This is a genomic window from Bradyrhizobium sp. USDA 4503 (assembly GCF_054055815.1).
In genome coordinates this window covers 6,505,101-6,617,102 of sequence record NZ_JBSRXS010000001.1, presented here as the reverse complement: position 1 = coordinate 6,617,102, position 112,002 = coordinate 6,505,101, and the positions used below count along the sequence as shown (strand labels likewise).

Here is a 112,002-nt window from a genome sequence, read left to right as displayed (position 1 = left end):
TCGGTGTCCGCCTATCCCGAGAAGCATCCGGAAGCGAAGGATTTCGACGCCGACATCGACACGCTGAAGGCCAAGGTCGACGCCGGCGCGACGCGCGCGATCACCCAGGTGTTCTTCGACAACGACCTCTACCACCGCTATGTCGACCGGGTGCGCGCGCGCGGCATCGAGATTCCGATCGTGCCGGGCATCATGCCGATGCACAATTTCAAGCAGGCGCGCAATTTCGTGACGCGCGCTGGCACCAGCGTGCCGGACTGGCTCGCCGAGAAGTTCGAGGGCCTCGACAACGACGCCGAGACTCGCAAGCTGGTTGCCGCCACCGTCGCCGCCGGCCAGGTGCAGAAGCTGTTCAAGCACGGCGTCGACACCTTCCACTTCTACACCATGAACCGCGCGGACCTCGTGTTCGCGATCAGCCACCTGCTCGGCATCCGGCCGAACGGTGCCCAGAAAGCTGCCTGACACATGTCCGTTCCCGTTTCCCCCAAGCGTAACGCTTTGCTCGCGGCTGCCCGCGAGCGCATCCTGGTGCTCGACGGCGCCATGGGCACGATGATCCAGGGCCTGCAGTTCGACGAAGCCGCCTTCCGCGGCGCGCGGTTTGCGGACTTCCACCGCGACATCAAGGGCAACAACGATCTACTGATCCTGACCCAGCCCGATGCGATCACGGACATCCACGCCGCATATCTGCGCGCCGGTGCCGACATCGTCGCGACCAACACCTTCTCCTCGACCTCGATCGCGCAGGCCGACTACGACATGTCGGACCTCGCCTATGAGCTGAACCTGCAGGGCGCCCGGCTGGCGCGCACCGCCGCCGAGCGGGTGAGCGCCGAGGACGGCAAGCCGCGCTTTGTCGCCGGCGCACTCGGCCCGACCAACCGCACCGCCTCGATCTCGCCCGACGTTTCCAATCCCGGCTATCGCGCGGTGACCTTCGACGATCTGCGCAAGGCCTATGGCGAACAGGCCAAGGGCCTGCTCGACGGCGGCGCCGATCTGCTGCTGGTCGAGACCATCTTCGACACGCTGAACGCCAAGGCGGCGCTGTACGCGATTTCCGAGATCATCGAGGAGCGCGGCATCGACGTGCCCGTGATGATTTCCGGCACCATCACTGACAAGTCCGGCCGCCTGCTCTCCGGCCAGTTGCCGGAGGCGTTCTGGCATTCGGTGCGGCACGCAAGGCCGATCACGATCGGCTTCAACTGCGCGCTCGGCGCCGAGGATCTGCGCGCGCATATCGCCGATATCGGCCGCGTCGCCGACACGCTCGTGTGTGCATACCCGAACGCCGGCCTGCCCAACGAATTCGGCCAGTATGACGAGACGCCGGACTACATGGCGCGGCTGATCGGCGAATTCGCGGCCGCCGGCCTCGTCAACATCGTCGGCGGCTGCTGCGGCACCACGCCCGACCATATCGCGGCGATCGCCAAGGCGGTCGCCCCGCACAAGCCGCGCGTGGTGCCCGAGATCGCGCCGCGGCTCAGGCTCTCCGGCCTCGAGCCGTTCACGCTGACCGACGCGATCCCGTTCGTGAATGTCGGCGAGCGCACTAACGTCACCGGCTCGGCGCGCTTCCGCAAGCTGATCACCGCCGGCGACTACACCGCCGCGCTGCAGGTCGCGCGCGACCAGGTCGAGAACGGCGCCCAGGTCATCGACGTCAACATGGACGAGGGCCTGCTCGATTCCGAAGCGGCGATGGTGACGTTCCTCAACCTCGTCGCCGCCGAGCCCGACATCGCGCGCGTGCCCGTGATGGTCGATTCCTCGAAATTCCACGTCATCGAGGCCGGCCTGAAATGCATCCAGGGCAAGCCGATCGTGAACTCGGTCTCGCTTAAGGAAGGCGAGGAGAAGTTCATCCATGAGGCGACCGTCGCCAAGCGCCACGGCGCCGCCGTGGTGGTGATGGCGTTCGACGAGACCGGCCAGGCCGACACGTTCAAGCGCAAGACCGAGATCAGCAAGCGCGCCTACGACATCCTGGTCGGCCGGCTCGACTTCCCGCCCGAGGACATCATCTTCGATCCGAATATTTTTGCGATCGCGACCGGCCTCGAGGAGCACAACAATTACGGCGTCGACTTCATCGAAGCGACGCGCTGGATCCGGGCGAACCTGCCGGGCGCCCACATCTCCGGCGGCGTCTCCAACCTGTCGTTCTCGTTCCGCGGCAACGAGCCGGTGCGAGAGGCGATGCACTCGGTGTTCCTGTATCACGCGATCCATGCCGGCATGGACATGGGCATCGTCAATGCCGGGCAGATGATCGTCTATGACGACATCGACCCCGAGCTGCGCCAGACCTGCGAGGACGTGATCCTCAACCGCGATCCCGGCGCCTCCGAGCGGCTCCTGGCGCTGGCCGAGAAATTCCGCGGCAAGGAGAAGCAGACCAAGGAGCAAGATCTCGCCTGGCGCGAATGGCCGGTCGAGAAGCGGCTGTCCCACGCGTTGGTGCACGGCATCACCGAGTTCATCGAGCAGGATACCGAGGCCGCCCGCCAGAACGCGTCCCGTCCGCTCGACGTCATCGAGGGGCCGCTGATGGCCGGCATGAACGTGGTCGGCGACCTGTTCGGCGACGGCAAGATGTTCCTGCCGCAAGTCGTGAAGTCGGCCCGCGTGATGAAGCAGGCGGTCGCCTATCTGATGCCGTTCATGGAGGAGGAGAAGGCCCGCAATCTCGCCAACGGCATCACCGGCGGCCGCAACGCCGCGGGCAAGATCGTGCTCGCGACGGTGAAGGGCGACGTCCACGACATCGGCAAGAACATCGTCGGCATCGTGCTCCAATGCAACAATTTCGAGGTCATCGACCTCGGCGTCATGGTGCCTGCCAACAAGATCATCGAGACCGCGAAGGCCGAAGGCGCCGACATCATCGGCCTGTCCGGCCTGATCACGCCCTCGCTCGACGAGATGAGCTTCCTCGCCGGCGAGTTGCAACGGCAGGGCATGAACCTGCCGCTTTTGATCGGCGGCGCCACCACGAGCCGCGTGCACACCGCCGTGAAGATCGACCCGAACTATCCGGGCGGCCCGGTCGTGCACGTCAATGACGCGAGCCGTGCCGTCGGCGTTGCCTCCTCGCTGCTGTCGGCCGAGAAGAGGCAGGCCTACGCCGCCGAGGTACGCGCCGAATACGCAAAAATCTCGACGGCGCATTTCCGCGCCCAGGCCGACAAGAAGCGGCTGAAGCTTGGCGAGGCCCGCGCCAACAAGGTCGCGATCGATTTTGCGGCGGCGCCGCCGAAAAAGCCGGCCTTCTTCGGGCTGAAGAGCTTCGACGCCTACGATCTTGCCGAGCTCGCCGACTACATCGACTGGACGCCGTTCTTCCAGACCTGGGAGCTGACCGGCCGCTTCCCGGCGATCCTCGACGACCCCAAGGTCGGCGAGGTCGCGCGCTCGCTCTATGCCGACGCGCGCAAGATGCTGAACACCATCATCAAGGAGAAGTGGTTCACCGCCCGCGCCACCGTCGGCTTCTGGCCGGCGAACGCCGTCGGCGACGACATCGAGGTCTATGCCGACGAGACGCGGAAGCAGAAGATCGCGACCTTCCATACGCTGCGCCAGCAGCTCGAGAAGCGCGAGGGCCGCTTCAACGCAGCGCTGTCCGACTTCATCGCGCCGAAAGAAACCGGCATCGCCGACTATATCGGCGGCTTCGTCGTCACCGCGGGGATCGGCGAGGATGCGGTCGCCGACCGCTTCAAGAACGCCAATGACGACTACTCCTCGATCCTGTGCAAGGCGCTGGCCGATCGCCTGGCCGAAGCCTTCGCCGAACGCATGCACCAGCGCGTGCGCAAGGAGTTCTGGGCCTATGCGCCCGATGAGACCTGGTCGGCGGACGAACTGATCCTCGAGAAATATGACGGCATCCGCCCGGCGCCGGGCTATCCGGCGCAGCCCGACCACACCGAGAAGCGGACGCTGTTCGCGCTGCTCGATGCCGAGAACACCGCCGGCGTGAAGCTGACCGAGAGCTTTGCGATGTGGCCGGGCTCGTCGGTCTCGGGCCTCTACTTCTCGCATCCCGAAAGCTTCTACTTCGGCGTCGGCAAGATCGAGCGCGACCAGGTCGAGGACTACGCCACGCGCAAGGCCATGACGGTCGCCGAGATCGAGCGCTGGCTGGCGCCGGTCTTGAACTACATCCCCTCGCAGGACGGCGCCAAGGGATCGGCGATCGCGCCCGCCGCGACGCCCGCCAACGACGCGGAGCTGGCCTCGCATCCGCAGGGCTGCACCTGCGCCGTGCATCTCGCCTGGCGCAAGAAGAAGGTGGGGGCTGGGTAGGCCTCCTCGACACGTGTCATCGCCGGGGTTGACCCGGCGATCCATCTTCAAAAACACTTCCGAAGATTGATGGATGCCCGGGTCAAGCCCGGGCATGACGTATTGGAGTGCCGTAGCCCGGATGCAGCGAAGCGTAATCCGGGATAGACTGCGACGGAACGACGGACCGGCCCTGGATTTCGCTTGCGCTTCATCCGGGCTACGGGTCTGGATAGACCTTTCTTCCCTTCTCCCCTTGTGGGAGAAGGTGTCGCGGACAAAGTCCGCGACGGATGAGGGGTCTCTATCCGCGGAGACAGACCCCTCACCCGTCCGCGATGCCTTGCATCGCGTCCACCCTCTCCCACAAGGGGAGAGGGGAAGAAATGCGGGGTGCACTCCATGCAGTTCTTCTCGTTCTGGCGCTCGCTGGCGAGCTTTCGGGTGCGGATTGCGCTCAGCCTCAAGGGCGTGGCCGCCGACGTCGTCTTCGTCGATCTCGATGCGGACGCGCATCGCACCGATGCCTATCGCAAGATCAATCCGCAGATGGCGCTGCCGGCGCTGGTGACCGACGACGGCACGGTGCTGTTCCAGTCGCTCGCGATCATCAACTGGCTCGACGAGACCTACCCGAGCCCGCCGCTGCTGCCGGCAGATGCGCTCGGCCGCGCCCGGGTGCGCGGGCTGGCGCTGATCGTCGCCTGCGAGGGCCATCCGCTGCTGACGCCGCGGGTGCGGCGCTATCTCGACCGCGAGCTCGATCTGCGCGACAGCCAGCAGAACGCGTGGCGGCGGCACTGGACGGTCGAGACGCTGGCGGCGCTCGAGGGGCACCTCGCCGGCCACAAGGCGACCGGCCGGTTCTGTCACGGCGATGCGCCCACCCTTGCCGACATCTGCCTGGTCGGCCATGTCACGGCGGCGATCAACCAGCAGATCAGCCTGTCGCCCTGGCCGACCGTGAAGCGCATCCACGAGACCGCTATGGCGCTGCCGGCGTTCGCCAAGGCGCATCCGTCCGCGCAACCGGATACACCGGAAGCGATGCGGGCGAAGTAGTTTGCGGACGCGCTGCAAAGGACAGGCAGAGGCGCAAACGTGTGCGCGGTTCTCTCGATCGTCGTCCCGGCGAAGGCCGGGACCCATACTCCGCGGCGGATGTTGTGGATGGGACTCGTCGTTGCAGCACTGCTCAACAATGACCATCGGTGGTTCTGGGTCCCTGCTTTCGCAGTGACGACACCGAATGTCTGGCGTCGTCTGTGACACACTTCCGCGTTCTCGCGACATGATTTGTCCGAGCTTTGTCTTTTGCTCCGCCCTCTCTTGAACGGAGGGCGCAGGGAAAGCCGGGTGCCGATCGCACCCATGGGCCCCGAGCAATGGGTAGAAAGAGGAAGCCTGCAGGGCGTGCTCACCTCCCGCTCGCCATGTTCCGACCGATGCGATCCCTGACCGTCTGCGCGATCGCCGCCGGCGCTTCGTCGGGGATCGCGAAGCACGAGCTCGCGTTGATCTCGCAGAGCACGTAGGTGTCGGCGCCATCAGCATCGCGTGGACCGTAGAGGAAATCGGCATCCCAGATCACCGGCAGCGACGTCTCATCGATCGTCAGCGCGGCCATCATTTGCGGGATCCATTCGTCCTCCATCAACCTTCGCAGTGCCTGGAATTGCGGCGCATCGGGGCCGTGCATGATGCGCGGTCCGGGTTGGGCTTCCGGAGAATCCGGGCCTTGCGGGGGCGGCGGGATCAGGGCCTTGATCAATTGGTGCCCGAAGCCTGCGACCTTCGCTGCGCTGACATAGCAACGGATCATGCCCTCGGGCAGGCGCGGCTGGAAAGCCTGATCGATGATGCAGCCGCCCCAGCCGAAATATTGCTCGCAGCGCGCCATGAAGTCTGCCAGCGGCATCTCCTCCGGCTGGCTGCCGCGCAGCGCATGCAGCACGCGAATCGTCGCGTCGGTCTTTGGCACGGTTTCCACCTTCCAGACGCCCTGCCCGCCATTACCGCGGTTCTGTTTGAGCACGCGCGGACCACCCGCGCGCAAGCGCGAGGGAAATTCGGCGCGGAACGCATCGACCGTCGCGTATCGATGGGTGTCGGCGCCCCAGCCGAGGTGACGCGTCCGGTACAGCACGTCCTTGACGCCCATCTTGAGGATGACGTCGGGATGCGCGCTGACCCATGGTCCCTTCGCCGCGACCTCGCGCAGCAGCGGATCGAGGGCGGCGCGCGTCTTGCCCTGATGGATCGGATCGACCCAGACGAGAACGCCGTCCATCGTCAGCAATTGGTCGCGGACGGCATCGGCGAACGTCTCGTCATAGACAACGGGAACGGCCTCGATGCCCGAAGCGGCGAGCGCTTCGAAGACGCGGACGAAACGGCTGTTTTGTGGGGTCGCCTCCCGGCGCGACGCGGCGTCGCCACGCGACAGGATGGCGATTTTGCAACGACGATTTTCGGAACGAAGACGTGTGTGTGGTTGGGTGTCCATGTGAAAGCTCCACGACGGTGAATGTCGCGCAGAGCTTGGACCGAGGTCTCACGGGGAGTCTGCCTTGTCCCCTTGGGGCAAATCTAGACCACCGCGCGCAGGTTTCAAGATGGAAGTGGGGCGAAGCGGATCAGGCCACGATCCCGGATCACGCCGTGATCCCGGATCAGGCCGTGATCCCGTGCAACCCGAGCCAGCCCGTGTAGAGGCCGACGAGCACGATCAGCGCGGCCGACACGTAGGGGGCGCGATGGGCAAAGCGGCTGAAACCGGCCCAATGACGTTCGACATGACGCAGGCTGAGCGCGGCCGCAACACCGGCAGAGACCATGGTGAGCGCAAGCCCGATGCCGAAGCAAAGCACCAGCACGAAGCCGAGGCTGAACTGCTTGAGCTGGAGACAGAGCAGCAGCACGGTGATCGCCGCCGGACACGGAATCAGCCCGCCGGTCAGGCCGAACAGGATAATCTGCCATGTCGTGACGGTGCGTCCGGCAAAGCGCTTGCGGATGTCGGCGGCGTGCGCGCGCGCATGCGCGTCGTCCTCGTCGCCGAGATTCATGTGCGCATGGTCATGCTCCTCGAACAGGACTTCCACCATGTCCGCGCGCACCGAGACGCGCGCCTTGAAGGCATGCGGCTCCGGAATTTCGTCGATGCTTTCCAGATAGCCGTCCCTGTCGGCGAAGCGAAAGCGTTGCTCGCTGCCGTCGGGGCGGATCGTCACGACGTCAACGTCGCCGGCCGCCGGCAGCGCTCCGGCCTCGCTTCGCAACCGCCAGCGCGGCGGCACGCCGTCCTCGAAGACCTCGAGCGACAGCGATTGTCCGGCCAGGACCAGCTGGCGCGTTTCGTCGTGATGATGGTGATGATCGTGTTCGGCAGCCTGCTCGCGCCAGGTGCGCCAGGCCATCCAGGCCGCGATCGCGATGATGATCACCGCCGAGGCCAGTTGCAGCCAGGCTTCGCTGCGTTCTCCGGACCATTGCTGGCCGAAGTGAAGCCCGGCGAGCGCGACCAGCCAGACGATGGCGGTGTGCGAGATCGTCGCCGCCACGCCGAGCAGCGCCGCCTGCACCACCGTGCCGCGGATCGCGATGATGAAGGCCGCCATCATCGTCTTGGAGTGGCCGGGCTCGAGCCCGTGCAACGCGCCGAGCAGGATCGCACTGGGCACGAACAGCCATGCATGGGCACTGCTCTGCTGGAGCAGCTGAGACAGGTCGGTCATGGCGCTCACTTCAAATAGGTACGAACGACGTCGATCAGGTCCGCGGCGCCCTGCGCCTTCTCCGGATCCTTTCTCCCGGGCAGGATCCACGACGTGGTGGCGGATGTGATCCTCGAGCAATTCCGCGGTTAGCCCGTTGATGGCGCCGCGGACCGAGGCCACCAGCATCAGCACGTCGGCACAACCAATCTCGGACTCCAGTGCGCGCTCGACGGCCTCCAGCTGGCCCTTGATGCGGCGAACCCGGCCGACGAGCTTGGACTTGTGCTTGATGGTATGCGACATGAAAGTAATATAGGGGGGTATCCTATATCGGTCAACCATGCTGTCGGCCAACCGGGGCGCGCATCGAGACATGGCGGCGGGATGTCAGCGGCGGGCGTCAGCCCATGCTGCCAGGCATGAAGCAGCGCGCCTTCGGATGACCGTCTATGTAATAGGGCCACACGATGGGTCGGCCGGACAGGTTCGGCCCGGGCACGACGGCTTCGTTGGGTACGTCAACCCACTCGCCATCGATGCGCACCCGATAATGGCCGTTCCTGGTTTCCCAGTCGACGTCGTCGATGTGCTGCGCATCCGTGCCATCGCAGCAGGGACCCTTGCTGCTATGCAAGCCCTCATACCAACCGTTCAATTCGGGGTGCTGGTGATCGTGGGCGAGAGCGCCGCCGGTTGTTGTGATGAGCAGCATAACGAGGGCAACAGGCGTCGCATGCCAACAATGACTGTCCATCAATCGGCATTGCTCCAATGAATGCAGGCGGGAGCGCGACACGTTCGCGGTGTCGGCATCTACCTGAGTTGGTCCCTGCCACCGCGCAACTCGGCAGCGAATTGTATGTTCCTATTCGCAACTCGCCGGAGATGGAGAGGTGACCCCATCGGCCTGATCCACGAACGCTTGTTCCAAGCTGCGCGATGAAGTTTTCGTGACTGTCGATCGGCGGTAGCTGCGGGATTTGGCAAAGTCAGGTTGACAGCCCGGAGATCAGGGTTTTTGATGTGGCTACGGGGATGTGCGATCTCCCCGCGAGGCGACATGCCCAAGAATCGCGTCCTGTCACCAAGGGCGCACCATGTCGTCATACACATCGATCTCATCAGAAAAATTGTCCCGTCTCATCGGCACGGCGAAGGCGCCGACGCTTGTCGACGTTCGTCTCGATGAAGACTTCGCCGCCGATCCGCGCTTGATTCCGGGCGCGGTCCGCTACTCCCATCTCGACGTCCAGGACTGGGCTTCCCGTTTCACCGGGCAGTCCGTGGTCGTGATCTGCCAGAAGGGACAAAAGCTTTCGGAAGGCACCGCCGCCTGGCTCCGCTGCAGCAACATCGCGGCCGAGATTCTCGAGGGCGGCCACCTCGGCTGGCGGGAAGCGGAGCTACCGACCGTTCCCGCCGACAAGATTCCGAAACGCGACGGGCGGGGCCGCACCGTCTGGGTGACGCGATCGCGGCCGAAGATCGACCGCATCGCCTGTCCATGGCTGATCCGCCGCTTCGTCGATCCCGCGGCCGTGTTCCTGTTCGTCACATCGGCGGAGGTCGAGGCGGTCGCCGAACGGTTCGACGCCACGCCGTTCGACATCGAGAACGTGTTCTGGAGCCATCGCGGTGAGCTCTGCACCTTCGACGTGATGGTCAAGGAATTCGGCCTCGCGACGCCGGCGCTGGAGCGGCTCGCGACGATGGTGCGGGCGGCCGATACCGCGCGGCTCGAGCTTTCGCCGGAGGCGCCCGGGCTGCTCGCCGCCTCGCTCGGCCTGTCGCGCATGTTCGACGACGACCTCGAGCAGTTGAGCGCCGGGCTGCTGCTCTACGACGCCTTCTACCGATGGTGCCGCGACGCGACCAAGGAGACGCACAACTGGCCGACCAGCAAGGTGAAGCCATGACCGACGTCGCAACGACAGCGAAAGCGCGCGGGCATGAACCCGCGCACGGCATCTCCTTCAACGAGGCGCTGCTGGTCTGGATACGCGTCGCCATCCTGAGCTTTGGCGGACCGGCCGGCCAGATCGCGGTAATGCATCGCATCCTGGTCGAGGAGAAGAACTGGATATCCGAGGGGCGTTTCCTGCACGCCCTCAATTACTGCATGCTGCTGCCGGGGCCGGAGGCGCAGCAGCTGGCGACCTATATCGGCTGGCTGCTGCATCGGACGCTCGGCGGCATCGTGGCGGGCGGGCTGTTCATCCTGCCCGGCATCTTCGCCATCATGGGCCTCAGCTATATCTACGCGGCGTATGGCAATGTCGGGTTTGTCGAGGCGCTGTTCTTCGGCCTGAAGGCGGCGGTGCTCGCCATCGTGATCCAGGCCGTGGTGCGGGTCGGCAAGCGCGCGCTGCGCAACCGGGTGATGATCGCGCTCGCGGCGATCGCCTTTGTCGCGATCTTCTTCTTCGCCGTGCCGTTTCCGCTGATCATCGGCGCCGCCGCGGTCACAGGGCTGGTCGGCGCACGTCTCGGCCGGAGCGAATTTGCGGCGATCGAGCATGGCGGCAAGAATTCCGCCGTGATCGACAGCATGCTCGGTGAAGCGGTGCCGGACCATGTCCGTCCCAACGCATCGCGCACTTTGCGGGTCGGCGCCATCTGGCTCGCGCTCTGGCTGGTGCCGGTGTTCGCCCTGCTGATTGCGCTCGGGCCCGGCGACGTGTTCACCCAGATCGCGATCTTCTTCAGCAAGATGGCGATGGTGACGTTCGGCGGCGCCTACGCCGTGCTTGCCTATGTCGCGCAACAGGCCGCCGACTATTATCACTGGGTCAGCCCGCGCGAGATGCTGGACGGGCTCGGCATGGCCGAGACCACGCCCGGACCGCTGATCATGGTGGTACAGTTCGTGGGCTTCATGGCCGCGTTCCGCGAGGCAAGCGGGCTGTCGCCGATGTTGGCCGCCACCCTCGGCGGGTTGCTCGCGACCTGGGTGACGTTCACGCCGTGCTTCCTGTGGATCTTCGTCGGGGCGCCCTACATCGAGGCGCTGCGCGGCAACAACGCGCTGGCGGGCGCGCTTTCGGCGATCACCGCCGCCGTGGTCGGCGTGATCCTCAATCTGTCGATCTGGTTCGCGCTGCACACGCTGTTTCGGCAAACATTCCCGGTGCACGGGCTAGGCCTGTCGTTCGACGCGCCGGTGCCTGCCAGCCTCGACTGGCCGGCGATGGCGCTGTCGATCGCCGCCGCGATCGCGATCTTCCGCTTCAATGCGGGGATGCTCAGCGTCCTCGCCGCCTCCTGCATCACGGGCGTACTGCTGCGCCTTGTCGGCATCATCTGAGCGGAACGGCGCGCAGCTTGAGAACCTGGGGCAGCACAACACAACCAGGAGAACAACCATGCAGACACGACGACTCTCCCGTTTGATTCTCGTCCTGACGATCGCGGGCGCCGTCATGCCGGCCCATGCCCTGACGCAGGACGAACTCGTCGCAAAACTTCGCGCCGCCGGCTACGCCGAGATCAGCGAGGTCAAGTCGACGGCCGAAGGCACGACGGCGAAGGCGATGAAGAACGGCAAGCCGGTGCGGCTCGTGATCGACAGCAGCGGCCAGGTCAAGGAGCGGGACTGAGTGCCCGCGCGCGCGAAAGCCGTCAACTAATCGATGGAGTGATAATCATGATGAGAGCAATTGTGGCCCTGTGCATGGCGGTGCTGGGGCCGGGCGCAACCCTGGCAGCGCCGGCCGCCCTCGATGAGCGGCAAGACGCGGCCGTTACAATGCAAGCGGCGATGGTCCACCCGCAAGCGAGCGAGACGCTGCGCGGCGTCGTCGATCGCGTCGATGAACGCAACGACACGCTGCTCATCCGGTTATCTCCGGACCGGACCGAACCGTTCAAGGTCCAGGACGGCCTGATCTTCAATGCCGTCCGCTTCGGCGATCCCGTCGAAATCGCGGTGCAGAACATCGCCGGGTTCCGCACCATTGTCGGGCTCTCGAAGCAATAGAGCCACGATCCGAAGCATCGAAAGAGGTTCAAGGGAGCAATCCAATGCGACATACGATTTCGGCGCTGATCGGCGTCGGTGCCTGCCTCTTCGCCACCGGCGGGAGCGCGCAAAAGATCGACTGGCAGGTGTTCACCGAGCCGTTCGTCTCGTCGGCACATGCGCAGGCGATCGATTGGCAGAAGGTCGACGACATGCTGGGCAGAAAGCCCGCGGTCACCGGTGACGTGCATCGCTACGGCTTTCCGCGGAGCGATCTGACGGTGACGCTCGACGGCGTCACCATCAAGCCGGCGCTGGCGCTCGGCGGCTGGGTCGCCTTCAAACCCATGCACGACGACGTCATGGCGATGGGCGACCTGGTGCTGCTCGAATCCGAAATCAACCCCGTCATGCTGAAGATGATCGGCAACGGCCTGCAGATCACGGCCGTGCACAACCATTTGCTCGGCGCGAGCCCGGCCACCTTCTACATGCACGTCGCCGGTCACGGCGACCCGGTCAAGATCGCCGCCGCGATCCGGGATGGCCTCGCCGAAAGCAAGACGCCGCTCAAGGCCGCGGCGCCGGCCGCGCCGCCGCCGGCCATCGATCTCGATACTGCACAGCTCGATCAGATCATCGGCGTCAAGGGCCAGGCCAATGGCGGCGTCTATCAGTTCAACGTGCCCCGTCGCGATCCGATCACCGAACAGGGCATGGCGTTAAGCCCGGTTGGCCCGATGGGCGTCGCCATCGGCATCAACTTCCAACCGACCGGCGGCGGCAAGGCGGCGATCACCGGCGATTTCGTGCTGACAAATGACGAGGTCGACCCCGTCATCATGGCGTTGCGGACGCACGGCATCGACGTCACCGCGCTGCACAGCCACATGCTGGACGAACAGCCGCGCCTGTTCTTCATGCATTTCTGGGCCAATGACGACGCCGTCAAGCTCGCCAAGGGCCTGCGTGCCGCGCTCGATAAGACGGCCACGACAAAAAGTTGACCCTGGTCTCGGAGGGATCAACGATGCGAAGCCTCACGGTCATGTCCATGTGGCGCACGCTGCTCAGGAGTGCCCACGTGATGCTGCGCATTGCCGCCACGGTGCTTGCGATCGCGCTGACATCGGCTCGGCCGGCGCCGGCGGACGATGGCAAGATCGTTGTCTTTGTCTGCCTGCACGGCGTGGTGAACAGCCAGATGGCGGCGGCCTATTTCAACAAGGCTGCCCAGGAGCGCGGATCGCGGATAAGGGCGGTCTCACGCGGCATCGACCTTTATCGGTCGGTGCCGGTCAAGGTGCAGGACGGCCTTGCACTCGATGGTCTGGAGGCGGCCAACACGCCGCAACAGCTGACCATCGACGACATGGCGGCGGCAGACCAGGTGGTGGCGTTCGATCAGATCCCCGCCGAGCGGCACGGATGGGCCGACGTGACCTACTGGTCCGGCATTCCCTTGGGTATCGATGATTATGAGTCGGCCCGGGATCAGATCGTCCGGCGCATCGACGCCCTTATTCCGACGCTGGCAGCGGCAACTGAACCGGCAAGAGACAAGACGCCCCTTCAGCTCGAAACGAAGATCCTGCTCGGCGATGTCCGCGGTCGGATTGATCACCTGGCGGTCGACCTGAAGCGGCAGCGACTGTTCGTGGCCGAGCTCGGCAATGACAGCGTCGGCGTCGTCGATCTGGCTGCGCGCAGTTTGCTTCGAACCATTACCGGATTGAGCGAACCCCAAGGCGTCGGCTATGAGCCGTCGACCGACACCCTCTACGTCGCCAACGCCCGCGACGGATCGGTGCAGCTGTACGAAGCCAACGCGTACAAGGCGGCCGGGCGAATCGAACTCGGCAGCGATGCCGACAATATCCGAGTCGACGCGGCGGCCAAGCGCGTCATCGTCGGCTATGGCGATGGTGGCCTGGCAGTCGTCGACCCATCCACCCGGACCAAGGTTCGGAGCCTACCTCTTAGGGCACATCCGGAAAGCTTCCAGCTTCAGCCCGATAGTGGGCGCATCTTTGTCAATCTGCCTGACGCGCGAGCCGTCGCGGTGGTGGACGTTGCTTCCGGGAAACAACTCACCAGCTGGCCGTTGGACAAGGGCGGTAATTTCGCGATGGCCATCGATCACGAACGAAGTCGCGTTCTCCTGGCGTATCGCAGCCCAGCCGAGCTTGCAGCCTTTTCGACCGACGGCAAGGCGATTGCGGCCACCGGCACTTGCGGCGATGCCGACGACCTCTTTGTAGATGCAAAGCGCGGACGCATCTATGTGAGCTGCGGCGGTGGATATGTCGACGTTTTTGAGATTGATGGAGCGGCCTATCGACTGATCGCGCGCTTGCCGACAGCGACGGGCGCGCGAACGTCGCTCTTTGTGCCGGAGATGGATCGTTTGTTTGTTGCGGTCCGCGCGGGACCCGCGGGACCGGCGGCAATCTGGGTGTTCAAGCCAATGCCTTGAGATCGACTTTGTGGGGAGACGGCGCATGTGCAAACGTAGCCGGGGCTTTCGCAGCTGCTCTATGGGCCTTGCGCCGAGCTTCATGGTCGCCTTGGGACTGATTGCGTGGTGTGCCCCCGCCTCGGCCTATCGCCCCTTCGATGGCACCGATGCCGCCGTTGCCAAGAAGGGGGAGATGGAGGTCGAGCTGCAGCCGGCGGGACGTTTGCGCGACGAGAGCGGAACAAAGCTGATCGCGCCGGCCTGGGTTCTCAACTACGGTCTGAGCGAGGATTGGGAAGCCGTCTTCGAAGGCCAGGGACAAACGTCGCTTTCTCCGCCCGGCCCAACCAGCCTGACCGCAGCCGGGGCGTTCCTCAAACACGTGGTCGTACCCGGTAGCCTGCAGGACAAGACCGGTCCGAGCATTGCGACCGAATTTGGCGTTCTTCTTCCTGACAGTACCGGCAATTCGGGCGTTGGCGTAAGCTTGGCCGGCATTGTCTCGCAGCGCTGGGATTGGGGCACCATTCACTTGAATGCCGAGACCGCCATCACCCGCGACCATCATGGCGACGTGTTCGTGGGTGCCATCGTCGAGGGGCCGATGACGTGGACGGTGCGCCCCGTCGCCGAGATATTCTACGAGAACGAGTTCGGCAAAGAGGAGACGTTCTCGGGGCTGGTCGGGCTGATCTATCGTGTGCGCGACGACCTCAGCTTCGACATCGCGGTTCGGCATGCGCTCACAGGTGGCCATCCGGTGAACGAGACACGTGCGGGTTTGACCTTCGGCTTTCCGCTTTCCTTCTTCGAAGGTCACGCCATGCGCCAGGCGCAGCCAATTCCGCCTCGATAGCTACTGGCGGTCCCGGCTCTCTGGATGGGCGCGCCAATCGCGGCCGACCGTTTGATGTTCGTCGGGGGTGGATGCCTGGCCGGTGTGGTCCTTCTCGCCGCCTTGAGCCTTCCAGTCGCGCCCGATCTTGACGTCCTCGGCGCGACTGCGATCCTGCTCGCGGGTTGACTGCTGAGGCGGCTGGGCCTGTTGGACAGGCGTGGACTGCGCACTTGCATCGCTTCCGGCGAATGCGAAGGTCATTGCCACTACGGAGATGAACGCAACCGATGTAGAATTTTTCATGGTGTTGTCCCTTCCTCTTGCTCTGCACTAACGCTCCGTCATCGCCTTTGTTCGGAAACAACCGGGCTTTTGGCTGCACGTGGCGGTCGGAACCGGATGCTCTGCACGCGAACCGTGACGGTCAATATTTCGGCCGGTGCGAAGTGGCCCATTTGCGCGCATGTTCGATCGGAACGCGCTCAACGGCCGCGCGAACCTTCTGCGTTGCGGGCAGATTGTCCATGCGTTCCCGCCAGCGGCAGAATGCCGGGAATTTCGGATACATCGACTGCCCTTCGGCGGTGAGGCTGAAGGCGAACGTGCTCGGCAGCAGATAGAAATCCGCAATCGAGAGTTCGTCCCCGAGCAAAAAATCCTTGCCGTGCGCAAGCTGGCGCTCGGCCACCGCTAGCCCGGTCTCGACCTTGGGCAGCGCATGTGCCACGACCTTCTCGTCGGGGGCAATGCCGAGCTCCGGGAAAACCAGACGCTCATGCGTCACGTGATAGATCATGTAGGGGTAGTAATAGTTGTTAACAGCGCTGATCCACTGGTTCATGTGCGCCCGCGCCTTGATGTCTTTCGGCGTCAGCGACACGCCGCCAAAGGCTTCGTCGACATAAGCGACAATCGCACTCGTCTCGTAGACGGTGAGATCGCCGTGTTTCAGAATTGGGACACGGTTGAACGGGTGCAGCGCCAGGTGATCGGGCTTGCCCATGACCGGTTCAAGGTCGTGGAATTGGTAAGCTACGTCCTTGTGCGTCAGGATCAAGCGGACGATGTTGACAAAACTGCTGCGTGGGAAACCGTAGACGATCGGATCGGACATCCGTTTTCTCCTTTCTGATTTGGTCTCAGCGCCAGAACGGCTTGGAGACCTCGCGCAGCGCCTGCTCGCGCGTCAAGCCGAGATCGCAAAGCAGATGCGGGTCATCGGCAATCGCGCGAAGCGCGATGCGCTGAAACGGCCGGTCAAGCAAGCTCCACCATACGGGGCGCGGAGCGCCAGGCGACCTTCCTGAGCTGAATTGATGAAGTGGTGTGGCCGGGTCGGCGGCGGGCACCGGCGGGATCGACCGAGATGTATCGGTTAAAAGGACGGACACGACAGGCTCCAAATCGCTTGAAATGCTTCACGGGAGCTGTTCAATAATGGTGCGGGGCGGTTTCCCGCAAAGCATCGTTTCTCGTGCCTGCCCTAATTTTTCTCATGAAGTCGTGCGATGCGCCCACGCCTGCCGCCGCTCAATGCCCTGAAGGCCTTCGAGGCCGCCGCGCGCCACGAGAGTTTTACGCGCGCTGCCGAAGAGCTTTGTGTCACGCAGGGTGCCGTCAGCCATCAAGTGAAAGCACTGGAAGCCGAGCTCGCAATAAAGCTCTTCAACCGCGAGCGCCAGCGCCTGATCATCACAGAAGCCGGGCGCGACTATCTCGCTGTCGTGCGCGACGCGCTCGACCGCATCGCCATCGGCACCGAGCGGCTGTTGCAACGGCAGAATACCGGCGTGCTGACCGTATCGACGTCGCCGGACTTTGCGGCGAAATGGCTCGTGCACCGGCTCGGCCACTTTGTTGAGGCGCATAGCGGCATCGACCTGCGCGTCTCCGCCACGCTGCACCACGTCGACTTCGCGCGCGAGGAAGTGGATCTCGCGGTGCGCCATGGCGACGGCAACTGGCCGGGGCTTGACGCGGTGCGGCTGAGCCCGGAGCGGCTATTTGCGGTGTGCAGCCCAAAGCTGTTGTCCGGCAAGCGGCGCCTCAACAACCCCGCTGACATCCTGAAATTTCCGCTGATCCATATGGACAGTCGCGCCGACTGGAAGAACTGGCTTCAGGATGCGGGACTTGACGATGCTGCCGCCACGCATGGCCCGGTCCTCAATCGCGCCAGCATGGTGATTGATGCCGCCATCAATGGGCAAGGCATTGCGCTCGCGCGCACCACGCTGGCGGCGTGGGACCTCATCAACGGCCATCTGGCGCGGCCGTTTCCGCAGTCGCTGCCATTGTCGAAGACCTACTGGATCCTCTGTCCGAAGGCGACCGCAAACCTGCCGAAAATCGTGACGTTTCGCGATTGGTTGCTCTCGGAGGCCGCAAGCGACCTGCGCCGACTTAGAAAGCTCGGCGGAACCTCTCATCGACTGAAGTGAGTGCCGGCAGGCTTCCAAATACAGGGAACGGCCCTGCGGCCCTCGGGATTGTCGTGGGACGGACCACCCACCATGCATGGAGCCCGATCATTGCTGCAGCTGTACAGGTCGGCGACCCCCGATTGGCGGAGCATCGGCGCCGAAGTGCCGCCCGAGGTCATCTGGATCGATCTGCTCGATCCTACGGAAGACGAAAAGCAGTTCGTCGAGCGCGCGCTCGACATCCGCGTCCCGTCCGAGCGATCGTTGAGCGAGATCGAGGCGTCGAGCCGCCTGATCACCGATCATGACCGGCTCTATCTGAGCTCGCCGGCGGTGCGGCTCGACGACAACAACGAAGCCGAGATCACCAATATCGGCTTCGTGATCGGCCCAAAGGTGCTGGTCACCGTGCGGTTTGCGCAGCTGACCACCTTCGACGACGTCATGAAGCGGATCGGCACCGACAAGAGCCTGCAGAACGGCATGTGCGTGTTCACCGCGCTGCTCGAGGCCATGATCGATCGCGGCGCCGACGTGCTGGAGCATCTCGGCGCCAAGACCGACAGGCTGTCGCGGGGCGTCTTCAAGGGCGGCCTGGTGCGGAGCAAGCGTCCGGTGCGCTCCAGCCGCAGGTTGCGCGAGGCGCTGGAGAACATCGGCGAGCTCGCCGATCGCCTGGCGAAGGCGCGCGACGTGCTGCTCGGCGTCGGCCGGGTCGCGAGCTTCGCCGACGACGTCGGCAATGAATGGATCACGTCGGCATCGAAGCGCCGGCTCGAGGCCGTCACCAAGGACGTCGCCTCGCTCGGCGACTACGAGACCCGGCTGTCGGACAAGATCCAGCTGCTGCTGGACGCCGTGCTCGGCTTCATCAACATCCAGCAGAACGACCTGTTCAAGATCCTGACCATCGTGTCGGTGGTCGGCGTTCCCCCGACCATCCTGGTCGGGGTCTGGGGCATGAATTTCAAGGAGATGCCGGAGTTGAGCTGGACCTTCGGCTATCCCGTGGCCTGGGCCGCGATCATCGCCAGCGGCATCCTGCCGGTGCTCTGGTTCAAGCGGCACGGCTGGTTCGATTAAAACAAGCGAAGTTGAAACGCCGCCGCGTTATCCGCGTTGAGAACCTGCCTGCGCGTCTATAAATCTGAAGCTGCCCCACCCGCCCCTGTGGCGCGGTCATCCCCCACCGAAGAGTTCAGCCTATGCGCCCCCACATCATCTGCCACATGGGCACGTCGATCGACGGCCGGCTTCATCCCAGCCGCTTCACCAAGGCCGCCGCCGGCATCCCGGCCGACGTGCTGCGCGGCCACTACGAACGGATCCATGACGGCTTCGATGCCGATGGATGGATCATCGGCCGCGTCACCATGAACGAGATGGCCAAGGGAGCCGAGCGGCGTATCGCCAACCCACTGAGGCTGCCGCGCGAGGCGCATCTCGGCAACCGTAGCGGCCGCAAGCTTGCTGTCGGCATCGATCCGTCGGGCCGCGTGCATTTCGGCAAGGACAATGTCGGCGGCGATCACGCCGTCGCGGTGCTCGGCGAACAGGTATCCGATGCGCATCTCGCCGAACTGCGCGAGGACGGTGCGTCCTACATCTTTGCAGGCACCAAGGGCGACGATCTGCCGGGCGCGATGGCGCAGCTGGCGTCGCTGTTCGGCGCCAGGACGCTGCTGCTCGAAGGCGGCGGCGGGATCAACGGCGCCTTCCTCAAGCATTGGCTGATCGACGAATTCAGCACATTGATCTTTCCGGCGGTCGACGGCGTCGCCGGCTCGCAAAGCATCGTCGGCTATCACGGCCCCGACGGCGACCGCCCCGGCGCCGGACAATCGCTCCGGCTCACTCATTGCGAGACACTGGAAGGCGGCATGGTCTGGCTGCGTCACGCGGTGGAGCGCGCGCCGGATTAAGCGCGCCTATGGCTTGGGATTCTCCACCCAGCCGGTCCGGCATGCAGCAACGAAAAACGCGACGCCGCGCGCGACATGGGCGTCGATCTCGGGATCGAGCGCCTTCAGGTCGACCTCAAACAGCGCCCGGAGCAGCATCGGCACCGCGATGATGTCGAGGAACATCCGCGCCGTGGTCGGCAGGTGTTCGGGCGCGAAGGCCGGCAGCTTGCCGAGCTGGTCGGATTGCGTCAGGTCGCGCAGCAGGTGAATGCCGAGCTCGGTGCTGAGCGCGCGCGCCCTGCGGTTGACGTTGGCGGCGAGATCCGGGAAGCGGTGCGCTTCCGCGATGGCGAGCCGCATCAGGCCGATCCGGTCGGCATCGAAGCCCCAATGCAGCAGGGTCGAGGCAACGCTGGTGAGGCGCTCCTCGATGGTCGCGCCGACCGGCGGATCGGCCTTGAACTCGGCGATGCGTGCCAGGATGTCCCGCGTCACCACTTCCGTGAACAGCGCCCGCTTGTCGCGGAAGCGCGCATAAATCGTCCGCTTGCCGGAGCGCGCGACTTCCGCGATCTCGTCGATGCTCGCGCCCTCGAACCCGCGCTGCAGGAAGACCTGGCGCGCGGCATCGAGAATCCGCGCATCAACCTCGCCGGCGAGTTCCTTCGGCGGCCGGCCGGCGCGCACCTCGACCGGCATGGTTTTCGGTACGCGCGGCTTCTTCAGGGTGCTGGTGGTCATCGCATCGACCCGGGTTCGATGGGCCGGTCAGGCCGGCAATATCAGGCAATATAGCCTTATCACATCTGGTTGTAAATAGAACGATACAGTTCCGTTTCTATTGACGACGCACTGCGGCGGGACTATTTGCCGCATAGAACGGAACGGTTTCGTTCCTTTTGGCGAAGGCCTTGCAGACCTCGCCTGACAGCAGGAGCCGCCATCATGTTTGAAGACACTGTTTTGGAGCGCGACCAACCGGGGCATGAGGGTATCGAGGGGGCGTCCTCGGCTCCGGCCTCCCATGAGCCTGACCTGCCCGCGGTCACCGCGCGGGCTCCGGCGCAGGAGCATCCCGCGGGCAAGCAACCCGCCCCGCCGGCAACAATCCCGCCCGAGGTCATCGGCAAGACAACACGGCGCAGCTTTCTCCGCCGCCGTCCGGTCGTCTCCGCGATCGGCGCCGTGCTGCTCGCCGCAGCGATCGGCGGCGGCTATCTCTACATGGACTACAGCGCGCATTTCGAATCCACCGACGACGCCTTCATCGCCGCGCGGCAGTCGGCGCTGGCGCCGAAGGTCTCCGGCTACATCACCGCCGTCCCGGTCACCGACAACCAGCATGTCGCGGCCGGCGACGTGATCGCCCGGCTCGACGACCGCGACTATCGCGTCGCGCTGGCGCAGGCCGAGGCGCAGGTCGCTGCCGCGCGCGCCAGCATCGAGAATGTCGATGCGCAGCTCGACGTGCAGCAGGCGCAGATTGCTGCCAACCAGGCGCAGGTCGACCAGGCGCAGGCGGCGCTGGTGTTCGCCCAGCAGCAGGCGACGCGCTACCAGCATCTGGAGCAATCCGGCTACGGCACCGTGCAGAATTCCGAGCAGTTCACCTCGCAGCTGCATCAGCAGCAGGCTGCGCTGTTGAGCGCGCAGGCGACGCTCAACCTCGCGCAGCGCCAGGTCGAGTCGCTGAAGGCGCAGCGCAAGAGCGCGGTCGCCAACCTCGCCCAGGCCGAGGCGCAACGCGACCAGGCCAAGCTCAATCTGTCCTATACGACGGTCACCGCCGCCCAGCCGGGCCGCGTCGTCAGCCTGTCGGCCGCGGTCGGCCAGTTCGCGCAGGCCGGCACCAACCTCACGATGTTCGTGCCCGACCAGACCTGGGTCACCGCGAACTTCAAGGAGATCCAGCTCGACAAGATGCGGCCGGGCGAGAAGGTGACGATGAAGATCGACGCCTATCCCGGACGCACCATCCAGGGCCATGTCGAGAGCGTGCAGCCGGGCTCCGGCACCGCATTCTCGCTGCTGCCGGCGCAGAACGCCACCGGCAACTACGTCAAGATCGTGCAGCGCGTGCCGGTGAAGATCGTGATGGACAACCCGCCGGCCGACGTCGCGCTCGGCCCGGGCATGTCCGTGGTGCCGACGGTGCGGATCAATCCCGCGCCGTCCCTGTTCGAGCGCCTTGAGAAGTCGAGCCTCGGGAGGCTGTGATGAGTGTCGCCGCCATCGATGCCAAAGGCATTCCGGCTCCGAGCGTCACCGTCAATCCCTGGCTGATCGCCATCGTGGTCGCGCTCGCGAGCTTCATGGAGGTGCTCGACACCACCATCGCCAACGTCGCGCTGCCCTATATCGCCGGCGGCATGGGCGTGAGCGAGGACGAGGCCTCCTGGGTGGTCACCACCTATCTGGTGTCCAACGCCATCATCCTGACCGCCTCCGGCTTTCTCGCCCGCACGCTCGGGCGCAAGACCTTCTTCCTGATCTGCCTCGGCATCTTCACGGTCAGCTCGATCCTGTGCGGTTTTGCACCCAATCTGAACGCGCTGCTGCTGTTCCGTATCCTGCAGGGTCTCGGCGGCGGCGGCATGGTGCCGGTTGCGCAATCGATTCTCGCCGACGCCTTCCCGCCGGCCAAGCGCGGGCAGGCGTTCGCGGTGTTCGGCATTGCCGTCGTGGTGGCGCCGGTGGTCGGGCCGACGCTCGGCGGCTGGCTGTCCGACAACCTCTCCTGGCACTGGTGCTTCCTGATCAACGCGCCGGTCGGCGTGTTCGCGATCGCGCTGATCGCGACCGTGCTGCAGGAGCCCGCGACCGCGAAAGCCAAGGGAGCGCAGCCCCAGGACAACAGGTTCGACTTCATCGGCTTCGGGCTGGTCGCGACCTTCCTCGGCGCGCTCGAGGTGGTGCTCGACCGCGGCCTCGAGGACGACTGGTTCGCCTCGCCCTTCATCATCGCCTTTGCAGCGATCTGCGCCGCGGCGTTCGTGCTGATGATCCCGTGGGAGATGACCCGGCGCAATCCGATGATCGACCTGCGCATGGTCGCAACCCGGCAGTTCGGCGCCTGCTTCCTGGTGATGCTGGCAACCGGCGCCATCCTGCTCGCCACCACGCAATTCTTGCCGCAACTGGTGCAGCAGGATTTCGGCTACACCGCGACCTGGGCCGGCCTCGTGCTCTCGCCCGGCGGCGTCGTCACCATGATGATGATGTTCGCGGTCGGCCGGCTCGCCGCCAGGGTGCAGCCGAAATACCTGATCGTTGCCGGCGCGCTGGTGATCGCCACCTCGATGTACAGCATGACCAACGTCTACGGCGATCTCGGCTTCTGGTTCATGGCGCGCTCGCGCATGCTGATCGGCGTCGGCCTGCCGCTGATCTTCGTGCCGATCATGGCGGCGTCCTATGACGGCATTCCCGCTGGGAAGACCGACCAGGCCTCCGCGCTGATCAACGCGGCGCGCAACACCGGCGGCTCGATCGGCGTCTCGATCGTGTCCCAACGTGCTGACGCATCGCCAGCAATTCCACCAGAGCCGGCTGGTCGAGCAGGTGACGCCGTCGAGCCCGCAATACCAGGACACGCTGCACCAGGTCACCGACTTCTTCGTCGCCCAGGGCAGTTCGCTGGCGCAGGCGCACAGTCAGGCGATCCAGTGGATCGGACAGCAGGTGCAGACCCAGGCCTCGTTCCTGTCCTACATGGATGCGTTCTGGGTCCTGATGCTTATCTCGCTGTCGGCGATCCCGCTGGCGCTGACCTTGCGCAAGGTCAAGCTCGGCGGCCCCGCCCCCATGGGTCATTGATCCCGGCGCGGGCATGGATGCGTTACGGCAGAATGCAAGCGTGGCGCGGCCGCGCTATCGACCGGACAGGTTCGCGCGCCACGCGCGGGCCTTCGCGGTCGTCTCCTCGACGAAACGCGTTTTGCCGTTGCGATAGGCCGCGATGTTCTCTCTTGAGGAGGCAGCAAGGGCCTGCTTGATCTCGGCGTAGGCACGGGACACCTCGGGGTGCGCGCGAAGATAGTCGCGAAACACCAGCAGCGTTTCCCAGCGCGGATTGGATGGCTCCATCACATGCAGATGATGGGTCCACGGCCCCGGAGGACCCTTGCGGAAGAACAACTCGCCAGGCAGCCACGCCGCGTATTCCGGTATGTAGGTGCAACCGAGCGCCTCGATCGGCTCGATGCAGCGCTCCCGTGCCTCCGCGAGGCTGGGGACACCGACCATCAGGTCGATGATCGGCTTCGACGGCAAGCCCGGAACCGCGGTGCTGCCGACATGCTCGATGGCCAGGGCCAGCGAGCCGAGCGCGTGCGCGATCCTCGCGCGCTCCGTCTCGAACATGGCTGGCCAGTTGGGGTCATAGTCCAGGACAACGATTGGCCCGGCGCCGTATTTCTCCATGGCACACCCTGATTGCTTGCCGCGAAGTCCCCTTCGCGAGTCAATCAAACCATGATGGGGCTAGGTTCGACCAGAGGCACGCTGCCGGTGGCCGCGCCACCACAGGCCGAAGGCGATCGTGACCGCAGCGGCCAGCGAGAACCAGGTGATGGCGTACTGCATGTGGTCGTCCTTGAGCCGCACCTTGAGCGGTCCGGGCTTCGGCGTGCCGCTGTCGGGCACCGGCGCCTCGAGGTCGATATAGAACGGCGCGACCTGTCCCCAGCCGAGCGCTTGCGCCATCGCGCGATGGTCGCGCACGAACCACAGCCGCTTCGAGATATCTTCCTTCGGCGTCAGCCGGCCCGGTGGCTCGGGAAAGCGGATATAGCCCGTGAGCTCAACCGGCGCGCCGGTGACGAGGCGGCCGACCACGCGATCCTCGAAGGCGCGATCCTGCATCGTGTTCTGGACAAAGCCGGTGTTGATCACGACTGTCTCGCCGCTGGCGAGCGTCGCCGGCAGCAACGCCCAGGTGCCGGGACCCGAAATGTCGTCGCGCACGGCGGAGCCGGAGCTGAACACCATCGCGTCAGGCTGCTTCGCATAGGTCGCGGTCAGGGTCACGCGGCGGAATTCATCCTTGGCGGAGGTCAGCGTCGGCCATGCCGACGGCGGCGGCAGCGCCTCGGTCGGCGCGGCCAGCCGCGCCTCGAGCGCTGCGATCAGCGCGTGCTTCTCGACCCGGCGCTGCAATTGCCAGAAACCGAGGGCGATAAATACCACGATCAGGATCAACGTGAAAATGCCGAAGCCGGCCGCGCTCGGCCGGCGCGTCGTCACATCATTCATTTCGGGTCGCGCTCGATCAATTGGCCTTCGGCGGCCTTGTGGTGGAATTGCAGCGCGATCAGAAGTGCCTTCATCGATCGTAGCGGCAGGATCGTGGTGACCAGGATCAACGGCAGCCACAGCGCGGCATGCACCCAGAACGGCGGCTGGTACTTCACCTCGACGATCAGCGCCGCCGCGACCACGATCGCGCCGGCCAGCATGATGACGAAAATCGCCGGCCCGTCGCCGGAATCGATGAAGGCGAAGTCGAGGCCGCAGGCCTGGCAGCGCGGCGCCAGCGTCAGGAAGCCGGAATAGAGCTTGCCCTTGCCGCAGCGCGGGCAGCGGCAGGCGATGCCGCGCAATGCGCTCTCAGTGACGGTCGGCGGGGTATCGGTCATTTGGCTCCTTCCCCTCTCCCCTTGTGGGAGAGGGTGGCGAAATCGAGCGGAGCGAGATGTAGCCGGGTGAGGGGTCTGTCTCCGCGGATGGAGACCCCTCATCCGGCGCGGATTACATCCGCGCCACCTTCTCCCACAAGGGCAGAAGGGAAACAAAAAGGGGCGGCCATTCGGCCGCCCCTTTTTAGCACGTCGGCCGGCAATTAGTGTGCGCCGTGGGCCATCGTCTCGGCGCCATGGCCCCAGACGTAGATGCAGATGAACAGGAACAGCCAGACCACGTCGACGAAGTGCCAGTACCAGGCGGCAAACTCGAAGCCGAGATGCTGCTTCGGCGTGAAGTGGCCGGCGTAGGCGCGGATCAGGCAGACCAGCAGGAAGATGGTGCCGACCAGCACGTGGAAGCCGTGGAACCCGGTCGCCATGAAGAAGGTCGCGCCATAGACGTTGCCGCCGAACGAGAACGTCGCATGGGCGTACTCATAGGCCTGCACGCAGGTGAAGAGAGCGCCGAGGATAACGGTAAGGATCAGGCCCTGCTTGAGGCCCTGGCGGTCGTTCTCGAGCAGCGCATGGTGCGCCCAGGTGACGGTGGTGCCGGAGGTCAGGAGCAGCAGCGTGTTGAGCAGCGGCAGATGCCAGGGATCGAAGGTCTCGATGCCGTGCGGCGGCCAGGTACCGGGAACGGAGCAGGCGCCCATCGCCGTGCCGGCGCCGCAGCCGAACACCGCATCGCGGGTGGCATGCACCGCGTCAGCCGGGAACAGCGCCGCATTGAAGAAGGCCCAGAACCAGGCGACGAAGAACATCACCTCGGAGGCGATGAACAGGATCATGCCGTAGCGGTGGCTGATCTGCACCACGCGGGTGTGGTCGCCCTTGTACTGGGCTTCCTTGATCACGTCGCCCCACCAGCTCGCCATCGTGTAGAGCACGCCGATGGTGCCGACGCCGAACACGATCGGGGCGGCGGAGAACATGTGGTGCATCCAGCCGATCGCGCCGAACGCCATGATGAAGGCCGAGATCGAGCCGACCACCGGCCATGGGCTCGGGTCGACGAGATGATAGTCGTGATGCTTGACTTGCGCCTCAGCCATTGCCGTCTCTCCATTCGCGTGCCGCAAGGCACGTCTTAAATCTTAAATTCCAAAACTAGCCGCCCTTGCGCTGTTCCGCCTCGCCCGCCGCCACGGGCTTCGGCGCGGCGTCGCGCACGGGGAAGAAGGTGTAGGACAGGGTGATCGTCTTCAGCGTGTCGTTCTCGCTGTCCTTGGCCAGCGCCGGATCGACATAGAACACCACGGCCATCTCGCGCTTTTCGCCCGGCGCCATGGTCTGTTCGGTGAAGCAGAAGCAGTTGATCTTCTGGAAATAGGCGCCGACCGTCAACGGCGCGACATTGTAGGACGCCTGGCCGGTGGTGGTGCGCGCCGACTGGTTGGTGACAGTGTAGTAGACCGTGACCACCTGGCCGATCTTGACGTCGATCGTGTTCTGCTCCGGCTCGAACTTCCAGGGCAGGCCCGGCGCGACGTTGGAATCGAAGCTGACCGAAATAGTGCGCTCGAGCGGCGCATCCGAAGGCACCGAGGTCGCGACCTGGGTGGTGCCGTTGAAGCCGGTGGTGCGGCAGAACCAGTTGTAGAACGGCACGGCTGCGTAGGACGCGCCGACCATCAGCACCACGACGAAGCCGCAGATCGAGGCAACCACGGCGTCGCGCGTCAGCGTGCGGCGCGTGACCTTGGCGCCCTCACCCTGCTGCGGTCCCTGGTTGGCCATCTCACTCACAGCGGCCGCACCAGCACGGCCGGCCCCTTGACGAGGGTGACGGCGAAGAACAGCACGACCAGGATGCCGAGCGCGAGCGCGATGGCGATCGAGCGCTGGCGGCGGCTCTTGAGCTGCGCCTCGGTGAGGACGATGCCTTCTGGTTCGCGTTTCTCGTCCATTGATATCCCATGCGCCCCCATCTCGCCCCCCGGCTCCCTATCCGATGAAGACAGGCGCAATCGCGCGGACCACGACCTCGGCGAGGAGGACGGCAAACAGCGCGAACAGATAGAGGATCGAGAAGGCAAACAGCCGGCGCGTGGCGCGGTTGGCAGCCGTACCCTCGCGGCGGCGATAGACTTCGATGGCCAGCCACAGCATGCCGGCGCCGAGCACCAGCGAGGTGACGCCGTAGATCGCGTCGAAATAGCCGAGCGGCCACGGCGCCAGCGCGATCGCGACCAGCACGATGGTGTAGAGCAGAATCTGCAGCCGGGTCGCGTCGGGACCGGCGACGACCGGCAGCATCGGGATGCCGGCGCGGGCATAGTCGTCGCTGCGGAACAGCGCCAGCGCCCAGAAGTGCGGCGGAGTCCAGAAGAAGATGATCAGGAACAGGAGGATCGGCTCGACCGAGAGCGATCCGGTCGCGGCGGCCCAAGCCACCACCGGCGGCAAGGCACCGGCGGCGCCGCCGATCACGATGTTCTGCGCGGTCCAGCGCTTCAGCCACATCGTGTAGACCACGGCATAGAAGAAGATGGTGAAGGCAAGCAGCGCACCCGCCACCCAGTTGACCAGAATGCCGAGTGTCATTACCGAGAAGAAGGCGAGCGTGATGCCGAACGCGGCCGCCTCGGTCTGCGTGATGCGGCCGCGCGGAATCGGCCGGTTGGCGGTGCGCGTCATCAGCGCGTCGACGTCGCCCTCATAGGCCATGTTGAGCGCGCCGGAGGCGCCGGCGCCAACCGCGATGCACAGGATCGAGGTGAATGCCAGCACCGGATGCACGTGCACCGGCGCGATCATCAGCCCGACCAGCGCGGTGAAGATCACCAGCGACATCACGCGCGGCTTCAACAGCGCGATGTAGTCGCCCACTTCGGCCTCGGAGATCCGGGGCAGCTCGATGGCGTTGTGATCGACAACCGACAAGATCAGGTCTCGCTTCTCTCAAAAGGCGCGGCGCACCCTTAAAGTGCGCCGCGTTGTCGTGGACTTACTGCACGCGGGGCAGCACTTCGAACTGGTGGAATGGCGGCGGCGAGGTCAGCGTCCACTCCAGCGTGGTCGCACCGGCGCCCCACGGATTGTTCGCGGCCTGCTCCTTGCGGACGAAGGCATCGATCACGCCGTAGATGAAGATCAGGACGCCGATGCCGGAGATGTACGAACCCCAGGAGGAGATCAGGTTCCAGCCGGCGAACGCATCCGGATAGTCGACATAACGGCGCGGCATGCCCGACAGGCCGAGGAAGTGCTGCGGGAAGAACACCAGGTTGACGCCGACGAAGGTAAACCAGAAGTGCGCCTTGGCGATCCGCTCCGAGTACATGTAGCCGAACATCTTCGGGAACCAGTAGTACCAGCCGGCGAAGATGCCGAACACGGCGCCGAGCGACAGCACGTAGTGGAAGTGCGCCACCACGTAGTAGGTGTCCTGCAGCACGCGGTCGACGCCGGCATTGGCCAGCACGACGCCGGTGACGCCGCCGACGGTGAACAGGAAGATGAAGCCGATCGCCCAGATCATCGGCGCCTTGAACTCGATCGAGCCGCCCCACATCGTGGCGATCCACGAGAAGATCTTCACGCCGGTCGGCACCGCGATCACCATCGTGGCGGCGACGAAATAGGCCTGCGTCGCCGAGGACATGCCGACGGTGTACATGTGGTGCGCCCACACCACGAAGCCGATGCCGCCGATCGCCACCATGGCGTAGGCCATGCCGAGATAGCCGAACACGGGCTTGCGCGAGAAGGTGGAGACGATCTGGCTGATCATGCCGAAGGCGGGCAGGATCAGGATGTACACTTCGGGGTGACCGAAGAACCAGAACAGATGCTGGAACAGCACCGGGTCGCCGCCGCCGTCAGCCGCAAAGAAGGTGGTGCCGAAATTGCGGTCGGTCAGCAGCATGGTGATCGCACCGGCGAGCACCGGCAGCGACAGCAGCAGCAGGAACACGGTGACCAGGATCGACCACACGAACAGCGGCATCTTGTGCAGGGTCATGCCCGGCGCGCGCATGTTGAAGATCGTGGTGATGAAGTTGATGGCGCCGAGGATCGACGAGGCACCCGCGAGATGGAGCGAGAGAATCGCGAAATCGACCGCCGGTCCCGGATGGCCCGAGGTCGACAGTGGCGCATACATGGTCCAGCCCGCGCCGACGCCGTTGGCGCCCGGCTCACCCTCGACGAAGGTGGACATCACCAGCAGCGCGAACGAGGCCGGCAGCAGCCAGAACGAGATGTTGTTCATGCGCGGGAACGCCATGTCCGGCGCGCCGATCATCAGCGGCACCATCCAGTTGCCGAAGCCGCCGATCATCGCCGGCATGACCATGAAGAAGATCATGATCAGGCCGTGCGAGGTCACGAACACGTTATAGGTGTGCGTCTCGTGGAATATCTGGACGCCCGGATACATCAACTCGGCACGGATCGCGATCGACATCGCCGCGCCGATGATGCCCGCGATCACCGCAAAGATCAGGTACATCGTACCGATGTCCTTGTGGTTCGTGGAGTAGAGATAACGCCGCCATCCGGTCGGATGGTGGGCGTGATCGTCATGGGCGTGATCGTCGTGTGTCGCTGCGCCTGTCGCCATGTTCAAAATCCTGCCTTGCAGTCCCTCTTGGACCTTGCGGTCCCGTCGCCCTTATTCCATCCGCGCCGTAAGCCGTGAGGCTTACTGCGCCGCCTGACCAGCCGAGGCGTAGGAATTCGCCGGGTTGGTCGCAAACTTCTTCTTCGCGCCTTCGACCCAGGTCGCGAATTCCTGGTCGCTCACGACCCTGACCGCGATCGGCATGAAGGCATGGTCCTTGCCGCACAGTTCCGAGCACTGGCCGTAGAACACGCCGGTCTTGGTGGCCTTGAACCAGCTCTCGTTGAGGCGGCCGGGGATCGAGTCGATCTTCACGCCGAAGGCCGGCACCGCGAAGGAGTGGATCACGTCGGCGCCGGTGGTCTGGATCCGCACCACCTTGTTGACCGGGACCACCATCTCGTTGTCGACGCCGAGCAGGCGCGGCTGCTTGTCCTTGTCGAGCAGCGAGTCGAACTCGAACTTGCCGTTATCCGGATAGGCGTAGGACCAGTACCACTGCTTGCCGGTGACCTTCACCGTGAGATCCGGCTTCGGCACGTCGAGCTCCAGGAACAGCAGGCGGAACGACGGCACCGCGATGCCGACCAGGATCAGCACCGGGATCAGCGTCCAGGCCACCTCGATCAGCGTGTTGTGGGTGGTCCTGGAGGGGACCGGGTTGGCCCTGGCGTTGAACTTCACCACCACGATGATGAGCAACGCGAGCACGAACAGCGTGATCAGGGTGATCAGTACCAGCAGGAAATTGTGAAACCAGATGATGTTTTCCATCACCGGGGTCACGCCTTCCTGCAGCGTGTGCTCCCACGGCGCCGGCTGCCCCATTTCGGCGAAGGCCGATCCCGCGGCGACAGACGCCACACCCGCCACCGCCAACCCCAGCAATTGCCTGCCCAACCGGCCAATCGACATCTTCATGCCGCTCGCGCTCCCTTGCATTATTCCCCAAAGCACCCCCGGCATGTGGCCGAAAATGCAGCACGATCCGCCCTGACAAACGGCCTTCCGGACATACCCGTCTCTGAGTCAAGGTGGGTACGGGAGCCAGATCGCTAGAACGCGTCGAAATCCAGCCTCTCAAACCATAATTCTCCGGCGCTCGCAATGCAGTAGTGGGGCCGAAAGCCATGCGCCTGCGATGAAGCTGCCGCTTGCGATTTTTCCCGCAAAATCAAGCGAAAGCACTTGGACCAATTGTCCATGCCGCTTGACAGGGGGATTACCGGATGTACCCACAGACAGGGCAGCGCACAGGAACCTGATTCGCTGCGGGCTGCCCCAATCCGGCGCGAGAATGGCTTCACGATCGCCTTCAAGGCGCCGTCATTGCGGTATCAGTCGACGCCTGAGCATGATCCGGAAAAGTGGAAACCGGTTTTCCGAAAGATCATGCTCAAACAAGAAGATGAGATCATGATTCGCTTCCGGGAAGCGCATCGTGGCGCGCGTGCTACCGGCGGCCGGACGGCCGGACCGACCGAACATCTATAAGGATCGACCCGGATGGGCGCTTCGAACATTCGTTTGACGATGGCCAGCCGGCTCGGCGGCCTCGCGATTCTGGCCCTCTGCCTCGGCCTTTCTCTTGGCCTGACCCAGCCGGCGAACGCGCAAGGCGCGGTGCGCTCGGTCCACGGCGACTGGCAGATCCGCTGCGACACTCCGCCCGGCGCCCAGGCCGAGCAATGCGCGCTGATCCAGAGCGTGGTAGCGGAAGACCGCTCCAATGCCGGCCTGACCGTGATCGTGCTGAAGACCGCCGACCAGAAGAGCCGCCTGATGCGCGTGGTCGCGCCGCTCGGCGTGCTGCTGCCCTCCGGCCTCGGCCTCAAGCTCGACAATCAGGACGTCGGCCGCGCCGGTTTCGTCAGATGCCTGCCCAATGGCTGCGTCGCCGAGGTCGTGATGGACGACAAGCTGCTCGGCCAGCTCAAGAACGCCAAGACCGCGACCTTCATCATCTTCGAGACGCCCGAGGAAGGGATTGGCTTTCCGCTCAGCCTGAATGGCCTGGCGGAGGGGTATGACAAATTGCCCTAGCGGCGCCGAGCGGCACAGGAAAGTGTAGCCCGGATGGAGCGCAGCGCAATCCGGGGCCGCCATCATCGCGGATTGACCAGTCCCGGATTGCGCTGCGCTTCATCCGGGCTACGCCATCTCAACGGACGCCGGCGTAATAGTCGAACAACGCGATCGCCTCCGTGGACAGCCAGTCCGCCTCACCCGTCATGTAGCCTTCGACCTGCCCGGTGATGCCGATCAAAAATGAGATCGGCATGCCGTAGAGCGCGAACGGCGTATCGACCTCGGCGGCGTCGACGCGCGAGACGAGACCACCGGGATCGAAGCCGATCGCGAGGTGGCGCAGCTTGAGCTGCTTGACGTAGGGCGCGACCGGCGCGCGGTTGCGATCGGTGCTGATAGCGACGACCACGAGATCGCGACGGCCGCTGGCGGCAAGGCGGTCCAGCATCGGCAGCTCGGTCCGGCACGCCGCGCACCAGGTGGCCCAGAAGTTCACCAGCACCATCTTGCCTTTGAACGCCGTGAGATCGAGCGCGCCGCCGGCGAGCGCCGGGATGGCGACCGGCGGCACCGGGCGGGCGCCTTCGACCTGCGTGAACTGATGCCGGATGGTGCCGAATTGCGGCGGTCCCGACGCTGCGCGCGCAGCTCCGGTGGGCATTGCGAGCGAGGCGCCGGCGCCAATCATGCCGGCAACGACCGCGCGGCGCGTCGGTGCGAGAGCTGACGTCATGACAAGTTCTCCGCTTGGCTTGATGGCCACATCGCTCAGGACCGGATGTAGGACCAGCCGGCTTCCTGCAATTCGATGATGCGCCCGGGCCCGTTCGGCACCAGGTCGACATGATCGAGCAGCACCAGCGGATGTCCCTCGGCGCGCTCCATGCCGAGCTTGGTGGCTTCGCAGACAACCAAGCGGATGTCGGGCGTGAGCCCCCGCACCACCCGCAGCAGATCCTTCACCGGCGAGGTATCGGCGCGCAGCATGTGGACGCCAGCATTGTAGGCGACGACCTCGATCTCGAACGGCTCGTTGCGCTCCCGATAATATTTCGGGAGGTTGAGCGCGGTCGAGATCAGCGCCCGCATCGTGGTCGGGTCGTCGCTGTTGATCGGCAGCACAACGTGGTGCACGCGCGGCTCGGGCTTCTTCGGCTCGGGCTTCGAGACCGCCGCGACCGAACCGGTGAGCAGCATTGTCGCGGCGAACGGCACCGCGAAGGCCAGCACCAGCCCGGTCACGACCGTCAGCGTGCGGCGAGAGATGCGCATCGCGCTCGCCTCACGGCGCGCTCGCGAGCAGGGCGAACTGGCTACGCTTGGCGTAGGCGACGATCACACTCAATGTCAGCAGCACGAGGGCGGGCACCGGCGAGCCGCCGATCACGAACAGATGCGTGATGGTGGCGCCGACCATGATGCAGCTCAGCAGCACGCCGCCGAACGCCGCGACCGGGGGCAGCAGGATCAGGACCGCGCCGAGCAGCTCCAGCGATCCGGTGAAATAGCGGAACCACTGACCGAGCCCAATATGCTCGAATTCCTCGACCAGCATAGGCACACCGTAGAGCTTGGCGGCGCCAGCGGCGGCAAAGGCCAAAGCGAGCAGTCCCCTGACGACCCAGAGGCTGACGGATTTCCAGCGCGACGGCGCCGCGGCAACTGCAACTGACATTGATGACTCCCGAGTTGTTCGTAAGGCCGGACCGCGGCCACCCGACCGATCGGCGGCTGGCCCGCGGCTTTCGGTGGTCTAAATTCGGGAGTAAGATGAAAAGAACAAGTAGGATGCTTTTTGTGAGGTAGTATGAAAAAACTGACTATTGAGCCCGCCGAGCCTCCGATGGCGTCCGAGCCGTGCAACGGCGACCTGTCCGCGCAATTTCATCGCGCGCTGTCGGTGCTGGCCGGGAAATGGAAGGGCGACATCCTCTGGCAATTGGTCGAGCGCAAGCGGCGATTCGGCGAGCTGCGCCAGTCGATCCCCGGCGTAACCCAGCACATGCTGACCACGCAGCTGCGCGATCTCGAGGCCAACGGTCTCGTCAAGCGCACGGTCTATCCCGAGGTGCCGCCTCGGGTTGAGTACGAGATGACGCCGTCCGCCAAGGCGCTCAAGCCGGTGTTCGACGAGCTGTACCGGTGGGCGCAGGAGCATGGCTTTCCGACCTCGGCACAAGGCACCGCGCAGCCGAAGCCGCAATCGGCCGATGCAGCCGAGCGCGAAAGCCAGCCGCGGAAGGCGGATCGGCGCTCAAGGTGATGACGACAAGGTGACGAGCCCGACGGGGCACTGTGATCGACCGCATAGCCGCAGGCACTCCCGGTTTGCCACCCCAACCACTATCTTTGATGATCGCCGTCCGGGCCTGAACCGGGACCGGTACAGGTTTCCGGGTTGTAAGATGAGTTTTCCGCTCGTCTCTGCTTCAATCCCCCGAAATCCTTGGCTTCCGGGTTCCCCACTGGCAATCAGTTGCGCTTCAGGCAAGGATGACGAGGAATCGCCAAGCAATCGCATTGCGTCGGAGTGACCATGACCAATCCCGCCACGACCTCCCTGCTCGACCGCGCCAATCTAGACCGCGATGCTGTCCGCCGCGAGGTGTCCCGCGGCCTTGAAGGCGCCGACGACGGCGAGCTGTTCCTGGAGTTCGGGCAGACCGAGGCGCTGGTGTTCGACAACGGAAGGCTGAAGCAGGCGACCTATGACACCTCGCAGGGCTTCGGCCTGCGCGCGGTCAAGGACGACGCGGTCGGCTATGCGCATTCCTCCGACGTCTCGATCCCGGCGCTGATCCGCGCCGCGGATGCGGTCGCGGCCGTGCGCGGCGGCTATGCCGGCACTTTCGCCGCGGCGCCCGCCCACACCAACATCAAGCTCTATGGCGACGAGAACCCGCTGGACGGGCCGGCATTCGAGGCCAAGGTCAAGCTGCTCGGCGAGATCGACGCCTATGTCAGGGACAAGGACCCGCGGGTGCGTCAGGTCTCGGCCAGCCTCACCGCGACTTGGCAGGTGGTCGAGATCCTGCGGCCCGACGGCGAGAGCTATCGCGACATCCGCCCGCTGGTGCGCGTTAACATCTCCGTCGTCGCCGGCCAGGGCGACCGCCAGGAGAGCGGCAGCAAGGGCTATGGCGGCCGCGAGGGCTATGCCCGCTTCATCGAGACCAAGGCCTGGCGCGACGCCGCCGACGGCGCGCTGCGCGAGGCGCTGGTCAATCTCGAATCGGTGCCGGCGCCCGCCGGCGAGATGGACGTGGTGCTCGGCGCCGGCTGGCCCGGCGTGATGCTGCATGAGGCCGTCGGCCACGGGCTCGAGGGCGACTTCAACCGCAAGCAGACCTCCGCCTTTGCCGGCCTGATGGGCCAGCAGGTCGCCGCCAAGGGCGTCACCGTGGTCGACGATGGCACCATGGCCTCGCGCCGCGGCTCGCTCTCGATCGACGACGAGGGCACGCCGACCAACCGCACCGTGCTGATCGAGGATGGCATTCTGGTCGGCTACATGCAGGACCGCCAGAACGCCCGGCTGATGGGCATGAAGCCGACCGGCAACGGTCGTCGGCAGAGCTATGCCCATGTGCCGATGCCGCGCATGACCAACACCTACATGCTGTCGGGCGACCGCGACCCGGCCGAGATCATCGCCTCGGTGAAGAACGGCATGTACGCCGCCAATTTCGGCGGCGGCCAGGTCGACATCACCTCGGGCAAATACGTGTTCCAGTGCACCGAAGCCTACAAGATCGAGAACGGCAAGCTCGGCGCGCCGCTGAAGGGCGCCATGCTGATCGGCAACGGACCGACCGATCTCCACAGGATCACCATGATCGGCAACGATCTTGCGCTGGATACGGGAATCGGCACCTGCGGCAAGAACGGCCAGGGCGTGCCGGTCGGCGTTGGCCAACCGACGCTCAGGATGGAACGGATTACGGTCGGAGGAACGGGCTAGTGAGCAGCGGAAACGAAGTCGTGACGGCCAAGCCGACCAGCTGGCGCGGGCAGGCCGTGCAACTGGCCGCGATCGTGGCCGTCGTGTTCCTCGCCAAGGGCGCGATCGCCGAGCCGTTCTACGTGCCGTCGGGATCGATGGAGCCGACGCTGCTGATCGGCGACGCGCTGGTCGCCTCGAAATATCCCTATGGCTACGGCGCGGCCTCACTGCCGATCCAGATCACGCTGCCTGAAACCGGCCGCGTGTTCGGCGAGACGCCGAAGCGCGGCGACGTCGTCGTGTTCCGCTGGCCGGGCGACCGCTCGCAGGCCTGGGTCAAGCGCGTGGTCGGGCTGCCCGGCGACCGCATCCAGATGCGGCAGGGTCAGCTCTTCATCAACGATCATGCGGCGACGCTGAAGCCCGACGGCACCGGCTTCGCCGAAGACGATCGCGGCGGCGGCGAGGAGGCGTATCGCTATATCGAGACGCTGCCGAACGGCGTCAACCACGCGATCTTCAAGATTCGCGACAACGGCCGGCTCGACAACACCCAAGAGGTGACGGTGCCGCCGGGCAAACTGTTCGTGCTCGGCGACAACCGGGACAATTCCGCCGACAGCCGCGTGCCGGTGCGCGACGGCGGTGTCGGCCTCTTGCCGATCGACAATCTGATCGGCCGCGCCGACGCCGTGGTCGGCTCCTGGGACCTCGGCATCCGCAGCCAGCCGGTCTGGACCTGGCTCTCAGGCTTCCGCCTCGCGCGCTTCTTCACCTCGGTGCAGTAGACGCGTAGCCTGGATGGAGCGCAGCGCAATCCGGGATCTCCCACTCGGCAAGATGTCCCGGATTTCGCTTCGCTCCATCCGGGCTACATTCCTTGTGGGATGATAGTCGTGACCTTCGACGACATCAGGCACATCGCGCTGGCATGGCCGGAGGTCGAGGACGGCTCTTCCTACGGCACGCCGGCGCTGAAGGTGCGCAACAGGATGCTGGTGCGGCTCAAGGAGGACGGCGACAGCCTGGTGATGCCGGGCGTGCCGGCGGAGGAGCGCGACGTGCTGGTCGAGCATCAGCCCCAAGTGTTTTACTTCACCGATCACTACCGCGATTATCCGACCGTGCTGATCCGCCTGTCCAAGGCCAAACGCGCCACCGTCGAGCCGTTGCTGCGCCGGCACTGGCGCACGCTGGCATCGAAGAAGGCGGTCCGGGACTACGACGCGACCGCCTCGTCGTGACGCAGGACGAATTCCTCGCAGCGGCGCTGCGCAACCCGGCCAATCAAGCCATCACCGACGAGCTGCACCGCCTCGGCCTGCCCGATGCGTGGCTGGTCGCCGGCTGCCTAGTGCAGACCGTGTGGAACGTGCTGACCAGCCGGCCGCTCGATCATGGCATCAGCGACCACGACATCTTCTATTTCGATCCGGATACCTCATGGGAGGCCGAGGACGCCGTGATCCGCGAACTCAAGGCACGGCTTGGCCATCTCGGTGTCGCGATCGAGGTGCGCAACCAGGCCCGCGTCCATCTCTGGTATCCCGACAAGCACGGCCTGCCCTACCCGGCGCTGTCGCGTTCGACCGACGGCATCGATCGCTTCCTCACCGAAAACACGCAGATCGGCATCCGCCGCACCACGCGCGGCTATGACGTCTATGCGCCGAACGGTTTCGACGATGTCGCCGGCATGATCGTGCGGCCGAACCGGACCGCGAACTTTTCGCCGGCGAACTATGCGACGAAGGCGGCGCGCTGGAAGGCGCTCTGGCCCGAGATCACGGTGCTGCGGGCGGAGTAGCCCGTCGTCGCGTAGCCCGGATGAAGCGCAGCGAAATCCGGGGCAGGCCCATCCACGGTGAGCGCGGTCCCGGATTACGCTTCGCTCCATCCGGGCTACGGATTCACCGCACCACGCCCGACGTGAACCCCGCCTTGCGGCGCGGCGGCTTGATCTCTTTCTTCAGGAAGCAATGCGCGTCGCGGCCGGCATAGCCGGGCCGGGCGTAAGTCCATGCGCGGCACTTGTTGTCGGCGGTGCAGGCGGCCTGACAGGCCTCGTCGCCGTCGCTGCTCTTCAGCTCGAAATTCTTGTAGTCTCCGCCGAGGCGGTCGATCGAGGTTTCGATAGCGCCGTTGCGCGGTTCGACCACACCCGCGCCGCGCACCCCGGAGACGCAGCAGACGTTCTGCACCCGCGGCGGCACGGTGCTCTTCAGCCAGCACACCGCGCCGTTGTTGGCGTCGGTCGGATAGTTGAAGCTCCAGGCGCGGCAGCGGCGGTCGCGCTCGCAAGTCAGCGCGCAATCGGCCGGATCGCCCGTCGCCACCGGCGCGTTGAGATAGTCGCCGCCGGGGCGGTCGAAATTGGTCTGCGCCAATGCCGGGCGCGCGACGACCGCGGCCGCAAGGACCGCAAACATCACCACACACGCCCTAAAGAGGCGGCCTATCCCCATGAGATTGCTTTCAAATTCGCGCAGCCCCGCGCGTTTCGCGGGGCGTCATTTGAACGCCATGAACCTGTACGGCTGATGAACGGCGGCTGCGACACCACCGCCGTCCGCGCGCGCCTCACGCCCGGATTGGGGCCGAGCGGGGATTAGAAGGCGTATTCCTGGTAGGCCGGTTCCACCGAGCCGTTCCAGGGACCGTTGAACTTCTCCAGCATCTCCTCCGCCGGCGAACGGCCGGCCTCGATGATACGCTCGAGCGGTTCGAGGAAGCGGCTCTCGTCGCGTCCGAGATGATCGATCCGGCCGCGCCGCCGCAATCCGGCATGCGACAGGATCAGGCACTCCTTGGCGATCTCGAACAGATAGCGGTCCTTGATCCGCGACTTGAAGCCGAAACGCGGCACGTCGTCACGCAGGGCCTGCCGCTCCGGCGCGGTCCAGTGGCGGACGATGTCCCAGGCGGCATCGAGGCTGTCATTGTCGTAGAGCAGCCCGACCCAGAACGCCGGCAGCGCCGGCAGCCGGCCCCACGGTACGCCGTCGGCGCCGCGCATTTCGAGGTAACGCTTCAACCGCACCTCGGGGAAGATCGTCGAGAGATGATTGGCCCAGTCCGACAAGGTCGGGCGCTCGCCCGGGAAGGCGGCATTCTTGCCGGCGAAGAAATCCCGGAACGAGGAGCCGGAGACGTCGATATATTCCTCGCCGCGCTTGACGAAATACATCGGAACGTCGAGCGCGTAATCGACATAGCGCTCGAAGCCCATGCCGTCCTCGAACGCGAACGGCACCATGCCGCTGCGCGCATTGTCGGTGTCACGCCAGATCTCGGAACGGAACGACAGGAAGCCGTTGGGCTTGCCTTCGGTGAACGGCGAATTGGCGAACAAGGCGGTCGCGATCGGCTGCAGCGCCAGCGACACCCGCAGCTTCTTCACCATGTCGGCTTCGGAGGAGAAGTCGAGATTGGTCTGTACCGTGCAGGTCCGGAACATCATGTCGAGGCCGTATTTGCCGACCTTCGGCATGTAGTTTCGCATGATCTTGTAACGCCCCTTGGGCATCACGGGGATCTGCGCGCGCGACCAGGACGGCGTCATGCCGAGGCCGAGGAAGCCGATGCCGAGCGGGGTTGCGATCTCCCGCACCTGTGCCAGATGCGCCATCAATTCCGACTGGGTCTGATGCACGGTTTCGACCGGCGCGCCCGACAATTCGAACTGCCCGCCCGGCTCGAGCGAGATCGCGCCGCCGCCGGTGACGTCATAGAGGCCGATGATGTTGCCGCGCTCCATGATCGGCTCCCAGCCGAGCAAGAGCTTCATGCCCTCGAGCAGCGCGCCGATGCCCTTGGCGCCTTCATAGGGCACGGGCTGATGGCCCTCGAGCGTGAACGGAGTCTTCTCGTGCTCGGTGCCGATCCGGAATTCGGACTCAGGCTTCACTCCGGCTTCAAGCCACGCCACGAGTTCGTCGCGCGACTGCAGCGGCGTCATGTCGATCTGGTCACGCGCCATAGATAATCCAACTCAAGGGCGCTTCGATCGAAGGCGCGCGGTGGCAGGGACATCCGCGCGCCACTACGGCTGCGGATGATGGAATCAGCAATATCATCGGGCAGGCACACCGTCTCGCGCGGGCGCAGCCTTGCTATCAGCCTTGGTCTCGTTCTTGACGTCGCCCTTGGCGTCGCCGCAGGCGCAGCCGAGCCGGTCGAGCAGACCGCAGAGCCTGGTCGCGTCGGCGTCGGACAATTTGGAGCCGACATGCTTGTCGATCGCGGCGGAATAGGCGTTCCACATCTTCTTCTGCAGCTCGCGTCCAGCGTCGGTGATCTCGACGAACTGGCCGCGCTTGTCGATCTTGCATTCGCGCCGGGCGGCGAGCCCCTCGTCGACCAGCTTGTCGATCAGCCGCGAGGTCGAATATTGCGGGATCAGCATCTGGCGCTCGAGCTCGACCGGGCGCAGCTCGCCCGACGGTGCGCGCGACAGCTCGAGCAAGGCGTCATACCAGGCGAGCGGCGGAAAACCGGCCTTCTTCAAATCCTGCTCGACGCAGTCCAGCACCCGGCTCGGCACCCGCATCAGACGGATCCAGGCGGCCGTCGCCTCGCTCGATAGCTTGCGTTTCATGGTCTAGCTCATAGGGTCCCGGCACCGACTGTACCGCACTGAATGCATCTGCATCAATCTTGACTATTTCATGCAGGCGCATGTAGGCAATCCCTCTCCGGACGCCAAGAACAAGGGAAGGAATACCCCTATGAAGCTTTATTACACCCCCGGTGCCTGCTCCCTCTCCCCCCATATCGCCCTGCTCGAGGCCGGGCTGCCCTACGACCTGGTCAAGGTCGATCTCCGCGCCAAGAAGCTCGAAAACGGCGACGATTTCCTCCAGGTGAACCCCAAGGGCCAGGTGCCGGCGCTGGCGCTGGATACCGGCGAGATGGTCACCGAGGGGCCGATCATCATCCAGATGATCGCCGACAAGGCCGCCGATAAGAAGCTGGCGCCGGCGCGGGACTCCAACGAGCGCTACAAGCTGCTCGAATGGCTGAACTACACCACGACCGAGCTGCACAAGAATCTCGGCCCGATGTTCTCGCCCGTGCTCGCCGACGACGCCAAGGCCTTCTTCAAGGACCGCGCCATGGGCAAGTTCAAATATGTCGAGAGCCAGCTCGCCGGACGCGACTATTTGATGGGCAACCAGTTCACGGTCGCCGACGGCTACCTCTTCACCATGATCATGTGGGCGCAGGATCGGCTCGGCTTCGACTTCTCCGGCCTGCCGAACGTGACCGCCTACAAGGCCCGCGTCGCGGCGCGCCCGAAGGTGCAGGAGGCGCTGAAGAAGGAAGGCCTGCTCAAGGCGGCCTGAGCTCGCTCACAGCGACCGCGATAGAGCCGGGTCGGCCGATCCGGCTCTTTTTTGTTGTGGGTTCGCCGATCCTCTCTCTCGACACCGGAGGCGGAACGTCTCAATTTAACCTGCATTAAAGCGATTAATACTAAGTCGGTGTAGTTCCGGCTGAGGGCGTGGCCGTCCTTGTTCGAGCGATCCAACTGACCGACTATGACCTGCGGCGCGCCCTCCGCTCCAACTGGTCTAAAAATGTGACGATCGCCTTTACCCTTTTATTGACCAGCACCCTGGTTGGGCTGGCAACCAGTTTGTACTTTCGGGTTTGGACATTGATGCTGGAGTCGCCGCTGGTCGCGGTGCTCGCGGCGATCGTGCTCCAATCCGACGGCTTTTCCTTTGCCACCGGCGCGCCGGTCGTCGTCGCCTGTCTTGCCTTCAACCAGTTCGCCTATCTCGCCGGCGCCTGGCTCTCGCCGGAGACTGACGGCTCAATGGCGGAAGAAATTGACGGCCTGCCAGACCGTCGCGGCGAGCACAATATCCGCGGCCAGAACGAGTAGCGCGAGGCCGGCCCATGACGGGCCTTTGCCCCGCAGACGCAGCGGCTTCCACCGCCGCGACGGCGGCAACGAAGGCAACGGATCCTTCGCCACGACCTCCGCGGCATTTTCCCCGAGCGCAGAACTCATCGCACGACACCCTCACGCTGATCGTCGCCCCGGCGATCGACGAGCAAGAGTGATGCCAGCAGAGTGGTGCCAGTGGGGAACGAGCGTGGCGGGACTTTGACGCGCATGACCGTCGCACAACAGGATCAAGTCGGATCGATGACCGGCTTGATCCTGCGCGAGTTCGCTTCAGAAGTTTACGCCGCCTGCTTCTTCGGCGGGAAGCGGCCGTAGAAGGTTTCGCCCTTGGCGGCCATCTCCTCGAGCAGCTTCGGCGGCGTGAAGCGCGAGCCGTACTTCTTCTCGAAGCTGTGGCAGAGTGCGACGAAGTTCCTGGTGCCCATGAAGTCGATGTAGGACAGCGCACCGCCGGTGAAGGGCGCGAAGCCGAAGCCGAGGATCGAGCCGACATCGGCCTCGCGCACGTCGGTGATGACGTGATCCTCGACGGTGCGCGCGGCCTCCACCGCCTGCACCACCAGGAAGCGCTGCTTCAATTCCTCGACGCTGAGCGTGTCGGGATCGAGCTGCTTCGGCTGCAGATTGGCGAGCCCCGGCCACAGGCTCTTCTGGCCCTTGCCCTTCTCGGGATAGTCGTAGAAGCCCTTGCCGTTCTTGCGGCCGAAGCGGCCCTGCTTCTCGACCATCTCGACCATCAGCTTCTTCTGCGCCTGCTCGATCGCGTTGGGGCCGAGATCGGCCTCGGTCGCCTTGGTGATCTTCAGGCCGAGATCGAGCGCGACCTCGTCCTGCAGCGACAGCGGCCCGACCGGCATGCCGGCCATCTTGGCGGTGTTCTCGATCATCGCCGGCGGCACGCCCTCGAGCAGCATCTCGTTGCCCTCGGAGATGTAACGCATCACGCAACGGTTGGCGAAGAAACCCCTCGAGTCGTTCACCACGATGGGCGTCTTGCCGATCGCGCGCACATAGTCGAGTGCGGTCGCCAGCGCGACGTCGCCGGTGTTCTTGCCGAGGATGATCTCGACCAGCATCATCTTCTCGACCGGCGAGAAGAAGTGGATGCCGATGAACTTGCCCTGGTCCTTGAACTCCTCGGCCAGCGAATTGATCGGCAGCGTCGAGGTGTTGGAGGCGAAGATCGCGCCCGGCTTCAACAGCGGCTGGGCCTTGGCATAGGTATCCGCCTTGACCTTGCGATCCTCGAACACCGCCTCGATGACGAGGTCGCAGTCCGAGATCACGTTGTAGTCTGATGTGGCCGAGATCCGCGCCAGGATGGCATCGGCCGCGTCCTGCTTCATCCGTCCCTTGGCGATCAGGCCGTCGACCACGGTCTTGGCGTGGCCCTTGCCCTTGTCGGCGCTTTCCTGGTCGCGATCGACCAGCACGACGTCGATGCCGGCCTGCGCCGAGACATAGCCGACACTGGCGCCCATGAAGCCGGCGCCGATCACGGCGAGCTTCTTGACCTTGGTCGGCGGCACGCCCGCCGGGCGGCGGGCGCCCTTGTTCAGTTCCTGCATCGACAGGAACAGCGAGCGGATCATCGCCGCCGCTTCCTTCGAGCGCAGCACCTTGGTGAAGTAGCGCGACTCGACCCGCAGCGCGGCGTCGATCGGAAGCTGCAGGCCCTCATAGACGCAGCTCATGATGGCGCGCGCGGCCGGATAATTGTCGTAGGTCTCGCGGCGATAGATCGCGTTGCCGGCCGGGAACATCTGCATGCCCATCTTGGAGAAGACGGGGCCGCCGGGCAGCTTGAAGCCCTTCTCGTCCCACGGCGCGACCGCCTTGCCGCCGCCCTTGATCCAGTCCTTCGCGGCCTTGATCAGGTCGGCTGCCGGCACCACCGCGTGAATCAGGTTGAGTGCCTTGGCGCGGGTGAGATTGACCGCCTCACCCTTGAGCAGCAATTGCATCGCGTCCGCCGGCTGCACAAGACGCGGCACGCGCTGGGTGCCGCCGGCGCCGGGGAACAGGCCGACCTTGATCTCGGGCAGGCCGAGCCGGGTCTTCGGGTTCTCGGCCGCGACGCGGTAGTGGCAGGCCAGCGTGATCTCGAAGCCGCCGCCGAGCGCAAGGCCGTTGATCGCGGCGACCCACGGCTTGCCCGAGGTCTCGATCGCGCGGAACGACTGCGACATCTGGCGGCTCTGCTCGAACAGCATCTGGTTCGCGGCTTCCTCGCCCTTCTCCTTGAAGAGCTGCGCGTAAGAGTGGTTCATGCCCTCGAGCATCGAGAGGTCGGCGCCGGCGCAGAACGCCTCCTTCGCCGAGGTGATCACGACACCCTTGATCGCAGGATCGCTGGTCGTCTGCTTGATGATCTCGCCGATCTCCTGGGTCGAGATCTCGTCGAACACGTTCATCGAACGATCAGGGATGTCCCAGGTGACGAGCGCAATGCCGTCGGCGTCGACGTCGAACTTGAAATTCTTGTAAGCCATGTTGCTCGCTCCCCTCGCCTCAGACGCGCTCGATAATGGTGGCGGTGCCCATGCCGCCGCCGATGCACAGCGTCACGAGCGCGGTTTCCTTGTTGGTGCGCTCGAGCTCGTCGAGCACGGTGCCGAGGATCATCGCGCCGGTCGCCCCTAACGGATGGCCGAGCGCGATCGCGCCGCCATTGACGTTGATCTTGGCGTTGTCGATGTCGAACGCCTGGATGTAGCGCAGCACCACCGAGGCGAAGGCCTCGTTGAGCTCGAACAGGTCGATGTCCGACTTCTTCATGCCGGAGCGCTCGAACAGCTTTTCGGTGACGTCGACCGGGCCGGTCAGCATCATCGCGGGCTCCGAGCCGATATTGGCGAATGCGCGGATCTTCGCCCGCGGCTTCAACCCGTGCTTGGCGCCCGCCTCCTTGCTGCCGAGCAGCACGGCGCCGGCGCCGTCGACGATGCCGGAGGAATTACCGGCGTGATGCACGTAATTGACCTTCTCGACCTCGGGATGCGACTGGATCGCCACCGCGTCGAAGCCGGCCATCGCCGCCATCGCCGCGAAGGACGGCTGCAGCTGCGCCAGCGACTGCATCGTCGTGGTCGGGCGCATGTGCTCGTCCTTGGCGAGGATGGTCAGGCCGTTGACGTCCTTGACCGGCACCACCGACTTGCCGAAGCGGCCCTCGTCCCAGGCCTTGGCCGCGCGCTGCTGGCTCTGCACCGCGTAAGCGTCGACGTCGTCACGCGAGAAACCGTATTTGGTCGCGATCAGATCGGCCGAGATGCCCTGCGGCATGAAATAGGCCGGCACCGCCATCGAGGGATCCATCGGCCAGGCGCCGCCGGAGGCGCCGATGCCGACGCGGCTCATCGATTCCGCGCCGCCACCGATCACGAGCTCATGCTGGCCGCTCATGATCTGGGCTGCGGCGAAGTTCACGGCATCGAGGCCGGAGGCGCAGAAGCGGCTGATCTGCACGCCCGGCACCTTCTCGCCGAGGCCGGCGTTCAGCGCCGCGAAACGGGCGATGTCCGAGCCGGCCTCGCCGACCGGGTCGACCACGCCGAGCACGACGTCGTCGACGGAGTCCTCGGGAAGACTGTTGCGCTCCTTGAGCGACTTCAGCGGCACCGTGGCGAGCGCCAGCGCGGTGACCTCGTGCAGTGCGCCGTCGGCCTTGCCGCGGCCGCGCGGGGTACGAACGTGATCGTAGATGTATGCCTCAGGCATGACGCCCTCCTTGATATGAGGATCATAATATATACGGAAGGACACGCCGCCGCAGCCGTGCGGCGGCAATTTTTCAAGGCTTTCTTGTTTGACGCGTTTTCTTCACGCGAACCGGTCTCCACTTCGCTGGAAAACGCTTCAGAACGCTTCCGCGGCCAATTCCATCGTGGTGGCGCTGCCGCTCTGGATCCGGGCCAGATGCACGGCGGTCTCCGGCAGCAACTTCTCCATGAAGAAGCGGCCGGTCACGAGCTTGGTGTTGAGGTACGGCGTGGTGCCGGCGGCGGCCTTGTCCTGCGCCACCTTGGCCATCTTCGCCCACATGTAGCCGAGCGCGACGAGGCCGAACAATTTCATGTAGTCGGTCGCCGCGGCGCCGGCATTGTCGGGCTTGGCCAGCGCGTTCTGCATCAGCCAGCCGGTGGCCTGCTGCAGATGGCCGAGCGCGGTGGAGAGCGGGGTGATGAACGGCTTCATAGCCTCGTCGGCACCATGCTCCTTGGCGAAAGCGCCGACCTCGCCGAAGAACGCCATCGCGGCACGGCCGCCGTCGCGCGGCAGCTTGCGGCCGACCAGGTCGAGCGCCTGGATGCCGTTGGCGCCTTCATAGATCATCGCGATGCGCGCATCGCGCACGAACTGCTCCATGCCGTGCTCGGCGATGTAGCCGTGGCCGCCGAACATCTGCTGCGCCGAGACCGTGTTGGCGAACCCGGTGTCGGTCAGGACGCCCTTCAGCACCGGCGTCATCAGGCCCATGTGATCGTCGGCAGCCTGGCGATCCCCAGCGTCGTTGGAGCGGTGCGCGACGTCGCTCTTCAGCGCGGTCCACACCACCATGGCGCGCGCTGCCTCGTTGAAGGCGCGGATGGTGAGCAGCGTGCGGCGCACGTCGGGATGCACGATGATCGGATCGGCCGGCTTCTCGGGTTCCTTCACGCCGGTCAGCGAGCGGCCCTGCAGGCGCTCGCGGGCATAGGCGACCGCGTTCTGATAGGCGACCTCGGACTGCGCGAGGCCCTGCACGGCGACGCCGAGGCGAGCCTCGTTCATCATCACGAACATGCCCTGCATGCCCTTGTTCTCTTCGCCGATCAGCCAGCCGGTGGCGTTGTCGTAGTTCATCACACAGGTGGAATTGCCGTGGATGCCCATCTTGTGCTCGATCGAACCGCAGCTGACGCCGTTGCGAGCCCCGAGCGAGCCGTCGGCATTGACCAGCACCTTCGGCACCACGAACAGCGAGACGCCCTTGATGCCGGCCGGCGCGCCTTCGATGCGCGCCAGCACCAGATGGATGATGTTCTCAGTGAGGTCGTGCTCGCCGGCGGAGATGAATATCTTGGTGCCCGTGATCTTGAAGCTGCCGTCGGCCTGGCGCACCGCCTTGGTGCGGAGCAGGCCGAGATCGGTGCCGCACTGCGGCTCGGTCAGGTTCATGGTGCCGGTCCACTGGCCGGCGACCATCTTCGGCACATAGGTCTGCTTCTGCTCGGGGGTGCCGTGCACCAGGAGCGCCGCGGTCGCGCCCATGGTCAGCCCGCCATACATCGAGAACGCCATGTTGGCGGAGATCTGGAATTCGTTGACCGCCTGCGAGAGCGTCACCGGCAGGCCCTGGCCGCCGAATTCCGTCGGCGCCGAGAGGCCGAGCCAGCCGCCTTCGGCGACCTGCTTGAAGGCGTCCTTGAAGCCCTTCGGCGTGGCGACGCTGCCGTCGTCATTGCGCTTGCAGCCTTCGAGATCGCCTGTGCGATTGAGCGGCTGCAGCACCTCTTCGCTGAGCTTGGCGGCCTCGCCGAGGATCGCCTCGCGTACATCGGCCGAGGCATCGGTGAAGCCGGGAAGATTGCCGTAGCGGTCGATCTGGAAAACGTCGTTGAGCAGGAAGCTGACGTCTTCGACGGGGGCTTTGTAGGTTGGCATGCTGGTCTCCCGGCTGGCACGTGGCCGCATATGCGACGGACGCTGCGCAGCGTGTCCTTGGGTTGTTGGAGCGGACCTTATCCGGTTCCGGAGGTCCGCGGCAGATGCTATCGCGACTGTGATTGCGACGTTGCGCCGCTTTGCTTCATCAACTCCTCGCCCATCATCCGATGCAGCAGGTTGATCGCCTTGAGCGGACGCACCATCACCTTGAAATGCGTGATCCGGCCGTCACCATCGAACGTGATGATGTCGACGCCGTTGAGCTTGATGCCGTCGATCTCGTTCTCGAATTCGAGCACCGCGCCGGTGTCATTGCGCCACTCGCCGAGATACTTGAGGGTCGGGCCGCCGAGCACCTTGGCGGCGCTGGTGAGATATTTGAAGGTGATGTCGCGGCCACGCTGCGGCGTGTGCACGACCGGACTTTCGAACACCGCGTCGGGATGCAGCAGGTCCCACAGAGCGGCGGTGTCGTGGGACTTCATGTAGGCGTACCACTTGTCGAGGCCCGGCTTGCTCATTCGGACGTCTCCTGCGGCGTGGGTTAAGAAGCCTGGACATCGGCGCACGCGACAGCGGCACGCGATCACCATATGCATATTGACGCATATGCACACTAACGCATAAAGTCAAGCGAACTTCAGAATGACCTTTTGGGGAACTGAGATGGAGGTGGGCGTTGGCACTCGGTGACGCAATCCTTGCCTGCCTCACGGAACGTCCGATGACGGGCTATGAGCTCGCCAAGACGTTCGATGCGTCGATCGGCTTCTTCTGGAAGGCCGACCATCAGCAGATCTACCGGGAGCTCTCGCGGCTGCGCGACAAGGGGCACGTCCAGGGCCGCGAGGTGGTGCAGTCCGGCAAGCCCAACAAGCTGGTCTATACCCTGACCGCCGAAGGCCGCGCGGCACTGAAGCACTGGGCAGCGCGCCCGAGCGTGCCGCCCTCGATCAAGGACGACCTTCTGGTCCGGCTCTATGCGCTCGACTGCGTCGACATCGAGCCGCTGCGCAACGACCTGATGGCGCGGCTGGAGCATCATCGCGATCGCTATGAGCGCTACGAGCGCCTGCTCAACAAGCGCTTTCCCGACGGCACCGCGCCGCCGGCCGATGTCGGCAAGATGCTCAGCCTGCGCCTCGGCATGCGCCATGAGCGCATGGTGGTGGAATGGTGCGAGGAGGCGCTCGACGCGCTCTCGGCGATGTCCGGCCGCAGCAACGTGCTGCCGCTCGACGACGGCAAGCGCGAAAGCAACGGCTAGAAACAAATCTCCAACCTCCCCTTGAAAAGGGGAGGTCGCTTTGCTCGCAGAGCAAAGCGGGTGGGGATCATCGCTCTCCACACGCAGCAGTGTGTGCGGCAAACCCCCATCCCGACCTTCCCCTTTCAGGGGGAAGGAGAAGAGGAGCAGCACCGCAGGGCATTGTCCTGATCCGGCGCAACAGGTTCCCGGATTCCCTAACTTTAGCGCCCGTCGGCCGCATTCCTTAACCCGTTATTTACCGTGACGGGAAAAAGTCAGCAGCTGAGGCAGACGCCCGGCGCAGAATTCGATTGTCTCTTAACGAGAATGCGCGGGGAGGCTGCGGGCGCAGGGTGTAGCGCCGGAGTCGGGACCGGACGGAATCATGAATTCGCGCGTATCGTGGAGTGTTGACGGCATCGATCCCTCCGTCCGCGACAGGGCCGAGGCGGCTGCGCGCCGCGCCGGCATGTCGTTGAACGACTGGCTCAACTCCACCGTCGGTGAACCGAGCCCGCCGGATTGGCGCATGGAGCAACGGCAGCCGATGCCGAGCCGGGAAAGTCGCGAGGTCGCCGATATCCACCAGCGGCTCGACGCCATCACCCGGCAGATCGAACAGATCGCAAAGCCTCTGACGCGCGCCGAAGCGGTGCGCGCCGAAGTGCCGCGCGGCCAGCCCGCCGTCGCGCGACAGCTGAACGACGCTATTTCGCGCCTCGATGCCCGGCTGTCGCAAATTTCGCGGCCGCAGCCGGCGCGCGAGCCGCAGCCACAGCCGATGCGTGAGTCGCAGATGCAGCGCGAGCCGCAGATGCATGACCGGCAACTGGAGGAGAGGCTGCGCCAGGCGGAGGCGGTCGAGCGCGCCGCAGCCCAGGTCTATCGCCCCTCGCCGCCACTGAGCCCGGCCTCGTTCGATTTCGCGATCGCGGAGATCGCCGCGCGCCAGAACGAGCTCGACGTATCAGCGCAACGCCAGATGCCGCCGCGCGGCGCGCCGCCGATGCCGCAATCGGCGCCGCCGATGGCCGCCTATGCGCCACCGCCGCCTGCCGGGCCCGACTTCTCCTCGCTCGAGCGTCAGCTGCTCAAGATCACGAGCCAGATCGAGGCGCTGCAGCGGCCCGACCATATTGAACAGTCGATCGCGGCCTTCCGCGGCGAGCTTGCGGAAATCCGCCAGGCGATCACCGAGGCGATGCCGCGCCGGGCGATCGAGTCGATCGAGAACGAGATCCGCTCGCTGCATCACCGGATCGACGAGCTCCGCCAGGAGGGCCGCAACGGCCAGGGTCAGGCGATCGCCGGCATCGAACGCGCGCTGTCGGAGATCCGCGAGTCGCTGCGCACGCTCACGCCCGCCGAGCAGCTCACCGGCTACGACGAGGCAATCCGCAATCTCGGCGCCAAGCTCGACATGATCCTGCGCGCCAACGACGATCCGTCGACGGTGCATCAGCTCGAGAGCGCGATCGCCGCGCTGCGCGCCATCGTCTCCAACGTCGCCTCCAACGACGCGCTGCTGCAGCTCTCCGGGGACGTGCATGCGCTGGCCGCGAAGGTCGACCAGCTGTCGCAGATGTCGCGCGCCGAGACCCATGGCGATGCCTTCGCCGGGATCGAGCAGCGCATTGCCGCATTGGCCTCGACGCTGGAGACCCGCGAGCGGCCGGCCGGCTACGACAACACCGATGCCATCGAAGGCGCCCTGCGCTCGCTGTCGGAGCGGATCGACCGTCTGCAGGTCGGCAACGACAGTTCGTCGGCATTCACCCATCTCGAGCAGCGCGTCTCGTATCTGCTCGAGCGCCTGGAGTCCGCCGACCAGCGCTCCGGCAATCTCGGCCGGGTCGAGGAAGCGCTGCATGACATCATGCGGCACCTCGAGGCGCAGCACGCCCACATCGCCTCGCTCGCCGACGCCGCCCGCAACGTCAACACCTCCTCGCCGCAGCCGATGATGGACAGCGGCATCGTCGACATGGTGAAGCGCGAGCTGTCCGACATCCGCTTCAGCCAGTCGGAGACCGACCGCCGCACCCAGGATTCGCTGGAGACCGTTCACAACACGCTCGGCCATGTCGTCGATCGTCTCGCGATGATCGAGAACGATCTGCGTACGGTGCGCACCGCGCCGCCTGCTCCCGCGCCGGCCGAACCGCGGATGGAAGCTCCGCGGATGGAAATGCCGCGCGCGGCGATGTCGCAGCCGGTCGCGCAGCCCAAAGCTGAAGCGTACAAGCCTGAATCGTACAGGCCCGAATTGCCCAATCCTGCGCTGGCGCAGGAGCACTTCATGTCCGCGCCGCGCGAATTCCATGCCGCGCAGCCGGTCGAGAGCGCGCCGCCGCCGCCGCCGCTGCCGCCGCGCGCGATCAGCGAGATCCTCGAGCCGCATGCGGCGTCCGCACGCGCCGCGATCGCGCCGGACCTGCCACCGGATCATCCGCTCGAACCGGGTACACGCCCCTCCGGCCGCGGCGCTTCGCCGTCGGAGCGGATCGCGGATTCCGAGCGCGCGATCTCTGATCTTCCCGCCGGCAAGAAGGAGCCGGTCTCGACATCGAGCTTCATCGCCGCCGCACGCCGCGCCGCGCAGGCCGCTGCCGCGCAACCCGTCAACGAGAAGGCGGCGCGCGCCGCGAGCAAGGCTGCAGCCAAGGCCAAGGAGAAGGCCGACAAGGCCGCGAAGGCGGCTGCCGCCAAGGCCGGCACGGCCGCGGCCGGCGCGACGGCGACTGGCGCGCCGGAGGCGCAGCCTTCGACCATCACCTCCAAGATCCGTTCGCTGCTGGTCGGCGCGAGCGTGGTCGTGATCCTGCTCTCGACCGCCAAGATGGCGATGAACCTGCTCGACACCAGCTCCGCGCCGCAGGTGCCGACGATCGAGCACAGCGAGCCGGCCACGCCGCCCATGCAGCCGCCTGCCGAGAATTCCTTCGCGCCCGCCCCGGCTGCGCCGTCCGGCGGACCCGGACCGTCAGTGCCCGGGCCGTCGATGACCTCGCCGACCCCGCTCGGCCGCCAGTCCAACAATACTCCGGCGCCGAACACGCTCGACAGCGCGCAGGTGACGATCCCACCGGCAATCGCGCCCGCACCCGCCGCCGCGCCTGAGCCGACCGCGGCGCCAACAGCCGCCGCCAACGACGTCACCGGCACGATTCCGACCGCGCCGCCGCTCGGCGGCAAGCTCGCCATGGTCCAGATCCCGGCGGGCGAGAAGCTGCCCGATGCGATCGGTGGTCCGGCGCTGCGCAGCGCCGCGATCAAGGGCGATGCGGCCGCGGCCTATGAAGTCGGCGTCCGCTTTGCCGAGGGCAAGGGCGTGACCACCAATGTCGACGAAGCCGCCAAATGGTATGCCCGCGCAGCGCAGGCCGGCGTGGTGCCCGCGATGTTCCGGCTCGGCACCTTCTACGAGAAGGGCCTCAGCGTGAAGCGCGACTTCGATGTGGCACGACGCTACTACGTGCAGGCCGCCGAGCGCGGCAACGCCAAGGCGATGCACAATCTCGCCGTGCTCGACGCCGATGGCGGCGGCAAGGGCGCCGACTACAAGAGCGCCGCGCAATGGTTCCGCAAGGCGGCCGATCGCGGCGTTGCCGACAGCCAGGTCAATCTCGGCATCCTCTATGCCCGCGGCATCGGTGTCGAACAGAACCTCGCCGAGTCCTTCAAGTGGTTCAGCCTCGCGGCCGCGCAGGGCGACGCCGACGCCGGCCACAAGCGCGACGATATTGCCAAGCGGCTCGACCCGCAGTCGCTGGCCGCAGCGAAGCTGGCGATCCAGACCTTCACCGCCGAGCCGCAGCCGAGCGATGCGGTCAACGTGCCGGCGCCCGCCGGCGGCTGGGACGGCGCGGCCGCGCAGCCCGCCGCGGCGAAGCCGGTCAAGCAGCCCTCGAAGCGGACCGCGGCGCTCGCCGCTCCAGCTCACTAGGTTCGAGACGGCTGCGGCGCCCTGACGGCGCCGCTGTCCTATACCTCAGGCCTTCGGCCGTGTAGACAGGCGCGCAGTTCCGCGCCGTCGGGGCGCGCGTTCCGGAGGGTCAGGCTTGTCTGTCCACGATCGCCAGGATGATGGAACGGGCCACCGTTCGTCGCCGACCGGTCCCCGCGTTGCGCCGCCGCGGCAGGCGCCGTCTCCATTCGCTCCGCGCCCTTCGGCCTCGCCTCCGCCGACGCCGCAAGGGAACGTGGCATCGCCGCCCCGCGCGTTCCGGTTCTCGCTCTGGTCCATCATCATCTTCGTGCTGCTGCTGTCGAGCGTCGCCATCCAGGCTTACCGGGACCTGTCGACGCCGGGCGCCTGGGACTTCTGGCGCGAGACCTACATCGCAGCCAGCATGACGTCCGCGGTGATTCCCGACGTCGACATCGACGGATCGGGCCGCGGCCGGCGGGCGCTTGCGATCAGCGGCAAGATCGGCTCGGCCAGCGCGAGCTGGTTCCGCGACCGGCTCAGCGAGGCGCGTCTCGCACCGGGCGACGTCGTGCTGCTGTCGTCGCCGGGCGGCGCGCTGAACCAGGCCGCGATCATGGGCGAGGTCATCCGCACGCGCGGGCTCGTCACCGCGGTCGCCACATCAGATGCCTCGGGCAAGCTACGCCCCGCGTCCTGCGCCAGCGCTTGCGTCCTGGTCTATGCCGGCGGCCAGACCCGCTATGGCATCGCGGGCTCGCGGCTCGGCGTGCATCGCTTCACGACGAGCACGCCCGTCAGCGATCCCCTCGCCGAGGCCCAACGCATCCAGGGCATGGTGCTGGGCTACGTGACCAAGATGGGCGTCTCTTCCGGGATCGTCGAGGCGATGTCGCAAACCTCCGATATCCGCTGGCTGAACCCGAAAGAAGCGCTCGCGCTGAACCTGATCACCAAGCCGGTCGATCGGCCGTGAGGCGACACAGGCGTCATTAATCTGAATTATCAACCACGTCCGCAGACGGCGGCCAGGTGCGGCGAAAAATGCCCCCGGGAGCGGATTCTTTAGTCCCTCCCCCCGCCGATTTCAGTTATGCAAGAACGCGGCAATCGACCCGCGTTCGCCTGCGTCTTGCGCGCCGACCGGATTCGTTCAGCCGGAGAATGCCCGACCAGAACGACATCACGCCGTGATGCGGCCTTGTGCTGCCGAACTCGCGGCGAACCGACAAGAAGCGACGCGCGTGCAGCTCTACCTCCCGATCGCCGACATTCCGGTCAATGTCTTCCTCATCCTGGCGATGGGCGCGGCGGTTGGATTCGTCTCCGGCATGTTCGGCATCGGCGGCGGCTTCCTGATGACGCCGCTGCTGATCTTCGTCGGCATCGCGCCCGCGGTCGCGGTTGCCTCCGTCGCCAGCCATATCGCGGCCTCCTCGTTCTCCGGCGCCATTTCCTATTGGCGCAGACGCGCGATCGATCCGCTGCTGGCGGCGGTGCTCCTGGTCGGAGGCACGCTCGGCACCACGTTCGGGGTGTGGACCTTCACCTTCCTGCGCTCGCTCGGCCAGCTCGACCTGATGATTGCGCTGTCCTACGTCATCCTGCTGACGACGGTCGGCGGGCTGATGTTCTGGGAAGGTTTGCGCGCGATGCTGCGCGTCCGCCGCGGCGGTCCGATCGCGCTGCGCAAGCCCGGCAGCCATGGCTGGATCCACGGCCTGCCCCTGAAGCTGCGCTTCAAGCGCTCCAAGATCTATCTCTCCGTCATCCCGGTCGTCGTGGTCGGACTCGCGATCGGCTTCATCGGCGCGGTGATGGGAATCGGCGGCGGCTTCATCCTGGTGCCGCTGATGATCTATGTGCTGCGGGTGCCGACCTCGACCGTGATCGGCACCTCGATGGTGCTCACCCTCGTCACCATGGTGTTCGCAACCATGCTGCACGCGGTGACCAACCATCTGGTCGACGCCGTGCTGGCGCTGATCCTGATGGTCGGCGGCGTCACCGGCGCGCAGTTCGGCGCCCGCGCCGGGCAGAAGATCCGCGGCGAGCATCTGCGCCTGCTGCTCGGCCTGCTCGTGCTCGCGGTCGGCATCCGCTTTGCGGTGGAGCTGGTGATCCGGCCGCAGGACCTCTACAGCATCCGCGAAACCGGCGGAGCCCCGCCATGAGGCTGCGTGCGGCGCTCGCGGTCATCGGTCTCGCCGCCGCCAGCCTGGCGGCCGCGCCCGCTCATGCCGAGCGGCTGATCGTGTCGGTCTCCAACCACCGCGTCACGGTGACGCCGAACTATTCCGGCGGCGAACTCGTGCTGTTCGGCTCGGTCGAGAAGGACGACAAAACGCCGGCCAATCGCAACAATTACGATCTCGTCGTCACGGTGTCCGGCCCGCGCGCCGACATGGTGACGCGGCGCAAGGAGCGCAAGTTCGGCATCTGGATCAACACCGACTCGCGCCAGTTCCTGCAGGTGCCGGGCTATCTCGCGCTGTTCTCGAATCGCCCGTTCGACCAGATCGCCTCGCCCGAGGTGCAGCGTCGGCAGCAGCTCGGGCTCAACAACGTGCTGCTGATGCAGCGGGTCGGGCCCGACTATGCCGACGTGGTGCCGAACGACCCGTTCCGCAGCGCCTTCGTGCGGCTGCGCTCCGAGCACGGGCTGTACCGTGAGGCGACCTCGGCGGTGACCTTCCTGACCCCGACCCTGTTCCGCACCGGCATTCCGCTGCCGGCGGAGGTGCCGATCGGCACCTATAATGTCGAGATCAAGCTGTTTTCCGACGGCGCGCTGGTGACCAAGGCCGAGACCGCGTTCGAGATCGTCAAGGTCGGCTTCGAGCAATTCGTCGCCACCACCGCGCGGCATAACGGCCTTGTCTACGGCCTGATCACCGCGTTCATGGCGCTGATGACCGGCTGGATGGCCTCGATCGTGTTCCGCAAGGATTGATTTAGCCAGCCCTGCTTTGCAATGCGCTTTCGAACGCGTCGCTGAGGATCGAGAGGCCAAGATCGATCTCGTCGTCGCTGATCGTCAGCGGCGGTGCAATGCGGAATACGCTGCCCATGCCGGGCAACTGAACGATGTTGGTGCTCAGTCCAAGCTGCATGCAGCGCTGAGAGACACGCGTTCCGAGCGCTTCGTCAGACTCCTTGCTGTAACGGTCGCGCACGATCTCGATGCCCTGCATCAGCCCCCTGCCGCGCACGTCACCGATGCATTCGAACCGGTTCTGAAGTGCGAGGAGCCCGTCCCTCAGCCGCGCGCCCGCTATCCTGGCGCGCTCGACCAATCTGTCGCGAAGGATGATCTCGATGACCTTCAGCCCGACCGCGGCCGGCATCGGGTCCGACACATGCGTCGTGTAGAACAGGAAACCGCGTTCGTGACACCGCTCTTCGATCTCGGCGGTGGTGATGACCGCAGCCAGAGGCAGCCCGGCACCGAGCGTCTTCGACAAGGTCAGGATATCAGGCACGACGCCGTCGCGCTCGAAAGCGAACATGGCGCCGGTTCTGCCGAGGCCGGTCTGCGCCTCGTCGATGATCAGCAGCATGCCGCGTGCCCGGCACAGCTCCTTCAACTCAGCAAGGTAGCCTTCAGGCAGATCGATCAGCCCGCCGGAGCTGAGGATCGGCTCGGCGATCATGCAGGCAAGCGAGCCGGTCGATTGGCGATCGATCAGATCGAAGGCGTAGGCCAGCTCGGCCCGCCAATCGGCCGCGTTGCCGAAGCGCGGGCGATAGGGGTTCGGCGTCGGGATCGCGAGCGAGCCGACCGGCGCCGGACCGTAGCCCTTGCGGCCGGCCGAATAGGTCGTTCCGGCCGCGCCAGACGTCATTCCGTGCCAGGACTGTGCGAACGCGACGGTCTCGAAGCCGCCGGTGGCGAGCTTGGCCATCTTGATCGCAGCTTCATTCGACTCGCCGCCGGTGCTCAGCAGCATGACGCGATCAAGCCCCGGCGGCAGCAGGCCCGCGAGCTGTTCGGCCAGCGCGACGACCGGGCGCGTCAGCATGCCGCTGAAGAGATGGTCGAGCCGTTCGGTATGCTCGCTGATGGTCTGGACGATCTCCGGGTGACCGTGACCGAGCACGGCGCTCATCTGCCCGGACGTGAAATCCAGGATGGCCCGGCCGTCGGCGTCATAGACGAAGGACCCGGAGGCACGCTCGATGATCACGGGAGCGAACGTCCCGCCATAGCGAATGAGGTGCCGCCGCGCGCGATCCCAAAAGGATTTGTCGTCATTTCCGGCCATGCCCGCTCCTTGCTGCTCGGTTGCAGCGATCAAAGAACCCTCGCACCACATCTTATGCGCGCGCGAGGGCAATGACATTGCGATTTGAGATGCATTTCAGCCCTTCTTCTGCAAACAATTGCGCAAAAGATGGAGAATGCGAAAGAAATGGGAACCGCGATCGTGATTGACGAGATCGACCGAAAAATCCTCGACGTGCTGCAGGTCGAGGGGCGGATCACGAATCTCGAGCTGGCCGAGCGGATCGGCCTCTCGTCCGCCCCCTGCATGCGACGCGTTCGCACGCTCGAAGAGGCCGGCGTCATCAATTCCTATGTGGCGCTGGTGGACCCGACGCGGGTTGGACTCGGATTCGACGTGATCGTCGAGGTCCGTCTCAAGCAACAGAACAGGGAATCCTTCACGCGCTTCGAGCGGAAGGTGATCGACCTTCCGGAGGTCGTCGAATGTTGCATGATTGCCGGCGATTGGGATTACTCGCTACGAATCGTGTCCTCGGACCTTGCGCGCTACCAATCGTTCATCCTCGACCGCCTTATGCATCCGGATAGCGACGTCGCGAGCTACCGCACGACGATCATCCTGCGAAAGGTCAAATCGACGACCAAGATCGATAGCTCGCTGTTCGGCGAGGGTTGAGGAGTTCGAACAAGCTACAGCAGGAAGCCGATCCCCATCGCGATCACGCTGAGCGCCATCGCGCCGGTCGAGAGCCAGCCGAGCCGGTACAGCCATCCGCGGACCACAAAGCGGTCCATGACGTCCCGGCGGCGGGCCATGAACATCAGCAGCACCATCACGGGCACCGCGAGCACGCCGTTGACGACCGCACTCCAGTACAACGCCGCGATCGGATCGATCGGCGTGAAGTTGAGCGCGATGCCGATGCCGCCCGACAGCGCCAGCACCGAATAGAACGCGATCGCCTCCTTCGGCCTGCGCGTCAGCCCGACCCGCCATCGCCGGCCCTCGCCGACCGCATAAGCCGTCGCACCCGCGAGCACCGGAATCGCCAGAAGGCCGGTGCCGACGATGCCGAGCGCGAAGATCACCTCGGCAAACGGCCCGGCGATCGGGCGCAGCGCCTCGGCGGCCTGCGCCGAGGTCTGGATGTCGGTCTTGCCGGTGGCGTGCAGCGATGCGGCGGCGGTGACGATGATCGACAATGCGATCAGGTTCGAAAACGCCATGCCGGTGATGGTATCGGCGCGGATGCGCGAGAATTCGTGCTGGGCGCCGTAATGCCGTTCGATCAGCGGATGCTTGGTGGCGTCGACCCGCTGCTCCTCCGCCTCCTGCGAGGCCTGCCAGAAAAACAGATAGGGCGAGATCGTGGTGCCGAGGATCGCAACGATGGTCGTGAAATAGTCGGCGCTCCAGCTGATGCGCGGCAGCAGCACGCCGGCCAGGGCCTCCATCCACGACACCTTGGCAAAGGCGAGCGCCGCGACATAGGCGAACAGGCTGAGCGTCAGCCATTTCAGGATCGTGACGTAGCGCCGGTAGTTCATGAAGATCTGCGCGGCCACCGAGGTCACGCCGAACAGCACCACATAGAGAATGGCCGGACCGCCGATCAGAAGCTTTGTGGCATCGGCCATGGCCGAGAGGTCGGCCGCGATGTTGATGGTGTTGGCAATCGACAGCAGCGCCACCACGACGGCGAGCAGCCAGCCCGGATAATGCCGGCATACATTGCCCGCGATGCCATGCCCGGTGACACGGCCGACCCGCGCCGAGATCTCCTGGATCGCGCTCATCAGCGGAAACGTCAGCAGCATGGTCCAGCCAATGCCGTAGCCGAGTTGCGCGCCGGCCTGGCTGTAGGTGCCGATCCCCGAAGGGTCGTCGTCGGAAGCGCCGGTGATCAGCCCGGGTCCGAGCGTCTTCAGGACACGGCTGAAACTGAACGGCTGGCGCCGGGGCTTCGCCGCCGGCGCATCGTCATGTTTGTCGTGTGGTGGGATCGTCCCTTGCCGCGTCATGTCCGGTTCCAGCCGTCTGACAACGAGCCGGATACCGGCAAGGTTCCTGAGGCGAACCTACGGCTCGATGACCGTGGCGACGCCGGGCTCGAGGATGCGCAGACGGCGGCCGAAGCCGAGCGTATCGAAGCTCGCGCGCAGGTCGCTCGCGCTCTGCCGGAAATGCGCCCAGCCGTCGGTATGAACCGGCACGATCACCGCGTCCGCAAAGGCGTGCGCGGTTTCGATCGCGTCATTGGTGTCCATGGTGAGATGGAAGGGGCCGCGGGTTTGCGCCGCGCCTGCGAACGGCAGCACCACGCCGCAGTCGAAGCGCCGCGCGACCTCGGCGACGCCGTCGAACCAGGTGGTGTCGCCGCTGACATAGACCGGACGGCCGGGCTTCGCCGGCTCGACCACGAAACCGATGACGTCGCCGGATAATGGCTCGATCCCCGCCGGCCCGTGCCGCGCCGGCGTCGCAGTGATGGTGAGCGTCCTGCCGCCTTTCGTCAGTGTGGTCCTGGCCCAGGGCGCAAAGCCCTCGGCGTTGCCGCCGAGCCGCTTGGCGCCGGCCTCCGTCGTCAGCACGCGCTTCGCCTCTTTAAGGAAATCCCGGCCGGTATGGTCGAGATTGTCGGAATGCTGGTCGTGGCTCAGCAGCACCGCATCGATCGCGCCGACATCGCGCACGCCGAGCGCGGGACCCGTCAGCTTCTCCAGTTTCACATGCGGCAATTGATACTCGCCGGGCGGATCGAAGGTCGGATCGGTGAGCAGGCGGAACCCGTCGATCTCGATCAGGGCGGTGGGGCCTCCGATCAGCGTGATGGTGATGCTCACGTCATACTCCTGTTGGCCGCGGCGGCTGCGGGGCGGGTCACCAGGTAAATGCCGAGCGCCACCGGAACGATCCCGAGCAGGTCGCGAAATTCGACATGCTCGCCGAGCACGAAATAGGCGAACAGCATGCCGAGCGGCGGCATCAGGAAGTGATAGGCGCTTGCGGCGGTCGCACCACACACTTTCAGGAGATGAAACCAGAGCAGATAGGCGAGGATCGAGCCGCCGAGTACGAGGAAGGCGAAGGCGCCGGCAAGCCGCATGCTGGGCACGATGTCGCTGACGCTGGAGAGCGTGAAGGCAAACGGCATCACCGCAAGGCCGCCAGCGATGTTCTGGATGCCGTTGCCGATCCACAGGCTGCCCTTCGGCGCCAGCAGCTTGAACAGCACGGTGCCGGCGACGATCGAGGCGAGCGAGGCCAGCGTGAACAGGATGCCATGCGGGCTGTCCGATCCGACCGACATGCGATGCCAGACGATGAAGGCGACGCCGACGATGCCGAGCACGAGACCAATCACCTTGCGCGAGGTCATGCTCTCACCGAGGAACAGCGCTGCCAGCATGGCGGTGAACACCGGATTGGCCGAGACGATCAGCGCGCCAAGTCCGGCGGAGACCGTCTTCAGGCCGGTATAGCCGAGGCCGAGATAGAGCGCGTTGTTGGCGACGCCGAGCACGGCGAACACCGCCGCATCTCGCCAGGTGAGATCCCATTGGTCGCGGCGCAGCCAGGAGATGGCGAGGATCAAGACCCCGGCGAGCGAAAACCGCGCGGCGAGCAGGATCAGCGGCGGGCAGTCGGTGACGCCGATTTTGCCGGCCACGAACGCATAGCTCCAGAGCAGGCAGAACAGGGCAATCAGCAGCGGCAGGGTATTGAAGCGGGCGCGGGAGGCGGCCATCGAGGTAGCGGCGGACATGGGCGAATTCTCCTTCGGCCATGATCTAGGCCCGCGCCTTGATATTTGGAAATTAAATGATAGACTGGCGTGCAGTGGATTTATAAATGGAGGCTGCGATGCTCGACCTGGAGCTATTGCGCAGTTTCGTCTCGGTGGTCGATGCCGGCGGCTTCACCCGCGCCGGAGAGCGCGTCCACCGCACGCAGTCGACGGTGAGCCAGCAGATCAAGCGCCTGGAGGAGGATGTCGGCCAGCCGCTCTTGATCCGTAGCGGCAAGGACGTCACCCCGACGGAAGCCGGCGAGCGGCTGTTGACCTATGCGCGGCGGCTATTGTCGCTCGCCGAAGAGGCCCGCGACGTGCTCTCGCGCCCCGGCAGCGAAGGCGCGATCCGGATCGGCATCACCGAGGATTTTGCCGCCTATCGGCTGACAAAGCTGCTCGCCACCTTCGCGCGCAGCCATCCGAATCTGCGGCTCGACGTGCGCTCCGGCCAGAGCCTGTTCCTGTACCGCGATCTCGAGCGCGGCGATCTCGATCTCGCGCTGATCAAGCGCGCCGCCAATGAGAAGGGCGGCATCGCCGTGTGGCCTGAACGCGTGCACTGGGTCACCAGCAAGAGCCACCCGCGCGATACGACGGCCGGCTCGGTTCCGCTGATCGGTTTCGCCTCGGGCTGTCTCTACCGCGCACGCGCCATCCATGCGCTGGAGAGCGCCGGCCGCAACTGGCACATGGCCTACACCTCCTCCAGCCTCGCCGGCATCCAGGCCGCGGTCGCCGCGGGCCTCGGGCTCAGCATTTTGTCGGAAATGTCGATCCAGCCCGAGCATCGCGTGCTGACCGCAAAGGACGGCTTTGCGCCGATCGACCGCACCGAGGTCGCCCTCGTCGCCGCCCCCGAGGCCAGCCCGGCGACATTGCGGCTGGCGGATCGGCTCGCGGAGTATTGCGAGAGCGTGCAGGCGAAGGCGGCTTAGGGCGAGGTCGCGCAAACAATCTCTGCTGTCGTCCTGCGAAAGCAGGGACCCATAACCACCGCATGCAGTTGTGATGCCGCGCTGGGGCCACAGCTTTGCGCAATCCCGAACAGTGGTAGTTATGGGTCCCGGGTCGCGCGGAGCCTGTCATCGGGCGGCGCTTCGCGCCGACCCGTTGGCTTGCCCGGGACGACACCGAGAATGATGGCAGCTTGGAATAAGCTGGTCGGCGATCCTCAATAACACCGTGACGCGACGAACGCGTGGACGCGGTTGTCGCCGAGCACATGGGCCATGAAGCCGGGCGATCCGAAAATCCGTGTGAACGCGCCATCGCGGATGCTCAGCCCCCCGGTGTAGGCGCCGAACGCCGGCATCACCGCGCGCTCGCCGTCGGAGGCGAAACAACGCCGCTCGATCGAGCGGCCGCGGGTCGGCACCCGCGCCTTGGGATGCAGATGGCCGGCGATCTCGCCGGCGGCGCCGGTCGGCTCATGGCGGAACACGATCGGACCGATCGCGACTTCGGTCGCGACCACACCGCCAAGACTGGAGGGCAGCGCCGGATCGTGATTGCCCGAAATCCAGATCCAGTTGCGCCGCAGCTGCAACGCCGCGAGCGCCTCGCGATCCGGATTCGACAGGCGTTCATGCGCATCGCTATCGTGAAAGCTGTCGCCGAGCGCGATCACCTGCCGCGGATCGTGCCGCGCGATGACAGCGGCGAGCCGGCTCAGTGTCGCGACCGTGTCGTAGGGCGGCAGCAGCACGCCGCGGCTGGCGAAGCTCGAGCCTTTTTCCAGATGCAGGTCGGAGACCACGAGCAGGCGCTGCGCTTCCCAGAACAGCGCGCCGGAGAAATCCGCCACGAAGCCGACATCCGCCACCGTGACCCTCGAAACGCGCATGTCGTCACCGTCTCGCAAAGCTAGCGCGCTTGCCGTCACGTCCTGTTCCCCAGAATACCAGCGTTACGTCGTCGCCTCCCGCACGAGTTCCTCGGCCGCCTCGGCCAGGAGCTCGTCGGATGCTTCGCCATAAACTGACTCGCGGCCGATTTCCAGCAGCGCGGGGACGGCAAGCGGAGAAACGTGGTCGAGGTCCTTGTGGGTGATTCGGCCGTGAATACGCGAAAGCATGTCGCTGAGACGGCGAAGATCGAGCAATCCCGTGGCGGCATCGCCGCGCGCGGCGCGCAGCAGCACATGGTCGGCCTGGTGCTTGCGCAACACGTCGTAGATCAGGTCGGTCGAGAACAGCACCTGGCGGCGCGACTTCTCCTCGTCGGTGAAGCGTCGCGCGATCAGGCCGGAGATGATGGCGCAGTTGCGGAAGGTGCGCTTCATCAGCGCCGATTCCGCAAGCCACGCCTCGAGGTCATCGCCGAGCATGTCGGGATCGAACAGCGCGTTGAGATCGAGCTTGCCGTGCCGGATCATGAAGGAGAGATCGCCGACGCCCCAGACCGCAAGCGCATACTCGTTGGCGACGAAGCCGAGCGGACGGGCGCGGGCGCGCTCCAGCCGGCGGGTCAGCAGCATGCCGAGCGTCTGATGCGCGAGCCGGCCCTCGAAGGGATAGCAGACCAGATAATGGCTGCCGCCGCGCGGAAAGGTCTCGACCAATAGCTCGCGCACCGCCGGCACACGCGAGAATTTCCGCTGCAGTGACAGCCAGTCGTGCACCTGGTCCGGCAACGCGTTCCAGGCGCGGCTGTTGTCCAACAGCTTGCGGACGCGTTCGGCAAGATAGGTCGACAGCGGAAACTTGCCGCCCATATAGGACGGCACTTTTGCGTCTTTATCATTGGCGCGGGAGACATAGACCTGGTCTTCAACCAAGGCCTCGTAGCGCACCACCTCACCGCCAAAGACAAAAGTGTCGCCGGGCACGAGGCCCTCGATGAAGACCTCCTCGATCTCGCCGAGCATCCGGCCGCCGCGCGCGATCGCGCCGGTCGATCCGCTACCGCCGGCGCGCGAGCGCACCAGCCGCACCTTCAGCATGGTCTCCTCGACAATGGTGCCGACGTTGAGACGATAGCTCTGCCGCACCTTGGGATTGGTGACGCGCCAGCGGCCCTGCTTGTCCTGCTTGATGCGCGCGAAACGCTCATAGGTCTTCAGTGCGTAGCCGCCGGTGGCGACGAAATCGACGACATCGTCGAAATCGGTGCGTGCGAGCGATGCATAGGGCGCTGCGGTCCGGACCTCATCATAGAGTTCATCGGACAGAAACGGCTTGCCGCAGGCGCAGCCGAGCACGTGCTGGGCCAGCACGTCGAGCGCGCCCGAGCGCAGCGGCGGCGTGTCCTGCGCATTCTCGGCGATGGCGTCGATCGCGACACGGCATTCCAGCACCTCGAAGCGGTTGGCCGGCACCAGCACTGCGCGGGAGGCCTCGTCGAAGCGGTGGTTGGCGCGGCCGATCCGCTGCATCAGCCGCGAGGAGCCTTTCGGCGCGCCGATATTGATGACGAGGTCGACATCGCCCCAATCGACGCCGAGATCGAGCGAGGAGGTGCAGACCACGCCGCGCAGCTTTCCGGCGGCCATCGCGTCCTCGACCTTGCGGCGCTGCGCGACGTCGAGCGAGCCGTGATGCAGCGCGATCGCCAGCCCATCGTCATTCATGCGCCAGAGATCCTGGAACAGCATCTCGGCCTGGCTGCGGGTGTTGACGAACACCAGCGTGGTTTTGTTGCGCTTGATCAGCTCGTAGACCTCGGGCAGCGCGTGGCGCGCGCTGTGGCCGGACCACGGCAACCGTTCTCTGGTGTCGAGCATCTCGACCACCGGCGGTGCGGCGCCGCTGGCGGTGACGACGTCGGCGGATGCATTCTGGCCACCGGGCTGCGGCACCAGGAAGCGCGCGAGCTGCTCCGGCTCGGCGACCGTCGCCGAGAGGCCAATAGCGCGTGTCTGCGGCGCGATGGTCCAGAGCCGCGCAAGTCCGAGCGACAGCAGATCGCCGCGCTTGGAGGTGACGAGCGCATGCAGTTCGTCGAGCACGATGCGCTTCAGCGAAGAGAACAGGAACGGCGCGTCGTCGGACGCCAGCAGCAGCGCCAGCTGCTCCGGCGTGGTGAGCAGGATGTCCGGCGGATAGCGCCGCTGCCGCTGCCGCCGCGACACCGGCGTGTCGCCGGTGCGGGTCTCGATCCTGATCGGCAGCCCCATCTCGGCGACCGGCGTCTCCAGATTGCGCGCGATATCGACCGCAAGCGCTTTCAGCGGCGAGATGTAGAGCGTGTGCAGCCCGCCGCTGCGGCGAACACCGCGGCCGGTGGAGATAAGGGCTGGGCGAACCGTCTTCGATTCAATTTCGTCGCTTGCGAGATCGTCGGGCTCCCTCCCCCTGAAAGGGGGAGGGTTGGGGTGGGGGTCAGCCGCTCGCTCCGTGCCCGCGGCTGACCCCCACCCGTCGCGCTCGGTTGCGCTAGTGCGCCCCCGAGCGTGCCGACCTCCCCCTTTCAGGGGGAGGTAAGAGTTCTTGCCCTGCCCCTCTCCACTCAACTCCACCAGTGTCGGCAAGAACCCCGCCAGCGTCTTGCCCGCTCCCGTGGGCGCGATCAGCAGCGCGGAGCGCTGCTCGCGCGCTTTCGCCAGCAGCGCGAGCTGATGCTCGCGCGGCGACCAGCCGCGTGAGGCAAACCAGTCGCGAAACCGGCGCGGCAGGAGATCGGCCGTTTCCGACGGCGGAACGGAAAAGAGATCGAGCGTCGACACGCCCAAGAGGTAGGTTGTTCAGGCGGCTTCGTCGAGGGCGGAGCGGAAATGGCGGCAGGTGGCAGGACTACCAGCGCGCTCCGTGCGCTGCGAAGCGCCTGGATGTCACCTCGCCCCGCCTGCGGGGAGAGGCATAGGCCGCCCTTGGCGGCCGTTCAAAGAAACGCCGAAGCGAAGCTTCGGCTATGTCGCATCGCCAGATGCGATCCGGGTGAGGGGGTACAGGTCTTACAACTCGCACCGCCTCGCGGAGGAAGCCCCTCACCCCGCCCTCTCCCCGCAAGAGCGGGGCGAGGGGGACGAGAGAGCGAGGCTTACCCAACTACTCCGTCATCGGCTGGCCGGAGAGGTCCCAATCCTTGCCGTTGAAGATCGAGACATAGAGCGTCTTCATCGGCGTGTAGTCGTCGGGCGTGTAGCTGTAATTGATGCCGTCGAGGAAATAGGGCGAGTGGAAACCGGCGAGCGTGGTGGCGTGCTTCAGCACGTTGGCGCGGGTCAGATCGTCGCCGCAGCGGCGCAGGATTTCGCCCATCGTCGCCGCCTGGCCGTAGCCGGCGAAGGCGATGGTGTTGTCGGGGTCGATGTTCGGCAGGTACTTCTTGCGCAGCTCCTCGAACGCGATCACGTCCGGATCCTTCTCGTAGCGCGGCACGCCGACTTCCTTGTTATAGCGGATCGCGACGATGTCCTTGGCGTTCTCGAGGCCCGCGGCGCTCAGGATCGAGCGACCGGTCGAGCCCGCCGACAGCAATTGCAGCGGCTTCCAGCCGAGCTCGGTCACCTTGCGGATCGACTGCGACGTCGCCTTGCCGGTGGTGATGTTGTAGAAGACGTCGGCGCCCGACTTCGAGAGATTGATGAGCTGCGAATCGACCGTCGGATCGGTGAGATCATAGGTCTGCTCCATGATCACCTGTGCCTTGCCGCCGGCATCGGCCAGCACCTTCTTGAACGGCCCGAGGAAGTCGCGGCCGAAATCATCGTTCTGGTAGAGGATGCCGACCTTGGCGTTCGGCTTCACGCTGACGACGTGCTTGGCGAGAACGCGTGCCTCGGTCGGATAGAGCGGCAGGCCCGCCATGGTCCATTTGAAATTCTTCGGATCGTTCCACTTCGAGGCGCCGGTGTTCAACAGCAGTTGGGGAACGCCCTTGGAATTGAGGTATTTATGCACGGAGGTCTGCGGCGCGGTGCCGAGCGAGCCATAGAGCGCCAGCACCTCCTCCTGTTCGACCAGACGGCGCGTCGCCTCGACGCATTTCGGCGCGCTGTAGGCGTCGTCCATGGTGAGGAATTTCACCTTGCGGCCGTTGATGCCGCCCTTGTCGTTCAGCATCTGGAAATAGGCTTCGCCGACGCGGCCGAGCACACCATAGAGCGAGCCGGGGCCGGAATGCGGCACGGTCTGGCCGAGCTTGATCTCGGTGTCGCTCGCACCCGGATCGTACTTCTTGTCGGCGGCCCGCACAAAAGGCGCGGGCAGCACGGACGCGGCGATCACAGACAATGCGGTGGCGCCGAACTCGCGCCGTGTATGTTTTTTCATTATTTCTCTCCCTGAGACGAAAAGCTCTCGCATTCCGCCCTGCGCCGGGCAAGCGCGAAGTCATGACTTTGCAGCGCAATGCCGCGTCACGGCAAATGCGTAGCGTGTAGACTCAAGTTTGAGTGTGAGGCGGTGCTCTCTTCCCTTCTCCCCTTGTGGGAGAAGGTGGCTCGCATCGAAGATGCGAGCCGGATGAGGGATCTCTATCCCCGGAGAGAGACCCCTCACCCCGCTTCGCTGCGCGAAGCGACCCTCTCCCACAGGGGGAGAGGGTGAAAAGCGTCACGGCTTCACGGCCACGGCGACGAGTCCGGGTGCCGGGATATTGTCTTCATTGCGCGCCGAGAGATCGTCGAGCTGGGCCAGCGTCAGCCCCGCGGCAGCGACGGAGTCGCGCACGTAAGCTGCACTGTGGGCGTAGCGCAGTCCCTCGCCGATGATGACGCCTTCGCCGTCATGGGTCTCGGCCGTGAAGGCGAGCACGCCGCCTGCCACCAGCACACGGCTGGCCTCGGCGAGCACCGGCGCGAGATCGGCGACATAGACCATTGCATCCGCGGCCAGGATCAATTCGGCGCTGGCCTCGCGCCTGGCCGAAATGGCCTTCAACATGTCGTCGACCTCGAGCTCGGCATAAAGGCCGGTGGCGCGCGCCTTGTCGATCATGCGTGGCGACAGGTCGATGCCGATGAAGCGATCGACATGCCGGGCGAATGCACCGGCCGCCAGCCCGGTGCCGCAGCCGAGATCGATCGCGCGCTTGAAGAAGGCCGGCTTCTTTGCGCCCGCACGCACCGACAGCACCGCCTTGAACAGCAGTGCCGGGCCGCGATAGCCGAGATCGCCGACCAGCGCGGCCTCGAAGCGCGGCGCATATTGATCGAACAGCGTCTGGACATAGCCCGGCGGCATCGCGCTGACGGCCTCGACGCCGAGCTGCATCAGGCGAAGGCCGGCGCCATGCCGGTCTTCGGGATCGGCGTCGCGCGCGCCGCGGAACGCTGCGATCGCGGCCTCGCGCTGACCGAGCTCCAGGCGGATCTTGCCCAGCGTGTACCAGGCCGACGGGAATTTCGGCACAAGCTCGATTGCCTGTTCGAGCAGCTCGGCGGCAGCCGGCAGATCGCCCTTCAATTGCAGGTCGCGCGCGAACTCGTAGCGGCGGTCGGCGACGAGATCGCCGGAGGACAGAAACAGGCGGGGGGCCATTCGCTTTAAGGAACCAATCTCGGCCGGGTCCGGCCATCCATCAAAGCACGGACTTTTTCCGGAGATGGATGCACGGGTCAAGCCCGCGGATCCGGCTAAACATCGCGGATCGAGCGCCTATATAGGGGCGATGCGCCCGCAAGACATCCTGATGCCCGTCCCGGCCGGGCTTTGCTGCAAGCCCGGCGGCTTCCACATCGATCCTGTCAGGCCGGTCGAGCGGGCACTGATCACCCATGGCCATTCCGACCATGCGCGGGCGGGCCACGGCGCTGTGCTCGCGACCCGGGAAACGCTCGACATGATGCGGCTGCGCTACGGCGAGAACTTCGCCGGCTCTGTGCAGGCGATCGCCTATGGCGAGGAGATCAGGCTCGGCGACGTCACGGTGACGTTTCATCCCGCTGGCCACGTGCTGGGCTCCGCCCAGATATCGGTGACCTGCAAGGACACCCGAATCGTCGCCTCCGGCGACTACAAGGATGCGCGCGATCCGACCTGCGCGCCGTTCGAGCTGGTGCCCTGCGACGTCTTCATATCGGAGGCGACGTTTGGATTGCCGGTGTTCCGCCATGGCGATGCCGCCGGCGAAGTAAACAAGCTGCTGGCCTCGGTCAAACTGTTCCCGGAGCGCGCGCATCTGGTCGGCGCCTATTCGCTCGGCAAGGCACAGCGCGTGATCGCGCTGCTGCGCGAGGCCGGTTACGACGCGCCGATCTATCTGCACGGCGCGATGGAGAAGATCACCTATTACTATCAGGAGCGCGGCATTGCGCTCGGCGAGCTCCGGCCCGCGCGCGGCATGAAGAAGGCTGAGCTTGCTGGCACCATCACGCTGGCACCGCCAAGCGCGACATCCGATGTCTGGACGCGCCGCTTTCCCGATCCAGTCACCGCATTCGCCTCGGGCTGGATGCGCGTGCGCGCCCGGGCCAGGCAAGGCGGCGTCGAGCTGCCGCTGGTGATCTCGGATCATGCCGATTGGGACGGGCTGACGGCGACGATCGCCGCCACTGGTGCAGGCGAGATCTGGGTCACCCACGGCCAGGAAGATGCGCTGGTGCATTGGTGCAAGACCAGGGGCCTTGCCGCGCGGCCGCTCGATCTGGTCGGCTATGGCGACGAGGATGAAGGCGAGACGGCCGCACTGACCGGCGAGGCCCAGCCCGCCGGCGAGGCGGAAACATGAACCGTTTTGCCGAGCTGCTCGACCGCCTCGCCTACGAGCCCGGCCGCAACAACAAGATCAAGCTGCTGGTCGCCTATTTCCGCGAGACCGAGGACCCCGACCGCGGCTACGCGCTGGCGGCGCTGACCGGCGCGCTGTCGTTCAAGCACGCCAAGCCGGGCCTGATCCGCGACCTGATCACCGAACGCGCCGATCCGGTGCTGTTCGGCTACTCCTATGATTACGTCGGCGACCTCTCGGAGACGGTCGCGCTAATGTGGCCGAAGGCGGAGCTGCCGGGCCACAACAACCCGCCTCCCCCGACGCTGACTGATGTCGTCATCACGCTGCGCACGCTCGGCAAGGCCGAGCTGCCGGCGCAGCTGGCGCGCTGGCTGGACGAGCTCGACGAGACCGGGCGCTGGGCGCTCTTGAAACTCGTCACCGGCGCGATGCGGATCGGGATCTCGGCGCGGCTGGCGAAGACCGCGGCGGCGGCGCTCGGCGACAAAGACCCGCACGAGATCGAGCTGCTGTGGCCGGGCCTGTCGCCGCCCTATCTCGACCTGTTCGCCTGGCTCGAGGGCCGCGGAGACAAACCGGTCAACCGCGACCCTGCGCCGTTCCGCCCGGTGATGCTGGCGCACGCGATCGAGAATAGCGATTTCGCCAATCTCGACGCCGCCGATTTCAGCGCGGAATGGAAATGGGACGGCATCCGGGTGCAGGCGGTGTCCGGCCGCGATGCGCGCGGCCACGTCCAGGCGCGGCTCTATTCGCGCACCGGCGAGGATATCACCGGCAGCTTTCCGGATCTGGTGCCGTCGCTGCATCTGCCCGGCGCGATCGACGGCGAGTTGCTTGTGCTGCGCGACCGCCGCGTGCAGACCTTCAACGTCCTGCAGCAGCGGCTGAACCGGAAGGTCGTTTCGCCGAAGCTGATCAAGGAATTTCCGATCCACCTGCGCGCCTACGACCTGCTCGGCGACGACGAGAACGATCTGCGCGAGCTGCCCTTCACCGAACGCCGCGCGCATCTCGAAGCCTTCGTGGCCAAGCTGAACGATCCGCGCATCGATCTGTCGCCAACCGTCCCGTTCGCGAGCTGGGAAGAGCTGGCCGCGGCGCGCGCCGATCCCAAGAGTGCGGGCGCCGGCGACGATGCCGGCGCGGTCGAAGGCGTGATGCTGAAGCGGCGCGACGCGCCCTATCTGCCCGGACGGCCGAAAGGTCCGTGGTGGAAGTGGAAGCGCGATCCGCACATCATCGACGCCGTGCTGATGTATGCCCAGCGCGGCCACGGCAAGCGCTCCTCCTATTACTCCGACTATACGTTCGGGGTCTGGACCCATGGCGAGGCCGGCGACGAGCTGGTGCCGGTCGGCAAGGCCTATTTCGGCTTCACCGACGAGGAGCTGTTGCAGATCGACCGCTTCGTCCGCCGCAACACCACCGAGAAGTTCGGCCCGGTGCGGCATGTCGTGCACGAGCCGGATCAGGGGCTGGTGCTGGAGGTCGCCTTCGAGGGCTTGCAGCGCTCGCCGCGTCACAAGTCCGGCGTCGCAATGCGCTTCCCCCGGATCAGCCGCCTCCGCTGGGACAAGCCGCCGCGCGAAGCCGACCGGCTGGAGACGCTTGAACGGATGTTAATCTCCATGACAGGAAGTTAAATCCCAAGCGCGCATGACAGCCATTGATCGCGGTGCGCGGGTTTCCCATGTGCACCGCCGTGACCTATAATGCGGGCGATTCCGTTAGACCTCGGTTCTGATGGGATCAGAATCGAGGTCTAGGTTTTGTTTTGACGCGTTTTCTTCACGCGAACCGGTGCCCACTTCGCGCGAAAACGCTATTGGAGACAGCAATGCCAAACGACATCCGGGACTTGCCGGCCGGCCGGAGTGACGGCCTGTACCGCTTTCTCGGCGGATCGCCGCTCTCTGTGGCGTTCCGGTTGATTTTGCTGTCGATTCTGGTCGGTGTCGTGCTCGCCGCGATCGGCCTCGATCCATGGAACATCCTCAACAGCATCCGCAGGCTGTTCCAGAGCATCTGGGATTTCGGCTTCGATGCGATCAACTGGGCCTGGCGCTACTTCCTGCTCGGCGCCGTCATCGTGATTCCGATCTGGCTGTTGTCGCGGCTGTTCGGCGCGCCGCGCGGCCGCTGATCTCAGGGAGTTCGCAGCCGATGCAATTGCGATTTGTCGGCTGCGGCGATGCATTCGGCTCCGGCGGCCGCTTCAACACCTGTTTCCACGTCAGCGGTGCGCGCAGCAATTTCCTGATCGATTGCGGTGCCTCATCGCTGCCGGCGATGAAGCGGCTCGAGATCGACCGCGACGCGATCGACCTGATCCTGATCACGCATTTCCATGGCGACCATTTTGCCGGCCTCCCGTTCTTCCTGCTCGACGCGCAGTTCTCCCGCCGCACCCGGCCGCTGGTGATCGCAGGGCCCGAAGGCATCGAAACGAAACTGCCTGCGGTGATGGAGGTGATGTTCGAGCATTCCTCCAAAACCAAACAACGCTTCGATCTGTCCGTCGTTACGCTGGCGCCGCGCGAAACGCGCAGCTTCGGCGAGGTGACCGTGACGCCCTACCCTGTCGTGCATGGCGAGTCCGGCGGGCCGTTCCTCGCGTACCGCGTCGAGGCGGAAGGCCGCATCATCAGCTACAGCGCCGACACCGAATGGACCGACGCACTGATCCCGGCGGCGCAGGACGCCGACCTCTTCATCGCCGAAGCCTACATGTACGACAAAATGGTCAAGAACCATCTCAGCCTGAAGACGCTGGAAGCGCATTTGCCCGCCATCAACGCCAGGCGCGTGGTGCTGACCCATATGAGCGACGACATGCTCGGCCGCATCGACCACCTGCCCTACACGGCGGCGAGCGACGGCATGGTCGTGGCGCTCTGACCAAGCAATGCCTTGCCCGCCGATCTTCCGCCATCGCATTGCTCTGAGAACAATTCCGGCATGGTCGCGCGACGGATGTCGCGATAGAAACGGATATTCCTTGCAATTGTAGCCATGCACGCACCCATCCACCCGAAGATCACGACGCGTCAGGTGTTCGCCATCGCCGGCCCCGCGATGGTCGCCAACCTGACCACGCCGCTGATCGGCATCGTCTCGACCACCGCGATCGGCCGCCTCGACGACGCCGCGCTGCTCGGCGGCGTGGCGATGGCCTCGGTGATCTTCGACTGCCTGTTCTGGCTGTTCGCCTTCCTGCGCATGAGCACGCTGGCCTTCACCGCACAGGCGCAGGGCGCCGGCGAGATCAAGGAATATGCCGCCATCCTGGTGCGCGGCTTCATCGTCGCCGGCCTGATCGGCGCGGCGCTGATCGCGCTGCAGGTGCCGCTCGCCGCGGTCACGTTCCAGCTGATGGGCGGCAGCGAAGGCGTCACGCGCGCGGCCAAAGCCTATTTCATGATCCGGATCTGGTCGGCGCCGCTGGCGCTCGCCAATTACGTCATCCTCGGCTGGCTGGTCGGCCAGACCCGCGCCAATCTGGCGCTGGCGCTGCAGATCGTGATCAATTTGATCAACATGGCCGCGACCGTGCTGCTGGTGCAGGTCTACGGCGCCGGCATTGCCGGTGCCGCGATCGCCGCCGTGCTCGCCGAGACCGCCGGTTTCGCCGCCGGCATCGTGGTGGCGTGGCAGATCTCGCAAGGCGGCTTCGCCGTTCCCGCGGCGACGCTGTTCGACCGCGCCAAGCTGATGCGCATGCTGACGGTCAATCGCGACATCATGGTCCGCACCGCGGCGCTGATCGTCGTGTTCCTGTTCTTCACCGCCAAGGGCGCGCGCGAAGGCGACGTGACGCTGGCGGCGAATTCGGTGCTGAACAATTTCCTGCTGGTCAGCGCCTTCTTCCTCGACGGCCTCGCCAATGCCGCCCAGCAGCTGTGCGGCCGCGCCTTCGGCGCACGCGATGTACGCGGCTTTTCCGATTCGACCCGGCTGGTGCTGCTGTGGGGCATCGGCTTTGCGCTGGTCGTATCGGTGCTGTTCGCGCTGTTCGGACCGGCGCTGATCAATTTGATGACGACCAGCGACGACGTGCGCCGCTATGCGCGCGCGTTCCTGCCGTTCGTGATCCTGGCACCCCTGCCTGGCGTGTTCGCGTTCGGCTTCGACGGCATCTATGTCGGCGCGACCTGGGCGCGCGAGATGCGTAATCTGATGCTGGCCTCGCTCGCGATCTTCCTCGCCACCTGGTGGGCGCTCAGCTCGTTCGGCAACACCGGCCTGTGGATCGCGCTGCTCGGCTTCTACGTCGCGCGCGGCGGCCTGCAGGGCCTGCGCTATCCGGCGCTGCTGCGGAAGACGTTCAAGACGGCGTAAGTCCGTAGCCCGGATGGAGCGAAGCGCAATCCGGGCTACGAAGTTCTCTTCCCCTTCCCCCTGAAAGGGGGAAGGTCGGGATGGGGGTCAGCCACAGGCGACGCAGCTCATGGAGAGAGCTGATCCCCACCCGCTTTGCTCTGGCGAGCAAAGCGACCTCCCCTTTTCAAGGGGAGGTTAGGGCGCGGCCGGATTTCGCTTCATCCGGGCTACCCGCACCTACCTCACCGGCCACTCCTCGGCTGTAATCGTCGCCGCATCGGCGCCGACGATTTCCGACAGCGAGTCGCGGCCGGTGCGCAGCAGGGTCGAGGACAGATCGCGCTTGATGTCGTCGACGAGGCCAAGGCCCTTGTAGACCAGCGAGGAATAGAGCTGGATCAGGCTGGCCCCGGCACGGATCTTGGTCAGTGCGGCGCCGCCGCTATCGATGCCGCCGACGCCGATCAGCGGAAACGCGCCTTCGACACGGACATAGGTCTCGGCCACCATCCGCGTCGACAGCCGGAACAGCGGACGGCCCGACAGGCCGCCCTGCTCCTTGGCGCGATTCTCCTCGCGCAAGGTCGAGGGCCGCGCCAGCGTGGTGTTGGCGACGATCATGCCGTCGACGCGGCGCGAGCGGGCGATGTGCACGACGTCGTCGAGCTCGGCGAGGCTGAGGTCGGGCGCGATCTTGAGCAGGACCGGCGAATCGCCGGCGTTCTTGCGCACGCGCTCGCGGGTATCGATGACCCGCGCCAGCAGATCGTCGAGCGCCGCCGATTGCTGCAGATTGCGCAGGCCGGGCGTGTTCGGCGAGGAGACATTGACGGTGAAATAGCTCGCGACCGGCGCAAACGTCTCGATCAGCTTCACATAATCGGCTGCGCGGTCGGGCGAATCCTTGTTGGCCCCGACATTGACCCCGACAATGCCGCCGGCGCTGGCGCGCGCGGCGAGCCGCCGCAGCACGGCCTCCGCACCGTCATTGTTGAAGCCCATGCGGTTGATGACGGCCTCGTCGCGCTCCAGGCGAAACAGCCGCGGCCGCGGGTTGCCGCCTTGCGGCTTCGGCGTCACCGAGCCGATCTCGACAAAGCCGAAGCCGAGCCGCAGCAGCGCGTCGGGCGCCTCCGCACTCTTGTCGAAACCCGCCGCCATGCCGATCGGGTTTGGAAAGTTGAGTCCGAAGGCGCGCACCGCGAGCTTGGGGTCATCCGGCCGCTGCCGGATCGGCGGCAGCAGCTTCAGGCCCTGGATCGCCATGCGATGGGCATCCTCGGGATCGAACCAACGCAGCAGCGGCAGCGAGAAGGCGTCGAAGGCACGGATCACGGCTTGAGCTCCGGAACGTCGTGGCCACCGTCGGAGCGCGCGCGCAGGTCGAGGATCTCGGTGACGGCGCCTAGGTCGAGCTCGCCATAGAGATGCGGGAACAGCTCGTCATTGCGCGACCGCTCCCAGCGCAGGGCATCGCCCAGCGCATCGGCATCGACGGCGACCAGGAACAGGCCGGTTTGCCCGTGGTAGTGCTTGCGCGCGGTCTCGGCCACCTGGGAGGCGGTGGAAAAATGGATGAAGCCGTCGCGTTTGTCGTCGGCACTGCCCCGGTACACGCCCTGCCGTTCGGCCTCGCGCCAGGCCGAAGCGGGGGTGATTTTGTAGATCATCGGCACGGGCCGGCCTTCCCTTTTGTCCTTGAGTCCCTTGGGGTTTTATCCGGATTTGAGGGGAAATGCCCCAGACGCCATCTGGCGAGCGAGGGACCGTATCGGCGGCGGCGGCGCAACTCAAGCGGTGCCGGGACACATCGGCCGACAGATTTGCGAAAACGCCAAGTTTCAGGCAATAATTCCTACCATCCGGGATACCCTCGATGGCCAAACAGCCCAAAGCCACCCGACCGCTGACCCACGCGCAGGTCTGGGCCGCGCTCGACCGGCTCGCCGAACGCGCCGGGCTGTCGCCGTCCGGCCTTGCCAAGCAGTCCGGACTCGACCCCACCACCTTCAACAAATCCAAGCGCGTGACCGGCGACGGGCGCGAGCGCTGGCCCTCGACCGAATCGCTCTCCAAGGCGCTGGCCGCGAGCAATGCCAGCATGGAGACCTTCGTGCAGTTGCTCGGCGATGGCGCGCGCGGCGGACAGTCGGTGCCGCTGATCGGCTTCGCGCAGGCCGGCGCCGGCGGCTATTTCGACGACAGCGGCTTTCCCGCCGGCAAGGGCTGGGACGAAGTGGCGCTACCGGCGACATCAGACGAACACGCCTATGCGCTGGAGATCGAGGGCGACTCGATGAAACCGGCCTATCGCGAAGGTGACATCATCGTGGTGTCACCCGCGACCGCGATCCGCCGCGGCGACCGCGTGGTGGTGCGCACGACCGGCGGCGAGGTGATGGTGAAGGAATTGAGACGCCGCACCGCCAAGATGCTGGAACTCGCATCGCTCAATCCGGAGCACCCCGACCGCATGCTCGACGTCGAGGAAGTCGCGTGGATCGCACGCGTGGTGTGGGCGAGCCAGTGATTGGGCAGGTAAACGCCGGCGTCGTCCCGGGCAAGCGAAGCGCGAGCCGGGACCCATAACCACCACTCATTGTGCTTGAGCGATCTGGGGCCACAGCTGGCTTCGACAACATGACCCTGTGGTTATGGGTCCCGGCTTTCGCCGGGACGACGGCGGAGGTTGCGGCGCGCTCCCTGCCAGCCTTACGCCGCGTAGTCCGGCTCCTTGCGATCCAGCATCCGCTTCAGCGCATCGAAATGCCGCTGCGCCGGGGACGGGCCGTTGTAGAGATGGTCGTCGCGGAAATCGCGTTTGGTCTTCTCCACCACATGCTGCGGCAATTGCTTGAGCGGCTGCTGGGTCCACATCGCGTAGATCTGCACCTGTGCGGCGCGCTCGATGTAATAGAGCCGGTCATAGGCATCGGCGACCGTCTCGCCGACGGTCGAGATGCCGTGATTGGCCATGAACAGGATGGTCTTGTTGCCGATCACCTTGGCGAGCCGCGCGCCTTCCTCGGGATCGAGCGCGGGGCCGGTGTAGAGGTCGTCATAGGCAATCGCCTCCGACAGCCCGACCTCGGTCTGGCCGATCTCCTTGATCCGCGGATCCTCGAGCCGCGTCAGCGCGCTCGCATAGGGCATGTGGGTGTGGAACACGGCCTTGGCCTGCGGCAGCGCCTTGTGGATCGGCGCATGGATGCAAAAGCAGGAGCGCTCGACCTCACCCTCGCCGCGCTTCACCTCGGCATCGTCGATGCCGACCTCCATGAAGGAGGATGCTGTCACTTCCGACCAGTGCATGCCGAACGGGATCTGGTAGTAGCGGTCGGTGCGGCCGGGCACCACCAAGGTGAGATGGTTGAAAATACCTTCCGAAAAGCCGTGGATGTAGGCGAGCCGATGCGCCGCCGCGAGATCGACCCGCGCTTGCCATTCCTCGGCGCTCGAACTGTCCTGCAGCGATGTCGGCGAAACCCTGAACTGCATGCGCATGCTCCCGTCTGTGCCGGCCTCTCGGCGGAGGCCGTGCTGATTTTATGGATGCGAGTGTAGCGCAATCCGGCGCCAGGCTCCGGTGAAATTGCCGATGGCCTGCTATCCGAATTTTGCGGGCTTGGCGTCATTATGTGATGATGCGCTGCGAAGACGGCGGATCGGCGGCTTCGTTGGCTGCGGCGGAAAGCCACATGAGCGGCCTGACTTTCCAACCCAACGCAACCCACTCCGCAAAGCCCGGAGTTACGCAATGACAGGACCATCCGACCGCAAGACCATCGCCATCGTCGGTCTCGGCAGCATCGGCGGCATCATCGCCGGCCTGCTGCGCGCGGTCGACAAGCATGACGTGATCGCCTGTGTCCGGCGGCCGCTCGATCGGCTCACGGTCGAGCGGGCGGAAGGCACGGTGGAAGTGCCGCTGCGCGCCCTCACCGATCCGGCAGCGGCTACGCCGGTCGACTGGGTGTTGTTGTCGACCAAGGCGCAGGACACGGAATCGAGCGCGCCCTGGCTGCAAAGGCTGTGCGGGCCGCGGACGCGCGTCGCGGTGCTGCAGAATGGCATCGGCCACGCGGAGCGGCTGGCGTCATTGGTCGGCGCCGCCACGGTCGTTCCGACCATCGTCTATTACAACGGCGAGCGGCTGGCGCCGGATCGCGTCCGTTTCCGCCGCGCCGGCGAGCATGAATTCGCGGTTGCCGATGACACAGACGGACGCGCGTTCGAAGCGCTGCTGGATGGCACGGCGATGCGCGTGCGGCGCTCCGCCGATTTCACCACGCTGGCGTGGCGCAAGCTTCTGCTCAATGCGGTCGCCAATCCGATCACCGCGCTCACCTTGCAGCGGCAGGCGGTGTTCCGCCGCGCGGACGTCAAGGCGCTGTGCCGCGCCATCCTCGAGGAGGCCGCGAATGTCGGCCGCGCCGACGGCGCCCAGCTCGCGCCCGACGAGGCCGAGCTGATGCTGGCGACGTTGTTGACCTATCCGCCGGACGCCGGCACCTCGATGTATTTCGATCGTGTCGCGGGACGCCCGTTCGAAGCCGACGCTCTCACCGGCGCGATCGTCGCGGCCGGCGAACGGCACGGCGTGCCGACGCCGCTCAACGGCCTGCTGCTGACGCTGTTGCGCGCCACCAGCGACGGCCTGCGCGACGCGGCGCAGGCCGAGCGGCGATGAGCGGCGCGATCCCTACGACGACCGCGCCAGCGCGCCGTCGATCATGTTGACCGCGTTCTGCACGCCGTAGACCGCGACGAAGGAGCCGAAGCGCGGGCCCTTCTCCTGGCCGAGCAGCACCTGGTAGAGCATGTTGAACCAGTCGAGCGAGACGCCGGGACGGCCGTCCTTGCCCTTCTTGACCATGTCGAGGAACGGCTCGCGGCGGCCGATCTCATAGACCACGTTCTGGATGTCTTCCGCGCTCGCGTTCGCCGGCATGTTGGCGAGCGCATCGCGCAGATCCTGCAGCGCGGCGCGCTCTCCGTCGGTCGGCTCGCGGAACTGCTTGGTCGGCGCCACGAAGTCGCGATAGTAGTTGATGGCGTAGCCGACCATCGCATCTAACTTCGGATGGGTCTGCGGCGTCACGCCCGGACGATAACGGCCGATGAAACCCCACAGCGTCTCGGCATTCTCCGCGTTCGACGACGACACCAGCGTCAGCAGCAGCTGGAAGGTGACCGGCATGTCGGCCTGCGGCGGCTTGCCGGAATGGATGTGCCAGACCGGATTCTGCAGCTGCTGCCGCGCTTCCTGCCGCGTGAAGCCGTCGAGGAATTGCTGGTAATCGTCGACATTGCGCGGGATGACGTCGAAATAGAGCCGCTTCGCCGCCTTGGGCTCGCGATACATGAACAGCGACAGCGATTCCGGCGAGGCATAGCGCAGCCACTCGTCGATCGTCAGGCCGTTGCCCTTCGACTTCGAGATCTTCTGGCCCTTCTCGTCGAGGAACAGTTCGTAGTTGAAACCTTCCGGCGGCGTGCCGCCGAGCGCCGAGCAGATCTTGCCCGACAGCTTCACCGAGTCGATCAGGTCCTTGCCGGCCATTTCATAGTCGACACCGAGCGCGTACCAGCGCATCGCCCAGTCCGGCTTCCATTGCAGCTTGCAGCGGCCGCCGGTGACAGGAACCGTGACGCTCTCCTTGGTATCGGGATCCTCGTAGGAGATCGTGCCGGCTTTGGCGTCGTGCGCCGTCACCGGCACGTAGAGCACGAGGCCGGTGCGCGGGCAGATCGGCAGGAACGGCGAGTAGCTCGCCGCGCGCTCCTCGCGCAGCGACGGCAGCATGATCGCCATCACCTTCTCGATCCGCTCCAGCATGCGTAGCAGCGCGGCGTCGAAGCGGCCGGAGGTGTAGTACTCGGTCGAACTCGCGAACTCGTAGTCGAAGCCGAACTGGTCGAGAAAGGCGCGCAGCCGCGCATTGTTGTGCTGGCCAAAGCTCGGATGGGTGCCGAACGGATCGGGCACCTTGGTCAGCGGCTTGCCTAGATGCTGCTCCAGCAGCTCCTTGTTCGGCACGTTGTCCGGCACCTTGCGCAGGCCGTCCATGTCGTCGGAGAAGGCGAGCAGGCGCGTCTTGATCTTGTCCTCGGTGAGCACGCGGAAGGCGTGGCGCACCATCGTGGTGCGCGCGACCTCGCCGAACGTGCCGATATGCGGCAGGCCCGACGGGCCGTAGCCGGTCTCGAACAGCACCTCGTCCTTGGGATTTTTCTTCAGCCGCGCCACAATCGCTTTCGCCTGCTCGAACGGCCAGGCGTTGGATTGTTCGGCGAGCGCCCGCAGGTCGCTCGGGCTGGCAGAAGGATCAATCACGGACATTCCTCAGGTTCTCTCCAAAAAGGCCGCGAAAACTAACGCTTTCGCGGCAAAATGCAAAACGACGGGACGTTTGTCGTCATTCCGGGGCGATGCGCAGCATCGGACCCGGAATCTCGAGATTCCCCGGGGTGCAATTGCACCCCTGAGGTCTGGTCCTACGGACCATCCCGGAATGACGAACTCAGAACGGGCTGACCGAGAAATAGCGCAGCCACAGATCGGTGAAGCGGCCTTTTTCCCAGATCCGGAACAGTGCCCAGTTCAGCGACTGCCGGAGCAGGTCGTTGCCCTTGCGGACGGCGATGCCGACGCCCTCGCCGAAATAGCGGCTCTCGACAAAGGGGCCGCCGGCAAAGGCGCAGCATTCGGCGGAATCGGTGCCGTTGATCCAGAACGCGAGCGAGATCGCATCGCCGAAGATGAAGTCGACCTCGCCGCGGCGCAGCGCCGCGCGCAGCGCGTCGTTATCCGGATAGGAATGGATCTCGGCGTCGGTGAACATCGCCTTGAGGTAGGCCTCGTGCGAGGTCCCGGCGATGACGCCGACCTTCTTGCCCTCGAGATATTCCGGGCGGATTTCCGGCATCGCGTTGTCACGGCGCGACACGAAGCGGGCCGGCGCGCGGTAATAGGGATCGGTGAAATCGACCTTGGCGCGCAGCTGCGGCGTCACGGCCATCGACGCGATGATGGCGTCGCCCCGGTTGGTCGCCAGGGCATCGATCAGGGTCTCGAAGCGGCGCATCTGGATGGTGCAGGTGACCTTGATCTCGTCGCAGAGCGCGCGCGCCAGGTCGACGTTGAAACCGGCCGGATTGCCGTCGGGACCGGTGAAATTGAACGGCGGATAGTCGGTCTCGGTCAGAAAGCGGATCACGGTGAGGCGCGACAGGTCCGGGCGGTCCGGCCGGCGCCGCGGGTCCCAGAAACCCGGCACCGCCTGCGGCGCGGCCTCGGCGGCGGCCTTGGGCGGCAGGGTCGGGGCCGCCTGGGTTGCCGCGGGGGCCGCAGGCGCTGCCTGCGGTGCAGCCGGCGCCGAAGGTGTCGCTTGTGCGGGGGCCGCCTTGGTGGGCGGAGCCGGAGCAGGAGCCGTCTTGGCTGCCGGCGCCTGTGCGGGGGGTGTCTGTGCAATTGCAGGGTACGCCAAGGCCAGCAAGGCAGCCGCGATCATGCCCGCGGCCAGGCGAAGCTGGCGCGAACGGACGGCAAAGGGCTGGACAGGCGGATTTGGCATAACCGGCAATTTCAGGAAATTGAACGGCTTATAGCCGAATAGGCGCCTGAAGCGAGCGCCGATTGGGTTAATTCTGAACCGGAAATGGCGATCAGAGGTACCGTTTGAGATCGGCCGCCGCTTCTTCCGGCGTCCGTTTCAGATTGAACGGCGCGACGAAATGACCGTCGCGGTCCATCAGATAGATCAGCGCGGTGTGGTCCATCGTGTAGTCGCCATCCTTCAGCGGCACTTTCTTGGCGTAGACACGATAGCTCGACAGGACCTTGGCGATCGCGGCGGGATCGCCGGTCAGGCCCTTGAGGTGCGGATCGAAGCTCGACAGGTAATCCTTCATCGCGGTGGCGGTGTCGCGTTCCGGATCGACCGAGACGAAATAGGCATTCACGCGATCGGCGTCCTTGCCCATCGCCTTCAGGACCTCCGAGATCTCGAACAACGAGGTCGGGCAGATATCCGGGCAATGGGTGAATCCGAAGAAGATCAGGGTCGGCTTGCCCTGGAGGTTCTTGTCGGTAACAGTCTGGCCGGACTGGTCGGTGAGCTGGAACGATCCGCCGATCGCGGCCGGCGCGGCAACGGTGCGCAAGCCGCCGATCGCCCACAGCATGAGGAACAGGCCGACCGCCAGACTGCCCGCGAAAGCAGCGAAGATCACCAATGGGCGCGTGGTCCGGGGCATGATGCGAGGGCGTCCTTGTCAGAAGCAGGCGGAGATGCCGGCCGTTATCATTTCGAAAAACACCGCGGTCCCGTAGTGGAACCAGAGCGCGGCAGCGGCAAGCAGGGCCAATCCGCCGATACCGGCCGCACCCCACAGGATCGCAGACGCCACCCGGGTCTGTGGAGCCGTTACGAGCTCGGATCGGGTGGAGATCGGCTGAACCATGAGGCTGAGATAAGCCGGGTTCCGGCAGGCAGCAAGCGCAATGGCGCCCGCAGGCCGTCAAATGATGGCGAGCTAATCCGGTGCCGGCGCGTTCATGCCCGGCGTCTGCCGAGGCCAATGGCCGACGAGGGTCAAACAGAGAAGCAGCCGGAGCTTAGTGCGCGGGCTTCGGCGCCGAGGCCTGGGCGTTGAGATAGCACGGCTTGTACAGCGCCTGCAGTTGCTTGCCGCGCAGGAAGATCATGCGCCGGGTCAGGCCACCACGCCCCGAAATCCATCTGCGTACCGCCGGCGGATACATCAGGTACAGCATATGGGTGGCTTCGGGATTAGGGACCGGACGGCCGTTATCGCCGTAATCCCAGGCTGCGTGGAAGCCGAGGCTGGCGTGCGAGGTCACACAGATCCGGTCGTGAGGAACCTTGCCGAGCACGATGGTGCAGGCCGAGGCACACAGCCCGTCGATGATGACCGTCTCGCCCGAAGTCCGCAGGTCCTGATACCTGTCGACATAGACGCCGATCTTGCCGCCGCGATCGTCGGCGATCCTGACTACAGCTTGAGACACCCCCATTCCCGCCAGCAGGAGAACCGCAGCGAGCAACCCCGTCATCAACTTCATTTTGGCCAGCCCCAGTCGAAACCGAATCTGTTTGGTCTGTGATGCAAGACAATCGTGAGCGTGTTGCGCGCGCGGATTTTTGTCCAGACGAGTGAAGCCGGTCAAAACAAATTCAAATTGGGTGTTGCGCGCACGCTGCAGTGAAAGTGGGGAAAGGTCCCAAACTGGAACAGCGCGGCGCACGTGCTTGGTGCTCCGCCGCCACAGGCAAGGTCCATTTGGCGTTGACCGCACGCAATGAGGCGGTCTTGAATCTCGGCGGGACGGGGGACCTGAACATGGCTGACGATGCAGATGTGATCGTGATTGGCGCGGGGCTTGCCGGCCTCGTGGCCGCAACCGAGATCGCCGACGCAGGCAAGCGCGTCATCGTGCTCGACCAGGAAGGGGAACAGAGCATCGGCGGCCAGGCCTTCTGGTCGTTTGGCGGCCTGTTCCTGGTCGATTCGCCGGAGCAGCGCCGGCTCGGCATCAAGGATTCGGTCGAGCTCGCATTACAGGACTGGATGGGCACCGCGGGTTTCGATCGCGAGGAGGATTACTGGCCGCGCAAATGGGCCGAGGCCTATGTCGCATTCGCTGCGGGCGAGAAGCGCGACTGGCTGCGTGCCATGGGCCATCGCATCTTCCCGGTGGTCGGCTGGGCCGAGCGCGGCGGTTACGACGCGATGGGCCATGGCAATTCGGTGCCGCGCTTCCACGTCACCTGGGGCACCGGCCCGGGCATCGTCGAGCCGTTCGAGCGCCGCGCGCGCGAGGCCGCGAAAAGCGGACGGCTGATATTCAAGTTCCGCCACCGCGTCGATGCGCTCAGCGTCAACAACGGTGTGGTCGACGGCGTCAGCGGCGCGATCCTGGAACCGAGCTCGGTCGAGCGCGGCAAGAGTTCCTCGCGCAACGTCGTCGGCGATTTTTCCTTCCGCGCACCTGCGGTGATCGTCGCGTCCGGCGGCATCGGCGGCAATCATGACCTGGTGCGGCAGAACTGGCCGAAGCGGCTCGGCGAGCCGCCCAGATTCATGATCTCCGGCGTGCCCGAACATGTCGACGGCCGCATGATCGGCATCACCGAGGCGGCGGGCGGCCGGCTGATCAACCGCGACCGCATGTGGCACTATGTCGAGGGCATCCGGAACTGGAACCCGATCTGGCCGCGTCACGGCATCCGGATCCTACCGGGACCGTCGTCGCTGTGGTTCGACGCGACGGGCAAGCGGCTGCCAGCGCCGCTGTTCCCGGGCTCCGACACGCTCGGGCAACTGCACTACATCATGGGCACCGGCTACGATTATTCGTGGTTCATCCTGACCCAGAGCATCATCAAGAAGGAGTTCGCGCTGTCCGGCTCCGAGCAGAACCCCGACCTCACCGGCAAGAGCTGGCGCATGACGATCAAGCGCGCCACCAACAAGGGCGCGCCGGCGCCGGTGGAGGCGTTCAAGCAGCACGGCGCCGACTTCATCGTGCGCGACAATCTCGCCGACCTCGTCGGTGCCATGAACAAGCTCGCCGGCAACGACCTGTTGCAGCTCGACGCCATCAAAAACCAGATCGAGGCGCGCGATCGCGAGATCACCAACCCCTACGTCAAGGATGCGCAGGTGATGAACCTGCACAATGCGCGGCGCTATATCGGCGACAAATTGATCCGCACCGCGAAGCCGCACCGGATCCTCGATCCCGAGCACGGTCCGTTGATCGCGGTGAAGCTCAACATCCTCACCCGCAAGACGCTCGGCGGGTTCGAGACCGATCTCGATTCGCGCGTATTCGGCAACGATCACCAGATCATCCGCGGGCTCTACGCGGCCGGCGAAGCCGCCGGCTTCGGCGGCGGCGGCGTGCACGGCTATCGCTCGCTGGAAGGCACGTTCCTCGGCGGTTGCCTGTTCTCGGGCCGCAACGCAGGGCGTGCGGCGGCGAAGGCGGTGAACTAGGCCGCGCTACGCCGAGATGCAGTCGAAAAGCCCGCCGGCGTGAACCGGCGGGCTTCCTTGTCGAGCGGAAGTTCCCCGAGCCGTGTTGCGATCAGGCGGTCTTGGTGAAAAGCGTCAGGATGCCGTTGGTGAGATTGACCGCGACAACTTGTGCCGAGCTGAGGCCCTTCGCCTTCAGCGCGGATACCGCTTCTTCAGACGCGTCGATGGAACCGCGAAGGTTCCGCAGGTCGTCTTCGCTTGCCTTTGCCACGACAGCCTCGACCTTCGACCGGGCGTCGGGCTTGAGTTCCTTGATGTCCACGACCTGTATGCTCCGGATGGCATTGGGCTGGTCAGATTGAGCCTGCGGCATCGCCTTCGGTTGCGTTCCCTGCACCTGCGCCCAGGCAGGTGTTCCAAGCGAGAGCGCCGCAACGATGACGGATGCCGTAGAGATACGGATGCGCATGAGCATTCCTTGTGTTGATTGCCCCCAACATCCCGCGAGAACGCGCTCTCCTCGCTTAAGGTTCCGGCCGGAAATCCGTTCGTCGCAGGGGCGCTGCCAAAATATCGAAAACAACCCCATGCAAAGTAGCCGGCGGTGGCCGGCGTTCGACCAGACAACTTGACACGTCGGGCAACTCAGGGGTATTATTCTAATATTCAGAAATTGCGCATTCCTGCTCTAGTCCGCCTCTGCGCCGAGGAAACGGACGCCGAACGTGTCTGCGTTGGCCTCGCCCCAATCGTAGAGTGCCTGCAGCATCGGCTTCAGCATCTCGCCGCGCTTGGTCAGGCAATAGCGCGAGGAGCCGCCGCCGCGCTCCTGCCTGACGAAGCCTGAGTTGCAGAGATCGCGCAGGCGCTCGGTCAACACCTTGTCGCTGAGCTGCGGGATATCGTGGCGCAATTCGCCATAGCGCATCGGCCGGACCTTGAGCCGGCTCAGGATCACCGTCTTCCATTTGCCGCTGAGCTGATCGATCGAGAACTCGACCGGGCAACCATATTTGCGCTTGGTCTTGCGGATCATCGCAACTCTCCCGCGGCACTTTCCATCTGGTTCGTTGAGAGCCGCCATCGATCCATCTAAGCACGCATTGCACGGGTTGGGCGAGTTCAGGGATCATTGCAAGACATGACAGACGACAATTCCGCCCAAGGTCCACGCGACAAGCAACAGCCGCGCAAGCGCATCGTCGTCAGACGCAACGGGCCCTACGAACCGGGGCCCGGCATTCCGATCGTCGATCATCTCGGCGTGCCGATCGCAACAGAGGCCCCGGTGCGGCTCTGCCGGTGCGGACAGTCGCAGACCAGGCCGTTCTGCGACGACAGCCACGTCGCGCGCGGCTTCACCGACGCCAGGGATCCGCGGCGCGCACCGGACAGGCTCGACGTTTATGCCGGGCAGCAGGCGTTCGTGTTCGACAATCGCGGCACCTGCGCACATTCCGGCTTCTGCACCGACCGCCTTAACTCGGTGTTTCGTCTCGGCGAGGAGCCTTTCATCGCAGCCAGCGGGGCGCGCCTCGACGACCTCCTCAACGCAGTGCGCAGATGCCCGTCGGGCGCGCTTGGCATCGGTATCGGCCCCAAGCGTGACGCCAGCCTGTCCGACGTCAGCCGGCCGCCGCAGATCGAAGTGTCGAAGGACGGCCCTTATCGCATCACCGGCGATGTCGAACTGGTCGATGAGGATGGCGCGCCGATCACACAGAACGCGGGCGCGTCGCAAGAGCATGCCAGCCTGTGCCGCTGCGGCGCGTCGCTGAACAAGCCGTTTTGCAGCGGCATGCACTGGAGCGTCGCATTTCGCGATCCCGTTCCCGATCCGATGCGCGAGCCGACGCTGTTCGAATGGGCCGGCGGCTATCCGGCGCTGCTCGACATGACGCGCATCTTCTACAGTCGTTACGTGCCGGAAGATCCGCTGCTCGGTCCGCTGTTCGCCGAGATGTCGCCGGACCATCCGGAGCGGGTGGCGGCGTGGCTCAGCGAGGTGTTCGGCGGCCCGCGCTTCTACACCGAGCGCTATGGCGGCTATCGGCGGATGGTGTCGCAGCACATCGGCAAGGAGATCCGGCCGGAGCAGCGCGCATTGTGGGCGACCTACATGGTGCAGAGTGCCGACGATGCCGGCTTGCCGAGCGATCCGGAATTCCGCGCCGCCTTCGTCGCCTATATCGAATGGGGCTCGCGCATCGCGGTGGAGAATTCCGGCGCCGGCGCGACACCGCCGCCGAACATGCCGGTGCCGCGATGGTGGTGGGTCTGCAACGCAACGCCCGCTGCGCGGCCGTCCGCAACGGCGAGCGATGCGCAGGCCGCGAACGAGATCAGCGTGGCACTCCCCGGTCCCGACGAGGCCGTGCAGTTCGAGCAGCACATCCGGCCGTTGTTCCGGCCGATGGACCGCAGTTCGATGCTGTTCGCCTTCGATCTCTGGAACGAGGCGGATGTCGCCAGGCACTGCCAACAAATCCTGGCACGGCTCAAGGCCGGGACCATGCCCTGCGATGGCGCCTGGCCGGCCGAGCGAGTGGCACTGTTCGCGCGCTGGGCGAATGGGCAGAATCCGCCGACATGATTGCGCCGAGCCGATCTCGGAGCAATTTCGAGCGATTTCTGTGAACGGCGCTGCAAATTGTGCAGTGGCGGCGCTCGCTCCGGCAGGTTAGACAGTGCCCGCCATTCAGTGGAGACCCAAATGAGCATTCAGCGTTTCGAAACCGGCCCGCGCATGAGCCAGGCCGTCGTGCACGGCAACACCGTCTATCTCGCCGGCGTCGTCGCCGGCAAGGCCGCGGGCGGCAGCGTCACCGACCAGACCAAGGACATCCTGGCGATCATCGACGGCCACCTCGCCAAGGCCGGCACCGACAAGTCGAAGCTGCTCAGCGCGACGATCTACATCACCGACATGAAGACGTTCCCGGAAATGAACGCGGTGTGGGACGGCTGGGTCTCGCAGGGCAACACCCCGGCCCGCGCCACCGTCGAGGCCAAGCTGGCGGCGCCGCAGTACAATGTCGAGATCATGGTTGTCGCGGCGAAATAGACGCGACGCACGTCATCCAAAGGATACCGGATGCCCCGGATTGCAAAGCGCAATTCGGGGCATTTTCATCTAGCACTCACGCGCTGATCCGCGCTCGCTCGCCCGCAGCCTCACCGAGATCGGACTGAAGCCAGCGGGCAATCCGGCGCCATGAACCGGCGAGAGCCTTGCAGCCCATGAACAGTCCGAGGTGACCACACGGCTCGGTATGGCATTGCAGCCACGCGGGCGGCGTGGCCAAGAGCCGCGCTGTCGCAAATGCCTGGTCGGGCGGAACAACGATGTCGTTCTCTGCGGCGAGCAGGAAGACGGGCTGCTTCACGGCAGCGAGATCGACCTTGCAGCCAAGCGCAACGAAGTCTCCAGCCGCGATCCGGTTCTGGCGAAAGATCCAGTCGGTCACTTCGAGGTAGTAGGTGCCCGGCAGATCGAGCGTCTCGTCATTCCAGCGCGTGAAGCGATCGAGCAACGCCCGCGCATCCTCCGAATTGCGGTCGAGCCGCCTCTGCAGCGCCGCTTCCGCGTCACGCATGGTGAACGGGATGCTCCAGGCCTGCAGCATGTGCTTGCCGCTGATGATCCCATCTCCCTGACGGACCAGCGCCTCGAAGCCTTGCGATGGAAGCGAGGCGACCATCCGGGAAAGCTCCGACGGTACCGAGACGTCGACCGGGCTGCCGGCAAGCACAAGCCGCCGTACCTTGCCGGGAAAGCGCGCCGCATAGAGCAACGACAGCCAGCCGCCCTGACAGAGACCTGCAAGGTCGACCGGCGGCCCGATCGTGTCGACGGCCACGTTGAGATCGGACAGAAAAGTGTCGATCGAGAAATATCGCATCTCCGGTGCCGCCGAGCGCCAATCCGTGAGATAGAGACGCGCAACGCCGGCCTTCTGCAACGCCTCCATCAGGCTGTGGCCGGGGGCAAGATCCGCAATCTGCGCGCGATGCAGCGCATAGGGCGCGCAGACCAGCAGCGGCCGGCCTTCGGCCGCTCTCGAGAAATCCAGCAGGCACATCGACGGCAGCTGAAGCGCGACCGAATGGGCTGTCGTCCAGGGCAGCGCCGCCGCTTCGCCCGGCGAATCCGTGGGCTCGGGCGGACGGTTAGGGTACCACTGCGAGTAGATGTCCAGCGCCAATCGCGCGGCTTCAAACGGCCATAGCCAGGCGTCCTGCGCCCAGCTGGTGCTCGCACTTCGATCCGATCGATCCGTCTTTTCGGGCAAGCTCATTCACCGATTGATCGCTACCGGGATGGTCTGGCCAACGCGGGTCACCTTCACGCCCACAAATTCAGGTCGGATCAGTTTACGCCAAACCGGCTGGCGCGGCAGCCACGCCGGGATGTCACGATCTCGCGACCCCGGCGCCGCTTGCTGCCAAGCAGCAAAAGTCCGTCGTTTCAGCGGACCAAAGCGCGACGAGATTGGGTTGAATCATCATCGCGCTTTAGCTCCTTGTTTGAGCATGATCTTTTCGGAAAACCGCTCCACACTTTTCCGGATCATGCTCTAGGCGGCGCGTGCCGTGCCCTTCTCCGCCTCGAGCTTGCGCGCGAACAGCCAGCGGAAATAGGTCAGCGGGGCATCGGCGCCGATCGCGAGCAGCTGATAGTCCGGATCGGCGTCGAACACGCGCTGCTGCGCCTCGATGATATCCTTGTCCTCGTTGAACCCTTCCTCGAGGCTGTGCCGCAGCGACAGCGCAATGTTCGGATTGTCGATGTCGAAATCGTGCAGATAATTCCAGAAGAAGTGTGTGGTCGAGCGCGTCTCCGGCGTCATGAACTGCGCGTTGCGATACGACCGCGTGCCCGGAACCTGGACGCCCTTCTCGACGCCCTGCCCCGCCGGCGCAAACGTGGTGTCGAGCGTGAAGATGCCGGGCACGATCATGCGGCCGATATTGCGGCGGTCGACCTTGTCGGTTTTGTTCGAGATCACCTTCTTGTGGTAGGGCGGCGGCTCGGCGCCCATGTGCCAGCGCTCGACACGGAAACCGTCGTCCAGCTTCTCGATCGCGACCGGCTTGGTCTTGTAGGCGTATTCCTCGGAGCCGCCGAGCGTGTTGGTGTGCACGAAGGCGAGATGCGCGAAGTCGCTGAGGTTGTCGACGATCAGGAGCCAGTTGGCCTTGTAGTGCATGTAACCCGGCAGGCCGCGCCACTTGGGATCCTCGAGCGGCGGATAGTCGAGGATCAGCTTCGGATCGGCCTTCTCGGGATCGCCGGTCCAGATGAAGATCAAATTGTAGCGCTCGACCACGGGATAGCTGCGCACGCCGAGCTTGGCAGGGATCGCGTCCTGGCCCGGGATCTGGATGCACTTGCCGTCGGCCGCGAACTTCATGCCGTGATACATGCACCTGATGTCGTCGCCCTCGACGCGCCCCATCGAGAGCGGCGCGGCGCGATGGCAGCAGCGGTCGTCGAGCGCGACGACCTTTCCGCTGGCGCCGCGATAGATCACGATCGGCCGTTCCAGGATGGTGCGCGCGACCATCTTGCCGTCGATCAGTTCGTGATTCCACGCCGCCACGTACCAGGTGTTGCGCAGGAAAATTCCGTCGTCAGCCATCTCTCCCTCCCGATGCAAGATTTGGTTGCGACGAGGTTAGGTGATTGCGGTCACCGGGATAATCCGATTTGGCTGGACACACTGTACCGGTGGATGGACAATCGGCCATGGAGTGGCGCGACTGGGAGCTGTTTTGCGAGGTTGTTGAGCATGGCGGCTTCACCGCGGCTGCGCGCGTGCTCGGCCATCCCAAATCGAGCCTCAGTGCTGCGGTGCAGCGTCTCGAAGCCAATCTCGGGCTGCGGCTGATCGAGCGCACCACCCGGCACCTGCGGCTGACCGATTCCGGCGAGACCATCTATCGCAAGGTGCGCCCGCTGTTCGCGGCGCTGCACGACACCCACAGCGAGGCGCTGGCGATGTCCAGCGCGGTTGCGGGCACGCTGCGCATCAAGGCGCCTTATGAATTCGGCGCGCATCATGCGGGACCGGTTGCCTGCGCGGTGATGGGTCGCTATCCGGAGCTTTCGATCCGGATCGACGTCGAGCACGACATCGTTAGTCCGATCGCCGAGAACTACGACATCGTGTTTGCGATGCTGGAGACGCCGCTGCCGTCGGCCGGGATCGTGATCCGCCGCGTCTTCACGCTCGAGCGCGGCCTGTTCGCGGCTCCGGCACTGCTGGAGAAATTCGGCGAGCCGCGCACGCTGGATGATCTGAGAAAGCTGCCGCTGCTGACCGGCCCCAGCGATCCGCCATGGGCGATCACCGCTCCCGGCGGCGCGGTCGAGCATCTCGCGGTCGATCGCGCACGCCTGACCAGTTCGAATGCCCATGTCCGGCTCCAGGCCGCGCTCGCCGGCCATGGCGTGCTGCGGGTCACCGCCAGCTATACCCGCGCCGCCGTCGCGGCCGGCGAGTTGCGGCGGCTGCTGCCCGACCATGCCTGCGAGCCGCTCAACGTGCACGCGCTGTTGCCGGCGCGGCAATTTGTCCCGGCCAAGGTGCGCTGCTTCCTCGACGCGATGGAGGCGCATGCACGCGGCGATCCGGAGGCCTATATCAGGCCGTAGCGGTCTTTTTGGCCGATGACCATTTTCCCGGGAACCTGCACGGCCGGTCGGCATCCAATGGTATTATTCCGCCAACAGTGAGGGCGACCCGCCATGCGCCAGGTCCATGTAACGTCCCTGCCGCCGAACCGCTCGGACGATGCCGAGTTGGTGCAACACGCGCTTGCCCGCGACGAGGCCGCGATCCGCGCCATCATGCAGGCGAATAATCGCCGGCTGTTCCGGCTGGCGCGCGGCATCCTGCGCAATGACAACGAGGCCGAGGACGTGGTTCAGGACGCCTATGTGCGCGCCTTTACCCATCTCGACCAGTTCCGTGGCGACTCCAGCCTCTCGACCTGGCTGTCGCGGATCGCGATGAACGAGGCGCTCGGCCGCCTGCGCCGCAGGCACAGCAGCGTCGAATGGTCCGATCTGCCGAAAGGTGCTCCTGAAGCCCAGATCATCCAGTTCCCCCTGTCGTCAACGGACGATCCGGAAAAATCCATGGCCCAGCGTGAGATCCAGCGCGTCGTCGAGCACGCGATCGACGAGCTGCCCGAGGCGTTCCGCCTCGTCTTCATCACCCGCGTGATCGAGGGCATGAATGTCGAGGAGACCGCTGAGATCCTCGGCCTCAAACCGGAAACCGTGAAGACCCGCCTGCACCGCGCCCGCACCATGCTGCGCGACAATGTCGAGCGGAAGATCGGCCCCGTCGTCATGGAGGCCTTTCCCTTCGCGGGCAAGCGCTGCGAGCGATTGACCGAGGCGGTTCTGAAACGGCTGCGCGCCACGGCCTGAATTTTTCGGGAACCTCTGCTCGCCCGCACCATCCAACTCCTGTGCAAGCAACGACGCGCCGCGCGCTACGCCCGGCTCAACAGGAGTTTCAAACCATGTTCGTTCGATTGGGTATCGCGGTCGCCGCGCTCAGCCTCCTCAACTGCGCTGCGCTGGCGCAGGGCGCAAAGCCGACCGATCCGCAGATCGCGCACATCGCCTATACGGCCGGTGTGATCGACATCAATGCCGCCAAGCAGGCGGAAGAGAAGGCCTCCAACAAGGAGGTCAAGGCGTTCGCCAAGGACATGGCGCGCGACCACGAGGCGGTGAACAAGCAGGCGCTCGACCTCGTCAAGAAATTGAAGGTGACGCCGGAGGACAACGACACCAGCAAGGCGCTGTCGAAGCAGGCGGCCGACAAACTCGCCGAACTCGGCAAGCTGAAGGGCGCCGCCTATGACAAGGCCTATATCGACAACGAGGTCGCCTACCACAAGGCCGTCAACACCGCGCTGGAGACGCAGCTGATCCCCTCGGCCAGCAATCCCGAGCTGAAGGGCCTGCTGCAGACCGGCCTGAAGATCTTCCAGGGCCACCAGCAGCATGCCGAACACGTCGCGGCCGGCCTGAAGTAAGGAGGCGCGCGATGTTGCCAGGACGCTGTCTCGCAACGCTGGCTTTGCTCGCGCTCGGCGCGATGGCTGTCCCGGCGCATGCGGCGACCATCCAGATCGTGATGGAGAATCTGGTGATCTCCCCGGCCGAGGTGTCGGCCAAGGTCGGCGACACCATCGAATGGGTCAACAAGGACGTGCTGGCGCACACCGCCACCGCGAAGAACGGCGACTTCGACGTGACGATCGCGCCGAAGAAGACGGTCAAGTCGGTCCTGACCAAGGCCGGCACGGTCGACTATTACTGCCGCTACCATCCCAACATGAAGGCGGTGCTGACGATCGCACCATAGCCCGCGCGATGACCTCAGAGGTAATCGATCGGCGCACGCGAACCTTCGATAGTCCGGACCGCCGTACAGTCCGGCACTATCGAAGGAGAGCACCATGACCGACCATGCCACCATCGCCCGCCGCTATATCGATCTCTGGAACGAGCGGACGCCGAGCCGGCGCCGCGAGATGCTGAGCGAGAACTGGACCGCCCGATGCGCGCTATATCGATCCGCTGATGAGCGGCGACGGCCATGAGGGCGTCGACGCACTGATCGCGGGCGTGCAGCAGAAGTTTCCGGACTTCCGCTTCAAGCTGATCGGGGAGCCGAACGGCTTCGGCGACCATGTCCGGTTCTCCTGGGGCCTTGGCCCTGACGGCGTCGACAGCCCGATCAAGGGCACCGACTTCGCCATGCTGAAGGACGGCCGGATCAGGAGCATCACCGGCTTCCTCGACCAGGTGCCGGGCGCCTGAGGCCTTCCTCGGGCAACCGCGACCTATATCCTCTCGTCATTCCGGGGCGACGCGCAGCGTCGAACCCGGAATCCATTCAACCGCAGCGCTTGCTGTCCGATGGTTTTCGGGTTCTCGCTTCGCGAGCCCTCAGTGCGCAATTGCGCACCGGGGAATGACGAGGGGACAGAACGCCAACGCCGTTACGTCAACGGCTTCCACGCCGGCGACGTCGCTGCCAGAGCGTTTTCGAGCGAAGTGGATCCCGGTTCGCGCCAGGAAAACGCGTCAAAACAAAGAATAGAGAGCCCCGTTCCGATTCCATCGGAACGGAAAAGGCTCTAGTCTTCCCGAAACACAGGGAGGACGCCATGAAGGCAGATTACGCCTTCGAGACTTCTGTCGTCAGCGACATCACGCCGGCGCTGCTGGCGATCGGCCGCGACATCTTTCCGCAGGCCCTGATCGGCGCGCTGCGCCGCGTCGCCGGGGTCGGTCATTGCATGGTGTTCTCGTTCACCGGTCCGCGGACCGCCGCGTGCCTGCTCGATGTCGGCAACATCCCGACCGGGCGCGACCTCGGGATCGCCTATTCCGAGCATTTCCATCAGGCCGACCCGAACCGCGATGCGGTGTTCGAGGGACGGGCGCAGCCCGCACCGATCGTGCTGCCGACCTTCGCCCGCCGCATGTACAGCGACGGCTACCGCAAGATCTTCTTCGACGACTCCGACATCGTCGACAAGTTCGCGTCCGCGATCTGGACCGGCGACACCTGCTTCTATGTCAACTTCTACCAGATCACCGCGCAAGGCCGCTTCAGCCGCGAGCAGATCGCGCGCCTGGCCGCGGTCGCGCCGGCGTTGACGGCGGCCGTGGCGCGGCATTTCCAGCGCGACCCGGCAGCGGATGTTGATCCGATCGAGCGGTTGAAGACCCTGTTTGCGACCGCCGAACCGCTCGCCAGGCTGACCGGGCGTGAGCAGGAGGTCTGCCTGCGCATCCTCTCCGGCCTCAGCTCGGAAGCGATCGCCGCCGAGCTCGGCATCGGGCTGCACTCCGCCCTCACCTATCGCAAGCGCGCCTATGACAAGCTCGGCATCTCCTCGCAGAACGAGCTGTTCGCGATCGCGCTGCGCCTGATGGCCTCGGCGCGCCAGTTGAACTGAGCGTGCTCCAGGCGATGGTCTCCCGCTGTCCCCAGCGGTGGGGACAGACGGGCCGCGCCGCCCGGCCTATGCTCGGCTCGAAAACCCGAGGCCAAACCGAGATCACGTCGTGAGCACCGCGCCCCATTTCGACATCGACGTCCCCGCCTTCTGGCAGGATCCCTACCCGGCGCTGGCGCGCATGCGCAAGGAGGCGCCGATCGCCTTCGTGCCGCAACTCGGCAGCACGCTGCTGTGCAGCCGCGACGATATCTTCATCTCCGAGAAGCAGATCGACGTGTTCTCGTCGCACCAGCCCGAGGGGCTGATGAACAAGCTGATGGGCCACAACATGATGCGCAAGGACGGCGATGCGCACATGAACGAGCGCAAGGCGATCTTTCCGGCGATCTCGCCCAAAACGGTCAGATCGCACTGGACGGCGCAGTTCGAAGCCCACGCGACGCGCATCCTCGACGAACTGAAGCCGGACGGCGTGGTCGATTTCGTGCAGGCGTTCGCGCTGCCGTTCTCGGCCGAATGCCTGAAGTCGATCACCGGCCTCACCAACATGCGCTTCCAGGACATGAACGCGTGGTCGCAGGGTATGATCGACGGCATCGCCAATTATGTCGGCGATCCCGCGATCGAGGCGCGCTGCCATGCGGCGACCTCCGGGATCGATGCCGCGATCGACGACATGGTCCCCAGGCTGCGCAAGACGCCCGACCTCAGCCTGCTCGGCGTGATGCTGCAGACCGACATGCCGATGGAGAGCGTGCGCGCCAATATCAAGCTTGCGATCTCGGGCGGCCAGAACGAGCCGCGCGATGCGATCGCCGGCACGGTATGGGCGCTGCTGACTCATCCCGACCAGCTTGCGCTGGCGACGAGCGGCACGATCCCGTGGCTGCAGGTGTTCGAGGAATATGCGCGCTGGATCTCGCCGATCGGGATGTCGCCGCGGCGGATCGCAAAGCCCTGGACGATCAGGGACGTCGCATTCGAGACCAATGAGCGCGTGTTCCTGATGTTCGGCTCGGCGAACCGCGACGAGAAGCACTTCGACAAGCCCGACGCGTTCGATGTGCGCCGCGACGCCAGCAAGAGCATCGCGTTCGGTGCCGGTCCACATTTCTGCGCCGGCGCCTGGGCCTCGCGCGCCATGGTCGCCGACGTCGCGCTGCCCGCGATCTTCAAGCGGCTGAAGAATCTGCGCCTGATCGAGCACCAGCCGGCGCGGATCGGCGGCTGGGCGTTCCGCGGCCTGCTGGATTTGCCGGTGACGTGGGACGCATAGCCCCCGTTATCGTCCCCAGCGCAGCACGACCGGATCGAGTGTCCGCGCGATCTCGATCAGCCCGGCGCGCGTCGCCGGATGCAGCGGTTGCAGCGGGTGGCGCACTGCATCGGACTTGATGACGCCGCCCTCGCGCATCAGCACCTTGCAGGCCTGCAGCCCGCATTGCCGGTTCTCGTAATTGATCAGCGGCAGCCAGCGCGCATAGGCCCCGACCGCCTCGTCGCGCCGGCCGGCGAAGAACGGATCCATGATCTGGCGGATGCCGTCGGGATAGCCGCCGCCGGTCATCGCGCCGGTGGCGCCGGCATCGAGATCGGCCATCAGCGTGATCGCCTCCTCGCCGTCCCACGGCCCCTCGATCTCGGCGCCGCCCTTCTCGATCAGGCCGCGCAGCTTGTTCGCCGCCATCGGCACCTCGATCTTGAAGTACCTGATATTGGCGAGCTCTTTTGCCATCCGTGCCAGGAAATCGACCGAGAGCGGCGTGCCCGCCACCGGCGCGTCCTGGATCATGATCGGGATGTTGATGGCATCCGACACGATCCGATAAAACTCGTAGATGCCCGGCTCGCCGACGCGGAAGGTCGCGCCGTGATAGGGCGGCATGATCATCACCATCGCAGCCCCGGCGGCTTCCGCCTCGCGGCTGCGCGCGGCGCAGACCGCCGAGGAGAAATGCGTGGTGGTGACGATGACGGGAATGCGGCCGGCGACATGCTCGAGCACCGTATGCATCACGGTCTCGCGCTCGGCGTCGGTCAGCACGAACTGCTCGGAGAAATTGGCGAGGATGCAGATGCCGTGGGAGCCGGCGTCGATCATGAAGTCGACGCAGCGCCGCTGGCCATCGAGGTCGAGATTGCCGTTGGCGTCGAAGATGGTCGGCGCCACGGGGAAGACGCCGCGATAGGGGCGCTTTGCGACTGATGTCATGATAACGACCTCCCAGGTTGTTGTCGGATTTTCTTGTCAGCTCTGGCGGAACGGCAGCGGCGGGCCATCGAGCCGGCGCAGGCCCGGCTCGCGGCGCTCCAGCCACCAACCATACTGCTTCGGCCAGGACGCAAACACCTCGCCGCCTGCACCGCCGAGCGCGAGCTCGGCGTGCAGCGGCCAGTTCGGATCGAACAGCGCCTCGCGGCCGATCGCGACCAGGTCGGCCTGGCCGTTGGCCAGGACATCTTCTGCCTGCTGCGGATGCAGGATGAGGCCGACCGCGATGGTCGCAATGTCGGCGGCGCGGCGGATCTCATCGGCATAGGGCACCTGAAAGCCGTAGCCGCGCGGAATCCGCGCCGCGGTCGCCGAGCCGAGCAGGCCGCCCGACGAGCAATCGATCAAATCGACACCGCGCGCCCTGGCTTCGCGGGCGAACGCGACCTGGTCCTCGAGCGTCAGGCCGCCGTCGATACCGTCGACCGAGGAAATCCGCACCGACAGCGGCCGCTCCGCCGGCCAGGCCGCGCGCACGGTCTCGATGATCTCGAGCGGATAGCCCATCCGCCCGGCGCGATCGCCGCCATAGGCATCGGTGCGGCGGTTCGACAATGGCGAGAGGAATTCATGCAGCAGATAGCCATGCGCGCAATGCACCTCGACGAATTCGAAGCCGGCCTCCACCGCGCGCAAGGTGGCGCGCCGCCATTGCTCACGCAGCGCGGCGAGTTCGGCCGCGTCGAGCGCGTGCGGCATCAGCCAGCCGTCTTCCATCGGGATCGCGCTCGGCGCCACCGTCCGCCACGGCAGATCGCCGCGGCCGCGGTCGGCCTCATCGAGGGCGGCATTGCCGTACCAGGGACGCTGCATGCTGGCCTTGCGGCCGGCATGCGCGAGCTGGATCGAGGGCACTGCGCCATTGTCCTTGAGGAAGGCGGCGATCCGTTCGAGCGGCGCGATCTGCTCGTCGTTCCAGATGCCGACGTCGCCATGGGTGATGCGGCCCTCCGCGGTCACCGCCGCAGCCTCGACCATCACGAGCCCGGCGCCGCCCTGGGCAAATTTACCAAGATGGACAAGGTGCCAGTCATTGGCCAAGCCGTCGGTTGCCGAATACTGGCACATCGGCGAGATCAGGATGCGGTTTCGGGAGGTCACGCCGCGAAGCGTGATCGGCTGAAACAGAAGCGGCTGCGACATCGGGACCTGCGGGACGGTGTTGGCGGGAGAAATCGTGGCGGAAAGCTAGGCGGCGCGCCCCGGGATCGCAAGTCATGCCGCGGCGCAGGCGGCAAGACCTGCACGCATGCAGCACTTGCGGAGCGGCGCGATCTGCAAAACCGGCAACATCTGCCGCAGAAAATTTCCCGGCTGGTAGACACTTTCGGTCATCCCCGGGTCACGTCACGGATCGCAATTCGTCGCGGACATCCCTACATTGCCGGCATGAAGAAAATCGGATTCCTTTCGTTCGGGCACTGGACGCCCTCGCCGCAGTCGCAGGCCCGCTCAGCCGCGGATGTGCTGCTGCAATCCATCGACCTTGCGGTCGCGGCCGAAGAGCTCGGCGCGGACGGCGCGTATTTTCGCGTCCATCACTTCGCGCGCCAACTGGCCTCGCCGTTCCCGCTGCTGGCGGCCGTTGGCGCCAGGACCAGCCGGATCGAAATCGGCACCGCCGTGATCGACATGCGCTACGAAAATCCGCTCTACATGATCGAGGACGCCGGCGCGGCCGACCTGATCGCGAGGGGACGCCTGCAACTCGGCATCAGCCGCGGCTCACCCGAGCAGGTGATCGATGGCTGGCGCTATTTCGGCTATCAGCCGGGCGAGGGCGAAACCGATGCCGACATGGGCCGGCGTCATGCCGAGATCTTCCTCGACATGCTGCGCGGCCAGGGATTTGCGCAGCCCAATCCACGGCCGATGTTTCCCAATCCTCCCGGCCTGCTGCGGCTCGAACCACTCTCGGAAGGCCTGCGCGAGCGCATCTGGTGGGGCGCCGGCTCGAACGCCACCGCGGTGTGGGCGGCGAAGCTCGGGATGAACCTGCAAAGCTCGACGCTGAAGAACGACGAGACCGGAGAGGCTTTCCACGTCCAGCAGGCCGCCCAGATCCGGGCCTATCGTGCCGCCTGGAAGGAAGCCGGGCACACGCGCGAGCCGCGGGTCTCGGTGAGCCGCAGCATCTTCGCGCTGGTCGACGATCGCGACCGCGCCTATTTCGGCAACGGCCAGGAGGAAGACCAGATCGGCTTCATCGACGAGAGGACGCGCGCAATCTTCGGCCGCGGCTACGCCGCCGAGCCGGACAGGCTGATCGAGCAGCTCAAGACGGATGAGGCGATCGCAGAGGCCGATACCTTGCTTCTGACCGTCCCCAATCAGCTCGGCGTCGATTACAACGCGCATGTGATCGAGACGATCTTGACCCAGATCGCGCCCGCTTTGGGCTGGCGCTGAATCCATCGCGAACGTCAGCGATACTCGCCCGGCGCGCAGCCTCGTCACATCGAGCAGGACCGGGATAAGGACCCGCGCCGGCCGTCTTCTAGGGGGCTGTTGAGAGGGAACGGCCAGGCGCGGGCTTGAACCGACCGTTCTCGCCGGAGGTCGGTCGGCTCTATTCGACCAATGCCGGAACCCGCGACATCGTTCCGGCGGAACTTCGTTCTCAAACGCGGAGAACTACGGAAACATAACTGCGCGTTGTGAGAAGAACAGGTCGAGTACGGTGCGTTAGGCGCGCACGTTGCGTGAACAGATCGCCGTAATATCCCGGGATAATAACGAAAGGCCGTCTGCGGATCCACTGGGTCAGGAATCCCTGTCGCGATTGCGCCGGGTGAGGTCGAGCCGATCGACCGCGCTCATCGATCCGCCGGTTCAGCTCCTCGTCTTCTCGCGTATTGCTGCCGCGACGGGCGCGAACCACCAATGCACAACATCCGAGCAAAACGATCGCGAAGAGCGCGTAGTACCACCATGCCATGCACTGATCTCAAATGAACGCTCGCGATACCGCCGGAAAAGTCATCGTTCAGGCCGATGAGGACGCGCCGACCTTGGCGCATAATAAGGGTTCACCAGACAGGTCGCCGGCATGCCCACAGCGCTGGCCTGGCACTGATCTATCGACGTGAAGATGCAGTCCATGCGCTCGCCGACCAACTCACCGTAAACATGCATGCAGACGGGATAGCGCGGATCATACATTTGCGCGGATGCCGGCCTCGTCATCCAAAGCGCGCCCAGCGCAAGCAGCAGCGCTCCAAGCAACCTCACGTCACGTCTCCTGCTGTCGCCAAATACATTGCCGTGCCGACAAACTGTCCCGCGACATTTGCCTGAAGGCTGGAGCGGGCGAAGGGAATCGAACCCTCGTATGCAGCTTGGGAAGCTGCCGTTCTACCATTGAACTACGCCCGCGATCTCAATGCTTGAGGTCGCACCTCACGGGTGCGACCCGGCCGGACCATAGCCCGGGCGGAGGCAGCGGATCAAGCGCGCATTGGAGCCGATCGCCGCACCGCCCCCGCTAGTGGCCCATCCTCACGAGCACGTCATTGATGACAAAAGCCGCGGCGGCGGATGCGTCGCAGGTGCCGCTTCGTGCATAGATGCAGGCATCGGCGATGCCGACGCGGGCACAGCTTTGCCTTGAATAATCCGCCGGCAGATCACCGGCGGCCGCGGGCCGCGCGAGGATGCGGTTGAAGGTCGGCTTGGTCGCCTGCAACAGCGGCGGCAGGATCAGCTCGGCGAGCGGATCGCCGGGCTCCAGCGCATAGAGCGGTACTGGGCCGACCAATCGTTCCCGCCCTGGCAACAGCTGGAAACGAACATTGTAAAGTGCGAGGCCGCACAGCTGCGGATCGCTGCGCAGTTCGGCGGCGAGCCGCGCTGCGCCGACACCGCGCGTCCAGTAGTCCCGCATCCCCTCGCTAGCGCCGGCGAGCGTCACCGAGAGCAAGGCCCAGCCGCCGGTGACGATCGGCAATGCCCAGCGGCGCCACCCGGGCTTTGCGCGCAGCCATTGCACCCAATCGGCCGATCCCAGCGCCGCGACGATGATGAACAGTGCCACCGACAGGAAGACGAAGCGGTATTCCTTGTGGGCGATCAAGCTGTGGAAGACGAGGTTGACCAGCGCCACGGCCAGCAGCAGCGGCGCATGCCGCGCGCCGCGCCAGATCGCGGCGAGCGGCAACACGATCGCCGCCGACCACACGATCAGGAAGTTGGCGAGATAGGCCGAAGGGGGCGTCACGCCGAACTCGGTCGCGCGATCGTGCAGCAGGTTTTCCTTGATGTTGCCGATCAGCCAGGCGAACGGCACGGCGCCATGCGCAAGGTCGATCGCGGCGGTGAGCACCAGCGCGGCGAGACCGCCCGCGATCAGGGGAATCAGGTTTCGCCAACGCATCCAGCAGGCGCCGAGCGCAAGCGCGGCGATGGCCGGCGCGTACTGAAAGCGGCAGACAAAGGCAAAAGCGAGCAACGCGCCGCCGATCGCCAGATGCCGCTGCGACGGACGGCCGGTCACCAGCAGCGCCGCCGGCACGACCAGCGCCGTCGCCAACGGCTCGCCCAATGTGTGCGGCGAGAGCAGGATCAACTCGAACCAGACTGCCGCCGCGAACGCCGCGACGATGGCATGGGTTCGCGAAATCCGTGCACCAAAGAACCAGGCGCTGACCACGATCGACAGTGACGCAGATGCGGCGACCAGGCGCGGCACCAGGAAAGCGCCCTCGCCCCCCGGCGCAATCAAGCCGCCCACCGCGACCGGCCCGGCCAGCAATGTCGGCAGGAACCAGCCGCGAATGCCTTCGCGCCACTCCCACGTCAAAATGCCGTCATGGCCGAGCATCCGCCACGCCGGCTCGAGATACTGAAAGATCTCGTCCGGATACATCACGTTGGGCCAGAGCGCGGCCGCAAGGCGCAGGACCAATGCCGGCAACAGCAATGCGAACAGCGGATGAAGACGCCCGGTCGATGTCCCGGCCACGGCTGTGCTGCCGCGCGCCCCATCCGCGCCGGTGCTGGTCATCGTTCCGCCGATCGTACCGTGGAGCAGCATGCTGACGACCAGATAGCGGGCAAAGCCTTTAAGATGCGTGACTGATAAATTGGCGAGGTCACACAGAAGGGGCCGCGACATGGTTAGCTAAACGTCAAGATTCCGGATGCGCGCGCCGGCGACAATGTTAGGATCGCGCGCGTGGGGGCTGGTGGCGTCATGGCGGGGCGTGGGTATACCATTTTCGACACGGCGATCGGCCGATGCGGCATCGCGTGGGGCGAGCTCGGCGTGGCTGGCGTGCAGCTTCCCGAGCTGCGCGAGATCGAGACCCGCAAGCGGCTATTCAAGCTTTATCCTGACGCGCGCGAGATGCGGCCTCCCGAGGAGGTCGCTGTCGCGATCGAGGGCATCGCCGCGACCTTGCGCGGCGGCATTGGGACCTTGCCGGCGTTGCGCTCGACATGAGCGGCATCCCGGCCTTCAACGCGCGCGTCTACCAGTTTGTCCGGACCATTCCCCGCGGCGAAACCCGGACCTATGACGAGGTGGCGAGCGCCTTGCGCGCGTCCGGCGCGGTCTATTCGGTGGCACAGGCGCTCGGCCGCAATCCCTTCATGGTCATGGTGCCCTGCCACCGCGTGCTCGAGGCAGGCAATTATGCCGACCGGATCTCGCCGAACGGCGGCAGCATCTCGAAACGGCGGCTGCTCTCGATCGAGGGCGCCCAGCCGACCACCAGCAAGACCCTTTTTGATGTGCTGCTGCCCGTTGCACGACTCCGGCCGCAAGCTTAAATCCGGGGTATGGTCCGAACCACGCTGCTGCAGCGCGATCGCATCACGGTGAACGAGTTCCGCTGCACGGCGGAACCCGGCGACAAGCCGTTCGCCGAGCAGTTCGCCTCCCACTCGGTGTCCTATGTGCGCAGCGGCAGCTTCGGCTGCCATTGCCGCGGCCGCTTCCATGAGCTGGTGGCAGGCTCGATCCTGGTCGGCCATCCCGGCGACGAATACACCTGCACGCACGACCACGTGGTCGGCGACGAATGCCTGTCGTTCTTCCTCGACCCGGTGCTGGTCGAGACCATCGGCGACCGCGCGGCGGTCTGGCAGGTCGGGTCGGTGCCGCCGCTGCCGGAACTGATGGTGATCGGCGAGCTCGCGCAAACGGCGGCAGCTGGCAACAGCGACGTCGGTCTCGACGAGATCGGCCACCTCCTCACCAGCCGCCTTGTCGAGCTGGTGTCCGACCGCAAGACAAAGCCGCTCACCGCAGGCTTGCGCGATCGCCGCCGCGCCGTCGAGGCCGCGCTGTGGATCGACGCCAATTCACACCATCAGATCGACCTCGACGAGGCCGCCGAACAGGCCGGCTTGAGCACCTTCCATTTCCTGCGGCTGTTTTCCGCCGTGCTCGGCGTCACCCCGCATCAATATCTCGTGCGCTCGCGGCTGCGCCATGCGGCGCGGCGGCTCGCGGATGACGACAGCCCGGTCACCGACATCGCCTATGACGTCGGTTTCGGCGATCTGTCCAATTTCGTGCGCAGCTTCCACCGCGCCGCCGGTGCCTCGCCGCTCAAGTTCCGCCAGGCCTCGCGCGGCGACCGCAAGATTTTCCAAGAACGTCTCGCGCTGCAATAGCTAGGCTGCTCCCGTCCGCGCGTCTTTCGATGCGCTTAGCGACTGGAGATTCCTCATGTACGACCATATCGGATTGCGCGTTGCCGACCTCGACGCCAGCGTGCGCTTCTACACCGCAGTGCTGGCGCCACTCGGCTTCGTGCTCTGCTCGCGCGACGACAGCGGCGCCGGTTTCGGCCCGAAGGGCGAGCCCGCGCTCTGGCTGCATTTGCACAAGGGCAAGGCCCAAGGCGGCGCGCACGTTGCGTTCCGTGCCCCGAGCCATGACGCGATCAAGACATTCCATACCGAAGGCCTGAAGGCCGGCGGCAAGGACAACGGCGCGGCGGGCCATCGCAAGGATTACAGCCCGACCTATTACGCGGCGTTCCTGCTCGACCCCGACGGCAACAATGTCGAGGCGGTGTCGACCTAGCACACCACAGCTCCGCCGTCATTGCGAGTGGAGCGAAGCAATCCATCTTTCCGCCTGCTGCGGTGTGGATTGCTTCGTCGCTTCGCTCCTCGCAATGACGACACATCTGAAACCAACGAGGATTGAACAATGGCTTCCATTCACAAGGATATCCCGATCGACGCGCCGGCAGATCATGTCTGGGACGCGTTGCGCGATTTCGGCGCACTGCATACGCGGCTAGTGCCGGGCTTCGTGACTGACACGCAACTGGACGGCGACGTCCGCACCGTCAGCTTCTCCAACGGCACCGTGGCGCGCGAGACGCTGGTCGATTGCGACGACCAGCGAAAGCGGCTGGTCTATGCGATCAGCAGCGAGCGGTTGAAGCAGCATTCCGCCTCGGTGCAGGTGTTCGCCGAGGGCGACACGCGCTGCCGCGTGGTGTGGATCGCCGACGTGCTGCCGCACGAGGTCGCGCCATACATGGACGCGCAGATGGATCTCGGCGCGGCGGCGATGCAAGCCGCGATGGCCAAATCGGCCAGGGAGAAGAGCGCGGCGTGATCCGCTAGGTCATGCGACTGGCCGCGCATTTCGAACTATGACCGTCACCCTGAGGAGGTCGCGAAGCGACCGTCTCGAAGGGCGACAGTCCCGCTGTTTCTACGAGCGCACGCCGAAACACCTGGGCCGTCGATCCTTCGAGACGCCGCTTCGCGGCTCCTCAGGATGACGGATTTAATATCTACGACAGCGCCGGCTGCACTTCTGCGACCGGTGCCGACTTGCCCCAGCGCGTCAGGATCACGCTGAGGCAGGACAGCACGCCGAGCACGCCCATCGAGGCGGCGGCGAGTGCGAAGAAGTTCTGCGCGCTCGCCTCATGCGTCGACAGCCACCAGCCGCCGGTGCCGATGAAGATCAGCCGCGCTGTCTGCGCCAGCACCGGACCCAGCACCTTCGCGGCACCCTGCGAGGAGAAATACATCGACATCGCAAGGCCGATGAACGCGTACATCGGCGCGGCGGTCGAGAGATATTGATGGCTGGTCGCCCGCACGTGCGGATCATTGGTGAACAGATTGACCCAGAGGTCGGGGAAGACGGCGATGAAGCTGCCGACCACGCCGACCGCAAGGAACGACACCGTGCCCGCGGTCCAGGCGATGCGCCGGGCGCGCGCGACGCGCTCGGCGCCGACCGCCATGCCGATCATCGGCACCGAGGCGATGCCGACCGCGAAGGCGACGGAGGTCAGCATGAATTCGAGCCGCGCGCCGATGCCGTAGCCGGCGAGCACCGCGGTGCCGAACTGCGCCAGCATGTGGGTGAAGATCGAGATCGTCAGAACCGACTGCAACGGCGAGAAGCAGGACACCGCGCCGACCTTGAGGATGTCGATGAACATCGCCCATTGCACGCGCAGCCCCTTGAGTTTCGGCTTCACGCGGGCACGGCCCGAGAACAGATACCAGCCCATCACGCTGATGCTGATCGAATAGGCGATCAGCGACCCCGCGGCGACGCCGCGCATGCCGAATTGCGGCACCGGACCGAGACCGAGCCCGAGCGTGCCGCCGAGAATGATCTGCCACACCGCCGAGGACAGGATCATGGTCGACGGCAGCTTCATGTTGCCGGTGCCGCGCAGGATGCCGGCCATGGTGTTCATCAGCCAGGGCAGGATCGCGCCGCCGAAGAACACCTGCGAATAGGCGATCGCCTGCGCCAGCACATTGCCCCGGCCGCCGAGCAGTTCGAGCAGGCGCGGGCCGAAGATCAGCATGCCCAGCATGAACGTCAAACCAAAGGTCAGGCCGATCAGCAGCGCATGCATCGCCAGCGTCGAGGCGCGCTCGATCTCGCCGGCACCGAGCGCACGCGCGATCGCGGATGCGACGCCGCCGCCCATCGCGCCGCCGGACATCGTCATGGTCAGGATCACGCAGGGAAACACCAGCGCCATCGCCGCGAGCGACTCGACGCCGAGCCGGCCGATATACGAAGTCTCCGCGATCACGACGCAGGTGCCGGCGGAGAGCGCGATCACGTTCGGCCACGCCAGCCATAGCAGCGTGCGCAGGATCGGCCCGTCGAGCAGCGCATTGCGCGCCGGCTTGGTCACCGGCGGCGGCAGCGGCCGCTCTTGTTCGTCGACAGGAATTTCGGCGAGGCCGAGATCGGACATTTCTACTCCCACGCGCGATCTGGGGAGCCGCGCCATGGTGTTTCCCTACCATGGCGGCGGCGGAATCCACGTGCGCGGGGCGCAAGGGGGGCCTGCGCGATTGCAGGTGAACCCGGATGAACCTTGGGGCTAGCCGATCGACCAGACGAACGGCGCGCCGGCGGCGCTGTTCGGCTTCAGATGCACCGGAATATGCCGCCCGCAGCCGGCGGCCAGCCCTTCGAACAGGCCGGTCAATACGCTGGCGCAGGCCGGATGATAGTCGGCCACGTCGGCCATCAGCTTCCAGCCCTGCTGGCGGATTTCGAACTGGCCCTCGGATTCGGTGATGTCAGCAATATCGTCCTGCGACTCGAAGAGAGTGCGCAGGAATGCGGCAAATTCCGTGGCACGGCCACGGCGGCCGCCGAGCGCCTGCGCGACCTCGTCGTAATACTGCATGCCGATCAGTCTGCCGGTGAGATGCAGCAGATAGCTCGCATCCTCCGGGCCGAACACCTGCACGATGACCGGCGCGGCCGTCTTCACATATTCCATCGCGTAGTTGCGATAGGCCTTTTCCAGCCGCGGCTTCGGCCAGCTGTCGACCGGCAGCGCCGGCGCGGTGTTCGGATCGAATGGCGGCGCCTCGAGATGGCGCGCGAACACCAGGCGCTGGTCGAGCTCGAGCGGATGATCGTACTCGCAGTAATAGCCTTCGAGGCCGTCCTGGCCGTCGACACTCTGCTTGGTGCAGACGAAGCCGAGCCGCAAGTCCCCGAGCGCGACACCGTTGTTGGCGTGCCAGCCGCGCAGCATCGCGCGCGAGACCTCACCGGGCACGCCGCAGATCGCCGTGCCCTTCCAGATCCAGCGCGGCGGCGGATAGCGGATCCAGGCCTTGCGGTCGGTCTCGTACATGTATTCGACATGCACGCCGCCGATCCAGTTGGAAAGATAATGATACTGCGCGGCCGCGACCGCCGGCGGCAGGCTGTCGAGGCCGAGCTTCTTCAAGCCGGGCAGGAAGCGCTCCTGCTGCTGGCGACGAAACACGCGGAAGACGAACTCGGCGGCATCAGCCGTGCCGCGCCGCGTGACGACGGTGAGGATCAGCCCGGTGAAGAAGGCGTGATAGAGATCGGCGACGCTGCGCCACTTCCGCCATTGCGTTTCGCGCGCGTCCTGCTCTCCGGTCATGTCTGCTCCCGCTGTTCTTGTTGGCGAGATAAAGCCTCGCGCGCGCAATCGTAGCCCGGATGCAGCGAAGCGCAATCCGGGGCAGCTCAATGCGCGTATGCAGCGCCCCGGATTTCGCTAGCGCTTCATCCGGGCTACGGAATTACACGCGCGCGAAACGGAATTACACGCGAAAATGCTTGGAGAGCTTCAGGCCCTGCGCCTGATAGTTCGAGCCGATGCGCTGGCCGTACAGCGCGTCGGGGCGCTCGAGCATCCGCTCATAGACGAGGCGGCCAACGATCTGGCCATGCTCGAGGATGAACGGCACCTCGCGCGAGCGCACCTCCAGCACGGCGCGCGCGCCCTTGCCGCCGGCGCCGGCATAGCCGAAGCCGGGATCGAAGAAGCCGGCATAATGGACGCGGAATTCGCCGACCAGCGGATCGAACGGCACCATCTCCGCGGCGTAGTCCGGCGGCACCTGCACCGCCTCTTTCGACGCCAGGATGTAGAACTCGCCGGGATCGAGGATGAGACTGCCGTCGGGCCGGGCCTTGATCGGCTCCCAGAAGTCGTCGACAGCATAGCCGCCGCGGCGATCGACATCGACCACGCCGGTATGGCGCTTGGCGCGATAGCCGACGAAGCCGCCCGAGCTCTCGCCGGAGAGATCGACCGAGAGCGCGACGCCATGGGTGAGATCGGCATTGGCGGCGTCGACCAGCCGCTCGGCGGCATGCAGCGCATCGAGCTCGTCGGCGGTCAGCGTCGCCTCGCCGATCCGGAAGCGGACCTGGCTGAGCCGCGAACCCTCGCGCAGCAGCACGGGAAACGTCTTCGGGCTGATCTCGGCGTAGAGCGGGCCGTGATAGCCGGCGCCGATCATGTCGAAGCGGCGGGTGCCGTCGGCGATCACGCGGGTGAAGACGTCGAGCCGTCCGGTCGAGCTCTTCGGGTTGGCCGCGGCCACGATCTCCGGCGGCAGCGCCAGGCTCTCCAGCAGCGGCACGATGTAGACGCAGTTGGTCTCCAGCACCGCGCCGTCGGACAGATCGATCTCGTGCAGCTTCAGCTCGTCGATCCGCTCGGCGACGGTGGCATCGGGCCCCGGCAGGAAGCTGGCGCGGACGCGGTAGGCAATGTCGCCGAGGCGGAGATCGAGGCTGGCCGGCTGGATCTGGCTCTCGACGAAGTCATAGGCGGGCAGAATGAGGCCGGCCTCCGCCATCTCCGCGATCATGCGGTCGGGCAGGATTCCGTTGGATTCATCTTCCAGCGTGAACGACACGATGCGGTCCCTCGGCGATCCCTCGAGATGACCCAAAAATCATACTCCAGGCGGCCATCAAGCCCCAAAATATGGGCTTTTACGGGTTATCCGATGACCGTCTTGACGGAAAGGGCGCGAGGGAATATCAGCTGCACTTATCCCGTGGTGATTTGAGCCGGCCGGCTTGCAGCCACGTTAAATAAGTCGCTAAACAGGCCGGGGACAGTGTGATCCCGGCTTGTGGAGGTTGCTCCAGGCCGGTTTTTTTGTGGCCATTCTCCAGGGGAAATGGCCACCTCGGAGGTCACATGTCTGAATCTGAAACCACGGCCCGCTTTCGTCCCGAAACCCGTCTCGTCCATGGCGGTACGCTGCGCTCGCAATTCGGGGAGACGTCGGAAGGGCTGTTTCTCACCCAGGGCTACGTCTACGACACCGCCGAGCAATGCGAGGCGCGCTTCAAGGGCCAGGACCCCGGCTTCATCTATTCGCGCTATTCCAACCCGACCATTGCGATGTTCGAGCGCCGCATGATCGAGCTCGAGGGCGCGGAAGCCGCGCGCTCGACCGCGACCGGCATGGCCGCGGTGACCACCGCGATCCTCGCCCCGCTGAAGGCCGGCGATCATGTGGTGGCCTCGAAGGCCCTGTTCGGCTCCTGCCTCTACGTGGTGCAGGACCTGTTGCCGCGCTACGGCATCGAGACGACGCTGGTCGACGGCCTCGATCTCGACCAGTGGCAGCGCGCATTGCGGCCGAACACCAAGACCTTCTTCCTGGAGAGCCCGACCAATCCGACGCTCGACGTGCTCGACATCGGCGCGATCGCAGAGATCGCGCATAGCGGCGGCGCCCGGCTGATCGTCGACAACGTGTTCGCGACGCCGATCTGGCAGAGCCCGCTGTCGCTCGGCGCCGACGTCGTGGTCTATTCCGCAACCAAGCATATCGACGGCCAGGGCCGCTGCCTCGGCGGCGTCATCCTGTCGTCGGAGGCCTTCATCGCCGAGCACATCCACAATTTCATGCGCCAGACCGGGCCGTCGCTGTCGCCGTTCAACGCCTGGGTGCTGCTGAAGGGGCTGGAGACGCTCGGCGTGCGCGTCCGCGCCCAGACCGAGAACGCGGCGAAGATCGCCGAGGCGCTGGCCAAGCATCCGAAGATCACGCGGCTGGTCTATCCGGGCCGCCCCGACCATCCGCAGGCCGAGACGGTGAAGAAGCAGATGGGCGCCGGCTCGACACTGGTCGGCTTCGAGGTGAAGGACGGCAAGGCCGGCGCCTTCCGCTGCCTCAACGCGCTGAAGATCTCGCGCATCTCCAACAATCTCGGCGACGCCAAGAGCCTCGTCACGCATCCCGCGACCACGACGCATCAGCGCCTGGCGCCGGAGGCCCGCGCCGAACTTGGTATCAGCGAAGGTTTCATTCGCTTCTCGGCCGGGCTCGAGCATCCCGACGACCTGATCGAGGATTTTGAGCGCGCGCTCGAGCAGGTTTGAAGCAACGCGTCATGGCCGGGCTTGCCCGGCCATGACGGCTTCTCTTGAAGATTAAGTCGCAGCCGTCGTGACGCCGCCGTCGACCACGATGGTCTGGCCGGTCATGAAGGTCGACGCGTCGGAAGCGAGATAGGCCACAGCGCCTGCGATCTCGTCGGGCTCGCCGATGCGGCGGAGCGGCGTCGATGCGGTGCGGCGCTTCAGATTGTCCGGGTCCTCCCACAGCGCGCGGGCGAAATCGGTCTTCACCAGGCCCGGCGCCACGCAATTGACGCGCACGCCCTTCGGGCCCCACTCGCCGGCGAGGCTGCGGCACAGTGCGAAGTCGGCCGCCTTGGAGATGCCGTAGGCGCCGATCACCGTAGAACCCCGAAGTCCGCCGATCGAGGAGATGATCACGACCGAGCCCTTGCCGCGTTCGGCCATCTGCGGGATCGCCAGTGCGGACAGCCAGATGTTGCTCTTGACGTTGGAGCCCATGATCTTGTCGAAGGCCTCGTCGGTGATGTCGAGCAGCGGGCCGTAATAGGGATTGACCGCGGCGTTGCAGACCAGGATGTCGATCTTGCCGTAATGCTTGATCGTCCCCGAGACCAGCGCCTCGACCTCGCTGCGGCGCGCGATGTTGCAGGGGATGACGAGCGCATCGCCGCCCGCGTTCTTGATGCCGTCGGCGACTTCCTGGCAGGCATCCGCCTTGCGCGAGGAGATCACGACCTTGGCGCCGAGTTTTGCCAAAAGCTCCGCCGAGGAGCGGCCGATGCCGCGGCTCGAGCCGGTGATGACCGCGACCTGGCCGGTGAGATCGAACGGGGTGTTTTTCATTGTTGTTTCCCTGTTATTTGCACGTCATTCCGGGGCGCGACGCAGTCGCGAACCCGGAATCCAGAGGTTACGGCGCCAGATTCCGGGTTCTCGCTTCGCGAGCCCCGGAATGACGGAGATGGCTCAGGCCAACAACCCGCCGCCCTCGCTGACGCGACGGAGGTGATAGTCGGTGTCGCCGAGCGTGTTCTCGATCATGGTCAGCCGCTTGAAGTAGTGACCGATCTTGGCTTCCATGGTCATGCCGATGCCGCCATGAAGCTGGATCGACTGCTGGCCGACGAACTTCAGGGACTTGCCGACCTGCACCTTGGCGGCGGCGACCGCCGACGCACGCTCCTTGGCATCGTCGAAGTCCGACGCCATGGTGGCGAACATCGACATGCTGCGGGCCTGCTCCAGCGCCACGAACATGTCGGCGGCACGGTGCTGCAGGCTCTGGAACGAGCCGATCGCAACGCCGAACTGCTTGCGGGTCTTGATGTACTCGACCGTCTCCTTCAGCGACTCGTCCATCGCGCCGACGGCTTCCGCGCACAGCGCAATGCGGGCTTCGTCGGCGACGCGCTCGATCAGCAGCAGGCCGTTCTCGGGATCGCCGATCGCAGCGTCAGCGCCGACCTCGACATTGGTGAAGGTGATGTCGGCCGCGTGCAGGCCGTCCTGGGTCGGATAGCCCTTCCTGGTGACGCCCTTGGCATCCGCTGGGACCAGGAACACGCCGATGCCGCTCTTGTCGCGCTGGCCGCCCTTGGTGCGCGCGGTCACAACAAGCGTGTCGGCGTTCTCGCCGTTGAGCACCACGAACTTCTCGCCGTCGATCACCCAGCCGTCGCCCTTCTTCTTCGCGCTGGTGACGACGTCGAAGAGGTCATAGCGCGAGTTCTTCTCGAGCTGGGCAAAGCCGAAGGTCTTGCTGCCGTCGATGATGCCGGGAATGTGCTTGGCCTTCTGCTCGGCCGAGCCGCCATGGCGCAGGAAACCGCCGGCGACCACGACGGTGGCCAGATAAGGCTCGACCACTAGCGCCTTGCCGAGCGCTTCCATCACGATCATGGTCTCGACCGCGCCGGCGCCGAAGCCTCCGTCGGTCTCCGCGAAGGGCAGACCAAGCAGGCCCTGCTCGGCGAGCTTGCCCCAGAGCGCTTTGCTCCAGCCGCCCTTCTCCTTCATGTACTTCTTGCGCGCATCGAAGTCGTAGGCATCCGCCAGCAACCCGTCGACGCTTTCCTTGAGAAGCC

General features: G+C 65.5%; 106 protein-coding genes, 1 tRNA gene, 4 pseudogenes and 1 riboswitch (2 of these 112 running past the window's edge). Of the genes and pseudogenes, 54 read left to right on the top strand and 57 right to left on the bottom strand.

The genetic code is table 11. The features are described from left to right. The 3 genes from metF to maiA form a co-directional block, all read left to right on the top strand. Positions 1-465: the 3' portion of a methylenetetrahydrofolate reductase [NAD(P)H] gene (gene metF / locus ACVMIH_RS31450; RefSeq protein ID WP_057016102.1), read on the top strand. 450 nt of this gene lie to the left of the window's left edge; the window shows 465 of its 915 coding nt (coding positions 451-915); its start codon lies beyond the left edge, outside the window; it ends in the stop codon at positions 463-465. A 3-nt stretch (positions 466-468) separates the two neighbouring features. After that, on the top strand, positions 469-4,323 hold the full coding sequence (metH, locus tag ACVMIH_RS31445; RefSeq protein WP_456853542.1) for a methionine synthase: 3,855 nt from the start codon (positions 469-471) through the stop codon (positions 4,321-4,323). 381 nt (positions 4,324-4,704) lie between these two features. Then, positions 4,705-5,364, top strand: a complete 660-nt coding sequence (gene maiA, locus ACVMIH_RS31440; RefSeq protein WP_316398134.1) for a maleylacetoacetate isomerase — start codon at positions 4,705-4,707, stop codon at positions 5,362-5,364. A 355-nt stretch (positions 5,365-5,719) separates the two neighbouring features. On the opposite strand, the gene ACVMIH_RS31435 is transcribed toward maiA, so the two are convergent. The 4 genes and pseudogenes from ACVMIH_RS31435 to ACVMIH_RS31420 form a co-directional block, all read right to left on the bottom strand. After that, complete coding sequence (locus ACVMIH_RS31435; RefSeq protein WP_456853544.1) at positions 5,720-6,808, bottom strand: Cj0069 family protein; 1,089 nt, start codon at positions 6,806-6,808, stop codon at positions 5,720-5,722. A gap of 166 nt (positions 6,809-6,974) precedes the next feature. Further along, complete coding sequence (locus ACVMIH_RS31430) at positions 6,975-8,039, bottom strand: nickel/cobalt efflux transporter (protein WP_229191810.1); 1,065 nt, start codon at positions 8,037-8,039, stop codon at positions 6,975-6,977. Positions 8,040-8,044: 5 nt separating this feature from the next. Then, a pseudogene (locus ACVMIH_RS31425) lies at positions 8,045-8,324 on the bottom strand (metal/formaldehyde-sensitive transcriptional repressor). 97 nt (positions 8,325-8,421) lie between these two features. Then, on the bottom strand, positions 8,422-8,733 hold the full coding sequence (locus tag ACVMIH_RS31420; RefSeq protein WP_028334652.1) for a hypothetical protein: 312 nt from the start codon (positions 8,731-8,733) through the stop codon (positions 8,422-8,424). Between the two features lie 385 nt (positions 8,734-9,118). On the opposite strand from ACVMIH_RS31420, the gene ACVMIH_RS31415 reads away from it, so the two are divergent. The 7 genes from ACVMIH_RS31415 to ACVMIH_RS31385 all read left to right on the top strand — a co-directional run bounded on the left by ACVMIH_RS31415 (position 9,119) and on the right by ACVMIH_RS31385 (position 15,293). Continuing rightward, on the top strand, positions 9,119-9,937 hold the full coding sequence (locus ACVMIH_RS31415) for a chromate resistance protein ChrB domain-containing protein (protein WP_456853546.1): 819 nt from the start codon (positions 9,119-9,121) through the stop codon (positions 9,935-9,937). Then, positions 9,934-11,325, top strand: coding sequence for a chromate efflux transporter (gene chrA / locus ACVMIH_RS31410; RefSeq protein ID WP_456864528.1), 1,392 nt, complete (start codon positions 9,934-9,936; stop codon positions 11,323-11,325). Before ACVMIH_RS31415 ends, chrA begins: the two co-directional genes overlap by 4 nt. A 58-nt stretch (positions 11,326-11,383) precedes the next feature. Beyond that, positions 11,384-11,617, top strand: coding sequence for a hypothetical protein (locus ACVMIH_RS31405; protein WP_057016095.1), 234 nt, complete (start codon positions 11,384-11,386; stop codon positions 11,615-11,617). A 74-nt stretch (positions 11,618-11,691) separates the two neighbouring features. Further along, the gene (locus ACVMIH_RS31400) at positions 11,692-11,997 is read left to right on the top strand and encodes a hypothetical protein (RefSeq protein WP_057016094.1); all 306 of its coding nucleotides are present in this window, start codon (positions 11,692-11,694) and stop codon (positions 11,995-11,997) included. A 44-nt stretch (positions 11,998-12,041) separates the two neighbouring features. Then, positions 12,042-12,986 (top strand): DUF1259 domain-containing protein, encoded by a 945-nt coding sequence (locus ACVMIH_RS31395; protein WP_456853550.1) that lies wholly within the window; start codon positions 12,042-12,044, stop codon positions 12,984-12,986. Positions 12,987-13,066: 80 nt separating this feature from the next. Beyond that, positions 13,067-14,455, top strand: coding sequence for an arsenate reductase/protein-tyrosine-phosphatase family protein (locus ACVMIH_RS31390; RefSeq protein WP_245311332.1), 1,389 nt, complete (start codon positions 13,067-13,069; stop codon positions 14,453-14,455). Positions 14,456-14,480: 25 nt separating this feature from the next. Further along, positions 14,481-15,293 carry a hypothetical protein gene (locus ACVMIH_RS31385; RefSeq protein ID WP_456864526.1) on the top strand — a complete coding sequence of 271 codons (813 nt, stop codon included), beginning with the start codon at positions 14,481-14,483 and terminating at the stop codon, positions 15,291-15,293. Here ACVMIH_RS31385 and ACVMIH_RS31380 read toward each other — a convergent pair whose 3' ends face one another. The 3 genes from ACVMIH_RS31380 to ACVMIH_RS31370 form a co-directional block, all read right to left on the bottom strand. Further along, a complete protein-coding gene (locus tag ACVMIH_RS31380; protein ID WP_456853556.1) occupies positions 15,294-15,578 on the bottom strand; it encodes a hypothetical protein in 285 nt (94 codons plus the stop codon). It abuts the gene before it with no gap. Positions 15,579-15,699: 121 nt separating this feature from the next. Beyond that, positions 15,700-16,389, bottom strand: a complete 690-nt coding sequence (locus ACVMIH_RS31375) for a glutathione S-transferase family protein (protein ID WP_456864524.1) — start codon at positions 16,387-16,389, stop codon at positions 15,700-15,702. 25 nt (positions 16,390-16,414) lie between these two features. After that, a complete protein-coding gene (locus tag ACVMIH_RS31370; protein WP_456853560.1) occupies positions 16,415-16,540 on the bottom strand; it encodes a hypothetical protein in 126 nt (41 codons plus the stop codon). Between the two features lie 243 nt (positions 16,541-16,783). Here ACVMIH_RS31370 and ACVMIH_RS31365 point away from each other — a divergent pair, with 243 nt between their 5' ends. The 3 genes from ACVMIH_RS31365 (at position 16,784) to ACVMIH_RS31355 (ending at position 19,620) form a co-directional block, all read left to right on the top strand. Then, a complete protein-coding gene (locus tag ACVMIH_RS31365) occupies positions 16,784-17,716 on the top strand; it encodes a transcriptional regulator GcvA (protein ID WP_456853562.1) in 933 nt (310 codons plus the stop codon). A 90-nt stretch (positions 17,717-17,806) separates the two neighbouring features. Beyond that, positions 17,807-18,781: a magnesium transporter CorA family protein gene (locus ACVMIH_RS31360; RefSeq protein WP_229191814.1), complete on the top strand. Its 975-nt coding sequence runs from the start codon at positions 17,807-17,809 to the stop codon at positions 18,779-18,781. Between the two features lie 122 nt (positions 18,782-18,903). Then, positions 18,904-19,620: a dihydrofolate reductase family protein gene (locus ACVMIH_RS31355; protein WP_456864522.1), complete on the top strand. Its 717-nt coding sequence runs from the start codon at positions 18,904-18,906 to the stop codon at positions 19,618-19,620. A gap of 6 nt (positions 19,621-19,626) precedes the next feature. On the opposite strand, the gene ACVMIH_RS31350 is transcribed toward ACVMIH_RS31355, so the two are convergent. Continuing rightward, the gene (locus ACVMIH_RS31350) at positions 19,627-20,343 is read right to left on the bottom strand and encodes a TetR/AcrR family transcriptional regulator (protein ID WP_456853565.1); all 717 of its coding nucleotides are present in this window, start codon (positions 20,341-20,343) and stop codon (positions 19,627-19,629) included. Between the two features lie 204 nt (positions 20,344-20,547). Between ACVMIH_RS31350 and ACVMIH_RS31345 the strand changes: the two genes are divergently transcribed. Both ACVMIH_RS31345 and ACVMIH_RS31340 read left to right on the top strand, forming a co-directional pair. Next, complete coding sequence (locus tag ACVMIH_RS31345) at positions 20,548-21,819, top strand: HlyD family secretion protein (RefSeq protein WP_371852174.1); 1,272 nt, start codon at positions 20,548-20,550, stop codon at positions 21,817-21,819. Next, positions 21,819-23,418, top strand: a pseudogene (locus ACVMIH_RS31340) (DHA2 family efflux MFS transporter permease subunit). The gene ACVMIH_RS31345 and the pseudogene ACVMIH_RS31340 overlap by 1 nt, the downstream one beginning before the upstream one ends. Positions 23,419-23,472: 54 nt before the next feature. On the opposite strand, the gene ACVMIH_RS31335 reads toward ACVMIH_RS31340, so the two are convergent. The 9 genes from ACVMIH_RS31335 to coxB form a co-directional block, all read right to left on the bottom strand. Continuing rightward, entirely contained in the window at positions 23,473-24,024 is a 552-nt protein-coding gene (locus tag ACVMIH_RS31335) for a GrpB family protein (protein WP_456853569.1), read from the bottom strand. 60 nt (positions 24,025-24,084) lie between these two features. After that, the gene (locus ACVMIH_RS31330; RefSeq protein ID WP_456853571.1) at positions 24,085-24,855 is read right to left on the bottom strand and encodes an SURF1 family protein; all 771 of its coding nucleotides are present in this window, start codon (positions 24,853-24,855) and stop codon (positions 24,085-24,087) included. After that, entirely contained in the window at positions 24,852-25,238 is a 387-nt protein-coding gene (locus ACVMIH_RS31325) for a DUF983 domain-containing protein (protein WP_026191934.1), read from the bottom strand. The genes ACVMIH_RS31330 and ACVMIH_RS31325 overlap by 4 nt, the downstream gene beginning before the upstream one ends. 203 nt (positions 25,239-25,441) lie before the next feature. Then, positions 25,442-26,338, bottom strand: a complete 897-nt coding sequence (locus ACVMIH_RS31320; protein ID WP_057016083.1) for a cytochrome c oxidase subunit 3 — start codon at positions 26,336-26,338, stop codon at positions 25,442-25,444. Positions 26,339-26,393: 55 nt separating this feature from the next. Then, complete coding sequence (locus ACVMIH_RS31315; protein WP_076832349.1) at positions 26,394-27,023, bottom strand: cytochrome c oxidase assembly protein; 630 nt, start codon at positions 27,021-27,023, stop codon at positions 26,394-26,396. A gap of 5 nt (positions 27,024-27,028) precedes the next feature. After that, complete coding sequence (locus ACVMIH_RS31310; protein WP_028334632.1) at positions 27,029-27,193, bottom strand: hypothetical protein; 165 nt, start codon at positions 27,191-27,193, stop codon at positions 27,029-27,031. A 37-nt stretch (positions 27,194-27,230) separates the two neighbouring features. Beyond that, on the bottom strand, positions 27,231-28,169 hold the full coding sequence (locus tag ACVMIH_RS31305; protein ID WP_028334631.1) for a heme o synthase: 939 nt from the start codon (positions 28,167-28,169) through the stop codon (positions 27,231-27,233). A 64-nt stretch (positions 28,170-28,233) separates the two neighbouring features. Further along, positions 28,234-29,850 carry a cytochrome c oxidase subunit I gene (gene ctaD / locus ACVMIH_RS31300; RefSeq protein ID WP_057016079.1) on the bottom strand — a complete coding sequence of 539 codons (1,617 nt, stop codon included), beginning with the start codon at positions 29,848-29,850 and terminating at the stop codon, positions 28,234-28,236. An 81-nt stretch (positions 29,851-29,931) separates the two neighbouring features. Continuing rightward, positions 29,932-30,771: a cytochrome c oxidase subunit II gene (gene coxB, locus ACVMIH_RS31295; protein ID WP_026191935.1), complete on the bottom strand. Its 840-nt coding sequence runs from the start codon at positions 30,769-30,771 to the stop codon at positions 29,932-29,934. A 267-nt stretch (positions 30,772-31,038) separates the two neighbouring features. Between coxB and ACVMIH_RS31290 the strand changes: the two genes are divergently transcribed. Both ACVMIH_RS31290 and ACVMIH_RS31285 read left to right on the top strand, forming a co-directional pair. Then, positions 31,039-31,344: a hypothetical protein gene (locus ACVMIH_RS31290; protein WP_057016078.1), complete on the top strand. Its 306-nt coding sequence runs from the start codon at positions 31,039-31,041 to the stop codon at positions 31,342-31,344. A gap of 12 nt (positions 31,345-31,356) precedes the next feature. Continuing rightward, positions 31,357-31,893, top strand: a complete 537-nt coding sequence (locus ACVMIH_RS31285; protein ID WP_253625069.1) for an invasion associated locus B family protein — start codon at positions 31,357-31,359, stop codon at positions 31,891-31,893. A gap of 118 nt (positions 31,894-32,011) precedes the next feature. Here ACVMIH_RS31285 and ACVMIH_RS31280 read toward each other — a convergent pair whose 3' ends face one another. The 3 genes from ACVMIH_RS31280 to ACVMIH_RS31270 are packed head-to-tail and all read right to left on the bottom strand — an operon-like array spanning position 32,012 to position 33,553. Beyond that, complete coding sequence (locus tag ACVMIH_RS31280) at positions 32,012-32,611, bottom strand: TlpA family protein disulfide reductase (RefSeq protein WP_253625070.1); 600 nt, start codon at positions 32,609-32,611, stop codon at positions 32,012-32,014. A 35-nt stretch (positions 32,612-32,646) separates the two neighbouring features. Then, positions 32,647-33,150 carry a DsrE family protein gene (locus ACVMIH_RS31275; RefSeq protein ID WP_229191376.1) on the bottom strand — a complete coding sequence of 168 codons (504 nt, stop codon included), beginning with the start codon at positions 33,148-33,150 and terminating at the stop codon, positions 32,647-32,649. A gap of 10 nt (positions 33,151-33,160) precedes the next feature. Further along, a complete protein-coding gene (locus ACVMIH_RS31270; protein ID WP_057016074.1) occupies positions 33,161-33,553 on the bottom strand; it encodes a DoxX family protein in 393 nt (130 codons plus the stop codon). Between the two features lie 132 nt (positions 33,554-33,685). Here ACVMIH_RS31270 and ACVMIH_RS31265 point away from each other — a divergent pair, with 132 nt between their 5' ends. The 5 genes from ACVMIH_RS31265 to ACVMIH_RS31245 all read left to right on the top strand — a co-directional run bounded on the left by ACVMIH_RS31265 (position 33,686) and on the right by ACVMIH_RS31245 (position 37,628). Further along, positions 33,686-34,141, top strand: coding sequence for a winged helix-turn-helix transcriptional regulator (locus ACVMIH_RS31265; protein WP_082653702.1), 456 nt, complete (start codon positions 33,686-33,688; stop codon positions 34,139-34,141). Positions 34,142-34,414: 273 nt separating this feature from the next. Then, positions 34,415-35,839, top strand: a complete 1,425-nt coding sequence (tldD, locus tag ACVMIH_RS31260) for a metalloprotease TldD (RefSeq protein ID WP_028334625.1) — start codon at positions 34,415-34,417, stop codon at positions 35,837-35,839. Then, a complete protein-coding gene (gene lepB, locus ACVMIH_RS31255; protein WP_016847099.1) occupies positions 35,839-36,609 on the top strand; it encodes a signal peptidase I in 771 nt (256 codons plus the stop codon). Before tldD ends, lepB begins: the two co-directional genes overlap by 1 nt. 108 nt (positions 36,610-36,717) lie before the next feature. Beyond that, entirely contained in the window at positions 36,718-37,065 is a 348-nt protein-coding gene (locus tag ACVMIH_RS31250) for an MmcQ/YjbR family DNA-binding protein (RefSeq protein WP_057016172.1), read from the top strand. Further along, complete coding sequence (locus tag ACVMIH_RS31245) at positions 37,062-37,628, top strand: nucleotidyltransferase family protein (RefSeq protein ID WP_057016071.1); 567 nt, start codon at positions 37,062-37,064, stop codon at positions 37,626-37,628. The genes ACVMIH_RS31250 and ACVMIH_RS31245 overlap by 4 nt, the downstream gene beginning before the upstream one ends. Positions 37,629-37,731: 103 nt before the next feature. Here ACVMIH_RS31245 and ACVMIH_RS31240 read toward each other — a convergent pair whose 3' ends face one another. The 3 genes from ACVMIH_RS31240 to ACVMIH_RS31230 all read right to left on the bottom strand — a co-directional run bounded on the left by ACVMIH_RS31240 (position 37,732) and on the right by ACVMIH_RS31230 (position 40,418). Continuing rightward, positions 37,732-38,286, bottom strand: a complete 555-nt coding sequence (locus ACVMIH_RS31240) for a PAN domain-containing protein (RefSeq protein ID WP_057016070.1) — start codon at positions 38,284-38,286, stop codon at positions 37,732-37,734. 143 nt (positions 38,287-38,429) lie between these two features. Beyond that, entirely contained in the window at positions 38,430-39,800 is a 1,371-nt protein-coding gene (locus ACVMIH_RS31235) for a glutamate--cysteine ligase (protein WP_057016069.1), read from the bottom strand. Positions 39,801-39,893: 93 nt separating this feature from the next. Further along, on the bottom strand, positions 39,894-40,418 hold the full coding sequence (locus ACVMIH_RS31230; protein ID WP_057016068.1) for a MarR family winged helix-turn-helix transcriptional regulator: 525 nt from the start codon (positions 40,416-40,418) through the stop codon (positions 39,894-39,896). 130 nt (positions 40,419-40,548) lie between these two features. Here ACVMIH_RS31230 and gstA point away from each other — a divergent pair, with 130 nt between their 5' ends. Both gstA and ACVMIH_RS31220 read left to right on the top strand, forming a co-directional pair. After that, positions 40,549-41,166, top strand: coding sequence for a glutathione transferase GstA (gene gstA / locus ACVMIH_RS31225; RefSeq protein ID WP_057016067.1), 618 nt, complete (start codon positions 40,549-40,551; stop codon positions 41,164-41,166). A gap of 158 nt (positions 41,167-41,324) precedes the next feature. Then, positions 41,325-41,711, top strand: a complete 387-nt coding sequence (locus ACVMIH_RS31220; RefSeq protein WP_245311319.1) for a hypothetical protein — start codon at positions 41,325-41,327, stop codon at positions 41,709-41,711. A 305-nt stretch (positions 41,712-42,016) separates the two neighbouring features. On the opposite strand, the gene ACVMIH_RS31215 is transcribed toward ACVMIH_RS31220, so the two are convergent. The 4 genes from ACVMIH_RS31215 to ACVMIH_RS31200 all read right to left on the bottom strand — a co-directional run bounded on the left by ACVMIH_RS31215 (position 42,017) and on the right by ACVMIH_RS31200 (position 47,908). Continuing rightward, complete coding sequence (locus ACVMIH_RS31215) at positions 42,017-44,230, bottom strand: 3-hydroxyacyl-CoA dehydrogenase NAD-binding domain-containing protein (protein ID WP_057016065.1); 2,214 nt, start codon at positions 44,228-44,230, stop codon at positions 42,017-42,019. Between the two features lie 19 nt (positions 44,231-44,249). Continuing rightward, the gene (locus tag ACVMIH_RS31210; protein ID WP_057016171.1) at positions 44,250-45,458 is read right to left on the bottom strand and encodes an acetyl-CoA C-acetyltransferase; all 1,209 of its coding nucleotides are present in this window, start codon (positions 45,456-45,458) and stop codon (positions 44,250-44,252) included. Between the two features lie 138 nt (positions 45,459-45,596). Further along, positions 45,597-47,384, bottom strand: coding sequence for an acyl-CoA dehydrogenase C-terminal domain-containing protein (locus ACVMIH_RS31205; RefSeq protein ID WP_057016064.1), 1,788 nt, complete (start codon positions 47,382-47,384; stop codon positions 45,597-45,599). A gap of 107 nt (positions 47,385-47,491) precedes the next feature. Then, positions 47,492-47,908 carry a nuclear transport factor 2 family protein gene (locus ACVMIH_RS31200; RefSeq protein ID WP_456864517.1) on the bottom strand — a complete coding sequence of 139 codons (417 nt, stop codon included), beginning with the start codon at positions 47,906-47,908 and terminating at the stop codon, positions 47,492-47,494. Between the two features lie 158 nt (positions 47,909-48,066). On the opposite strand from ACVMIH_RS31200, the gene ACVMIH_RS31195 reads away from it, so the two are divergent. From ACVMIH_RS31195 to ACVMIH_RS31175, 5 genes are all read left to right on the top strand, one after another. Further along, positions 48,067-48,654, top strand: a complete 588-nt coding sequence (locus ACVMIH_RS31195) for a PadR family transcriptional regulator (protein WP_057016062.1) — start codon at positions 48,067-48,069, stop codon at positions 48,652-48,654. A gap of 367 nt (positions 48,655-49,021) precedes the next feature. After that, a complete protein-coding gene (locus ACVMIH_RS31190; protein WP_168858473.1) occupies positions 49,022-52,582 on the top strand; it encodes a tetratricopeptide repeat protein in 3,561 nt (1,186 codons plus the stop codon). 115 nt (positions 52,583-52,697) lie between these two features. Then, positions 52,698-53,540, top strand: a complete 843-nt coding sequence (locus ACVMIH_RS31185; RefSeq protein WP_456783346.1) for a hypothetical protein — start codon at positions 52,698-52,700, stop codon at positions 53,538-53,540. A gap of 268 nt (positions 53,541-53,808) precedes the next feature. After that, a complete protein-coding gene (locus tag ACVMIH_RS31180) occupies positions 53,809-54,738 on the top strand; it encodes a sulfite exporter TauE/SafE family protein (RefSeq protein ID WP_076832838.1) in 930 nt (309 codons plus the stop codon). Beyond that, a complete protein-coding gene (locus ACVMIH_RS31175; RefSeq protein ID WP_057016060.1) occupies positions 54,735-55,517 on the top strand; it encodes a TIGR02186 family protein in 783 nt (260 codons plus the stop codon). The genes ACVMIH_RS31180 and ACVMIH_RS31175 overlap by 4 nt, the downstream gene beginning before the upstream one ends. A gap of 1 nt (position 55,518) precedes the next feature. On the opposite strand, the gene ACVMIH_RS31170 is transcribed toward ACVMIH_RS31175, so the two are convergent. Beyond that, the gene (locus ACVMIH_RS31170) at positions 55,519-56,829 is read right to left on the bottom strand and encodes an aspartate aminotransferase family protein (protein ID WP_456864515.1); all 1,311 of its coding nucleotides are present in this window, start codon (positions 56,827-56,829) and stop codon (positions 55,519-55,521) included. A gap of 147 nt (positions 56,830-56,976) precedes the next feature. On the opposite strand from ACVMIH_RS31170, the gene ACVMIH_RS31165 reads away from it, so the two are divergent. Continuing rightward, positions 56,977-57,468, top strand: a complete 492-nt coding sequence (locus ACVMIH_RS31165) for an Lrp/AsnC family transcriptional regulator (RefSeq protein WP_168858469.1) — start codon at positions 56,977-56,979, stop codon at positions 57,466-57,468. 14 nt (positions 57,469-57,482) lie between these two features. Here ACVMIH_RS31165 and ACVMIH_RS31160 read toward each other — a convergent pair whose 3' ends face one another. The 3 genes from ACVMIH_RS31160 to ACVMIH_RS31150 are packed head-to-tail and all read right to left on the bottom strand — an operon-like array spanning position 57,483 to position 60,559. Beyond that, positions 57,483-58,814, bottom strand: a complete 1,332-nt coding sequence (locus ACVMIH_RS31160) for an NRAMP family divalent metal transporter (RefSeq protein WP_253625078.1) — start codon at positions 58,812-58,814, stop codon at positions 57,483-57,485. A gap of 57 nt (positions 58,815-58,871) precedes the next feature. After that, the gene (locus ACVMIH_RS31155) at positions 58,872-59,636 is read right to left on the bottom strand and encodes an MBL fold metallo-hydrolase (protein ID WP_456864513.1); all 765 of its coding nucleotides are present in this window, start codon (positions 59,634-59,636) and stop codon (positions 58,872-58,874) included. Then, on the bottom strand, positions 59,633-60,559 hold the full coding sequence (locus ACVMIH_RS31150; RefSeq protein WP_456864511.1) for a DMT family transporter: 927 nt from the start codon (positions 60,557-60,559) through the stop codon (positions 59,633-59,635). Before ACVMIH_RS31150 ends, ACVMIH_RS31155 begins: the two co-directional genes overlap by 4 nt. A 98-nt stretch (positions 60,560-60,657) precedes the next feature. Between ACVMIH_RS31150 and ACVMIH_RS31145 the strand changes: the two genes are divergently transcribed. Beyond that, positions 60,658-61,521, top strand: coding sequence for a LysR family transcriptional regulator (locus ACVMIH_RS31145; protein ID WP_028334601.1), 864 nt, complete (start codon positions 60,658-60,660; stop codon positions 61,519-61,521). A gap of 236 nt (positions 61,522-61,757) precedes the next feature. Here ACVMIH_RS31145 and pdeM read toward each other — a convergent pair whose 3' ends face one another. From pdeM to ACVMIH_RS31125, 4 genes are all read right to left on the bottom strand, one after another. After that, positions 61,758-62,429: a ligase-associated DNA damage response endonuclease PdeM gene (gene pdeM, locus ACVMIH_RS31140; protein WP_456864509.1), complete on the bottom strand. Its 672-nt coding sequence runs from the start codon at positions 62,427-62,429 to the stop codon at positions 61,758-61,760. A gap of 63 nt (positions 62,430-62,492) precedes the next feature. Next, positions 62,493-65,249, bottom strand: a complete 2,757-nt coding sequence (locus tag ACVMIH_RS31135) for a ligase-associated DNA damage response DEXH box helicase (protein ID WP_456866588.1) — start codon at positions 65,247-65,249, stop codon at positions 62,493-62,495. A gap of 322 nt (positions 65,250-65,571) precedes the next feature. Further along, a complete protein-coding gene (locus tag ACVMIH_RS31130) occupies positions 65,572-66,798 on the bottom strand; it encodes an ABC transporter substrate-binding protein (RefSeq protein ID WP_076832391.1) in 1,227 nt (408 codons plus the stop codon). 282 nt (positions 66,799-67,080) lie between these two features. Then, entirely contained in the window at positions 67,081-68,007 is a 927-nt protein-coding gene (locus tag ACVMIH_RS31125; protein WP_076832394.1) for a class I SAM-dependent DNA methyltransferase, read from the bottom strand. A gap of 130 nt (positions 68,008-68,137) precedes the next feature. Between ACVMIH_RS31125 and ACVMIH_RS31120 the strand changes: the two genes are divergently transcribed. From ACVMIH_RS31120 to ACVMIH_RS31100, 5 genes are all read left to right on the top strand, one after another. Continuing rightward, the gene (locus ACVMIH_RS31120) at positions 68,138-69,196 is read left to right on the top strand and encodes a ligase-associated DNA damage response exonuclease (RefSeq protein ID WP_076832397.1); all 1,059 of its coding nucleotides are present in this window, start codon (positions 68,138-68,140) and stop codon (positions 69,194-69,196) included. Next, positions 69,193-70,845, top strand: coding sequence for a cisplatin damage response ATP-dependent DNA ligase (locus tag ACVMIH_RS31115; protein ID WP_076832400.1), 1,653 nt, complete (start codon positions 69,193-69,195; stop codon positions 70,843-70,845). Before ACVMIH_RS31120 ends, ACVMIH_RS31115 begins: the two co-directional genes overlap by 4 nt. A gap of 194 nt (positions 70,846-71,039) precedes the next feature. Next, on the top strand, positions 71,040-71,345 hold the full coding sequence (locus ACVMIH_RS31110; RefSeq protein ID WP_028334595.1) for a DUF6460 domain-containing protein: 306 nt from the start codon (positions 71,040-71,042) through the stop codon (positions 71,343-71,345). Positions 71,346-71,365: 20 nt separating this feature from the next. Further along, positions 71,366-72,100 carry an MBL fold metallo-hydrolase gene (locus tag ACVMIH_RS31105; protein ID WP_076832403.1) on the top strand — a complete coding sequence of 245 codons (735 nt, stop codon included), beginning with the start codon at positions 71,366-71,368 and terminating at the stop codon, positions 72,098-72,100. Positions 72,101-72,214: 114 nt separating this feature from the next. Further along, a complete protein-coding gene (locus ACVMIH_RS31100) occupies positions 72,215-73,540 on the top strand; it encodes an MATE family efflux transporter (protein ID WP_456864507.1) in 1,326 nt (441 codons plus the stop codon). A gap of 219 nt (positions 73,541-73,759) precedes the next feature. Here the strand turns inward: ACVMIH_RS31100 and ACVMIH_RS31095 are convergent, their stop codons facing one another. Both ACVMIH_RS31095 and ACVMIH_RS31090 read right to left on the bottom strand, forming a co-directional pair. Further along, positions 73,760-74,857: a quinone-dependent dihydroorotate dehydrogenase gene (locus ACVMIH_RS31095; protein WP_076832406.1), complete on the bottom strand. Its 1,098-nt coding sequence runs from the start codon at positions 74,855-74,857 to the stop codon at positions 73,760-73,762. Further along, positions 74,854-75,198: a DUF952 domain-containing protein gene (locus tag ACVMIH_RS31090; RefSeq protein WP_028334591.1), complete on the bottom strand. Its 345-nt coding sequence runs from the start codon at positions 75,196-75,198 to the stop codon at positions 74,854-74,856. Before ACVMIH_RS31090 ends, ACVMIH_RS31095 begins: the two co-directional genes overlap by 4 nt. A gap of 200 nt (positions 75,199-75,398) precedes the next feature. Here ACVMIH_RS31090 and ACVMIH_RS31085 point away from each other — a divergent pair, with 200 nt between their 5' ends. Then, positions 75,399-76,052, top strand: coding sequence for a S24 family peptidase (locus ACVMIH_RS31085; protein WP_076832408.1), 654 nt, complete (start codon positions 75,399-75,401; stop codon positions 76,050-76,052). 182 nt (positions 76,053-76,234) lie between these two features. Here ACVMIH_RS31085 and ACVMIH_RS31080 read toward each other — a convergent pair whose 3' ends face one another. Continuing rightward, on the bottom strand, positions 76,235-77,020 hold the full coding sequence (locus ACVMIH_RS31080) for a class II aldolase/adducin family protein (protein ID WP_244558948.1): 786 nt from the start codon (positions 77,018-77,020) through the stop codon (positions 76,235-76,237). Positions 77,021-77,279: 259 nt separating this feature from the next. Between ACVMIH_RS31080 and ACVMIH_RS31075 the strand changes: the two genes are divergently transcribed. Beyond that, positions 77,280-78,212, top strand: coding sequence for a 2-dehydropantoate 2-reductase (locus ACVMIH_RS31075; protein ID WP_076832414.1), 933 nt, complete (start codon positions 77,280-77,282; stop codon positions 78,210-78,212). Positions 78,213-78,224: 12 nt separating this feature from the next. Here ACVMIH_RS31075 and ACVMIH_RS31070 read toward each other — a convergent pair whose 3' ends face one another. The 5 genes from ACVMIH_RS31070 to ACVMIH_RS31050 form a co-directional block, all read right to left on the bottom strand. Further along, complete coding sequence (locus ACVMIH_RS31070) at positions 78,225-79,865, bottom strand: lysine--tRNA ligase (RefSeq protein WP_076832417.1); 1,641 nt, start codon at positions 79,863-79,865, stop codon at positions 78,225-78,227. 181 nt (positions 79,866-80,046) lie between these two features. Then, positions 80,047-81,036, bottom strand: a complete 990-nt coding sequence (locus ACVMIH_RS31065) for a transporter substrate-binding domain-containing protein (RefSeq protein WP_456783338.1) — start codon at positions 81,034-81,036, stop codon at positions 80,047-80,049. Between the two features lie 154 nt (positions 81,037-81,190). Then, a complete protein-coding gene (locus ACVMIH_RS31060) occupies positions 81,191-81,781 on the bottom strand; it encodes an SCO family protein (protein WP_028339030.1) in 591 nt (196 codons plus the stop codon). Between the two features lie 18 nt (positions 81,782-81,799). Further along, positions 81,800-81,934 (bottom strand): hypothetical protein, encoded by a 135-nt coding sequence (locus ACVMIH_RS31055; protein ID WP_276486903.1) that lies wholly within the window; start codon positions 81,932-81,934, stop codon positions 81,800-81,802. Positions 81,935-82,142: 208 nt separating this feature from the next. Next, complete coding sequence (locus ACVMIH_RS31050) at positions 82,143-82,610, bottom strand: hypothetical protein (protein ID WP_057016040.1); 468 nt, start codon at positions 82,608-82,610, stop codon at positions 82,143-82,145. A 278-nt stretch (positions 82,611-82,888) separates the two neighbouring features. Here ACVMIH_RS31050 and ACVMIH_RS31045 point away from each other — a divergent pair, with 278 nt between their 5' ends. Continuing rightward, the gene (locus ACVMIH_RS31045) at positions 82,889-84,547 is read left to right on the top strand and encodes an FAD-binding dehydrogenase (RefSeq protein ID WP_456864505.1); all 1,659 of its coding nucleotides are present in this window, start codon (positions 82,889-82,891) and stop codon (positions 84,545-84,547) included. 91 nt (positions 84,548-84,638) lie between these two features. Here the strand turns inward: ACVMIH_RS31045 and ACVMIH_RS31040 are convergent, their stop codons facing one another. Further along, positions 84,639-84,998 (bottom strand): hypothetical protein, encoded by a 360-nt coding sequence (locus ACVMIH_RS31040; RefSeq protein WP_057016166.1) that lies wholly within the window; start codon positions 84,996-84,998, stop codon positions 84,639-84,641. A gap of 219 nt (positions 84,999-85,217) precedes the next feature. Continuing rightward, positions 85,218-85,565: a winged helix-turn-helix transcriptional regulator gene (locus tag ACVMIH_RS31035; protein ID WP_194458128.1), complete on the bottom strand. Its 348-nt coding sequence runs from the start codon at positions 85,563-85,565 to the stop codon at positions 85,218-85,220. A 105-nt stretch (positions 85,566-85,670) separates the two neighbouring features. Between ACVMIH_RS31035 and ACVMIH_RS31030 the strand changes: the two genes are divergently transcribed. Further along, positions 85,671-87,122 carry a CDGSH iron-sulfur domain-containing protein gene (locus ACVMIH_RS31030; protein ID WP_456864503.1) on the top strand — a complete coding sequence of 484 codons (1,452 nt, stop codon included), beginning with the start codon at positions 85,671-85,673 and terminating at the stop codon, positions 87,120-87,122. A gap of 120 nt (positions 87,123-87,242) precedes the next feature. Beyond that, complete coding sequence (locus ACVMIH_RS31025) at positions 87,243-87,593, top strand: RidA family protein (RefSeq protein ID WP_076832423.1); 351 nt, start codon at positions 87,243-87,245, stop codon at positions 87,591-87,593. Positions 87,594-87,669: 76 nt separating this feature from the next. Here ACVMIH_RS31025 and ACVMIH_RS31020 read toward each other — a convergent pair whose 3' ends face one another. Both ACVMIH_RS31020 and ACVMIH_RS31015 read right to left on the bottom strand, forming a co-directional pair. After that, positions 87,670-88,827, bottom strand: coding sequence for an alpha/beta fold hydrolase (locus tag ACVMIH_RS31020; RefSeq protein ID WP_083715161.1), 1,158 nt, complete (start codon positions 88,825-88,827; stop codon positions 87,670-87,672). A gap of 279 nt (positions 88,828-89,106) precedes the next feature. Then, positions 89,107-90,171 carry an aromatic ring-hydroxylating dioxygenase subunit alpha gene (locus ACVMIH_RS31015; protein WP_456864501.1) on the bottom strand — a complete coding sequence of 355 codons (1,065 nt, stop codon included), beginning with the start codon at positions 90,169-90,171 and terminating at the stop codon, positions 89,107-89,109. A gap of 68 nt (positions 90,172-90,239) precedes the next feature. Here ACVMIH_RS31015 and ACVMIH_RS31010 point away from each other — a divergent pair, with 68 nt between their 5' ends. The 7 genes and pseudogenes from ACVMIH_RS31010 to ACVMIH_RS30980 all read left to right on the top strand — a co-directional run bounded on the left by ACVMIH_RS31010 (position 90,240) and on the right by ACVMIH_RS30980 (position 95,804). Further along, the gene (locus ACVMIH_RS31010) at positions 90,240-91,187 is read left to right on the top strand and encodes a LysR family transcriptional regulator (protein ID WP_456864500.1); all 948 of its coding nucleotides are present in this window, start codon (positions 90,240-90,242) and stop codon (positions 91,185-91,187) included. Between the two features lie 93 nt (positions 91,188-91,280). Continuing rightward, on the top strand, positions 91,281-91,970 hold the full coding sequence (locus tag ACVMIH_RS31005) for an RNA polymerase sigma factor (RefSeq protein WP_456864498.1): 690 nt from the start codon (positions 91,281-91,283) through the stop codon (positions 91,968-91,970). Positions 91,971-92,065: 95 nt separating this feature from the next. Then, positions 92,066-92,587 carry a DUF4142 domain-containing protein gene (locus ACVMIH_RS31000; RefSeq protein WP_057016034.1) on the top strand — a complete coding sequence of 174 codons (522 nt, stop codon included), beginning with the start codon at positions 92,066-92,068 and terminating at the stop codon, positions 92,585-92,587. 11 nt (positions 92,588-92,598) lie between these two features. Continuing rightward, positions 92,599-92,919 (top strand): cupredoxin domain-containing protein, encoded by a 321-nt coding sequence (locus ACVMIH_RS30995; protein WP_199805199.1) that lies wholly within the window; start codon positions 92,599-92,601, stop codon positions 92,917-92,919. 94 nt (positions 92,920-93,013) lie between these two features. Further along, positions 93,014-93,377 (top strand): annotated as a pseudogene (locus ACVMIH_RS30990) (nuclear transport factor 2 family protein). A 350-nt stretch (positions 93,378-93,727) separates the two neighbouring features. Next, positions 93,728-94,525, top strand: coding sequence for a helix-turn-helix transcriptional regulator (locus tag ACVMIH_RS30985; protein ID WP_076832436.1), 798 nt, complete (start codon positions 93,728-93,730; stop codon positions 94,523-94,525). 109 nt (positions 94,526-94,634) lie between these two features. Continuing rightward, positions 94,635-95,804, top strand: coding sequence for a cytochrome P450 (locus ACVMIH_RS30980; RefSeq protein ID WP_456864496.1), 1,170 nt, complete (start codon positions 94,635-94,637; stop codon positions 95,802-95,804). A 6-nt stretch (positions 95,805-95,810) separates the two neighbouring features. Here ACVMIH_RS30980 and ACVMIH_RS30975 read toward each other — a convergent pair whose 3' ends face one another. Together ACVMIH_RS30975 and ACVMIH_RS30970 are read right to left on the bottom strand one after the other, a co-directional pair. Beyond that, the gene (locus tag ACVMIH_RS30975) at positions 95,811-96,740 is read right to left on the bottom strand and encodes a dihydrodipicolinate synthase family protein (protein WP_057016031.1); all 930 of its coding nucleotides are present in this window, start codon (positions 96,738-96,740) and stop codon (positions 95,811-95,813) included. A gap of 36 nt (positions 96,741-96,776) precedes the next feature. Next, complete coding sequence (locus tag ACVMIH_RS30970) at positions 96,777-97,943, bottom strand: NADH:flavin oxidoreductase/NADH oxidase (protein ID WP_456864494.1); 1,167 nt, start codon at positions 97,941-97,943, stop codon at positions 96,777-96,779. A 246-nt stretch (positions 97,944-98,189) separates the two neighbouring features. Between ACVMIH_RS30970 and ACVMIH_RS30965 the strand changes: the two genes are divergently transcribed. Next, the gene (locus ACVMIH_RS30965; protein WP_057016030.1) at positions 98,190-99,209 is read left to right on the top strand and encodes an LLM class flavin-dependent oxidoreductase; all 1,020 of its coding nucleotides are present in this window, start codon (positions 98,190-98,192) and stop codon (positions 99,207-99,209) included. A 570-nt stretch (positions 99,210-99,779) separates the two neighbouring features. Here ACVMIH_RS30965 and ACVMIH_RS30960 read toward each other — a convergent pair. The 3 genes from ACVMIH_RS30960 to ACVMIH_RS30950 form a co-directional block, all read right to left on the bottom strand. Then, positions 99,780-100,031, bottom strand: a complete 252-nt coding sequence (locus tag ACVMIH_RS30960) for a DUF3551 domain-containing protein (protein ID WP_076832446.1) — start codon at positions 100,029-100,031, stop codon at positions 99,780-99,782. Between the two features lie 70 nt (positions 100,032-100,101). Beyond that, a tRNA-Gly gene (locus ACVMIH_RS30955) sits at positions 100,102-100,175 on the bottom strand. A gap of 109 nt (positions 100,176-100,284) precedes the next feature. Next, positions 100,285-101,913, bottom strand: a complete 1,629-nt coding sequence (locus ACVMIH_RS30950) for a 4-amino-4-deoxy-L-arabinose transferase (protein ID WP_456783325.1) — start codon at positions 101,911-101,913, stop codon at positions 100,285-100,287. Between the two features lie 78 nt (positions 101,914-101,991). Here ACVMIH_RS30950 and ACVMIH_RS30945 point away from each other — a divergent pair. From ACVMIH_RS30945 to ACVMIH_RS30930, 4 genes and pseudogenes are all read left to right on the top strand, one after another. Next, a pseudogene (locus ACVMIH_RS30945) lies at positions 101,992-102,569 on the top strand (methylated-DNA--[protein]-cysteine S-methyltransferase). 9 nt (positions 102,570-102,578) lie between these two features. Next, the gene (locus ACVMIH_RS30940; protein ID WP_076832452.1) at positions 102,579-103,418 is read left to right on the top strand and encodes a helix-turn-helix domain-containing protein; all 840 of its coding nucleotides are present in this window, start codon (positions 102,579-102,581) and stop codon (positions 103,416-103,418) included. A gap of 55 nt (positions 103,419-103,473) precedes the next feature. Then, positions 103,474-103,833 (top strand): VOC family protein, encoded by a 360-nt coding sequence (locus ACVMIH_RS30935; RefSeq protein WP_016843721.1) that lies wholly within the window; start codon positions 103,474-103,476, stop codon positions 103,831-103,833. Between the two features lie 129 nt (positions 103,834-103,962). After that, positions 103,963-104,379, top strand: a complete 417-nt coding sequence (locus ACVMIH_RS30930; protein WP_076832454.1) for an SRPBCC family protein — start codon at positions 103,963-103,965, stop codon at positions 104,377-104,379. Positions 104,380-104,560: 181 nt separating this feature from the next. On the opposite strand, the gene ACVMIH_RS30925 is transcribed toward ACVMIH_RS30930, so the two are convergent. The 3 genes from ACVMIH_RS30925 to ACVMIH_RS30915 all read right to left on the bottom strand — a co-directional run bounded on the left by ACVMIH_RS30925 (position 104,561) and on the right by ACVMIH_RS30915 (position 108,452). Then, entirely contained in the window at positions 104,561-106,003 is a 1,443-nt protein-coding gene (locus ACVMIH_RS30925) for an MATE family efflux transporter (protein ID WP_057016023.1), read from the bottom strand. A gap of 129 nt (positions 106,004-106,132) precedes the next feature. Beyond that, positions 106,133-107,182 (bottom strand): hypothetical protein, encoded by a 1,050-nt coding sequence (locus ACVMIH_RS30920; RefSeq protein ID WP_316398688.1) that lies wholly within the window; start codon positions 107,180-107,182, stop codon positions 106,133-106,135. Between the two features lie 163 nt (positions 107,183-107,345). Then, positions 107,346-108,452 (bottom strand): 2'-deoxycytidine 5'-triphosphate deaminase, encoded by a 1,107-nt coding sequence (locus tag ACVMIH_RS30915; RefSeq protein WP_057016021.1) that lies wholly within the window; start codon positions 108,450-108,452, stop codon positions 107,346-107,348. Positions 108,453-108,586: 134 nt separating this feature from the next. Beyond that, a riboswitch (SAM riboswitch) is annotated at positions 108,587-108,666 on the top strand. 76 nt (positions 108,667-108,742) lie between these two features. Here ACVMIH_RS30915 and ACVMIH_RS30910 point away from each other — a divergent pair. After that, positions 108,743-109,936, top strand: coding sequence for an O-succinylhomoserine sulfhydrylase (locus tag ACVMIH_RS30910; protein WP_092085392.1), 1,194 nt, complete (start codon positions 108,743-108,745; stop codon positions 109,934-109,936). Between the two features lie 51 nt (positions 109,937-109,987). Here ACVMIH_RS30910 and ACVMIH_RS30905 read toward each other — a convergent pair whose 3' ends face one another. Together ACVMIH_RS30905 and pimD are read right to left on the bottom strand one after the other, a co-directional pair. Further along, on the bottom strand, positions 109,988-110,761 hold the full coding sequence (locus ACVMIH_RS30905) for a glucose 1-dehydrogenase (protein WP_438077088.1): 774 nt from the start codon (positions 110,759-110,761) through the stop codon (positions 109,988-109,990). 123 nt (positions 110,762-110,884) lie between these two features. Continuing rightward, positions 110,885-112,002, bottom strand: partial view of a pimeloyl-CoA dehydrogenase small subunit gene (gene pimD, locus ACVMIH_RS30900; protein ID WP_456864491.1) — the 3' portion only. Its footprint extends 28 nt past the window's final position; the window shows 1,118 of its 1,146 coding nt (coding positions 29-1,146); its start codon lies beyond the right edge, outside the window; it ends in the stop codon at positions 110,885-110,887.

Excerpts from the sequence above, each read along its gene's own strand:
- metH (WP_456853542.1), top strand. The coding sequence starts at position 469 with ATGTCCGTTCCCGTTTCCCCCAAGCGTAACGCTTTGCTCGCGGCTGCC.
- maiA (WP_316398134.1), top strand. The coding sequence starts at position 4,705 with ATGCAGTTCTTCTCGTTCTGGCGCTCGCTGGCGAGCTTTCGGGTGCGG.
- ACVMIH_RS31435 (WP_456853544.1), bottom strand. The coding sequence starts at position 6,808 with ATGGACACCCAACCACACACACGTCTTCGTTCCGAAAATCGTCGTTGC.
- ACVMIH_RS31430 (WP_229191810.1), bottom strand. The coding sequence starts at position 8,039 with ATGACCGACCTGTCTCAGCTGCTCCAGCAGAGCAGTGCCCATGCATGG.
- ACVMIH_RS31420 (WP_028334652.1), bottom strand. The coding sequence starts at position 8,733 with ATGCTGCTCATCACAACAACCGGCGGCGCTCTCGCCCACGATCACCAG.
- ACVMIH_RS31415 (WP_456853546.1), top strand. The coding sequence starts at position 9,119 with ATGTCGTCATACACATCGATCTCATCAGAAAAATTGTCCCGTCTCATC.
- chrA (WP_456864528.1), top strand. The coding sequence starts at position 9,934 with ATGACCGACGTCGCAACGACAGCGAAAGCGCGCGGGCATGAACCCGCG.
- ACVMIH_RS31405 (WP_057016095.1), top strand. The coding sequence starts at position 11,384 with ATGCAGACACGACGACTCTCCCGTTTGATTCTCGTCCTGACGATCGCG.
- ACVMIH_RS31400 (WP_057016094.1), top strand. The coding sequence starts at position 11,692 with ATGGCGGTGCTGGGGCCGGGCGCAACCCTGGCAGCGCCGGCCGCCCTC.
- ACVMIH_RS31395 (WP_456853550.1), top strand. The coding sequence starts at position 12,042 with ATGCGACATACGATTTCGGCGCTGATCGGCGTCGGTGCCTGCCTCTTC.
- ACVMIH_RS31390 (WP_245311332.1), top strand. The coding sequence starts at position 13,067 with ATGCTGCGCATTGCCGCCACGGTGCTTGCGATCGCGCTGACATCGGCT.
- ACVMIH_RS31385 (WP_456864526.1), top strand. The coding sequence starts at position 14,481 with ATGTGCAAACGTAGCCGGGGCTTTCGCAGCTGCTCTATGGGCCTTGCG.
- ACVMIH_RS31380 (WP_456853556.1), bottom strand. The coding sequence starts at position 15,578 with ATGAAAAATTCTACATCGGTTGCGTTCATCTCCGTAGTGGCAATGACC.
- ACVMIH_RS31375 (WP_456864524.1), bottom strand. The coding sequence starts at position 16,389 with ATGTCCGATCCGATCGTCTACGGTTTCCCACGCAGCAGTTTTGTCAAC.
- ACVMIH_RS31365 (WP_456853562.1), top strand. The coding sequence starts at position 16,784 with ATGCGCCCACGCCTGCCGCCGCTCAATGCCCTGAAGGCCTTCGAGGCC.
- ACVMIH_RS31355 (WP_456864522.1), top strand. The coding sequence starts at position 18,904 with ATGCGCCCCCACATCATCTGCCACATGGGCACGTCGATCGACGGCCGG.
- ACVMIH_RS31350 (WP_456853565.1), bottom strand. The coding sequence starts at position 20,343 with ATGACCACCAGCACCCTGAAGAAGCCGCGCGTACCGAAAACCATGCCG.
- ACVMIH_RS31345 (WP_371852174.1), top strand. The coding sequence starts at position 20,548 with ATGTTTGAAGACACTGTTTTGGAGCGCGACCAACCGGGGCATGAGGGT.
- ACVMIH_RS31335 (WP_456853569.1), bottom strand. The coding sequence starts at position 24,024 with ATGGAGAAATACGGCGCCGGGCCAATCGTTGTCCTGGACTATGACCCC.
- ACVMIH_RS31330 (WP_456853571.1), bottom strand. The coding sequence starts at position 24,855 with ATGAATGATGTGACGACGCGCCGGCCGAGCGCGGCCGGCTTCGGCATT.
- ACVMIH_RS31325 (WP_026191934.1), bottom strand. The coding sequence starts at position 25,238 with ATGACCGATACCCCGCCGACCGTCACTGAGAGCGCATTGCGCGGCATC.
- ACVMIH_RS31320 (WP_057016083.1), bottom strand. The coding sequence starts at position 26,338 with ATGGCTGAGGCGCAAGTCAAGCATCACGACTATCATCTCGTCGACCCG.
- ACVMIH_RS31315 (WP_076832349.1), bottom strand. The coding sequence starts at position 27,023 with ATGGCCAACCAGGGACCGCAGCAGGGTGAGGGCGCCAAGGTCACGCGC.
- ACVMIH_RS31310 (WP_028334632.1), bottom strand. The coding sequence starts at position 27,193 with ATGGACGAGAAACGCGAACCAGAAGGCATCGTCCTCACCGAGGCGCAG.
- ctaD (WP_057016079.1), bottom strand. The coding sequence starts at position 29,850 with ATGGCGACAGGCGCAGCGACACACGACGATCACGCCCATGACGATCAC.
- coxB (WP_026191935.1), bottom strand. The coding sequence starts at position 30,771 with ATGAAGATGTCGATTGGCCGGTTGGGCAGGCAATTGCTGGGGTTGGCG.
- ACVMIH_RS31285 (WP_253625069.1), top strand. The coding sequence starts at position 31,357 with ATGGGCGCTTCGAACATTCGTTTGACGATGGCCAGCCGGCTCGGCGGC.
- ACVMIH_RS31280 (WP_253625070.1), bottom strand. The coding sequence starts at position 32,611 with ATGACGTCAGCTCTCGCACCGACGCGCCGCGCGGTCGTTGCCGGCATG.
- ACVMIH_RS31275 (WP_229191376.1), bottom strand. The coding sequence starts at position 33,150 with ATGCGCATCTCTCGCCGCACGCTGACGGTCGTGACCGGGCTGGTGCTG.
- ACVMIH_RS31270 (WP_057016074.1), bottom strand. The coding sequence starts at position 33,553 with ATGTCAGTTGCAGTTGCCGCGGCGCCGTCGCGCTGGAAATCCGTCAGC.
- ACVMIH_RS31265 (WP_082653702.1), top strand. The coding sequence starts at position 33,686 with ATGAAAAAACTGACTATTGAGCCCGCCGAGCCTCCGATGGCGTCCGAG.
- tldD (WP_028334625.1), top strand. The coding sequence starts at position 34,415 with ATGACCAATCCCGCCACGACCTCCCTGCTCGACCGCGCCAATCTAGAC.
- ACVMIH_RS31240 (WP_057016070.1), bottom strand. The coding sequence starts at position 38,286 with ATGGGGATAGGCCGCCTCTTTAGGGCGTGTGTGGTGATGTTTGCGGTC.
- ACVMIH_RS31235 (WP_057016069.1), bottom strand. The coding sequence starts at position 39,800 with ATGGCGCGTGACCAGATCGACATGACGCCGCTGCAGTCGCGCGACGAA.
- ACVMIH_RS31230 (WP_057016068.1), bottom strand. The coding sequence starts at position 40,418 with ATGAAACGCAAGCTATCGAGCGAGGCGACGGCCGCCTGGATCCGTCTG.
- gstA (WP_057016067.1), top strand. The coding sequence starts at position 40,549 with ATGAAGCTTTATTACACCCCCGGTGCCTGCTCCCTCTCCCCCCATATC.
- ACVMIH_RS31215 (WP_057016065.1), bottom strand. The coding sequence starts at position 44,230 with ATGGCTTACAAGAATTTCAAGTTCGACGTCGACGCCGACGGCATTGCG.
- ACVMIH_RS31210 (WP_057016171.1), bottom strand. The coding sequence starts at position 45,458 with ATGCCTGAGGCATACATCTACGATCACGTTCGTACCCCGCGCGGCCGC.
- ACVMIH_RS31205 (WP_057016064.1), bottom strand. The coding sequence starts at position 47,384 with ATGCCAACCTACAAAGCCCCCGTCGAAGACGTCAGCTTCCTGCTCAAC.
- ACVMIH_RS31200 (WP_456864517.1), bottom strand. The coding sequence starts at position 47,908 with ATGAGCAAGCCGGGCCTCGACAAGTGGTACGCCTACATGAAGTCCCAC.
- ACVMIH_RS31190 (WP_168858473.1), top strand. The coding sequence starts at position 49,022 with ATGAATTCGCGCGTATCGTGGAGTGTTGACGGCATCGATCCCTCCGTC.
- ACVMIH_RS31175 (WP_057016060.1), top strand. The coding sequence starts at position 54,735 with ATGAGGCTGCGTGCGGCGCTCGCGGTCATCGGTCTCGCCGCCGCCAGC.
- ACVMIH_RS31170 (WP_456864515.1), bottom strand. The coding sequence starts at position 56,829 with ATGGCCGGAAATGACGACAAATCCTTTTGGGATCGCGCGCGGCGGCAC.
- ACVMIH_RS31165 (WP_168858469.1), top strand. The coding sequence starts at position 56,977 with ATGGGAACCGCGATCGTGATTGACGAGATCGACCGAAAAATCCTCGAC.
- ACVMIH_RS31160 (WP_253625078.1), bottom strand. The coding sequence starts at position 58,814 with ATGACGCGGCAAGGGACGATCCCACCACACGACAAACATGACGATGCG.
- ACVMIH_RS31150 (WP_456864511.1), bottom strand. The coding sequence starts at position 60,559 with ATGTCCGCCGCTACCTCGATGGCCGCCTCCCGCGCCCGCTTCAATACC.
- ACVMIH_RS31145 (WP_028334601.1), top strand. The coding sequence starts at position 60,658 with ATGCTCGACCTGGAGCTATTGCGCAGTTTCGTCTCGGTGGTCGATGCC.
- pdeM (WP_456864509.1), bottom strand. The coding sequence starts at position 62,429 with ATGCGCGTTTCGAGGGTCACGGTGGCGGATGTCGGCTTCGTGGCGGAT.
- ACVMIH_RS31130 (WP_076832391.1), bottom strand. The coding sequence starts at position 66,798 with ATGAAAAAACATACACGGCGCGAGTTCGGCGCCACCGCATTGTCTGTG.
- ACVMIH_RS31125 (WP_076832394.1), bottom strand. The coding sequence starts at position 68,007 with ATGGCCCCCCGCCTGTTTCTGTCCTCCGGCGATCTCGTCGCCGACCGC.
- ACVMIH_RS31120 (WP_076832397.1), top strand. The coding sequence starts at position 68,138 with ATGCGCCCGCAAGACATCCTGATGCCCGTCCCGGCCGGGCTTTGCTGC.
- ACVMIH_RS31115 (WP_076832400.1), top strand. The coding sequence starts at position 69,193 with ATGAACCGTTTTGCCGAGCTGCTCGACCGCCTCGCCTACGAGCCCGGC.
- ACVMIH_RS31110 (WP_028334595.1), top strand. The coding sequence starts at position 71,040 with ATGCCAAACGACATCCGGGACTTGCCGGCCGGCCGGAGTGACGGCCTG.
- ACVMIH_RS31105 (WP_076832403.1), top strand. The coding sequence starts at position 71,366 with ATGCAATTGCGATTTGTCGGCTGCGGCGATGCATTCGGCTCCGGCGGC.
- ACVMIH_RS31100 (WP_456864507.1), top strand. The coding sequence starts at position 72,215 with ATGCACGCACCCATCCACCCGAAGATCACGACGCGTCAGGTGTTCGCC.
- ACVMIH_RS31085 (WP_076832408.1), top strand. The coding sequence starts at position 75,399 with ATGGCCAAACAGCCCAAAGCCACCCGACCGCTGACCCACGCGCAGGTC.
- ACVMIH_RS31080 (WP_244558948.1), bottom strand. The coding sequence starts at position 77,020 with ATGCAGTTCAGGGTTTCGCCGACATCGCTGCAGGACAGTTCGAGCGCC.
- ACVMIH_RS31075 (WP_076832414.1), top strand. The coding sequence starts at position 77,280 with ATGACAGGACCATCCGACCGCAAGACCATCGCCATCGTCGGTCTCGGC.
- ACVMIH_RS31070 (WP_076832417.1), bottom strand. The coding sequence starts at position 79,865 with ATGTCCGTGATTGATCCTTCTGCCAGCCCGAGCGACCTGCGGGCGCTC.
- ACVMIH_RS31065 (WP_456783338.1), bottom strand. The coding sequence starts at position 81,036 with ATGATCGCGGCTGCCTTGCTGGCCTTGGCGTACCCTGCAATTGCACAG.
- ACVMIH_RS31060 (WP_028339030.1), bottom strand. The coding sequence starts at position 81,781 with ATGCCCCGGACCACGCGCCCATTGGTGATCTTCGCTGCTTTCGCGGGC.
- ACVMIH_RS31050 (WP_057016040.1), bottom strand. The coding sequence starts at position 82,610 with ATGAAGTTGATGACGGGGTTGCTCGCTGCGGTTCTCCTGCTGGCGGGA.
- ACVMIH_RS31045 (WP_456864505.1), top strand. The coding sequence starts at position 82,889 with ATGGCTGACGATGCAGATGTGATCGTGATTGGCGCGGGGCTTGCCGGC.
- ACVMIH_RS31040 (WP_057016166.1), bottom strand. The coding sequence starts at position 84,998 with ATGCGCATCCGTATCTCTACGGCATCCGTCATCGTTGCGGCGCTCTCG.
- ACVMIH_RS31035 (WP_194458128.1), bottom strand. The coding sequence starts at position 85,565 with ATGATCCGCAAGACCAAGCGCAAATATGGTTGCCCGGTCGAGTTCTCG.
- ACVMIH_RS31030 (WP_456864503.1), top strand. The coding sequence starts at position 85,671 with ATGACAGACGACAATTCCGCCCAAGGTCCACGCGACAAGCAACAGCCG.
- ACVMIH_RS31025 (WP_076832423.1), top strand. The coding sequence starts at position 87,243 with ATGAGCATTCAGCGTTTCGAAACCGGCCCGCGCATGAGCCAGGCCGTC.
- ACVMIH_RS31020 (WP_083715161.1), bottom strand. The coding sequence starts at position 88,827 with ATGAGCTTGCCCGAAAAGACGGATCGATCGGATCGAAGTGCGAGCACC.
- ACVMIH_RS31015 (WP_456864501.1), bottom strand. The coding sequence starts at position 90,171 with ATGGCTGACGACGGAATTTTCCTGCGCAACACCTGGTACGTGGCGGCG.
- ACVMIH_RS31005 (WP_456864498.1), top strand. The coding sequence starts at position 91,281 with ATGCGCCAGGTCCATGTAACGTCCCTGCCGCCGAACCGCTCGGACGAT.
- ACVMIH_RS31000 (WP_057016034.1), top strand. The coding sequence starts at position 92,066 with ATGTTCGTTCGATTGGGTATCGCGGTCGCCGCGCTCAGCCTCCTCAAC.
- ACVMIH_RS30995 (WP_199805199.1), top strand. The coding sequence starts at position 92,599 with ATGTTGCCAGGACGCTGTCTCGCAACGCTGGCTTTGCTCGCGCTCGGC.
- ACVMIH_RS30985 (WP_076832436.1), top strand. The coding sequence starts at position 93,728 with ATGAAGGCAGATTACGCCTTCGAGACTTCTGTCGTCAGCGACATCACG.
- ACVMIH_RS30975 (WP_057016031.1), bottom strand. The coding sequence starts at position 96,740 with ATGACATCAGTCGCAAAGCGCCCCTATCGCGGCGTCTTCCCCGTGGCG.
- ACVMIH_RS30970 (WP_456864494.1), bottom strand. The coding sequence starts at position 97,943 with ATGTCGCAGCCGCTTCTGTTTCAGCCGATCACGCTTCGCGGCGTGACC.
- ACVMIH_RS30965 (WP_057016030.1), top strand. The coding sequence starts at position 98,190 with ATGAAGAAAATCGGATTCCTTTCGTTCGGGCACTGGACGCCCTCGCCG.
- ACVMIH_RS30950 (WP_456783325.1), bottom strand. The coding sequence starts at position 101,913 with ATGTCGCGGCCCCTTCTGTGTGACCTCGCCAATTTATCAGTCACGCAT.
- ACVMIH_RS30940 (WP_076832452.1), top strand. The coding sequence starts at position 102,579 with ATGGTCCGAACCACGCTGCTGCAGCGCGATCGCATCACGGTGAACGAG.
- ACVMIH_RS30935 (WP_016843721.1), top strand. The coding sequence starts at position 103,474 with ATGTACGACCATATCGGATTGCGCGTTGCCGACCTCGACGCCAGCGTG.
- ACVMIH_RS30930 (WP_076832454.1), top strand. The coding sequence starts at position 103,963 with ATGGCTTCCATTCACAAGGATATCCCGATCGACGCGCCGGCAGATCAT.
- ACVMIH_RS30925 (WP_057016023.1), bottom strand. The coding sequence starts at position 106,003 with ATGTCCGATCTCGGCCTCGCCGAAATTCCTGTCGACGAACAAGAGCGG.
- ACVMIH_RS30920 (WP_316398688.1), bottom strand. The coding sequence starts at position 107,182 with ATGACCGGAGAGCAGGACGCGCGCGAAACGCAATGGCGGAAGTGGCGC.
- ACVMIH_RS30910 (WP_092085392.1), top strand. The coding sequence starts at position 108,743 with ATGTCTGAATCTGAAACCACGGCCCGCTTTCGTCCCGAAACCCGTCTC.
- ACVMIH_RS30905 (WP_438077088.1), bottom strand. The coding sequence starts at position 110,761 with ATGAAAAACACCCCGTTCGATCTCACCGGCCAGGTCGCGGTCATCACC.